The following is a 115,343-nucleotide window of genomic DNA, read 5'->3' as shown; positions in this document are numbered from 1 at the left end:
AATAGGAGGTGAGCTCTGATGAGAGTTTCAGAAATGAGAGAATTAACAGAAGAAGAGCTCAACAGAGAATTAGAAAACTTAAAAGAAAAGTTGTTTCAGCTTAGATTTCAGTTGGAACTTGGGCAATTGAAAAATGTATCGAGTATAAAGTTAGTGAAAAAAGATATAGCAAGAATAAAAACTATCTTAAAGGAAAGGGAACTTGGAATAAGGAGGTAAAGATTGTTATGCCTAAAAAAACTATAGTAGGAAGAGTTACAAGTAATAAGATGGATAAAACAATAACGGTAGAAGCTGAAACATTAACAAAAAATCCAAAGTATGGTAAGATTGTAAGAAAAACCAGAAAGTATCATGCACATGATGAGAATAACGAATGTAATATAGGAGATATAGTTGAAATAGAAGAATCACGAAAATTATCTAAAACAAAGGCGTTTGTTTTGAAAAAGATTATAAAAAAGAATATTTTAACAAATGAAGTAGAAACACCTGAATCTGTGGAAGAAGAATTGGACGAAGCCTTTGGGGGTGAAAAAGATGGTGCAATTAGAGAGTAAAGTAAAAGTTGCTGATAATTCTGGAGCGAAACTACTAAGAGTTATAAAAGTCTTAGGAGGATTTCATAAAGCCAAAGGGACCATCGGAGACACTGTTGTATGTTCTGTTAGAGAAGCAATTCCTCATACAGACATTAAAGAAGGTCAAATTGTAAAAGCTGTTATCGTAAGAACTAGAAAAGAAGTCCGAAGAAAAGATGGAACGTATATAAGATTTGATGATAATGCTGCTGTTTTGATAGATAACAATAAACTTCCGATTGGAACAAGGGTTTTTGGTCCTGTTGCACGGGAAGTAAGAGAAAAAGGATATTCAAAAATAGCGTCACTTGCAAAAGAAGTATGGTGAGGTGTGTAGAATATGAATAAGATAAAAAAAGACGATACAGTTATTGTAATTTCAGGAAAGGATAAAGGAAAAAGGAGCAAAGTTTTAAGGGTTTTTCCAAAAGAAAATAAAATTTTGGTTGATAATGTAAATGTAGTAAAAAAACATCAAAGACCAACTCAACAAATGAGAGAAGGCGGAATTATAGAACAACCAAAGCCTATATACATATCGAAAGTTATGTTAGTATGTCCTAATTGTGATCAAAAAACGAGAGTTGGGTTCAAGTTTTTAGAAGACGGAACAAAAGTTAGGTACTGTAAAAAATGTGGAGAAATAATAGAAAAAGCTTAATAGCATGATTCTTAAAGGAGTTAAAAGGAGGACTTGTAATGGAAAAAGTTCAATTTGTTCCCTTAAAAGATAAATATAAAGAAGTTGTTATTCCTTCAATGATGAAGGAATTCAATTACGAAAACGAACTTCAAGTACCAAGATTAGTAAAAATAGTAGTGAATATGGGTGTGGGTGAAGGTTCAAGGAATAAAGCTGTTGTTGAGAAACATGCACAAGAATTAACTCAAATTGTTGGGCAAAAAGCTGTGATAACAAAGGCCAAAAAAAGTGTTGCTAATTTTAAGGTTAGAGAAGGAATGCCTATAGGAGTAAAGGTTACTTTAAGAGGTTGGAAAATGTATAATTTTTTATATAAATTAATAAGTATAGTCTTACCAAAATTAAGAGATTTTAGGGGATTACCTGCGGATTCTTTTGATGGAAGAGGGAATTATACCTTTGGGTTACCTGAACAAATAATATTTCCTGAAATAAGGCCAGATGATATAAATAGAGTTCAGGGTATGGATGTAACAATAGTAACAACTGCTAAAACTGACGAAGAAGCAAGGAAACTTTTAGAATTTTTTGGATTTCCTTTAAAAAAATCGTAAATGGAGGTAAACGTAAATGGCTAGAAAAGCTATGATAGAAAAATCAAAGAGAACTCCAAAATATAAAACAAGAGTTCATGCAAGATGTAAAGTTTGCGGTAGACCAAGAGCCGTTTATAGCGAATTCGGTCTATGTAGGATTTGTTTTAGGGAAATGGCTCTGGAAGGTAAACTTCCAGGAGTTAAAAAGGCCAGTTGGTAAGGAGGTAAACATAAATGTGGAGTGATCCAATAGCGGATATGCTGACCAGAATAAGAAACGCTAATTCTGTAGGTAAAGAAAGTGTAGAAGTACCGGCTTCAAATTTGAAAAAGGCTATTTTAGATATTTTAAAAAGAGAAGGGTACATAGTTGATTATAAATTTATAGATGATGGTAAACAAGGGATTTTAAAAATAAATTTAAAATATAAAGGTATCAGAAGAGAAAAGCAAAAAGCTATAGATGGAATTGTTAGAGTCTCAAAAAGTGGAAGAAGAGTGTACGTTAATTCAAGAAATATACCAAAGGTTAAAAATGGAGTAGGTATTGCAATATTATCCACTTCTCAAGGTTTAATGACTGACAAAGAAGCAAGAGAAAAGAAAGTCGGCGGAGAAGTAATTTGTTTTGTATGGTGAGGAGGTGTTTTAATGCCAAAGTCAAGAATAGCTGATAAGCCAACAGTTGTTCCAGTAGGAGTAGAAGTTAATATTGAAGGTAGTAAAGTTACAGTAAAAGGGAAAAAAGGAGAATTGTTCTTAGAACTGCCTAACGAACTCGTTGTTAAGAAAGAAGATAATAATATAATGGTTTATGGAAAAGATGAGTATATAATGAGAACTTCTGATGCAAAAAGGATCACAGCGTTACGTGGAACATATACGTCACATTTGAGAAATATGATTAAAGGAGTAACCGAAGGTTTTCAAAAAGAACTTGAAATAATAGGGATAGGTTACAGAGCTCAATTACAAGGGAAAAAATTGATTTTAAATATAGGTTATTCAAATCCGGTAGAATTTGATATACCTGAAGGAATTAATATAGAGGTACCACAACCTACAAGAGTGGTAGTAAAAGGAATAGATAAATACCTTGTAGGGGAAGTAGCTGCCCAAATAAGAAAATTGAGAAAAGTGAATGTTTATAGTGGTAAAGGTATAAAATATATAGACGAAATAGTTATAAGAAAAGAAGGAAAGAAAGTTTAATGGGTAAAAGGAGGCTTGTTCATTTTGATAAAACCAATTGATAAGAAAAGAATGAGAAATAAAAGGCATTTAAGAGTTAGAAGAAGAATAACAGGTACATCTGATAAACCAAGAATGACAATTTTTAAAAGTGAGAAACATATATATGCTCAAATTATTGATGATACAAAAGGACACACAATTGTTTCTGCATCAACTGTTGAAAAAGAATTAAAGGAAAAACTTACAAAAACCTGGGATCAAAATGCTGCTTATGAAGTTGGGAGATTGATCGCTAAAAGAGCGAAAGAAAAAGGTATAAACAATATAGTTTTTGATAGAAGCGGATACAAATATCATGGAAAGGTCAAAGCTCTTGCAGAGGCAGCAAGAGAAGAAGGCTTAAAGTTTTAGGAGGTGCTTATAGAATATGCCCGATAATCAAAAGATAAAATCAACGGATGTATCTAATGAGTTTGAAGAAAGAATAATTGAAATAAGAAGGGTTAGTAAAGTTACTAAAGGTGGAAAAACAATTTCTTTTAGGGTAGTTTCTGTTATAGGAAATAGAAAAGGAAAAGTTGGTTTAGGTGTCGGAAATGCTCGAGAAGTTCCCCAAGCTATCAGAAAATCTATCCAAAATGCCCAAAAAAATATAATAGAAGTCCCTGTAAAAAATGAAACTATACCTTATGAAATTGTTGGTAGACAAGATTCTTCTGTTGTATTGTTATTACCTGCGGGACCTGGTACCGGTGTTATTGCTTCTTCTGCGGTTAGAGCAGTAGCTGAATTAGCTGGCATTAATAATATTTTAACAAAAGCCATGGGTTCTACTAATATACTAAATTTAGCGAAAGCTACATATAATGGTCTAAAAAGTTTGAAATCTCCAAAGCAAATAGCTGAATTAAGAGATATCAATGTAAAACAAGTATTTTATGGAGCACATGAGGGGGTTTGAAAAAATGTCTAATTTGAAAATAAAGTTAGTGAGAGGTAGAGCAGGGAAAAACAAAAGACAATTAGCTACTCTTGACGCTTTGGGATTAACGAAAAAAGATAAAGAAGTAATAAAGCCAAACAATCCGCAAATTCAAGGTATGGTAAGAAAAGTGCAGCACTTGGTGAAAGTCGAAGAAATCGAAGAAAATTAAATAAAATTTACAATTTTCGGTACAAATACCGACGAAATTAAAGAAATGAAGAATAGCTCAAAATTAGAATTGCGGAGGTATTTTATAAAAATTTAAATACTAAATCATTGATAGAATTTGAATTTTATAATTTCTAAAGACAGTAAAAAATAATTTTATAGATACTTTAGAAAAGATAATTTTCAGAAAATAAGCTTTTGAATTTAAAATGGGTCCAGGACAAAATTCTCTCTTTCGCTGTAATTAGTGAAAAAGTAAGAAAAATTCATATAGGTATTTTAGAAAAGATAATTTTTAGAAAATAAGCTTTTGAATTTAAAATGGGTCCAGGGCACAGCCCTCTCCTCCTTCCTTGGCTACAAGTACCGAAAAAGGTAAAGAAATTAGGAATTAGTAAGGATTAGAATCGGGGAGGTATTTTGTAAAAAAATTAATTCTAAAACATATATAATTTTGGAATTTTTAAAGACAGTAAAAAATGATTTTAGATAAGGAGGTTTATTAATGCCGCTTAAAATAGAAGATTTAAAACCTACACCAGGCTCAAGACAAAAATCAAAAAGATTAGGTCGAGGAAGTGGTTCTGGATTAGGGAAAACTTCCGGTAAAGGTCACAAAGGAGAAAAAGCAAGAGGTAGAGGAAAAATAAGCAAGGTTTTTGAAGGTGGTCAAACCAATATTATAAGAAGATCTCCTAAATATGGTTTTAGCAACGCTACTTTCAAAAAAACTTATTCTATAGTCAATGTTGAAACTTTAGAAAAGTACTTTGGTGAGAACGAAGAAATAACTCCAGAATTGTTGTTAGAGAAAAAAATAATTAAAAAGTTAAACGATGGAGTTAAAATATTAGGAAAAGGAGAAATAACGAAACCTCTTGTCGTCAAAGCGAATATTTTTTCTAAAAGTGCAAAAGAAAAAATTGAAGCAGTTGGCGGCAAAATAGAGGTGATAGAATAATATGTTCAAAGCCTTTAGGAATGTTTTTAAGATTCCGGAATTGCGTGACAGAGTTATATTCACATTGTTAGCCTTAATTGGATTCAGAATAGGTATATACATTCCCATTCCTGGAATAAATGTTCAGGCTTGGCAAGCAGCTTTGGGAGGAGCAGCTGAAGGAGCTATAGGAGGCTTTATAGGATTTTTTGATGTTTTTGCAGGCGGAGCATTGAGCAATTTATCTATATTTGTTCTCTCCGTGACTCCATATATAACAGCTTCTATAATTTTTCAACTTTTAGCTTCTATAATGCCAAGGTTGAAAGAGATGCTAAAAGAAGGCGAAAGCGGAAGAAAGAAAATAGCACATTATACAAGAATATTAACGCTCGTTTTGGCTTTTGGTCAAGGCTTATTAATGTCTATGGCTGCTAATAACTATAGAAATCCGAATCTTTCAGCACCGCTTTTTGTACTTTTAGCTACTGTTTCTATAGCTGCTGGAACTATGTTTTTGCTTTGGTTAGGAGAATTAATAACCGAAAAAGGGATAGGTAATGGAGTATCGGTGTTAATATTTGCCGGAATAGTATCGAGATATCCAACTTATGCTGTGGAAGCTCTTGTAGGGCTTACACCATTAGAATGGATACTTTTAGCTGTAGTAGCTTTGTTTATTGTTGTAGCTGTAGTAGCCGTACAAATTTCAGAAAGAAGAATAAACATTCAATATGCAAAAAGAGTTGTGGGTACAAAAGTATACGGTGGATCTTCAACTTACTTACCAATTAAAGTTAATGGCGGAGGAGTTATGCCTATAATTTTTGCTTCAGCAATAATGACTCTTCCCAGTATGATTGCTGGAGTCACACCTACTTCAGTTGATGACAGATTGTTTGCTATAGGTTCCCCCTTATACCTTATACTTTATGGTTTGTTAGTATTTTTCTTTACATATTTTTATAGTTCGGTTGTGATGGATCCTAATGAGGTAGCAGATAATATAAGAAATTACGGAGGTTTTATACCGGGATTAAGGCCAGGAAAACCTACAGTTGATTATATAACCAAGGTAATGACTAGAGTAACTTTTATTGGAGCTATTTTTTTGGTTGTAATTGCTTTAGTACCTTATTTTATCAGAGGAGCTTCAGGAATGCAACAAATATGGATAGGTGGTACAAGTACATTAATTGCAGTAGGTGTTGCCTTGGATATAGTACAACAGATGGAACAACATATGATTGTACGGCAATACGAGGGATTTCTTAAGAAAGGAAGACTACGTGGAAGGAGATGAAATAGTTGAGACTTTTATTTTTTGGGCCTCCTGGAGCCGGTAAAGGGACACAAGCTAAAATAGTTGCTAAAGAGTTCAATGTGGAACATATTTCTACTGGGGATATATTAAGAGAAGCTGTAAATAAAGGGACAGATTTAGGAGAGAAAGTTAAAAGTATAATGGAAAGAGGAGAACTTGTTCCTGACGAAATTATGAACGAATTAGTAAAACAAAAATTAGAAGAAGTTAATTCTTTCATTTTAGATGGTTATCCACGCACTCTCGAACAAGCAAAATTTTTGGATGCGGTTCTTAAGCAAATTAAGAAAGAAATTGATGCCGCCGTTCTTATAGATGTACCGGAAGATGAAATAGTGAAAAGAATCAGTAACAGAAGAGTGTGCCCGAATTGTGGAAAGGTATATAATTTAATTACTTTAAAACCTAAAAATGATGAAAAATGCGATAATTGTGGAACTAAAATAGTTCAAAGAGATGACGATAAAGAAAATGTGGTAAGAGAAAGATATAGAATATACAGAAAAAATACAGAACCTGTAATAGAATATTATAGAAAAAATAACAAAATAGTTACAGTTAATGGGGTTCAGGATGTTGAAGAAGTTACAAAAGAGTTGTTTAATATGCTAAGGAGATTTCGCAATAATGATAATAATTAAAACAGATGAAGAAATAGTGAAAATGAGACGGGCAGGTAATAAGCTGGCCCGCCTCCTTGATGATTTAATTCCTTCTATTTTGAAAGAAGGCATTAATGGAGAAGATGTTGAAAAATATGTGTTAACTTATATGGATAAAGAAAATGCGATTCCTACCTTTAAAGGATACAATGGATATAGATATGCTATTAATTTTTCCCTAAATGAAGAAGTTGTACATGGGTTCCCCTTAAAAAGTAAAGTTTTAAAGAATGGGGATATAGTTTCTATTGATTGTGGATTAACATACAGTGGTTATATTGCTGATGCCGCACGCACCTATATAATTGGTGAAGTTTCCCAGAGAGAAAAAGAATTGGTTGATTCTACTAAAGAGTCTTTATATTTAGGGCTAAAAAAAGCCGTTGTAGGGAATACGATTGGAGATATAGGTTATGAGATTCAAAGTTTCATAGAAAGTAAGGGGTTTTCTGTAATAAGAGAATACGTAGGACATGGGGTTGGTAGAAGATTACATGAAGATCCGCAGATTCCTAACTATGGAGAACCAGGTAGAGGACCAAAAATTAGAAAAAATATGACATTAGCAATTGAGCCTATGGTGACTATGGGAAGTTATGAGGTAGATATTTTAGACGATGGATGGACAGCGGTTACTGTAGATAAATCCAAAGCAGCTCATTTTGAACATACCATTGCTGTAACTGACAATGGTCCTGAAATTTTGACTGTTTTAAAATAAAAGATTTGTTTTAAGTTTTAGCTAGATCCAAGATGTAGCCCTTCCTTCTGTTGGTACAAGATAGCGATCATCTTGAAAAAACATTTAATAAAGGTCAGAACCGAGAAGGTATTTTATAAAAATTGGACTTTAAAATATATAAAATATGGGTTTTAGAATTTTTGAAATTAGGAAAATCCCTTTAGGGACTTTAGAAATGTGAACTTTTTCTAAAAACGAGGTTTTGAATTTTAAACAAGTTCGATGCAGAACCCTCCGTCTTCTTTTTTGGTAAAAATACCGAAAAAGTTAAAGAAATAGCAAATTGATCAAAATCAGAATAGTGAAGGTATTTTTGAAAAACTAAACGCTAAAACGTTTATAGAATCTTAATTTCATAATTTCTAAAGTGGGTAAAAGTCCCTTAATAAGGAGGGAACAGATTGGCTAAAAAAAAAGATGTTATTGTGATGCAAGGTAATATTTTAGAATCTTTGCCTAATGCTACATTTAAAGTTAAGTTGGATAATGGGCACGAAGTTTTAGCACATATATCAGGAAAGATGAGAAAAAATTTTATAAAATTACTTCCAGGTGATAGAGTAACGGTGGAAGTATCAATTTATGATTTAAATAGAGGAAGAATAGTTAGAAGAGAAAAATTGAATAAAGCTTAAAAGTATTTTACAGGGTTATGATGAAGGAATTTATAGACAGTTGGAAATGTGAGTTTTTTAAGAATTTTAAAGACAGCTTAAAAAATTAGGTAAGGAGGAATAAAATTGAAAGTCAGAGCTTCAGTCAAAAAAAGATGCGAAAGTTGCAGGATTGTTAAAAGAGGGGGAAGAGTTTGGGTAGTTTGTTCGAAAAACCCAAAACACAAACAAAGACAAGGTTAAAGAAAATAAAATATTATCAATTTTTATATTCTTAATTTAGATTAAGAACAGGAAAATTTTAAAACATCAATGGAAAAAAAGGTTGAATTTTTAAGAATTGCAAGTATTATCTTGAAGGAGGATGAATTAATGGCACGTATTTTAGGAGTCGAAATTCCTGATAATAAAGCATTATTTGTAGGATTGACATATATATACGGAATAGGTAGAAAGACTGCTTTTGATATATTAAAAGCAGTTAATATAGATCCGAATAAAAAAGCTAAAGATTTAACAGACGATGAAATTTCCGCACTCACCCATTATATAAATGAGAATTACAAAATTGAAGGAGATTTGAGGCAAGAAGTTAACAGCAATATAAAAAGATTAATCGATATTGGTTCCTATAGAGGAAGAAGACATAAAGCAGGATTACCAGTGAGAGGTCAAAAAACTCATTCAAATGCAAGAACAAGAAAAGGTCCCAGATTAACAAAGATAAAGAAAAAATAATGCCTTTATTCAAGAAACGGTCAATTTAAAAGTTTATTTTTGAAAAATAGTTGAGAACTTTAGAAAAGGGAATTTTTTGAAAAATAAGTATTTGAAGTTTAAGTGGGTTTAGGGCGGAACTTTTACCAGATTTTAAAAATTTTAAGGAGGTTTATAAATAAATGGCAAAAAAGGGAGTTCAACAGAGAAGCAAAAAGAAAAAAGCAGCTCCTGAAAAAGCGGCAGTGCATATACATTCGACTTTTAACAATACCATAGTTACTTTAACAGATTTAGAAGGGAGACCAATTCTGTGGTCCAGCGGCGGTAACGTTGGATTTAAAGGTACCAAGAAGGGGACACCTTACGCTGCTCAAATGTCATCTGATAAAGTTGCAAAAGAAGCTTTAAATTTGGGAGTAAAAAGAGTAGATGTATACGTTAGTGGACCTGGTTCAGGAAGAGAATCAGCTATTAGAGCTTTACAAGCGGCTGGTTTAAATGTAGAAAGTATAAAAGACGTTACACCTATTCCACATAACGGATGTAGACCAAAAAAGAAAAGATTTTAATTAGGTATTAAGGAGGGAAATAATTTAATGGCAAGATATATTGGTCCATTAGAAAAATTATCGAGGCGTGAAAGAATTAACCTTTATTTAAAGGGCAAAAGAAGTTATACTGAGAAATCGGCTTTAAGAAAGAGAAATTTTGCCCCCGGTCAACATGGAAGGCAACCACAAAAGTTAACACAATATGCCGTACAATTAAGGTCTAAACAAGCTTTGAAAAGAATGTATGGATTAATGGAAAGACAATTCCGAAATACTTTTGAAAAAGCTGAAAAGAGCAGAACGGCAGAAACTGGAGAACTTTTGATGCAACTTCTTGAAAGAAGATTGGATTCTGTCGTTTTTCAGATGGGTTTTGCTCCAAACAGAAGAACTGCGAGACAAATAGTAACCCATGGACATATTTTAGTTAATGGTAAAAAAGTTAATATTCCTTCTTTTTTAATTAAAGAGGGAGATGTTGTAGAAGTTAAAGAGAAAAGTCGAAATATTCAACAAGTAAAAGATGGTTTAGAGTTAGTCCAAGAGGGTTATAGAAATATACCTTCATGGGTAAATGTCGATTTAGAAAATTTAAAAGGAACATTTGAAAGAGTTCCAAAAATAGAAGAAATGGATGTACCTGTAGAATTAACAAACATAATTGAGCTTTATTCAAAATAAAAAATTATAGTTTATAAATTTTATAGTCTAATTTTTTAACAATAAAATATCACCTCGCTCTTAAAGGGCAGGAAAGGAGGTGTACTCTAGATCCTAAAATGGGATCGGAGAATTTATGGAATTATTAATCAAACCTGAAAAATTTAGAGTTGTAGAGAAAAAAGAAGAAAAAGATTATAACTATGCAAAATATGAGTTATTTCCTTTAGAAAAAGGTTATGCTATAACTATAGGAAATGCTTTAAGAAGAGTTTTATTGTCTTCTATTCCTTCGTTGGCGATAACGGGTTTAAGAGTACCGGGAAAATTGCATGAATACGATACTATTGATGGAATTAAAGAAGATATTATAGAAATTTCTTTAAATTTAAAGAAAGTACAATTAAAAATAAATGATATAGATAAGTTGGCAGATATAGATCGTCCTATAATATTAACACTGAAGAAAAAATACAAAGCTTCTGAAATAATAAAAAGTGGAGATATAAAAACTCCAGCCGATATAGAAATTGCTAATCCCGAGTTTGTAATTGCTCATGTAAATAAAGATATGGAAGTGGATTTCGAACTTTATGCACAAGCAGGTAAAGGTTTTGTACCAGCTCAAGAGTTGGACTATCAAAGTGATATAGAATATATTTTTATTGACGGAGTATTCAGTCCTGTTCTTAAGGTAAATTATCTAACAGAAAATATTCGTGTTGGAAGAAGAACAGACTACGATAAACTTATACTTGAAATTTGGACGAAGAAAAATATTACTCCTACCGAAGCATTAAAAGAAGCAACAGAAACACTCATGGAACACTTTGATTTTATTTCCAAATTGTGGATGAAAGAGGGAGAAGTTGAAGGTATAGATGAGGCAATAGAAGTCTCTTCAAAAATGGAAGATGAGGAAGAATCAAAAGAATTTGAAGAAGATATATTTGGGTTACCCAAAGAATTAGTTGGGACTTTAATAGATTCGTTAGATTTAACAAAAAGAGCAAAGAATTGTTTGAAAAGAGAGAAAATAGAGACTATAGGAGAACTTTTAAAGAGAGGTCCAAATGATCTATTGAAGATAAAAAATTTTGGTAGAAAGTCTTTGGAAGAAGTGAAAAAAGAATTAAAAGAAAAGTTTGATATAGACTATGATAAACTTTATGAGTACGAAAGGGGGAACTCCTTCGATGAGGCATAGAGTAAAAACTAATAAACTAAATAGATATGCTTCTCATAGAAAAGCATTGTTAAATAATCTTGCAAGAAGCGTATTTGAATCAGAAAGTATTATAACTACTACTGCGAAAGCAAAAGCGGTAAGGCCTTTAGTTGAAAGAATTATAACAAAGGCAAAAGAAGCAAATTCGACTACGTCACCAGAAAGAAAAGTAGCTTTAAATAGAGATATAAACAGACATTTTAACGATAGGAAATTGGTCTACAAAATTGTTCATGAAATAGCTCCAAGATATGAAAACAGAAATGGTGGTTACACAAGGATACTTAAAATTGGTTATAGAAAAGGGGACGCTTCAGAACTATCGATACTTCAACTTTTACCTAAAGAAAAAGAAGCTTAATAAAAACCCTCAAAGAATGTTCTTTGAGGGTTTTTTAATAAACAGTAGGACTATAAGCCGGATTCTGTTTAGTTGGTCATTTATCTACGCGGTCTACCCGGAAGGCGGAGCATCAGCTCACTTGGCGGACTACCTATGGCCTTCCCATTTGACCTTGCTCAAGATGGAGGTTACCAAGCTATTAGATCACTCTAACACTGGTAGGCTCTTACCCTACCTTTCCACCCTTGCCAGTCGGCGGTTTCCGTTTCTATGGCCCTGTTCAAGGATCTCTCCTTCTGGCAGTTAGCCAGCATCTTGTCCTTAGAGTCCAGACTTTCCTCAAAATAGGCACGTATGCCTACTTGCGACCAACTGTCCTACTTTAAATAATCAAATAATTTTCCTTGATAACTGTTTCTCTTTTTCATTTCAGCTTCTATAATATTTAAAATCTGTATTTTACTTAAACCCCAGTTTCCATGTAACGTTCCTTCTTTTGGTGGATCAGCAACAAGTCTATGAATTACAACATTCGGATCTAAATATTCCAAAAAAATTATAGACCTATCAACAAAATCTTTCAAAGTCAAAGGTACAAATTCCCCAAGTTTATACATTTCCCCAAGTTTTGTATTTTCAACTATATATAAGGAATGAAGCTTTACTCCGTTTACTCTTAAAACAGAACTTATCTTTGCCATCTCAACAACATCTTCTATAGTATCTGTAGGAAAATCTATTATATAATGCAATATGATTTCCACATTTGCTTTTTTTAATCTATTTGTAGCATCGATAACTTCAGCCAACGTATGACCTCTGTTCATAAATTTCAATGTGTTGGGGTTAGTACTTTCAACACCAAGTTCAACAAAAACATCTAAGTTGTCTTTAAATTCTTTCAAAACTTCTATTGTTTCGTTTGAAATACAGTCAGGGCGTGTGGAAACATCTAAAGCAACTATTCTATCATCGATTAACGCTTTTTCATATCGAATTTTTAAAACTTTGGCAGGAGCATAAGTATTAGTATTAGATTGAAAATATACGATAAATTTATTAGCTTTTGATTGGTACCTTGAGATCATATTTTTAACTTGATTCTCTATGCTTGTTTGAGATGAAAAAGCAGCAAAACCACTCCCTGTTGAATCACAGTAGATACATCCGCCTTTACCTTTTTCTCCTGTTTTGTTTGGACATGTAAAGCCTGCGTTTATTGGTAGCCTTTGTACCCTTTCACCGTATCTATTTTTAAGATATGTGCTCAATCTATTGTATAAATCCAAAAATATCACCATCTATTCAACTGAAGTATTAAATCGTTTACAACAGACCTTTTTGGTCCATAAACAACGAAAAACATATTTTGAAATCCTTTATACCACGCACTTAATTGCATTTTCATGTATTCTATATTGAATTCGCCATATAAAAAAGGAATTGCCGAAAAAGCTGCAGTTAAGCCATTAGAATAGTCATTAACAAAAGTATACCAAAAATTTAGCAACGTAAAAGGATTATTAAAGTAAATTATATGTACTTCGTATATGTCGCTACTTTTTAAAAAGGTTATCTTTAGGTGCTCTGTATTATCAGGTAGAGTAGATTCTAAAACAGTTCCATTTCTTGTAACTATTCTTTCCAAATCTTCATAGCCATTTGGAGAAAAATCTATATATTTATCAATGCCTTTACCTGCAGTTATCGTTGGTATTATAATTAGAAGAAAAGTTAAGGCTATTATGCTTATTTTCAAGTGTTTTGTAATAATTATAAAATTGTTCATAAATTTTCTCCTCGCCTTCTTTTAAAGTAAGAAACTTACCATCAAAGTAAAGCCATTTTCCAGCTGCCATACTTGCATACACATTTTTCGGATTAACAGAATAAACAATATGAGATTTCAACTTAGACAAATCATTTGGGAAAAACTCAAGGGAATTGATATCAAGTACAACTAAATCTGCTTTAAATCCAGGTTCTAACCTTCCTAATTTTTCTTCTAAAGCGAAACCTCCGTTTTCCCAAGCCATTCGAAGAATTTCTTCTACATGAAATTTATCTGGACCATATTTATATTTTTGTAAGATAGCTCCTATTTTCATCTCGCTAAATAAATTTAAAGAGTTATTACTTGCAGAACCATCTGTACCAAAAGTTACGTTAATACCTTTTTCCAACATTTTCACTATTGGGGCGATACCATTTCCCAATTTCATATTACTTGTTGGGTTATAAGCTACATTAACTTCGCTTCTTGAAAGAACTTCTATATCTTTTTCATCTGCATAAACACAGTGTGCACTTATAGTAGGAACTTCAAACAAACCAGTATTTTCTATATCAATTAAATTGTATAATTGCTTTTCATTTGTAGATTCTAAAAGATGAATTTGAACATGAGTTTGATATTTTTTTGCAAGTTTCGCAACTTCTTTAAGTTTATCTATGGGAACTGTATAGGGGGCATGAGGTCCAAATCCTATGTAAATTCTATCGTCTAAACCATTATATTTTTCATAAGTTCCTATGTTTTCATTCAGCCTTTTTTTCCATCCCTCGGGTGTATCGTAAGATAGCCCTCTTGAAATATATGCTCTAATACCTAAGTCGTAAGCTGCTTTAGCTACGCTATCTGTGAACATGTACATATCAACAAAAGTTGTTATACCGTTAGAAATCATTTCTAAAATAGAAACCATCGCACCATAATACGCCATTTCGCTTTCTAAAAGATCTTCCCTTGGAAACATGTATTTAAATAACCAATCATCTATAGATACATCATCTGCTAATCCTCGAAAATAAGACATAACAGAATGAGTATGAGCGTTAATAAATCCAGGAACAATTAACTTTCCGGATAAATCAAATTCTTCAACATTTTCAATCCCTTGTTCTCTTTTATTTGTTATTTCTACGGGTATTAAATCTTCAATTTCATCTTTGTCTATTAAAATGTTCATTTTTTCAACATCATCGTCGGCACTAATCAAAACATAGGCATTTTTTAACAACTTTTTAGACATAGTTTTTCAACTCCTTAGGCTTTTTCAAGATAATTATACTATAAAAACTGATAGAATAATTTTTAAATCAAAATGCAATTTAATTAATAAAAAATAGAATTTTTCTTTATAATATAAATTACAATGATTACAATATATATTAAATGAAATATTTAATTTAATATAATAACAATTATAACAACAATAAATTTTTTATTATATTAAACGAAAAGGCTATAATAATATAAAATATTAGTTTTTATCTTGTTTACAAAAATAGTAAAAAAATAACAAAAAATACTTTAATGTTGCAATTGTGATTGATATGTGATATAATAAAAATTGAACAGCCTTTTTATAAACAGAAATTTAAAAATAATTTAAATATTTTATCAAAGAATTAGTTTTTTGGTAGTTAAAATTTTAAGAACTATTTAACGGGGGTGATTTAAGAATGAAAAAGTATTTTTATGTTGTTGTTTTACTGATTTCTCTATTTGTTGTTTCTGCATGCGTGCCTTTATTTAATAATCCGCCGAACAAACCTTCGAATCCTTATCCTGTAAATGGGGCATCAAATATTCCAGTAAATGTGACTTTACAATGGCAAGCAAGTGATCCTGATGGAGATACGTTGAAATATGATTTATATTTTGGTGAACAAAGTAATCCTCCTCTTTTTAAATCAAATTTAACATCGAAATCTTATGGACCTTTGGAGCTTGAAAACGATAAGACATATTATTGGAAAGTTGTAGCAAAAGATCCTAACGGAAAAACTGCCACCGGCCCTGTTTGGAGTTTTTCAACTATTGCTCTTGAACCAATTCCGGCTTCACTCATTGTTGTTAGTTTTAACACAGGTTCGGCAGTTGAAGGAGCCACTGTTGTTATCAAAAATGGGGAAGATGTTTTGGCACGAGGCACAACAAATGAAAAAGGCGAAGTAACTTTCAATGTTAGAGGTTTTCCAGAAAAAATAGACGTAGAATTGAAAAAGCAAGGATATGCTTTAAGCAAGATTGAGGGATTAAAAGTAGAAGATATTGTGGATAATTTTAAAGAAGTTCAACTAAGAACTGCTAAATTATCTACAGACCCTGATACCCAAACTTTCCCTGAAGTTACTCTCAGTTTTTTTGATTTGCAAGGTAACGAATTAGATATCACCAATATTACAGGAAGTTTCACGTTAAGAGTTGATGTTGAGACAGATAATCATCCGAGTGTTATTTACGCTAAAATAGGAAGTGTTCCGGGTTCAGGCTCTTTGGGAGAGCGATATATTGCTTCAGATACAAAAACAGCTACATTTACGATTGATATTTCAAATTTTTATGGAGAAAATCCTTTATATGTTGTATTTTATGATTATAATGACAATAGAGTAGAAAAGATAGAATACATAACAATAACTAAAGAAATCGAAGAAGTTGAAGGAGCACTCTTTGTTCCTATAAGTCCAGTAGATTTTGGATATGTTGGCATAGTATCTTATACAAGGAATCAAGGAGTAGAATTTTATAACAACGATAAACTATTAAAAATAGTTTCTGATAAGTTTGATTTTAATGGCGCTAATGACTTACCACAAGATTTTGAACCATTAAAAAATTTTGGTACAGGGATAGAAGCTGCACCACAAGGAACTAACTTATGGATAGAAATAAGCTGGTTTGATTATGACACATTGTATTACTACGGACTTGTTGGGCCAAATGTTGTTCGTCCAGATGGATATAACGTTTATAGATCTTTTGACGGAGTTAATTATAGAAAAATAGCTACTGTAGGATCTGGTTATTATTTAGATCCATCAGCACAAAACGAAGCAGGTAAAGAAGTATGGTATGCCGTCACTTCCTACAAAGGAAATGAAGAAAGTGAACTTGTTAAATTAGGTTCAGTTGTTCCTCTTGATAGTTTTAACGTTAATTTAAGGTCACCAGCAGATAGAGAAACAAACGTTTCAAGACAACCAACCTTTGTTTGGGAACCCACAAAAGAGTTAATTTCTCCTGAATCTGTTGTTGAGTACTACTATACAATGTGGGTATACGATTTAGTACAAAGTGAAAATTATATTTTCCCAGGGATTTTAGAAGGCTCTACTGTTTACATGTACGATTTTGCAACAGTAGGAGCTGCAGAAGTTTCTGTAACTTTTAAAGGGAATGAAGGAAGCCCTGAATATGAAGATTTAAGTTGGTTCTTATATTTGCCTTCTGGAATTTATTATTATGGAGATAATAAATTGGAAGCTGGTAAAACCTATGACTGGGGAGTAGATTACGCATACGCTGTGTCTTATGATTCAGATAGTTTGGCATATTCTATAGCAATAGACTATGGTTGGGGTATAGATCCTTTTGGAGGAGTAATGCCTGAAATGCATAATGAATTTACAACTGGAAATAATTGAGAAAGGGGGTAAGACAAAATGAAAAAGAGATTTTCAATAATAGTTGTTTTAGCTGTTTCTTTGGTTTTTATAATTTCAGGTTGTATGAACTTGAATGCAATATCTGATTATGATAATAATCTAAACGATAATTCTGTTTCAAATCTAAATAATTCAAGAATATATATTCCGACTTTTATAGAACTTCAAGGTCGCGAATATAACGATAATGAATTAGTTGTTGGTTATGAAGAAGGAAAAAGAGACGAAGCAGTAAAGGAGTTATTGTCAAAATTTAAAGATGAGAAAGGTGCGAAAGTTGAAAAAGAAATACCTGAACTTAATGCAGTACTTATAAAATTAGACACAAGTGTTATGGATGTAAATAAAGCTTTTGAGATTATTAAAAATGAAAAGATAGATGGGATAAGATACATCGAACCAAATTATACCGATAGAAGATTAATTCCTGTAATTAAAGGCCAAGATCCTCAAATTCAAAGAAACAATTCTATACAGCTCAATAACAATGTCACTCCAGAAACAACAGATCCGTTTAGAAGCTTCCAATATGCTCTTGACCGATTAGAAGCCGAAACCGCTTGGGCTTCCGCAACTGGAGAGGGAGTAATAGTTGGATTATTAGATACAGGTACAGACGGCACTCATCCTGATTTAGAAGGTCAATTAGTGCAAGGTTACGATCCTTATTATAGAAGGACAATTGCGCCCAATATAGATTCTGATTCAGACGGTCATGGAACGCATACAGCTGGAATAATAGCTGCTAAAAGAAATAATGATATAGGAATATCAGGATTAGCACCAGATGCTAAGATTATGCCTATTAGAATCTTTAGACCTAGTTATGTGGGCGACTATGCAGTCGCTGACGGAATAGTATGGGCTGTAAATAACGGAGCAAACGTCTTATCAAACAGTTGGGGTGGTGGAGGATATTCCAACATACTAAAAGATGCATTTGATTACGCTCTTATGAATAACGTAGTGGTTGTTGCATCTGCTGGTAATGATACTACTGATCAATTCTGGCATTACCCATCAGCATTTACTGGAGTAATAGGTGTTGCAGCAAGTAATGCAAGAGATGAAGTTACTTCTTTTTCTTCAAGGGGAGAATATGTCTCTGTAGCAGCTCCAGGTGACAACGTAATTTCATCTATTCCGGTAAGACTTGCTTCAAGTGAAGGAATAGAAGGAGTAGGTGGGAAAGAACCTTACGCTTATTGGGCAGGTACTTCTATGGCGGCTCCTTATGTTTCTGCTTTAGCAGCGTTATTGAAAGAAAAATATCCAGATGCAGATGTTTATCAAATAAGAAAGATGATAGAAGAAGGAGCAGAAGATATAGATGTTTCAGGTTATGATACTGCTTCAGGCTATGGAAGAATAAATGCCGCGAACTCTCTTAATCTTGACCCAAATGAATATAAGGGCGGTATTCTAAGAGTAGAAGCAAAAACTAAAAAGGGTGGCTATTATTTACCCGGCGTTAACATTACTTTAGAAAATAAAGAAACGGGTAAAAGATATTATGGCAAGACTAATAATGAAGGTTACGAATTATTTGCTTGGATAGAGCCGGGAGAATACAAAATAATTATAGGTGGCCCAGAGTATTTATATGCATATGCACCTAATTACAGAATGGCAGAAGCGCTTAGTTATACAAATAAAGTTACTGTAGAACCTCTCTCAGAAGACATACCAACAATATATACTCAAACAACAATATATACTCAAGAATTTGAAACTACCCAGTTTAAAGCAAAACTAACAAGCGACCTTCCATTCCCAGGAAGTTTATCTGTTTTATTATTAGATCAAGATTTTTATATTGTGGAAGCTTTTGATATAAGAAGTTACGAGAAAATAATTATTGATTTATTACCTTATATAGAAGAGAGCGGTCATTATTATTTAGTTTATGATTATGAAGGAGATATACCTGAAGAAAAAATAATTGCAAAGGAAGATTTCGAAGATGGTGATTTAGAACATGAGTTCTTTAACTGGGAAAGTGGCGGACATGCAGAACCCTATATAGAAGTAATTGATGGAGCTAAAGTTCTGAAATTTGGAAATATTAATGATAATCAAAAAAGTTGGGTAGAAACAACATTTACTGTTGATACTGTCGCTTCATTGTCTTTTAAGGTTAAAGTATCTTCGGAGAATAATTATGATTGGTTTAAAGTGTATGTAAATAATGTTGAAAAGTTGCGTTTAAGTGGCGAACAAGATTGGATGACTTATAGTGTTTTATTAGATAGTGGGAGCCACACCGTAAGATTTGCGTATGAAAAAGATATTAGTCTGTCTGTGGGTGAAGATACGGCGTGGTTAGATGACATTGTAATAGCTAAACCATTTGGTATAAGTGGAGAGATAACAATAAATAATAATAATATTCCAGTAGCAATTCCTATAAATAATCCTGGTTTTGGATTTATAGATGAATACGGTGGATACGGCGTTCCTTGGACAATATTTTAAGTTATAGCTTTAAATAAAGTTGGGGCCTAAAGGTCCCAACTTTAATATTTTTTATATATTTTTGATGTATAATTAAATGATAATTGCAGGCATTTTATAAATAAAAAATTTTCAAAAATTAAAGTTTTGGATTTATAATGGAGTTAAGTTGAAGACTATATTTTAATTAAAGATTTTAGGAATTGGGAATTTTTTAAAAATAAGCATTTGAATTTAAAATGGGTCCAGGGCGGAGCCCTCTTTCCCACCTTTGGTACAAGTACCGAAAAAGTTAAAAGAATTAAGAATTAGTAAAGATTAGAGCTATGGAGGTATTTTTGAAAAAATTTAAAACTAAAATATTGGCAAAACTTAGATTTTAGAATTTCTAAAGTGACTATTTACTATTATACGAGGAGGAGATATTATGAATTTTAATCAAATATTTATGATTGTTTTGATGACTGGAATTATTTTAGGGACAGGATATTTTTTGTATTCTTCATCAGAGGAAAAACTTATTGAAGAAGAAGTTGGAAAAAATACTGATGAATACATAGAAAAAAATGATCTTATATTCGATGAATCACAAGAAAAAGGAGAGAAGGCAATGAATTATGAAATTGTCGAATGTTTTGTAAGAAGTCAAACACCTGATGTATTGATTTATCAAAATAATGTACCAGTCACCGATGTAAAGAAAGTTCCTTTTATTATCTGTATAAGTGCTGGAGAAAAAAGGACAGGAGGTTATGTTTTGAATCTAAATAGTATAGGGATTGATGAAGATAATAAAAAAATACTGATAGAATTATTCTTAAAAACGCCAGGAAAAGGTGAAATGGTAACTCAGGCGCTTACATATCCTTCCATAGGAATTGAGATTAATGAAACATTGGTAGAAGGTGATTGGGAAGTAATCGCTAAAATTGATCAAAAAAATACCCAATCTTTAATATTAACGAAAAAGTTTTCTTATATTTTAATTGATTAACGTATTAATTTATCAAATATATTGTATTTATCCCTTTAAAAAGAGAATTTGTTTAATTCCTTTTAAAGGTTGCTTTTACTAATCTCTTGATTTAAAAGTTATGATAATAAAAGAATACAAATTGGACCAATTATGTAATTGTGAATTAATGTTGGTTATAATAAATTTACAGATAATTCTCTTCCAAATCTTCAACTCAATGCCTTAATTGCGAATTCTTTTTCAGCTTCATGTTTACCTTTTTCGATACCTTCTTTCATTCCTTCTTGTCTTAATGATTGTTTATCTTAAGTTTTTCATTAAATATCTGTAAGCCATGATTTTAAGGGATGTAAAGACTATATGTGAGTGTGTCATATCAATTAGTTAACATACATATTTGAATTTTTATCGAATAAATAGTATAATTGTTATTAGGTTATTTTTATGGAGGTTAAAAATTGAAGAAGTATAACTTTGATTATTTTCGTTCATTGAATCTGATCGTTTATTTTGCTGTAATTGTTTTGTCAAATATTTTTGTTGGTTTTTTGATAGGATATTTAATAACTAAATTTACAGGACAGCAAATATGGATAGTTTTGTTGATATTTTTAGGTATGATTTCGGGATTATATTCGGCAGTAAAAGAGCTTTTGAAAGAGGCTGAAAAATATGACAGAGCTGAAAAAGAAGCTCAAAGAGTTAATAATAAAAACAGTAATAATAGTAGCGATTGAAACTGTGACACTTTCTTTTTTCTTTTCTTATGAATCTTTGTGGGTGCTTTGGGGCGGATTAGGAGCTATTTTAGGGTTTTATTCTTTGGCAGAAGAGATTAAAAAAATGGAAGTTGGTTCAAAAGTAAGAAAGATTTTGCCGGGATTTTTTCTTAGATATCTTTTATATGGCATAATTTTGGGTATTGCAGCCTATAATTCTTTGACCGCGTTAATGTTAAGCTTTTTAGGTTTAATCAATATGAAAGTTTCTGTTTACCTTTCTTATAAATAGATTGTATAGCTGAAGTATCTTTAAAATAAAGGTTTTTTAAAAATAAGCATCTGAGTTTAAGGTGGGTTTATAACAAGGGAGAGATTTTTGAAAAAATTGAACGTTAAAATATTCATAGAAACTGAATTTCATAATTTTTAAGATAGTAGAAGTTAAGGAAGAGGAGGTGCGTGAGTGACAACTGAGAGACTAAAAAATATGACTATCTTTTTTTTCATTCTTTATATTGGGTTAGGGTTAGTAAATTTATTTATATTCGAAATGAATTTAGAAGGTGTAGGTCAAAGTTGGATTGTTTCTTTTGGGAAAGGTGGTTTTTTTGGTCAAATAAATCCTATGACGTTGATAATGTCTTTTTCTGTGATGTTTATCCTTCTTTTATTTGCGCGAAGTGTGAAATTTGAAAGGATTCCTGGAAGGTTACAGGCAGCGGTTGAAAGTTTTTTTGATTTTTTTTGGGAAATCACAGAAGAAGTTGTTCCAAATCCAAAATATAGAAAACATACCTTTGTTATAGCTACTACGTTTTTTTTATACATAGTTGTGTCAAATGTTTTAGGGGGTATTCCTGGAATAAATGTTGTTCCTATAGCTGACGGTCTTAAAGTACAGTTGTTTACAGATACATGGTATCCTCCTACTTCTGATTTAAATGTGAACCTAACATACGCAATAATGGTTTTGATAATAAGCCATTTTTTTGCTATAAGATCAAAAGGAATTGGGAAATGGTTTAAATCGTTACTTGAACCAAATCCGATAATGTTTCCTATAAACATTGTTAGTGAAATCGCAAAGCCAATATCTCATTCTTTTAGGTTATATGGTAACGTAGTGGGAGGAGGTATGTTGGTTTTAATTATAAGTAGTTTGATAAAATATTTTGTAATGCCAGTGTTTCTTTGGGCTATTTTTGGATGGTTTTTTGGAATAATTCAAGCGTTTGTATTTTCTTTATTAACTATAGTTTATATTGGTACTATGTTGGATTAGGTTTTATATTAGCGATTTTTAAGCTTTAATTATAATATCAACAAAATGTAAGTTTTAGAAATTATAAAAGAATATTATAAAAAGCAAGGGAGGAAAAGAGATGGATCTAAGTTCAATGCTTCAAACTTTAATTGAAAACGGTGGATATGTAGGATGGGGACTTTATTATTTAGGTAAATTGTTAGGGGCAGGAATTGCAATGGGAATAGGAGCTATTGGTCCTGGATTGGGTGAAGGTCAAGTTGGAGCTCATGCTATGGATGCTATGGCGAGGCAGCCCGAACTTGCTGGTACAATAAGAACAAATATGATTTTAGCTGATGCTATTGCTGAGACAACGGGTCTTTACTCGTTGGTCGTTGCTTTAATATTGTTGTTTGTTCTTCCATAAACATGTAAATATATTTTGGGAAAATATAAAGAAAGATCCCTGAAGGGGTGATTTAATGTTATCTTTTAATCTTACTTCGATAGTTAATTTAGTGGGTTTTATAGCTTTTATGCTTTTAATGTATAGGTTATTGTATAAGCCTTATTTTGATATTACGGATAAGCGTAAACAAGAAGTTGAAAAGAATTTGAATGAGGCTGAGAAACTTAGGTTAGAAGCACAGGCTAAAAAAGAAGAATTAGATAAGCAATTATTGGAAATAGAAGATAAAAGGCATGAAATTATTGAACAAGCGAATGAGCAGGCAAAATTAATTTTAAAATCTACGCAGGAAGAAGCAGAAAATCAACGTAAAAATATTTTGGAGAAAGCCGAAAAGGAAGCTGAAGAGATAAAAGAAAATGCTGTGAAAGATTTACAGTCAAAGTTAATTGCATTATCGCTTAGCATTTCTTCTATGATACTTAAAGAACAAATAGACAAACAAAAAAATGAAGAAATAGTTAGAAGAGCAATAAAAAGCCTTCAAGATAAAGGGGACTTATGATGAAAGCTTCTTATTATTTAGCCTCTAAATATGTGTATGCTTTTTTAGAGGTTTTAAGAGAAAGCGGGGAAATTGAAAACCTTGATAATTTTGTAGAAGCTTTTCAAAAAATTGTAGAAACTGTCGAAAAAGACGAATCAATTAGAGACATCGTTTATAGCCCTTTATTACCTTATGATTATATCGTTGATAAGCTTTTAGAAATAAGCGGGTTAAATAATAATATTTTTCGTAATTTTTTACGTATATTGGTTCAGAAGCGTAGGCAACAGTTAATCCCTCTTATTAGCAGTATTTTACACGAAGAAAGTTTGGAATTAAAAAAGGTTGTAGAAGTTAAGATTGTATTATCAAAGAAAATTTCAAATGAATTGTTGAAAGATATCAAAAACGTTATTCATAATAAAACCGGAAGAAAAATAAAGTTAATAACTGAATATAATGAAGAAATCATAGGTGGATTACAATTATACATTGGTGACAAATTTTTTGATTATTCTGTTAAAGGATTTTTGGAAAACATACAGTCTGCCTATGCACCGACTGCTGGAGGTGAATTTTTTGAGGGTTAACCCAGATGAATTGACAAAAGTAATTGAAGAACGCATAAAGAGTTATGAGAGTGGCGAAATAAAAGAAATTGGATGGGTAATGCAAGTCAGTGATGGTATAGTTAGGGCATATGGTTTAAAAGATGTTATGACAAATGAATTAGTTGAAATAGAAGCTTCTAATGGAACGAAAGTTTATGGTATCGCTATGAATTTAGAAGAAGATAATGTGGGTATAATAACTTTAGATGATTACAAAGGTATTAAAGAGGGAGACAAATTAATTAGGACAAAGCGAATTATAGAAGTGCCTGTTGGAGAAAGTTTATTAGGAAGAGTCGTAAATCCTTTGGGAATCGCTCTTGATGGTAAAGGTGAAATCAAAGCAAAAGATTTCTATCCTATAGAAAGGAAAGCAATGGGAGTTATTACAAGAAAACCTGTTGATACTCCTGTTCAAACTGGGATAAAAGTTTTAGATGCTTTAATTCCAATAGGTAGAGGTCAGAGAGAATTAATAATTGGAGATAGACAAACAGGGAAAACTGCAATTGCTGTTGATACTATTATAAATCAGAAAGGCAAAAATATGTATTGTGTATATGTGGCTATTGGTCAGAAAGCTTCTGCTTTAGCTCGAACAATCGATAATTTGGAAAAGTATGGTGCCATGGATTATACCGTTATTGTAGCAGCTGATGCATCTGATCCTGCCTCACTTCAGTATATAGCTCCTTATGCAGGAGCCGCAATTGGAGAATATTTTATGTTTAATGGAGAGGATGCATTAGTTATATATGACGACCTTTCTAAACATGCAGCGGCTTATCGTGAGGTCTCTTTACTATTGAGGAGGCCACCTGGAAGGGAAGCTTATCCAGGAGATATTTTTTATTTACATTCGAGATTGTTGGAAAGAGCTTCAAGATTAAACGAAGAACACGGAAATGGTTCTTTAACTGCATTACCAATAGTAGAAACTCAAGCTAATGATATTTCTGCATATATTCCCACCAACGTTATATCTATAACAGACGGTCAAATTTATTTAGAGCCGAGCCTTTTTAATGCTGGAATTAGGCCGGCTGTCAATATCGGATTATCAGTTTCAAGGGTTGGTGGAGATGCACAAACAAAAGCAATGAAAAGAGTTGCTGGCTCTTTGAAGTTGGATTTGGCACAATATAGAGAGTTAGAATCATTTACTCAATTTGCAGCTGATCTTGATGAGTCTACTAAAAAACAATTAATTAAAGGTGAAAAACTAACTGAATTGATGAAACAACCGCAATATTCTCCAATGGAATTAGAAGAGCAGGTAACGATAATATATGTTGCAACACAAGGTTATTTAGATCAAATACCTACTGAAAAAATAGGTAGTTTTGAGAAGCAGTTTATTTCATATGTGAAAGAAAATTATTCGAATACTTTGAAGAAAATAAAAGAAACAAAAGATTTGACTGAAGAGGTAAAAAATGAATTAAATCAAGCGGCATCGAAGTTTTTGAAAGTTTTTAAATAGTTTGGTGGTGATTTTAAATGAGTCGAGGTAATTTAAGAAGTATAAAAAGAAGAATAGCTTCGACAGAATCAACAATGCAGATAACAAGGGCTATGCAAATGGTTGCTACTGCAAGGCTCAATAAGATACAAAAACAGTGGGATACAGTTAAAAATTATGCTTACTATTCTGAAAAGATTTTAGAAAAAGTACCAGTAAATGAAGATAGCTTTTATACTCAAGATGGAGAAGGAACTCTTGTTTTGCTTATAACTCCAGAAATGGGATTAGCAGGTTCTTTTCCAGGTGATTTGACAAGAGAAGCGTTAAGCTTAAAATCAAAATTAACAGATTTTAAAGGATATTTTGTTATTGGAACGAAAGGATATTCGGCATTGAAAAATGAAAAAATTTTTTTAAATAGGACTAACATATACGATATACCAAAAATTGATCATGCGGAATATTTGGTTGAAGATATGTTTGAAATTATGAGAGAGAATAATATAAAAAGAGTTAAGGTTGTTTATGGTAAATTAAGGAATGCATTGGTTCAGTTGCCTCAAGTTTTTGATTTACTTCCAATAAAAGGGAAAAATGAAAAGTTGGATGCAAGGTATGAATATGAACCGATGGAGGAAGAAGTTTTTGAGCAAGCGGCTTATTTTTATGTTTTGTCAAAAATTTATCTTTTCTTGTTTGAAACAAAATTGAGTGAGTTCCATGCGAGACAGAATGCTATGAAAAATGCAACTGATAATGCTCACGATTTAATAGAAGAATTGAACCTTGAATATAATAAGCAAAGGCAAACATCAATTACCCAAGAATTGATAGAGATAGTTAACGGTGCAAATATGCAATAGGAGGTAATTTAATGCAAGAAAAAACAGGAACGATAGTTAGCATAATTGGCCCTGTAGTGGATGTAAGGTTTTCTGCTGGGGAATTACCTAACATTTTCGATGCTTTAAAAGCGAGAAATATTTATACTAACGAAGAAATTGTTTTAGAAGTTGAACAATTAATAGGTGATGATACAGCAAGATGTGTTGCTATGGATTCTACTGATGGATTAAAACGTGGACAAGAGGTTATAAATATGGGTAGTCCAATAAAAGTTCCAGTAGGCCAAGATACATTGGGAAGGATGTTTAATTTATTAGGTAATCCTATAGATGAAAAGGGAGAAGTGAAAGGTGAAGATTATTGGCCCATACATAAAGCTCCTCCTCCTTTAAAAGATCAGGATACACGAATAGAGATTTTAGAAACCGGCATAAAATGTATAGATCTTTTAGCCCCTTTTCCACGGGGAGGTAAAATAGGATTTTTTGGTGGAGCTGGAGTTGGAAAAACAGTTTTGGTTATGGAATTGATAAGGAATATAGCTAAGGAACATCAAGGTATCTCAGTGTTTGCAGGTGTTGGAGAAAGGACAAGAGAAGGTAACGACCTTTGGCTTGAGATGAAAGAGACAGGAGTTATAGATAGTACAGTGTTAGTGTTTGGACAAATGAATGAACCACCGGGAGCAAGGTTTAGAGTTCCTTTAACTGCCCTTACTATTTCTGAATATTTTAGAGATATACAAAAAAAAGATGTTCTGTTGTTTATTGATAATATTTTTAGATTTGTACAAGCTGGTTCGGAAGTTTCCGCATTGCTTGGAAGAATGCCTTCTGCAGTGGGTTATCAGCCTACCTTGGCTACGGAAATGGGGCAATTACAAGAAAGAATTACTTCGACTAAAGATGGATCTATAACTTCTGTTCAGGCTATATATGTTCCTGCAGATGATTTCACTGATCCTGCGCCAGCTACAACTTTTGCTCACTTAGATGCAAATATTAACCTTTCAAGAAAGCAATCTGAGTTAGGGCTTTATCCCGCAGTTGATCCTTTGGATTCAACTTCGAAAATGTTAGATCCAAATATTGTGGGAGAGGAACATTATTTGGTTGCAAGACAAGTTAAAGAGGTATTACAAAGATATGAGGATCTTCAAGATATTATAGCTATACTGGGTATAGAAGAGCTTTCTGAAGAAGATAGAAAAGTTGTTAATAGGGCTCGAAGGATTCAAAGGTTTTTAACTCAACCTTTTTTTGTTGCTGAGCGGTTCACTAATTATTCTGGTAAATATGTAAACGTTGAAGATACAATAAAAGGTTTTAAAGAAATTCTTGAAGGAAAATACGATGATTTACCAGAAAATGCTTTTTATATGGTTGGTACTATAGAAGAAGCAGTAGAAAAAGCTAAAAAGTTGTAAGTAGAATTTTTTAAAATTTAAAGGTTGGTGATTCTAATATTTAAACTTAAAATAGTTACCCCGGAAGGAACAAGGTTCGAAGATGAAGTTGAATATGTAGAACTCGCTACAAAAGAAGGATATATGGGTAGTTTAACCAATAGGCTTCCTTTTGTAGGAATGTTGAGAATTGCTCCATTAACTATAAAAATAGGCAATCGGAACGAAGTTTTTGCGGTTCATGGGGGTATAGTAGAGATGAACGGTGTAGAAATGATCGTTGTTACTACTGCTGCCGAAAAAGCTGAAGACATAGATATTGAAGCTGCTAAAAGAGCTATAGAAAGAGCTCAAGAAGAGCTCAAAGCAAGTGAAGATAACTTTAAAAAGATAAAATTACAAACAAGGATAGAAAAGAATTTGCTCCGAATGAATGTCTCAAAAAATAGATAATTTGTTCTAAATAAGATTTATCTTAGATTTTATTTGATTAAGGTCGTTATAATTTGTTTCTAAGTAATTATTTTTTATAGTTTTTAAATGACCCATATTGAGAATAATTTTATTTTTATCTGCTTTAACAACAATTTTTTCGTCAAAGATTGCGGGAGTATATATGTTTTTATCTGTTATGACGTAAGAAAGTAAGATGTTTGAAACATCTTGATTGAAAAAATTAGAATAACTATTGACAAAGATAATATCTATTTCTTGCATTTTCAAAGTCATTAAAACTGCAGGATTGGCTAATTCTTCAGGAAGAAGAAAAGAGATCTTGTTAGAATTTATTGAAAAAACTCGGTTTTTTAAACTTTTTTCCAAGTTTATATAGTTACAGTTATTATTAAATAATTTGATAATGTTGTTTTTTTCAAAAATTATTAAAAATACTCCGTAAATATTTGTCAACTCGTTTATTAAAGTTAATTTTTTGCGATGAATTTTGTTGTTAGTAGAATATAGAAAAACATAGAATCCTTCGTTTATACCTTCGGCGAAGGATTTTATAAGTTTTATGGGACTTAGATTATTTATAGCATAAATTCCAATAGTATCTTTATCGTTAATTCTCGTGTCGTTTATTTTTTTTAATGATTGAAAAATAGTACTTTTTAATTTTATATAATGTAATTTTAAAAAAAATTGGTTGCTTTTCATTTTTTTACCTCATAACTTTAACATCAAAAGAATGCAAAGTTTCTTTTAGATCTGATAAATACTTTCCAAAAGTGAACATGTAATTTCCTTTCTTTTCATAATCTAAAAACACATATATTGCATTTTTAATAACAAATTCATTTTTATAATTTGGAATAATGTAAGATATTTTTGTTACGCCATTATTATTGTTGATTATCAAAGAAGGAATATTAACTTTTCTTACGTTTGAATGTATATGTGAATAAATTTTATCTATTATATTATTTGAAAATTCCATAGAAAAAACTATAAGATCAACTTTGTAAATAAGACTCAAAAAATAAAATTCAAAATTCAAAACATCTTTAGTAAAACCAAAAGATATCAAAATATCTTTTTCGCTCATAAATCTATTATCTTTATTTAAATAAGTTTTATTACTGTTTATATAACATTCAATATAGTCTCTATTTAATAAACCAACAACCTCAGTCTGGCTGTATAATGACCAGCCTGAGGTTGAAAGCATTATATCTAAATCGACGAATTCCAAAGCATTTAAAGGATTTCCAACATAGATTTTCATTTTCCAAATTTTTCAAAGAAAGTTTTATATGCCAAATAAGTTTCAAAGATATCCGCCTTAGATGCAACCTCATATGGTGAGTGCATACCTAAAAGCGGGACTCCTGCATCCAAAACATCCAAGCCCTTCTCTGCAAAAAACAACGCAATTGTGCCTCCTCCACCTCTGTCTACTTTTCCCAATTCACCTGTTTGCCAACTAATGTTTTCCTGATTAAAGAGGTTTCTTATTTTACCTACTAATTCAGCATTGGCGTCGTTTGTCCTTGCTTTTCCTCCAGATCCTGTGTATTTCATCAACGTTATTCCATATCCTAATCGAGGAGCATTTGAAAGGTCGTGAGCTTCTTTATAATTTGGATCTACTGCAGCTGAAACATCGGCGGATAAGAGTGTGGAATTTGCAAGAACATCATTAATGTCCTTACCTTTTTCGTGTTCATTTGCTAAGAACATAATCTTATTAATTACGTTTATCCAAAAATGATTTTTTGCTCCGGTATTTCCATCACTGCCTATTTCTTCTTTATCCACTAACAAAACAGCCGGACTTTTTTGTGAAGTTTGTGAATCTATAAGTCCAGTTAATGCTGTATAAGCGCATACTCTGTCATCTTGTCCATATGAAGCTAATAAACTTCTGTCTATACCAACATCCCTGGCAGCAAGTGCTGGTACAACTTCTAATTCTGCGCTAACAAAATCCTCTTCAATTATTCCATATTTTTCGTTCAACAGGTTTAAAATGTTTAATTTAACAGGGTTTTTGATAGTTTGAGTTTCATCATAAGTAATAGCTATTGTTCCAAGTAATAAATTCATCTTTTCTGATTCAAATGCTTCTTCAACTTTTTTACCAGCTAAATCTCTGTGTAAATGTGGTAACAAATCAGATATTACAAATATTGGGTCATTTTCGTCTGAACCTATCGATACCTCTAATTTACTGCCATCACTTTTTAATACAATTCCATGGAGTTCCAGAGGTATATTAAACCATTGATACTTCTTAATTCCACCGTAATAATGTGTTTTAGCCATAGCAATTTGTTCATCTTCTACAATCGGCTCTGGTTTTAAATCAAATCTTGGTGAATCTATATGTGCACCAACGATGTTAACACCGTTTATTAACGGGTTGTTGTATTTAATAGCGAACACGGATTTTTCTTTATTGATAAAATAAATCTTGTCTCCTACCTCTATTTTACCTTTGCTTTCATAAAAGAAAAGAGGCTTGAATCCATTATTTTCTAAAAGCTCTGTCGCATATTTTACTGCTTTCCTCTCAGTTTTAGAAGAATTGATAAAGCTTTTATATTTTAATGCGTAATTTTCAATATCTTCCTTCTTTCGCTTATTCCATACATTTCTTTTCTTGGTGGTTAATTTTTGTTCGATTTCTTTAAAATCCATTATTATCTCACCTCCTTTAAAATTTTACCATAAATTGCCCTAAAATAATAAATTTTTATTTTGCATTCTAAAAAAATAAAGCTAATTAAAACCAATTAAAACGTTTTATTGGCAAATATTAGCTTTAAACGTTGATTATCTAAGTATCTTATCTTTTTAATAAAAAGTTAAATATATTATAATAATTTTAGATATTTGTATAGAAATCGTCCCTAAGTCGGATTTGAATTTTAAATGGATCCAGGGTACAACCCTCCTCTCTCTTCTTAGCTACAAGTATCGAAAAAGGTAAAAGAAATTAAGAATTGGTAAGGATTAGAAGTAGGAGGTATTTTTTAAAAAAATCTAATCTAAAACATACATATAATAAGGATTTCGTAATTTTTAAAGGCAGTGAAATTTAATAGGTACTTTAGAAATGATAATTTTCAAAAAATAAGCTTTTGAATTTAAAACGGGTCCAGGGCGGAGCCCTCTCCTTCTTCCTTGGCTACAAGTACCGAAAAAGGTAAAGAAATTAAGAATTAGTAAGGATTAAAAGTGGGAGGTATTTTTTAAAAAAATCTAATCTAAAACATACATATAATAAGGATTTCGTAATTTCTAAAGGCAGTGAAATTTAATAGGTACTTTAGAAATGGTAATTTTCAAAAAATAAGCTTTTGGATTTAAAATGGGTTCAGGGCAGAGCCCTCTCCTCCTTCCTTGGCTACACGTAGCGAAAAAGGTAAAGAAATTAAGAATTAGTAAGGATTAGAAGTGGGAGGTATTTTTTAAAAAAATCTAATCTAAAACATACATATAATAAGGATTTCGTAATTTCTAAAGGCAGTGAAATTTAATAGGTACTTTAGAAATGATAATTTTCAAAAAATAAGCTTTTGAATTTAAAATGGGTCCAGGGCGGAGCCCTCTCCTCCTTCCTTGGCTACAATTACCGGAAAAGGTAAAGAAATTAAGAATTAGTAAGGATTAGAAGTAGGAAGGTATTTTGTAAGAAGTTAAACGCTGAAATATTTATAAAATGTGAAGTTTAGAATTTTTAAAGTGGGTAAAAATTTAATGTAAGGAGGGATTTTTGTGGATAAAAAAATTTATCCTGAATTAACAATGGACCTTGTAAGAGTTACAGAAGCATCTGCACTTGTTAGCAGTTTATACTTAGGTTCCGGAGATATGAAAAAAATAAAAGATATCTCTGTTGATGCAATGAGAGGGATGTTCGACTATATTGATTTTAAGGGTAACATAGCAATGAGTAAATATGAAGAAAGTGATTCTAAGATGTTATACGTAGGTGAAAAAGTTGGTACATGGAATGATGATTCGACCGAAATGGATTTGATTGTTGATCCAATTGATGGCATAAAATTGGCGGCTTTCGGCCTTCCAAATTCTATAAGTGTAGTAGCAGCTACAGTTAAAGGAGGAATTAAAATTTTACCTACATTTTATTCTTACAAATTGGCGGTGGGGAAAGAGTTGAAAGGTAAATTGGATATCAGAAAATCTATAAAAGAAAACATAGAGATTGCATGTAAAACATTAAAAATTTCTGCAAGCAGTATAACTTTTGTACTTTTAAATAGGCAGAGGCATGAAGAAATCATAGAAGAAATTAAAGAAAGTGGAGCAAGAATGAAACTGATCAGTGATGGCGATATCACAGCTGCTATAGCAACAGCTATTCCTGATAGTGGTGTAGATATATATGTTGGAATAGGTGGTTCTTTAGAAGGAATTTTGGCGGCTGCAGCATTAAGTACTTTAGATGGAGAAATTCAAATGAAACTTTGGCCAAGAGATAGAATTGAATCTGATTCTATACGAGAGAAAGGATGGGATCCAGAGGAAATTTTTTATACGAATGACTTAATAAACGGAGAAGATGTAATATTTTCTGCAACAGGTATTACCGATGGAGATTTGTTAAAGGGCGTTAAATATGTAAAAGGTTATGCATATACAGATACATTAACTATGAGAAAAAGAAGTGCGACAATAAGAAAAATAAGTGCTATGCATAGTTTAGCAAATAAGACTATAAAACTTAAATCTTTGGAAGATATAAAATTAGTGGATTTAAGAAATTTATATTAAGATTCAATAGTTTTTTTGTGATTGCTTTTACTTAAATACATGATTAATCCTTGAAAAGCTATTTGTAAGTAATAAGTTGCAAATCGCCATATGAGTATGGTGGAAGAAACAAATTTTCCGGGTATAAATCCAGATAAAACTATTCCATACAAAACTTCAACGCCTCCTGAAGACCCGGGAGTAGGAATATAATAAATAACAAAGTTCATAATCACAAAGAGGGTAAAAACGTCTAAAAATTGTAGATTTATTCCAGTTATCCCAACTAAAGTTAAATATAAACCAAGCGCATGAAAAAGTACTATAAAACCTCCGAGTATAAAATCTATTATAACAATAATTGATTTTTTTATCCATAGTGAATTTATGCTTTCTTTTAATTCTTCAAGCCAATTTTCCAAATTGGCTATTCTTTTTTCAAATTTAGTTTTATTTTTCATAGGAACGATTTTGACTATAAACTTAAATATATTGTAAACGAATTTCGGCCTTATAAACAATAAAATTACTATAAAAGAAAAAGAAAGCGAAAGAATAATACCAATTATTAGTAAGTGTTTTCGTGCCCCGGCTTTATTCAAAATATTAACTACTCGATGCATAAATATTAAAATTATTGAAGCAGAGAAAATTAAATTTTCTACAAAATGCGAAAGTACAATATTAGTTGCCAAAGTTGATTCTATTCCTATTTTATTTAAATGATAAATCTGGTAAGGTTGACCACCACTTGCCATGGGAGTAATGTTTGAAACAAAATAATATGAAAAAGTATTAAACATAGCATCTTTAAATTTTATTCTTTTTTGAAAGCTAAAAGTAACAATGTATAGTCTTAATATATCAATTAAATAAGCTATTGAGAAAGCTAAAAAGACTTTCAATATGAAAGAAAACTTTGTAGTTTTTAAAACATTTAAAGTTTCTTCAAAATTGGCAAAAAATGATATCAAGATGTTTATCGTTAAACCTATTATTAATGCTAATATTATATTGATGATTATTTTTTTCTTGTTTAACGAGTGAGAATTATTGTTGGTAGTTTCTTTAGACATTTTTGCCTCCTTTTTTGGAAACTCCTGTTTCATATATTACTTTTAATTTTTTGAAAACATTTTCTTCTGAATATTTTTCAAATAAATTGTATGAATTAAGTTCATATTCTTTATATAGGTTTTTATCGTTTTTTAATTTTTTAAATATTGATAAAAAATCTTCAATATTGTTTCCGGCTAAATAATAAGGTGCGAATATAGTTTTGTAAACGTCTAAATCCCTTAAAACTATAGGTAATCCGCTTCCAGCTGCTTCAAGAACGACTAAACCAAAGGTTTCATGTATGGAAGGTAAGAAAAAAACATCTGATAATAAATAATAGTCTATAATTTTTTCTCTATCAACATTCCCTACAAATTTTAGATTTTTTGGGATATTTTTAATTAGTTCTTTCATTTCTTTATAATCTTCTGTGAAGTCTTTAAAAGGCGTTCCTCCGACCCAGATGAATTTCATATTTTTTTCTTTTTTAGCTAATTCATAAAAATCAAAAACACCCTTCCTTGGCTGTATTTGGCCAACACTTAAAATTATAAAATCCTCTGGATTATAATTATATTTTTTCCTTAAGAGGTTTTTCTTTTTTGCTTTATTTTCAGGGTCTGTATAAAATAGATCTCTTCTAACAAAATTATTAAAAACTAAAATTTTTTCTTCTTTTATTTTTAAATCGTCAATTAATTCTTTTTTTGTTTCTTCGCTGACTGCCAAAACAGTATCTGTCAATATATAAAAATATTTTAAATATATTTTAAAAAGAAACATTAAAATTTTATTTAGTTTTAAGCTACCTTTTAAAGAATTAGGAACAATATGAGCACTTATTACGTTGTAAGATTTTTTTCTATGAAATAGTAGAGAAAAAAAACTTTTTGGATTTACAGTATGAATGTGAAGTATATCAAAATCACCAAATAATTTGTTTTCATAAACCTCGTAATCTGCATATTTTTTTAATAAATATTTGTGATCTTGTGAAACCGAGTAGACTCCTTGGCCAGGATATTTTTCTGCGATTGACAAAATATTTATTTTCAACTTGCACCCCTTAAAATAATTTTTAATAATTATTAAATGTTTTTTCTTAGCTTTTTTAAATTTCTATTGTAAATTTTAGATAACATTATTGCTGATTTATCCACTAAAAAATTCCGATAAGTATAACCACTAAAAAAAATTTTTTCATTATTTAGATATTTTTTTATTAGCGTATTTGATAACCCTTCTTGTTTCATAAGAGTTAAAGGTAATCCGATTGTTTCAATTTCATAAGATGCATAATCTTCTAAAGAAGTTTCAATTGGCTTGTTTGATGTTTTTTGTTTTTCACCAAAAAGTATATTTTTAATTTCTTCTAATTGCTGGCTTTTTCCTTTCAATAAGTCTGTGGAATTTCTCAAAACTTTTTTTCTATTTTTATCTAAATAATCTAAAGCTCCGGATTTTACAATTAATTCAACTAAGCTTCTATTTATATTTTTTAAGATAGAAAAATTGAAGAATTCTTCTAAATTATTAAAAGATTCGTTTTTAAAAATTTGGGTTATATTTTTTCCAATGCCTTTAATGCAATACATTGGAAGAGTCAACATATATTCTTCATTAACTCCGTCTGGATATCTTAAGTCTGGTAAATTTATTTCAACTCCCAAAATCTTAGCTTCATTTATTATATCGATATCCAATCCCTTTTGTTTAAGATATTCCAAAAAAAATTTAGAAGTATTGTTAAATTTTTCTTGCATTAACCAATAAGTAATATGAGCATAAGCGACTGCATGAGATTTGTTAAAAGCATATTGAGCAAAATTTTCCATGTACAAAAATAATTGTTCGGCTTCAGATTTACCTATCTTTTTTGATGCCTTTTGTATAAATTTATCTTTAAAAGTAGATATTTTATTTTTTTCTTTTTTTGATATAGCTTTTCTTAGAAGGTCTGATTCTTCTGGGGCAAATTCTCCTAAAATTTGTGAAAGTTTCATTATTTGTTCTTGATAGACGAGTACTCCTTTTGTTTCTGGAAAAATTTTTTTTAAATACTCAGGAGAAGCGTTTTCCAAATACTGATCTATCATGCCAGATTCAAGAGGTCCTGGCCTATTTATAGATAAAAGTAAAACTAATTCCTCAAAACTTTTCGGTTTAATTTTTTTTGCTAAAGTTTTTCCCAATTGTGAATCCAATTGGAAAATGCCTTTTGTTAATCCTTTAGAGAGTAAAGCGTAGTTTTTTGAATCATTCAAATTATCATAAACTTCTTTAGCATTTAGTTTTTTTAAAAAAGATAAAGTGTCTAAAGCCAAAACATCAAACTTTTCAATTCCTAAAACTTTTAAATCCTCCATTTCCCACTCTACGATGAGAAATTCTTTTCTATCGATAGGTAAAAACTCCGGCAAATTATCGTCGGAAATTATAAGTCCCGCAGCATGAGTGGATTCAGCTATTTCTAATCCTTCCAGATAATAAGCGGTTGTATAAAATATTTTATCCTTTTCTAAAAAAGTTTTAGCTTTTTCAACATTTTCCTTTTTTCGTATGGGCGATGTAATTTCTAATTCCGCTTTATAACCAAGAAGTTTTTCTGCATTTTTAAAAGCGGATTTTATTTTCATAGTGGCGTATGTTCTTATGAATCCAAGTCGATTCTTACCTATTTCTTTTTCTAAGTTCTTGATAAGTTCATTCCTTTTTTCAGCGTCTACGTCAATGTCTATATCAGGTAGTTCATGTCTATATTCATTCAAAAATCTTTCAAATAGTAAATCGTATTTTAAAGGATTGACTTTAGTTATTTCTAACAAATAAACTAAAAATGATCCCACTGCAGATCCTCTTCCTGGACCTATAGATATACCATATTTTTTTGCAGTGTCCACCAATTTTTTAACTGTCAAGATGTAATTTTGCACGTTTAACTTTTCTATTGTTTTTAGCTCAAAATTAAGTCTGCTTTTTTCTTCTAAGGATAAATTTTTCTGGTTAAAAAGATTATGAAGGCTCTGGTTTTTAACTTGATACTCTTTTATTTTATATTCATTTAAGTTGTAAAATGTGTTTATTTGAGAAAAAAAATTAAGATCTTTTTGGTATTTATAAGATTCTTTGATAGAAACTGATTCTGTGTCTTTACAAATCTTCCTGAGACCTTCTACAGGATATTTTATATATGGTAAGTTTAAATCAACTTTTTTAAAATTCAAATTATCTGTCAATTTATTGTAATGTCTTATAGCTTTTTGTATATCTTTATTGTTTTGTAAAAGAAATTTTTCGTTCGAAACCTCGTACAAGATTATAGGTTTTATTTTGTATTTTTGTGATAAGTAAATAAATCTTATCCAAGACTTAGGATGCGGTTCGCACAATACCAAGCAATTGAATCCATACTTTTTAGCAAATGGGAACAAATCCCTTAATTGTAAGTAAGATTCACCAATAGTTTTAGATGTAACAATGGGTCCTAAAATTTTCAACATTGCTCCTCCATTACCTTTTCAATAATTTAACTTTGATGTGATAATTTTATAAGAAGTTCTTTAAAATCGTTTGGAAGAGGAGCCAAAAACTCCAACCACTTTTCTGTTTTTGGATGATAAAAACCAAGTTTAATGGCATGCAACATTTGTCTTTCAGGGGATATTCCATAAAATTTTTCAAATTTATTTTTGCCATATAAAGTATCTCCCAAGACGGGATTTCCCAAATATTTGAAATGCACTCTTATTTGATGGGTTCTCCCAGTTTTTAGTCTTATCCAAACCAAGCTTGCCATATCGTTAAATTCCTTCAGAACCTTGTATTGAGTAATTGCCTCTCTTCCATTATACACAACCGCTCTTTTGGTTCGTAAAGTTGGATGCCTTCCCAAAGGCAAATTTATTTCACTTTCTTTTTCTTTTAACCTACCTTCAACTAAAGCAATATAATTTTTTTTAGTTACTCTATCTTTAAATTGTCTTGATAGAATATTATGAGAATAAGAAGTTTTTGAAATTACTAAAACGCCAGAAGTGTCTTTGTCGAGTCTGTGAACAATGCCTAAACGCGTAATATCTCCACCATGCTTTTCAAAATCTTTAATATGGTACATTAGAGCATTAACTAAGGTTCCTGTTTTTATTTTGTTTGTCGGATGAACTAAAAGACCAGCTGGTTTATTTATGACTATTAACTCATCATCTTCGTATAATATATTTAATGGAATATTTTCCGGTAAAATTTCTGTATCTTGTGTTTTTTCTTCTAAATTTTCTAAGAGAATCTTGACTTCATCACCACATTTGATATTATAATGAGGCTTTTTTATAGATCCATTTACAATTATTTCTCCATTTGTTATAGCTTGTCTTACTAAATTTCGAGAAATTTCAAACGGGCATTTTTCTACTATATATACATCGAGTCTTTTTTGTTCATCTTCTTTATTCACTTTGAGCAGAATTTTTTCCATAATTTATCCTCCGTAGAAAATGATAAAGAAGAATTATACTTCCAAAGGTGATAAATATATCTGCTACATTAAAGATAGAAAATTTTGGCCAGTAAATCATATCCACCACATATCCAAGTCTTATCCTGTCAAAAATGTTTCCAAGGGCTCCTCCGATTATAAAGCAGATTCCTAAATCGAAAGAAAATAAAAAATTTTCAACTGATTTCATATATTTTTCTCTGAAAAAGTAAAGAAAAATTACTATAATTGTTGATATTATTCCATGTACTAAGGGAAAACCTTGAAAAAAACCAAAAGCTACACCACTATTTTCTACATACCTTAATTCAAACATCCCTATTTTTATTATGTTGTTAATTAAAAATGTTTCCGATAGTTTTTTAGTTATTTGATCAATAAAAATAATTATAGGAATCAACCAAGACATAGATTACTCCTTTCAAGACGTTATATTCTGTGCCGTTAAATTATATCATTTTTACCTAAAATTTTTTAGAATAAGCTTTAAACTTTTCATTCGCTATTTTTTGAGTTCTTTTTTACGGAAGTTAAAATATGACTTGACAATATCAAAAAAATATGTTAGTATAGGGAAAATAAATAAATAAATATGTTTCCTTATCAAGAGTGGTGGAGGGACTGGCCCTGTGAAGCCCAGCAACCTGTATGATTATAATTTTGTAATTGTACAATGGTGCTAAATCCTGCAGCGAAAATTCTGAGAGATAAGGAGGAGAAAATAAAGAATTTAAATCTCTTCCAAATCAAATGGAAGAGATTTTTTTACACTTTGAATGAAAATAAAATTTCTAAAGTAAGTAAAAGCAATTTTCATAAGGAGGGTAACCTATGGATGAGAAAAAGTATCATTTTGACACTTTGATGATTCATTATGGGTATAAATATGATTCAAGTACAGGTTCTAACATAGTTCCAATTTATCAAACATCGTCCTTTACTTTTGAAAGTACGGATCAAGCCGTGAAGCTTTTTTCTTTAGAAGAATCCGGTAACATCTACACCAGAATGATGAATCCAACCACAGATATTTTAGAAAAAAGGATTTCTGTTTTAGAAGGTGGTGTTGGAGCATTAGCGACAGCTTCCGGGCAAGCAGCTGAAAGTATAGCAATTTTAACCATTACCAAAGAAGGGGATGAAATATTAACTAGCAGTTCTTTATATGGTGGAACATTCACATTATTTAAAAATACTTTTAGTAGGTTAGGAATCAAGACAAATTTTTTCAACATAGAAAATGTTGAAGAATTAAGAACAAAAATCAGTTCTAAAACGAAAGCCGTCTATCTGGAAACCATAGGCAATCCTGAACTTTCTGTTCCGGATTTTGAAAATATTTCTAAAATAGCTCATGAAAATGGCATCCCTCTTATAGTAGATAATACATTTGCAACTCCATATTTATGTAAGCCTTTTGAATATGGAGCAGATATAGTTATTCACTCGTTAACAAAGTATATTAACGGTCACGGAAATTCTATAGGAGGTATCATTGTGGATGGTGGAAAATTTGATTGGAACAATGGTAAGTTTTACGAACTAACCGAACCCGAGCCTGCTTACCATGGCGTAAACTTTTATGAAAAGTTTGGGAATGCCGCTTATATTACAAAAGCACGTTCTCAGTTTTTGCGGGACTTGGGAAGTTCTCTGAGTCCTTTTAATTCTTTTTTGATACTATTAGGATTAGAAACTTTAAGCTTAAGGATGCAGAAACATTGCGACAATGCAATGGAAATAGCAAAATTTTTAAAAAATGATTCACGTGTAAACTGGGTTAATTACCCAGGGTTATCAGAGCATAAAACTTATAATAATGCTATCAAATATCTTAAAAATGGTTTTGGAGGGATCCTTACTTTTGGTGTAAAAGGTGGATTGAAAGCAGGTAGAAAGTTTATAGAAAGTTTAGAAATTTTTTCACACGTCGCAAATGTTGGAGATGCAAGGTCTCTTGCAATACATCCTGCAAGTACGACACATCAACAATTGAATGAAGAAGAACAATTAGCTTCAGGGGTGTTGCCTGATATGATTAGGTTATCTGTTGGATTAGAAGATGTTAGAGATCTTATTAGTGATTTAGATCAAGCTTTAGAAAAAGCTACAAAAGAGTAAAGGAGTCTTACAAATGCCTATTAATATTCCTGAAAATTTACCGGCTGGCGAAATATTACGAGAAGAAAATATTTTTGTAATGAACGAAGAGAGAGCGATTCATCAAGATATAAGACCTTTAGAAATTGTGATTTTGAACTTGATGCCAACAAAAATTGTAACCGAGACACAGTTATTACGATTGCTTGGAAATTCTCCTTTACAAGTCAATATAGTTTTGTTAAGAATGCTATCGCATAATCATAAAAATACATCTGAAGAGTATTTGAAAACCTTTTATAAAACATTTCCTCAAATAAAAGAAAATAAGTTCGACGGACTAATAATAACAGGTGCTCCTGTAGAAACTATAGAATTTGAAGACGTTGATTATTGGGAAGAGTTGAAAGATGTGATGGAATGGAGTAATCATAACATTTTTTCAACATTACATTTGTGTTGGGGAGCACAAGCAGGATTATATTATCACTATGGTATTGATAAATATCATGTAGATCAGAAGGTATTTGGTGTTTTTGAGCATACTGTGAATGACAAAAATTCTAAATTGGTAAGAGGGTTTGATGATGTCTTTTGGGCACCTCATTCACGTCATACTGAAATCAAAAGAGAAGATGTCGAATCTATTGAAAATCTTGAGATTTTATCTGAATCTTCCGAAGCTGGTGTATATTTAATAGCAAAAAAAGATGGTAGACAAGTTTTTGTAACTGGTCATCCTGAATACGATCCGATAATCTTAAAAAAAGAATATCAAAGAGATATGAATAAAGGAATGAACATTCCACTTCCGAAAAATTATTTTCCAAATAACGATCCATCGAAAGAGCCGTTGGTAAAATGGAGAAGTCATGCTTATTTGCTATTTAGCAATTGGTTAAATTATTGTGTTTACCAAGAAACACCTTATGAATTAAAAAATATCAACTAGAATAAAGTAGAATAAAAGGGGCAATGCCCCTTTTATTTTAAGCTAATTAGCTCTTTAGCTTCTCTTGCAATCATTAATTCTTCGTTTGTAGGGACAACTACAACAGTAACTTTTGAATCTGGTGTGCTAATGATTCTTTCTAATCCTTTAAAATTATTCTTTTCTTTATCTATTTTTATACCTAAATATGTCAGATAATTTTCGCAGATTTCTTCACGTGTTATAGGAGAATTTTCTCCAACACCTGCGGTAAAAGTTATGACATCAACACCATTCATAGCAGCAGCATAAGCTCCTATATATTTTGCAATTCTATATTCATAAATATCAAGTGCTAATCGACATACTTTGTCTCCAGCTAACGCATTATCTTCAATATCTCTCATATCACTTGAAAATCCTTTTGTTAAGCCATATACTCCACTTTTTTTGTTTAATATATCAATAACCTCTTTAGCTGTTATTCCTTCTTCTTGAGCTAAAAATGAAACGATAGCAGGATCTAAATCGCCACTTCTTGTCCCCATAACTAATCCTTCTAAAGGTGTAAAACCCATGGAAGTATCAACAGATTTACCATATTTTACTGCAGCTATGGAAGCACCATTTCCTATATGAGCTGTTATTATCTTTAAAGATTCTATATCTTTTTCAAGTATTTGGGCGGTTCTGGTAGAAACATATTTGTGGCTTGTTCCGTGAAAGCCATATCTTCTGATCTTGAATCTTTCATAGTATTCGTAAGGGATAGCATATAGGTAAGATGTTTTTGGCATAGTTTGATGAAAAGCTGTATCAAAAACAGCAACTTGTGGAACGTTTGGCAACAGTTCTATAGCTGCTTTAATACCGGAAACATTAGCAGGATTGTGTAGTGGAGCCAAAAATGAGATCATTTCGATACTATCTAAAACTTCCTTGTTTATGATCACAGAAGAAGAAAATCTCTCTCCTCCATGTACGACTCGATGGCCTACCACGTCGATTTCTTTTAGAGAAGAAATAACGTTAAACTTTTCCGAAGTTAAAAGCTTTAGAACTTCGCTTAAACCTTGGTCATGATCTTTTATAGCTATTTCCAAGGTATATTTTTCATCGTTTACTCTGTGTATAATTCGAGAACCTTCAATACCTATTCTTTCAACTAAACCTTTCGCTAAAACAGTTTCTTTTTCCATATCAAGAAGTTGATATTTTATAGAAGAACTTCCCGAGTTTATTACTAAAATTTTCATATATAACCTCCTAATGTGATTTTAATACTCATTTTAGAAATTCTAAAAAAATAATTCGACAGTTCTAATACTTACTAATTATCTATTTTTTTAACTTGATCGTTACTCTGATCAAATTGAAGAAAAAGCTTCGTCATGAATCTGTCTCAAATCCAAACGCTTATTTTTAAAAAAGCTCTATTTCTAAAGTCCATATTAAATTTTTATACTCACTAACCATGAATTTCTTGAATTTATTGGGTACTTTAATTATATTCGGTTTTAAAATTTAAAGGATCATGGTTTATAATAACCACATAAATATATCATAGTAAATTTTAATAATCTATACAGTTTAATACCAAAAATATAGCCGTTGGTTAACGGCTATATTAAATTTCCAAAAATTATAAATCTCAGTTTGATAATATTTAATAAAGTACTTTTTTTAAAATTTAAACGTTCTGACTTGGTTTTGGAGGTTATTAGCTAATTTATTTAATTCTTCGGCGATAGCAGTAATTTCTTCGCTTGAAGCTGATTGCTGTTCTGCAGAAGCAGCAACTTCCTCAATTGCTGCCGCATTATCTTCTGCTATTTCGGCAATTTTTTCTATCTCTGTTTTCAAATTTTTAGTTTCATTACTTAAATTTATTACTGCTTCAGATAATTTTTCAGTTTTTGATAATGTATCTTGTGTAACTTGTTTTATTTGATCAAATGAATTGAAAGTAGCTTCTGCGGCTGATTCTTGTTCCTTAACAGTTTCCATTGCTGACTCCATTTCGTTACTTGCTTTATTTATTACATTTTGGATTTGGACAATGAGCTCTTTTATCTCCTGTGTTGCTTTATTTGAGGCTTCAGCCAATTTTCTAACTTCATCAGCTACAACTGCAAAACCCTTACCTTGCTCTCCAGCTCTTGCGGCTTCTATAGCCGCATTTAATGCCAATAAATTTGTTTGGTCAGAAATTCCTACTATTGTATCAACAATTTTAACAATCTGTTTGGATTTGTCACTCATTTCAGAGACACTCTCTTCTAAATTTTTAGTTCTTTCTCTACTTTCATCCATTTTTATTCTTTGATAAGATATCTTTTCCATACCATCTTTAACTGAATTAAATACGTTAGTTGTTGAATTTTCTAAAAGTTTTAAATTATCCAAGACTTCTTCAAGTTGATCAATTGCCTTATTTACAAATTGACTACCGTTCTGGGAAAGTTGTGCTTGGTGAGTAACAGCATTTGATATATCATTAATTGTAATGGCTGTTTGTTCTACAGCACCGGCAGATTGCTTAGTAGATGTAGCTATTTGACTCGATGTCTCAACTAATGAGTTGGCAGTTTCTTTTATTTTAATTGTTAATTCTCTTAGATTACTTATCATAGTATTAAAAGCATTTTTCAAGAGGTCTAATTCATCGTGGGTATCTAATTTTTTTATAGTTACATCGTTCTTTATAGAAAGATCTCCTTGTGCTACTCTTTGGGCTTCGTTTGTAAGAGATTTTAAAGGTTTAATTAAACGTCTTTCTAAAATATATGTAAGTAATAAGATAAAAATGATTATACACGCTGCAACAATGATAAAACTGGTTGTTAAAGTTTTATTTAAAGAAGCAAACGCTTCTTTTTCAGGAAGCACAGTAACTAATTTCATCCCTGTATCCCCTATTGGGGAGTAGGCTAAAAACGAGTTTTCACCTTCAAATTTAACGCGTTGAACACCTTTTTCATTACTTTTGATGATTACTTGTCCTACTGTTTTGACGCTTTCTTCGGGATCGTTTATAATTTTTTGTTTTAGGTCTATTGAAGGATCCTTACTAGCTAAATAATAACCTTCACTAGTAACAATAAATGCAAAACCACTTTCTCCAACCTTTATATTTCTTACATAGTTTCTTAGGTTGTCCAAACCTATATCAGCGGTAGTTACGCCTATCACCCTGTTGTTAACGCGGATTGGGCTTGAAGAAGTTATCATAACAGAATTTGTCACTTCATCTAAATAAGGTTCTGTCCAAGCAATATTGCCTTTTGCGTTAATACCTATTTTATACCAATCATATATAAAATAGTCATAATCAGCATTACTATAAATCCAAGTTAGCTCAACTTTTCCATTTTCTTTGTACATATATGGGCCAAAATATTTTGTATCTTTATTAAATACATAGGGTTCTAACCATATTCCACTTCCAATTGCTAAATCTGTATCTTCTACAAATTTTTTGGCAACATTAAGAAGCTGTTCATAATTTTCATATCCTATAGCAGAAACGTTATAAGCTTGTAGCTCCGCAAATTTTCCAACGGTCAGTATGCTTGCATAGAGTTTTTCCGCTTCTTCACCAGCTTGATAACTTATCTTATTACCTATTTCTTGAATAATATTTTCTCGAAACTTTAAAAAACTATAAGTTGCTTGTGCGGCAAAAATAATAACAGTTAGTATAACTATCACTGAAATCAAAAATGACTTGACACTTCTTTGAGTTTCTTTGGACTTTTTCATAATAGCTTCCCCCCATTTAGTTTAATAACGCTAATGTTAAAAGCATATATAACAAGATATAAAAAAATTACATTACAAAAATTTCATTTTTTGTTTATTTCAAATACATATCTAGCCAATCGATAGTTTCCTTTATTGCTTGAGAGATTTTATTAGGCCCGACAAAATTGTCGAAAGTATGATCTGCATTTAACATTACGAGTTTTTCTTCTCCTTCATGAATTTCTAAAAATTTTAGAGCTTGTTGGGGTTGAGGGGAGACTAAAGCATCATTTGAACCACATATAGAAAGTAAAGGACCTTTAAATTTACTAATTTCTTCTAAAGGATTTGCATCTTTTAAGGAATCAAAGAAGGCTTTTTTCATTGTTGTTGTTTCACCCCACGGAAGAGTAAAAGTAACAATTCCGGTTTCGTTTAATTCTGTTTGTTTTTCAGGAGGAACCATAATTTCGAGAATATTTAATTCAGGAGCAGCAGACCATAAAACTATTACTTTTATTAATTGATTAGAGCTAAGACAACTAGCTAATGCACCACCCAGGGATAAACCACACACAGCGATTTTGTTTTTGTCAACTGCGGGATTACTTTCCAAATAATTAAGTGCAGCTAGTGCATCTGACAATTCACTTGAAAAAGTAATATCTTGCCAGTAACCTTCACTTCTTCCTGAATATCTATAATCAATTCTCAAACTTATATAACCAGATTTAGCCAATTCTAATGCGAGATATTCAAACATTCCTTGAAGCCTGTTACCTTCAGCAGGAACATGAGTTCCTGTCACGGGAAGTTCATCTCTTTCTCCCAAAAAACCTGGAAGTAATAATACAGCAGGACATGATTGTTCAATATCTTCTGGATAAGTTATTGTTGCAGCAAAAAACATCCCTTCGTTTTCAATAAGTAAATCAACCTGTTTCCCAGGCCAAGCTTGAGGGAAAAAACCTCTAATGGTTTCTTGAGAAAATACAATCATAGTGATAGCAATTAGGATTACCAAAATCACTTTTCTCTTCATAGTATTACCTCCCTTTATAATAATTTTTACTCACTTTAGAAATTACAAAATCAATATTTATAAATGTTTTAGTTTGGATTTTTTCAAATACACCTACGCAATTCTAATACTTACTAACTATAAATTTCTTTAACGTATTCGGTATTTTGTATTTAGGTACTTTAGAAATGATAATTTTCAAAAAATAAGCATTTGAATTCAAAATGGGTTCATGTCACAACCCTCTCTTCCTTCCTTGGATACAAGTAGCGAAGAAGGTAAAGAAATTAGGAATTACTAAGGACTACAAGCGGAGAGGTATTTTGTAAAAGAATCAACGCTAAAATATACATATAATAAGGATTTTGGAATTTTTAAAGTGAGTATTTTGTAGTCAAAGGGAAGACTCTGCTCAAAATATCTCCATTATATACGAAAACATATTTATGATTATAATTCTGATATTAAGAACATATAATATAAACGTTATTTTTTAGAAACAAATTTAATCAACCAGTATTCTATGTAAATTATACTACAAAGAAAGGTAAAAAAAACAAATAAAAAACATCCGCATTAAGCGGATGTTTTAATATGAAAAAATTTTATAATGCAGTGTATCCACCATCGATAACTAATTCAGAACCAGTCATAAATGAAGATTCATCTGAAGCTAAGAACAAAGCGCCATTTGCAACTTCTATAGCCTCTGCTGGCCTACCCAAAACAGTGGTTCCTAGCAAACCTTTAGCATTATTTGGGTCTTTCAAAAGATCATCTGTCATAGGAGTTCTTATAACACCGGGATGAATGGAATTAACTCTTATATTATATTTAGCGAGCTCAGCTGCTACAGTTTTAGTTAGAAGTCTTGAAGCTCCTTTTGAAGCATGATAAGCTGCTGCTGCACCAGAACCAATTATTCCATATATTGAAGAAATATTTATGATTGAGCCTTTCCCTGCTTTTTTCATTGCCGGTAGCACATATTTGATGCCTAAAAATTGACTTTTTGCATTTATATTCATAACTTTATCCCATTCTTCTTCTGTCAGTTGTTCTACACCAGCCATACTTAATATTCCTGCGTTGTTTACAAGAACATCTACTTTTCCCCATTTTTCAACTACCATATCAACAAGTTTTTTCCATTCTTCTGCTTTCGATACATCAAGTTTTACAGCTATTGCCTCTTTCCCATTTTTTTTAATATTTTCGGCAACTTGTTTTGCTTCTTCTTCTAAAATATCTGCAACTACTACCTTTGCTCCTTCTTTTGCAAATAGCTCAGCCTCCGCTTTTCCCATTCCTCTTGCGGCACCAGTAACTATTGCAACTTTTCCTTCTAATCTACCCGCCATGTCTATTCCCTCCTCATATAATAGTATTTACCTACTTTAGAAATTCCAAAACCTAAGTTTTACCAATCTTTTAGTTTTAAATTTTTTTCAAAAATACCTCCATAGCTCTAATCTTCGCTAATTCTTAATTCTTTTAACTTTTTTGGTACTTGTACCGAAGGAAGGGGGGAGAGCTCCGCCCTGGACCCGTTTAAATTCAAAAGATTATTTTCTGAAAACTCTCATTTCTAAAGTACCTATAATAGTATTTACTTATTTTGGAAATTCTAAAACTTAAGTTTTGTAAATATTTTAGTTTTGAATTTTTTCAAAAATATCTTCCCACTTTTGATTCTTAATTTCTTTAGCTTTTCGGCACATTATGCAAAAGTAAGAAGAACTCTACCCCAGTTTCATTTTAAATTCACATGTTTATTTTTTGAAAAGTTACCAATTCTAAAATTTTAAGATTTAACTTAGATAAAATTTAATATTAGAATAACTCTACTTTTTTTATCTTAATTTAATTATAACTCTAATATGTTAAAAATGAGTGACATAAGTTATAAAAAAATTAAATTTTTCACAATTTAAAAATTAATTTTATTAAAAAAATATGTTTAATCATGGTATAATGGTACACAATAAAATAAGGTTTAGAAGTATATATTAAAAAGGAGAATAATTATGGCAAAAGAGCTGACATATGGAATGGTTGGAGGAGCTATTGGGTCTATGATTGGAGAAACTCATAGAAATGCAATATTGTTAGATGGAAGAGCAAAAATAGTAGCTGGTTGTTTTTCTAGAAATTTTGATAAAACGTTAAAAACTGGTAAAAGGTGGGGTATAAAGAAAGATCGCTTATACAAGGATTATATAGAAATGGTGGAAGCAGAGAGTACCAGAAAGAAAAAAATAGATTTTGTTGTTATTACAACTACTAATAACACACATTATGAAATTGCAAAAGTCTTTTTAGAAAAAGGCATAAATGTTGTTTGCGATAAGCCATTAACAACTACTTTAAAAGAAGCACAAGAACTTAAAAAATTAGCTGACGAAAATAATTTATTGTTATGTGTGACTTACTCATATGTGGGTTATCCAATTATATCGATAGCTAAACAAGTCGTAGAAAACGAAGAGATAGGAGAAATAAGGTTTATTAATGTTCAATACTTTCAAGGTTGGTTGGCAAAGCCCATAGAATATGAAAATAGTCAAGCCCAATGGAGGCTTGATCCTAATAAATCAGGGTTAGCCAATACTACTGCAGATATTGGAAGCCATGTTGAAAATATGGTTTCGTATGTAACAGGAAAAGAAATAGATTCATTATGTGCCAGATTAGACACTTTCGTAAAGTCAAGGCAGTTGGAAGATAATGTCAGTGTTTTAATAAACTATAAAGGTGGGGCTACTGGTATATACTGTATGTCTCAAATTGCGATTGGTGAAAACAATAATTTTGGTTTTTCTATATATGGTTCTAAAGGCACTTTAAAATGGAATTTTAAAGAACCTAATAAACTTATTGTTTTATTTGAAGATAGTACTAAAATAATAGAAAAGGATGCTCAATTCGTAGAAGATACGAATATAGGTTTCAAAAATACATATTCGTTATTTATAACAGATTTAATAAGCAAAAAAAATGGAGAAGATATCAATAACAATAACTGTCATTTTCAAAGTGTTAATGCAGGAGTAAGGGGAATGAAGTTCATAGAAAAATGCGTAGAAAGTTCTAAAAAGGGATCTGTTTGGGTTTCTTTAGGAGGTGAATAAGTTGAAAGCTTGGCAAAATGAGTTAGAAAGAAGAAAGAAGGCGAAACCATTAATTTCTAAATCTCAAGATTGGCAACATATGGAAGAAATGAATATATTTCCAGAAGATTTATTATTATCTTATTGGGATAGTAGAGTACCTGGTTCTTATGCTCCAGAATCTCTCATAGTAGGAGCTGTCCAGTCTGTTGAAAATATGGGGAGAGACGTTTCATCGGCAGAAAAACTTTTAGAAAAAGGATTTGAATATCTAAAAGCAAAGAATCTATTGCAATTAAAGGCAATAACAAGTGAAATTTTCTTTTTGTTATCTAAAGCTAAGCAGATTGAAAGCCATGATTATAAAAATTTTGAAAGACCTCTAACCTGGGAAGAAGTTTCCGAAAAATTCTCCAAGGAAAAATATAATTTGTGTGAAAATTTTGATATTATAAAAGATAAAATTTATGGGGGATGGTTGGGACAACTTGCAGGTGCTTCTATGGGTACAAAGCTTGAAGGTTACACGCACGATGCTTTAGAAGAAGCTTACGGAGATCAATTAGGTAACTACATAGGGGAAGTTTCTACTATAAACGATGATATAACTTATGAACTAATTTTTTTAAAAACATATGAGGAAAAAAAACAAGGAATTACTTCAAATGATATTGCCAAAAACTGGATAGCGTACATACCTTTTGGTTGGAGTGCTGAATTGGTAGCTCTTGAAAATATAAAAAGAGGAATATTTCCTCCTGAATCAGGATATTTCAACAATCCTTTTCAAGAGTGGATAGGGTCTCAAATGCGCTGTATGGTTCACGGATTATTGTGTCCAGGAAATCCTTATGAAGCTTCCAGATTAGCTTTTATTGATTCACAAGTTTCTCATAGTGGGAATGGTGTTTATGGGGGTATAAATAGTGCAGTTATGACTTCTTTGGCATTTATTGAAAATGATCCCAAAAAGATTGTTCAAAAATCTTTAGATTTCATACCAAATAACAGTGAATTCAAAAAAAATGTAGAAAATGTAGTAAAATATTGTCGAGAAAATGAAGATTGGGTATATGTATTAAAGTTAGTGGAAAAAGATTTTGAAAAATATAACTGGGTGCATTTATATCCAAATACTGCAGCGGTAATTACTTCGTTATGGTATGGTAATGGAGATTTTAATAAAACTATGAAGATAGTATCATCTTTTGGATACGATGTAGATTGTAATGCAGGTGAAATTGGAACAATTTTGGGGATTATTTATGGAAAAGAAAATATTCCGGCGTATTGGTCTGAACCTTTAAGAGATACACTGCAAACATATTTACCATCTTTTCATAAAATAAAAATAAATGATTTATCAGAGTGGCAAATTCATCTTATTTTTCCATATCTTTAGAGACAATTAAACTAGGGATTTTCTTCGTAGACTTAATCAAAATTTGATAGTTATATTTGAAAGTTTTTTAACGAAGGCAAAATATGAATTTTAAAATTTTTAAAGTGGGTACAATCTATTACACGAGGAGGTATCAGTATGAAAAAGTATGTATTTATTTTCGTCTTAGTTGTAATCTTTTCTTTCACAATTTTTGCAGCGCCTAAAAAAGTAGCTTACGTAATAAATGGTTCATTGGGTGATCAATCATTTTACGATTCAGGTTATGCTGGCATTCAAAAGTTGAAAGAGGATTATGGAATTGAAGCAAGGGTAATCGAATGTAACTTTGATCCTTCTTTGTATTATCCCGGCTTGATGAATGCGGCAAGATGGGCTGATATTGTATTTGTAATTTCATATGGTTTTGAAGAAGAATTAAAAACTATAGCGCAGATGTTTCCGAGTAAGATTTTTGTTAATATAGATACGGTAGTTGAAGACCCGCAAGGAATTATTTCAAATGTGGACTATGTAGAAGAAGAAGGCGCTTTCATGGCTGGTGTAGTAGCCGGATTAGTAACGACTATGACAGAACTACCTGGAATAAATCCAGACAAATTAATAGGAGCTGTAGGTGGTGACGACGATATAGTAATTAGGTCTTTTGTGTATGGATACGAACAAGGAGCGAAATATGTTGATCCCGAAATTCAAGTCAAGACGATTTATGTTGGTACGTGGGACGATCCTGTAAAAGGTAAGCAAGCGGCTTTACAACTTTATTCTCAAGGAGTAGATGTTATATTTCAAATTGCAAGTTTAACCGGGGTTGGAGTTTTACAAGCTGCTCAAGAAGTAGGTAAATATGCAATTGGTGTTGATACCAATCAGAATTCCTTGGCTCCCGGACATGTTATCACCAGTGATTTAAAAGAAGTAGGAAAATCTATTGAACTTGTTTTCAAAGATATAATAGAAGGAAATTACAAACCTGGATCTTTGTACAAACTGGGTTTAAAAGAAGGTGCGGTTGGATTAGCTATAGATGAATATACTTACCAAATACTTTCCGAAGAAACAGTAAATAAAATATTGGAAATTCAACAAGACGTTATAGAAGGGAAAATAGAAGTTAAAGAGTATAGAGAATAATTAAAACTGCAAGGAGATCTTATATGGCTTATATAGAAATGAAAGATATATATAAGGTTTATCCTCCAGATGTTTTAGCTTTAGAAGGAGTGAATTTCTCTTTAGAAAAAGGAGAAATTCACTCTCTTGTTGGTGAAAATGGTGCCGGGAAAAGTACTTTAATGAAAATTCTTTATGGAATGGTGCCTCTCTCAAAAGGAAAGATTTTTATAAACAATAAAGAGCAAAAAATACATAATCCATTTATAGCAATAGAATTAGGTATTGGCATGGTTCATCAAGAGTTTATGCTCATACCTTCATTTAAAGTCTATGAAAATGTTATTTTAGGGAGCGAAGAAACAAAAGTTTTAGGAGTTATAGATAAGAATAAGATTTTAAAAAATTTAGAAGATGTAAAAAAAAGATATAATTTTGATGTAGATTTGTATGCTCCTACATCTACTTTGTCGGTAGCTGCGCAGCAAAAGGTAGAAATTTTAAAGCTTTTATACAGGGAAGTAGATGTCCTTATATTCGACGAACCTACCGCTGTTTTAACTCCACAAGAAACTGAGCAGTTTTTTAAAGAAATAAAAAATATGAAAAAAATGGGTAAGACTATAGTTTTTATAAGTCATAAGTTAGACGAAGTTTTAAAAGTTTCGGACAGAATTACAGTTATGAGAAAAGGGAAAGTTATTGCAACTTTAGAAAACAAAAATTTATCAAAAAATGAGTTAGCAAGAATGATGGTGGAAAAAGAGGTTCTTTTTAATTTAGAAAAGAAAGTTATAGAACCTGGAGAGATAATCTTTAAAGCGGAAAGTTTGACTACAAATTCAAAAAAGCAAAGCTCTTCTACTTTAAAAGACGTTAATATTTTTGTAAGATCAGGGGAAATAGTTGGAATTGCTGGAGTGGAAGGGAATGGTCAATTAGAACTTGTAAAATGTATAATAGGAGAAATTTTACCTGAAAAAGGTAAGATTCTGATTGGTAATCGTGATGTAACAAATATTAGCATAAGAGAAAGAAGACTTTTAATAGGTTATATACCTGCTGATAGGAAAAATTATGGTTTAGCTTTAAATGCTAATTTAGTTGAGAACTTCTCTATGACTCACCATTTAGGAGATAAGATTTCAAGGAATAAGTATACAATCAATTGGAAAAAGGCTAAGAATTTTTCAAATGATCTTGTATCAAATTACAATATACTGGTGAGAAGTATAAACGACATACCAAAAAATCTTTCGGGAGGAAATCAACAAAAGATAATTGTTGCAAGAGAATTTAGTTTAGAAGCTCCATTTTTGCTTCTTGATCAACCAACAAGAGGATTAGATGTTGCTTCAACTGAATATGTACATAGTGTAATTTTGCAAATGAAAGAACAAGGAAAAGCCATTTTACTTATTTCTGCTGATTTAGATGAACTTTTATCTTTGAGCGACAGATTGTATGTTATAAGAAACGGAGAAATGGTATCGCAATTAGATCCAAATTTAAATTCAAAAGAAGAAGTTGGTGAATATATGCTCGGAGGTAGATCGTGAAAAGTTTAAATAAGGTTATGACAGGGTTAATCGGAATTACTATTTCTTTTCTTATTGGAGCAATTTTAATAAAGATACAAGGGAATTCTCCCTTGCTTGCGTACAAAGCTCTGTATGATTATGGTTTTGCTTCTTGGTTTTCACTTTCTTCAACATTGAACAACGCAACACCTTTAATATTAACTGGAATGGCTGCAGCAATTGCTTTTAGTTCTAATGTAACTAATCTTGGAGAACCTGGCCAATTAATTGTAGGAGCTTTAATTGCTGCTCTTTTAGGATATTATATTAATCTTCCTGGTTGGTTAGGAATTATTGTTATTTTGGTAGTATCTGGAATAGTTGGTGGGCTATACGGCGCTATAGCTGGGGTACTAAAAAAATATTACAAGATGGACGAATTCATAACTACTTTGATGCTGAATTTCATAGCAGATTATTTAACTTTGTATCTTGCGACTTATCCTTTTTTAGACAAAAAATCTTATGTTCCAGCCACTCACATGATAAAAAGAGAATACTTTTTACCCGTATTGTCTGGATTAAATTCTTCTTTTTTTATTGCGGTTATTATGATTGTTATTTCGTTTTTTGTTTCTAAATATCTAAAAATAGGTTATGAATGGAGAATGATGGGATATAATGCTAATTTTTCAAAAGTCGGTGGGTGTAATAATGAAAATAATGTAATTTGGGTGATGTTTTACACAGGATTTTTATCTGGTTTAGCTGGAGCACTTTTAATATTAGGTGGAACACAACATAGATTTATGAAGGGTATAGGGGCTAATTATGGATGGGACGGAGTCATGTTAGCTATAGTTGGAGGAAATGGAGTAATTGAAACCTCTATTTTTGCTGTTTTTTTTGGATTTTTAAAAGCAGGTGGTATGGGAATGGAGTTTGAAATTTCAATTCCTTCTGAATTCATAATGGTTTTACAAGCTATAATAGTTCTTTTGGTTGTGTCTACAAGAAGTACTATATCTTATTATGGAAATAGAATTAAAGCATACAGTAAAACAAAAAAGGTTGTGAAAGTTGATGAATAATATAATAATCTCATTGATAAGAGATAGCTTTAGCAGCGCTACTCCAATACTTCTTGCGGCTTTAGGAGGGACCTTTACTTTTTATGCTAATGTTTTTAACATAGCTATGGAAGGTATGATGTTAATTGGTGCGTTCTTTGCAGTTTTAGGTAGTTATTTTTTTCAAAGTTGGTTCATGGGAATATTATTTGCTTTAATTTCTGGCACAATAGCAGCCTTAATTTTTTCTTTATTTGCATTGTATCTTAAAACAGATGAATTTTTGACAGGAATAGGAATAAATATGCTAGCCTTAGGTGGAACAACTTATCTTTTGAGGAATATTTTTAGCGTTAAAGGGGCATTTGTTTCACCACAGATTCAGACTATGCCTAAGTGGGATATTCCCATTTTAAGAAATATTCCGATTTTGAATGAAATTTTAAATAATCATCCTTTTATTGTTTATATTACTATAATTTTAGCTATCTTGATTGACCTGATAATATTTCATACAAAATTTGGTTTAAGAATTAGAGCAACTGGAGAGGACGAAGAAACTGCCAGATCTTTGGGGATCAATCCAGATAAAATAAAATTTGTATCAATATTACTCTCAGGTATTCTTTCATCAGCAGCTGGTACCTTTTTGTCATTAGGTTATGTCACACTTTTCAGTGAAAATATGTCTAATGGAAGAGGATGGATTTCATTAGCTATGATTGTTTTGGTGAGAGGTAGACCTTTGGGAATACTTTTAATATCTTTAATATTTGGTTTTTTTGAAAGTTCGGCTTTTAGCTTACAACACTATAATATTCCATCACAAATAACTTCTATGATACCTTATATAGTAACATTAGTCGCTTTATTTATATATAGTTTAAACAATATGAAAAAAGAAGGTAACGAAGCATAATTTATATATGTTATAATTAAAACAGTTTTCTATAATTTGAAGGATAAAATATGGGGGTAATTATGGAAGAATTAAAGTTGCTTTTAAAGTATTCTTACAAAAATAAAGTTCGCCCAACTAAGAATAAAAGAGGTAAAGAAATACATCAAGGATTAATATCAACTTTAATAAGTTATTTGATTTTACCTATTATTTTTTTGGCTGTGATGATGCCCACGTTAATACTGACATTAAACAGTATGAATTTAAATGTTCCTCTAAGCCAATTAGGATTAAATTTAAATCATACGCTTTTAGATTTGTTATTTGCTCCTTCTTTTTTACTTGTTAGTGCCTTATTCATTTTGCAGTATTCACCTTTACTCGTTACTACTTTGTACGATAACGATATGACAGATTTACTTCTTTCTATGCCTATAAAACGATCTTCATTATTTTTTTCTGCTTCAATAGATAGTTTCATTATGTCGGGAGTAGGAACAGGTGCTTTCTTTTCTATGACGATCTCTTATTCCATTTTGAGTGGCTCAAATATTTTTTTTGCAGTAATATCAATAATTGGATTTTTACTTTTTGTAATATCAATCTCTCTTTTTTTAGGGTTAGTTATGTCTTTTTTCATAAGAAAAACATCAGCTAAACGAATAGCTCAATTAATATATTTTATAGGATTTATTTTTATGGTGTTACTGCCACAGTTTTTACCGAGTATAATAACTGATAATCCTGAAGATATGATAGAACTTTTAGAGAACAATATGAAAGTATTTTTGAATCCTATTTGGCCACATGTTCATTTTTTAAACGCATTGGATGGTAATGTTTTTTCTCTAATTTTTCTATATGTTTTATCCTTTCTTCTTTTCTACTGTATTTATAGGTATTCAAATAATCTTGATTTTACGGTTGCACGAAAAAAATCAAAAAGAATTAAAGTTCAGAAGGTTAAAGTTAGTAGATGGCCTATTATTGAAAAAGACAGAAAATTGTTGTTTAGGAATTCTCAATTACTGTTTATGATGCTTTATCCTTTGATATTCCCTTTTATTTTTATATTTACCGGCATGCAAAATTTGAGTTACATTGCTATATTTTTTCTGTTAATTTCAGGTACGTATACTTCTTTAACATCTGCTTATATGTTAATTGAAGAGCTAAAAATTTGGCCTATTCCTAAACTATTCCCTTTTTCAGCAAGAACTTTGGTTAATTCCAAAATTTTACTTTCAACCTCAATTTTTACATTGGAATTCATAATAATTTTAATTGTTATTTCTGTCATATTTGGTTTTAATATTTTTGATGTCTTTTTAATTATTCCAACGATAATATTATTATATTATAGTTCTTTATTTGGGGCAAGGTTATTCTTATCTAATCCGAAAAGAGACCTTTCGCAAAGCAACAAAGTTTTTACAGGGAAAGAGACACTTATTTTAGAACTAATTACAATGGGTTATGCAGCTGCAATTTTTGGGTTGTTAGCTTTTTATAATTTTATGCTTAATCAAGGCCCTGTATGGATTTTTAAGAATTTAGGTATGCCTTTAACCTCTCTAATTATTTTAGGAGGAACAGTTGTTTTAATACTTATAATAATTAGGTCGATAAAGAAAGAGCAAGAAAAAATCAATAAATTTTTAGAAATTATAGAATGAAAAACATTCAAGATGTAAATCTGAATGTTTTTCATTAATACGAATTATAATTCTTTGCTTTTTTCTAAAACTTTTTGTAAATAATATCCTGTGTAAGAGCCACTTTCTGCAATTTCTTCAGGAGTTCCAACAGCTACAATCTTCCCTCCGTTTTCTCCACCTTCTGGTCCAAGGTCTATTATATAATCAGCATTTTTTATTACATCTAATTCGTGTTCTATAACTATAACCGTGTTTCCTTTTTCTACCAATAGATTTAGTACCTTTATCAATTTTCGTATATCCTCAAAATGTAACCCCGTTGTTGGCTCATCAAGTATATAAACCGTGTTACCTGTTGATTTTTTTCTCAATTCAGAAGTTAATTTTATTCTTTGGGCTTCTCCACCTGAAAGCGTAGTAGCAGGCTGGCCTAATCTGATATATCCTAAACCGACATCTTGCAGAAGTTTTAAAACATTGAATATCAAAGGAAGATTTTTGAAAAATTCTGCAGCTTCATCTACTGTCATATCTAAAACATCTGCGATGTTTTTTCCTTTGTAAGTTACTTTTAAAGTTTCTTTATTGTATCTTTTGCCCTTACATACATCACATGTGACATATACATCAGGTAGGAATTGCATTTCTATTTTTAAAACTCCGTGTCCCTTACAAGCTTCACACCTTCCACCTTTAACATTGAAACTGAATCTACCTTTGTCATAACCTCTCAACTTAGCTTCAGGAGTTTCAGCAAAAATTTCTCTAATATAGTCAAAAACACCTGTATAAGTTGCTGGGTTGCTTCTTGGTGTTCTTCCAATTGGACTTTGATCTATAGAAATTACGCTGTCGATATTTTCTAAACCCTCAATTTTTTCGTAAATACCTGGTCTAACTTTTGAGTTATATAAAGTTTTTTGTAAAGCTGGGTAAAGAGTATCCATTATTAAAGAAGACTTTCCAGATCCGGAAACACCAGTTACCACAACAAACTTTCCTAATGGTATCTCGACACTGATGTTTTTTAAATTATTGTGAGAAGCTCCTATTATTTTTAAAGAAGCATTTTTAATTATTCTATTTTTTTCTAAGATCTCTATTCTTTTTTCTCCTGTTAAATATTTACCTGTTAGAGAATTCCCGGGATTTGTCAACAGTTTTTTTGTTTCACCTTGGTAGATGACTTTACCACCGTTTACTCCAGCACCAGGCCCCAAATCAATAATATAATTGCTTGATCTAATTACATTTTCATCATGCTCAACTACAATAACAGTGTTATCTAAGTCTCTAAGTTTTTCTAGTGTATTAATTAACCTGTCGTTATCTCTTTGATGAAGACCTATTGTTGGCTCATCTAATACATATGTAACTCCTGTAAGGCCAGAACCTATTTGAGTTGCTAACCGTACTCTTTGAGATTCTCCTCCCGATAAAGTTGTAGCATTTCTTCCAAGTGTTAAATATTCGAGCCCAACGTCAAGTAAAAACGTTAATCTTCTTTTTATTTCTCTTAAAAGTTCTTGAGCTACTTCCATCTCAAAATCACTTAATTTTAAGGTGTCAAAAAATATTTTTAGATGGTAAATAGGCATTTCTGTTAATTCATAGATATTGTAACCAGATATTCTTACACTTAGAGCTTCTTCTCTTAAACGTTTACCTTCACAGGTTTGACATGTTTTTTGAATCATAAAATTTTTCTCTATCCATTCTTTGATGTCTCTTGACTCTGTTTCACGGTATCTTCTTTCATACCAGTTTGCCATACCTTCAAATTCTCTTGTAAAATCAAAAGATTCACCATTTTTTTTAGAAAAGGAAAAATCTATTTCTTTATCTGTTCCATATAATAAAGCGTTCAAAACTTTACTTGGCATATCTATCAATCTTTTTGAAGGATCTTCTCCTAAACTTTTTACAACTTCTTTCATCAAATTAACCATAAAGGTGTCTTTTCCCATATTTAGAACAGCACCATCTTCCAAAGATTTTTGAACATCAAATATATAATCTGGTTCTACTTCGAGTTTAAAACCTAATCCATGGCATTCAGGACAAGCACCATAGGGACTATTAAATGAAAATAATTTGGGATTTATTTCAGGAAAGCTGTAACCGCACTTGGGACAAGCTAAATTTTCCGAAAAGATTTGGGAAAAAAGAGTTTTTTCATTTTTGTCAACTTCTCTAATTTCAACAAACCCCTCTCCTTCTTTTAAGGCTAATTCCACAGCTTCATATATTCTTTCAAAATTGTCTTTTCTCAATTTGACTCTATCTATTAGAAGATTTATATTATGCCTGATTGTTTTTGCAAGAGATTCTATTTCATCGAGATCGTATATAACACCATCTACTTCTATCCTTTTAAATCCCGATATTTTCATATTATGAATCTCTTTTTTGAATTCACCTTTCTTTTCTTTAGCTATAGGAGAAAAAATATGCAACCTTGATTCTTCTTGGAAGTTTTTATAAATACTATCAACAATTTCATCAACGGTTGAACTTTCCAAAGGAATCCCACATTTTGGACAAAAGGCTTTTCCTACTCTTGCAAACAAAACTCTGATGTAATCATAAATTTCAGTTATAGTTCCTACAGTTGAACGAGGATTATGGCTAACAGACTTTTGTTCAATTGCAATAGCAGGGGATAATCCTTCTATATATTCAACATCAGGTTTTTTCAAATTACCTAAAAATTGTCTTGCATATGAAGAAATAGATTCTAAGTATCTTCTTTGCCCTTCTGCATAAATAGTATCCAATGCCAACGTTGATTTTCCTGAACCAGAAAGGCCTGTTATCACTGTTAGTGTGTTTTTTGGAATTTCAACATCAATATTTTTTAAATTATGTTCTCTTGCACCTTTTATTCGAATCCATCTGTCCATATAAACCTCCGAAAACTTTCTTTTTTCATTATCATTTTTCTTTTTCCATTATACTACTAAATAATTAATTCTTTAAGAAGCTATCTTTTACTTTTAGGGCAGAAAGTTAAAAGCAAAAATCTTTTAATTTTCTATCTTACCTACAATATCAACTAATTTTTCGGATATATATGGATTGCAAAAAACCGAATTTGAACAAAATATATCGGTATTTTCACCTTTGAAACTTAGTATTTTTCCACCTGCTTCTTTTAAAATTAGATATCCAGCTGCTACATCCCATGGATGAGAACCAATAGAGATAAAGGCATCTAAAAATCCTGAAGCTACATATCCAATTTGTAAAGCGGCTGTTCCAAACAATCGAATTCTCATGACCTTTTCTTCTAAAGCCTTAAAGTAGAGATGAGTTTTTCCACGTTTATTACCCATAGAAAGCATTGCATTGTCAAAACTTTTACTCCAATGTGGATTAAGTCTTTCATCATTTAAATATGCACCCTTACTTTTTTGAGCAAAATAAAAAAGGTTCATAAAAGGTGCATATAATATTCCTAAGGTGGGGTCTCCTTTTTCAACATAAGCTACAGAAATACAATGCTCTGGTAAGCCACGTGAAAAATTTACAGTTCCATCAATGGGATCTATTACCCAATATTTATCTTCAGTTGGTATTGAAGAATAACTAGATTCTTCTGCTAAGAAATAATTATTAGAAAAGGTTTTATTGATTTCATTTATTAAGTATTCTTGAACTTGATAATCTACATCTGTCACAAGATCAGTTCTTGATTTTTTGGAATTAACTTTAAAGCCCTCTAAGCTCCACTGCTTTAATTTTTCTCCTGCAGATAAAACTATTTTTTTTATTTCTTCGATTTCTTTATTTAACAATTAATCTCACCTCTATTATTTTAAAATACTGTCTTTAAAAATTTCAAAACTTGAATGTTATAATACTTTTTAGAATTTTCAATCTTAATATGAGCATTGGGAAAGAAGGTGAAACAATGAATGAAGTTGATTATGCTTCAAAAATCATAGCTAAACTTTTGAAAAAAATTCTTCAAGTTTTAAACGAAGAAAGAATAATTGAATTTATATAAGGAAATATGAATTCTATTAAATTAACAGAAAAGGCAAACGCTATTCTATAAGAATTTTTAAAGGACGAAATTTTTAATAAGTTAAAAGAGTATTTTTCAAATTCTTAATTTAAAAATAACTTTCTATTAAATCATCTAATACTTTCCTTGCTATTGGAGCAGCTTTTGTAGATCCCATACCACCATTTTCTACAAAAACTACAATTGAGTATTGAGGATTGTTTGCTGGTAAAAAGCCTGCAAACCAGGAATGAGAAAGTTTGCCGCCTCCCACTTCCGCAGTACCTGTTTTTCCTGCTACCGTTAAAGGGAAATCTTTAAAAGATTCATAGGCAGTTCCTTGATCGCTTGAATCTTTTCCTTGATAGGTAGTAACTTTAATCATGCCTTCATAGATATATTTCAGATAGTCTTCTTCCATTTTATAAGAATTCTTTAGGATTGGATTTTTTTCCATCAATACATTGCCAAAAGTATCCTGTGCTTTTTGAAATAGATGAAATTCATAATAATCTCCTTTAGTAGCAAAAATATTATACATTCTGAGAACTTGTGCAGGAGTCATATTTATATAAGCCTGACCAATATAGCTTAGTAACGTTTCTCCAGGATACCATACATTTCCATAATTTTCAGCTTTCCACTGTGGACCAGGGAAAAGACCAATTTTTTCGTTGGGAATTTCTATCCCAGTTTTATCTACCAAATCAAACTTATCGGCATAGTCTACCAAATATTCTATACCCAATTGCTCTCCTAACCAATAATAATAGCTATTTACAGACGCAGTTAAAGATTTTACCAAATTAGTTTCACCATGGCCCAATACATTCCAGTCATAATAAGATGCAATTACTCTACCATCGGAATTTTTTAAATCGTACCTTCCTGTGGAATAAATAGTTTTATCTGGAGATATACCTGCCTCAAGAGCAACGTATGCAATAAAAGGTTTAATTATGGAACCTGGTGGATAGGATGCAGAAATAGCTCTATTAATCAAAGGTTTGTTTCGATCATTCAAGATTCTTTGAAATTCTAAGGTAGTCATTCCTTGGGAAAAAAGATTAGGATTTGGTGAAGGGTAACTCACTAATACAAGAATTTCTCCTGTATTTGGATTTGAAAGCAAAATTGTGCCTGTATTGTTTGTTTCTTTCAAATAATTATAAGCTTTTATTTGTAAATCTATATCCAGAGTTAAGTATATATCATGGCCTTTTATTGAAGGACTTTTTGTTATAGTATTTGTTTTACCTTGATTTGATGAAATGTTTATCATATTAAATCCTACTTTACCACTCAATAATTCGTCGTATACCAGTTCTAAACCAGTTCTTGCATTTCCCTCATTGTCTACATATCCTAAAATATGATATAGAGATTCATGTGCATATTTTCTAATATACTTTTCTTGTACTTTAAGATTTTTGTCTATATTTGCAATTTTTTGAGCCACAATTGAGTTTATATCTAAGGTGGCTTTTTTTTGAAAATTCAATCTATCTATTACACTATAAGGGTTGTCTAAAACATCCTTTAATATCATATAGAGTTCTTTTTCGGTTTTTTCTGATAATGGGCCGTTAATGTTATCTATTCTGTATACCTTTTCATCCCATGCCAATAATTTACCGTTTCTATCATATATATTACCTCTTTGCGGCACTTCTGTTGTTATTCTGGTACCTAAGTTTTGAACTTCTATCGTATACTTTTCCCAGTTAACGATTTGTATTTGAAAGGCTCTTAGAAATAATAACGATATACTAATTATGAAAATATAGAATAAAAGTTTAGCTCTATTCTCTTTCATAAAGTATATACCTCATATTCAAAAAGTACAGTATTAATATTATAATAATATCTATTAAAAAAGAATAATAAGAAGAAGTTATAAAGCTTAAAAATATTGAAAAAGTTGCAGAATAAAGGTTAACTTTTATAAAAGACATTCTTAAATTTTTTAAAAGATAATTGAAAACTAAAAGTATTAAGAAAAACATAATAGCGAATAGTCCTAAATCAAAACGCGTCCCAAAATATAAAATCGTATACAAAAAAGTAAAAAATAAACTTTGTACTTCCGATTTTTCAAGTGCTAATACATAAACAATAACTACTGGAAAAAGAAAAAAAAGAGTTTCTCCTACCCACCTGTCAAAAGAGGATACAAATATTGCTAAAAATATATAAAAAAAAATTTTAACATATTCCATTAAGGTTCACCCACGCAATTTTTCTAAATCAATAAAAGGTTTTTTATTGTTTAAAATGGGAAAAAATATACTAAAAAATTTTTACTCTTTATAGGTTCAAATAAATACATTTCTCCAAATTTAGAAACAATATTTCCAATCAATATACCATTTTTGTTTTCATCCTTGATTTTTGTTATATAAGACGGAAATTCAATTTGTAGTATTTCTTCTGGAATTGTATAATTGTCCGGAATTTCGGCAAATAAGTTACCCCTATGTTCTCTAACTAAGACATCAACGTTACCAATTTTTCCAAAAAAACTTCCATTTCCCCATCCTAACTTCCGTACTAAAATTCTATTGGAATAAATTTCCTCTACGAAACCAAGCAAAATGCCGGTTTCGTCAACAACTATGTAATTTTTCTTAACATCTTCGGAGTTAGCTATTACTGTTAAATTTCTGTTAGTTTCTTTCGAAATTATGCCGTAAGGAATCGTAAAATCAACGTTTTTAGGATCTTTGCTTTCAATTATGAAAATTTGTTGTTTTTCAAAGGATTTTACAGTATTTTGAAATTGTTCTGAGTTAAATTTTCTCGATTCAATATGTGTTTGTAAATGTGAAAACAAAAAATCAAAAGGAAACATTATATAATTTAAAATATTTCCTAATCCTTGAAAAATATTAAATATAATACTCACAAAAACTAAAACTAATAAGAATAAAAGTTGCATATTTCTCATATTTTTATTTATTTTGGTAAAGACTTTTTAAAATATTTACTTTATCTAGAACCATTCCCGCTCCCCTTGCAACGCAAGTTGTTGGGTCATCTGCAATTACTACTCTAATTAAAACTTCTGTTTCTATCAATTCTTTAAGCCCCTTAATCATTGCTCCACCCCCTGCTAAAAATATGCCTCTATTTACAATATCATATAGTAATTCAGGAGGAGTTTCTTCAATAGCAATTTTTATATTTTCTATTATTTTTGAAATGGCTGGTTTCATTGCTTGCCTTATTTCGTAACCAGTAATATGAATGGTTTTTGGTAAACCAGTTAAAACATCTAAACCAATTACTTCCATTGCAAGTTTGTCGTATTCACTACTTTCAAAAACGTTTCCTATTTCAATTTTAATCTTTTCGGAAGTTTTTTCACCTACTATAATATTATATCGATTCTTAATGAAATCCATAATTGCTTGGTCCATTTGATCACCAGCTACTCTTATGGATTTAGATACTACAATATTTCCAAGTGAAATTACGGCAATTTCTGTGGTACCTCCACCTATATCAACTATCATATTTCCAGTAGGTTCTTCAATGTCTAATCCAGCTCCAATAGCAGTAGCCATAGCTTCTTCTATTAAAAATGCTTTACCAGCACCTGCATCGATGGCAGCTTCTCTTAAAGCACCTCTTTCCACTTCTGTGGCATCTGTTGGTATACCTATGACAACAACCGGTTTTAGGACATTAAAACCACCAAGCGATGCATTAATAAAATATTTTAACATGGTTACAGCAACATTATAATCTGCTATTACTCCCTCTTTTAAAGGTCTTATTGCTACAATATTGGCGGGAGTTTTACCAATCATTTTTTTTGCTTCTATTCCAACATGAAGAATTTCTTGAGTATCTTTGTTTATAGCAATTACAGAAGGTTCGTTCAAAACAATTCCTTTTCCTTTTATGTATACTAAGGTGTTGGCAGTTCCCAGATCAATACCCAGGTAACTTCTAACGTAGGATCTCATATAAAAAAACTCCTCCTTAAATTACCATTGTTTTTGCTTTTGCATTTCCTATATATTTTAGTATAACACATAAAAAAATTTTTGAAGTTTTTGAAACATAAATTTAAATTAATATAATTGACAATGCTAAAAGGAAAAGTATATAATATTAAACGGTTTGTTTAATATAATATCCATTTTTGGAGGAACTTCTATGAAGATTGGGGAAAAAATAAAAAGTTTAAGAATAATGAGGAATATGACTCAAGAAGAATTAGCTGTTAAATCAGATTTAACGAGAGGATTTATCTCACAGGTAGAAAGAGATTTAACTTCACCCACGTTAGAAAACTTAGAAATGATTCTTAGAGCACTTGGAACAGATTTAAAAGATTTTTTTTCAAATCTTGAGAATAAAGAAAAAGTAGTATTTACTAAAGAAGATAGGATACCGATATATGATACTCCCGAAGGAGTTTACGAAGAATTACTTTTAACGGCAAGCGAACCTAAAAATATAGAACCATCTTTGATAATATTGGATCCATGTAAAGCAACAAAAGTTGAAAAATCACATGAAGGAATAGAATTTGGTTATGTAATCGAAGGTGAAATAGAACTTTATCTCAATAAAGAGGTATACATTGTCGATAGCGAGGAATGTTTTTTCTATTCTTCAAATAGAAAACATTTCATCAAAAACAAGAGCAAAACGAAAAAAGCAAAAGTTATCTGGATAGAAATATATTAAGATAGGGACTTTAAAAATAAGAATTCTCCAAAAATAATCTTTTAAATTTGTAAAGGGATCAGGGCAGAGTCCTCTCCCATATTCAAAGAAATAGAGAATATCTCAAAATTAGAATTGTGTAGATATTTTATAAATATTTAAACTATAAAATTTTTATAAAATTTGATATTTAGAATTTCTAAAGCGAAGGAGGAGTGAGAGATGGCAAAATCTTTAGGAAGACATTTAATAGCAGAATTGTATGAATGTGATGAAGAAATTTTGAATAGTGTAGAAGAAATAGAATATTATATGAAGGAAGCGGCTATTAAATCAGGGGCAACAATTGTAACTTCGACTTTTCATAGATTTTTGCCTCACGGCATTAGTGGTGCGGTAATAGTTTCAGAATCCCATTTAGCTATTCATACATGGCCTGAATATAAGTATGCATCAGTTGATATTTATACTTGTGGTGAATCTGTAAATCCTTGGATAGCCTTTGAATATTTAAAGGAAGCTTTTAAATCTAAAAGACAAGATGTTTCTGAGTACAAAAGAGGGATTTTTGAAGCTATAGGTATTTCGGAAAATTCTTTACATAAGGTTGAGGTGAAATGATATTGTCAAATAAAGAAAAATTTCCACACGTTTTTTTTAATGAATATGACAAAGTTAATAGATGTGGAGTTTTCACTGAAATTGATAGAATCATATATTCTGAAGAAACTCCTTATCAAAATATTGATATTTATGAAACTCCCGCTTTTGGAAAGTTGTTTGCTTTAGATGGAGTTATTATGACAAGAGATTTGGATGAATATATTTATCATGAAATGATCTCTCACGTTCCTCTGTTTTTGCATAGAGAACCTAAAAATGTATTGGTAATTGGTGGAGGAGATGGCGGAACAGTTAGAGAAGTTTTAAAACATCCTTCAGTTGAAAAAGTTATGCTTTGTGAAATTGATAAAACAGTAATCGAAGCTGCTAAAAAGTATTTGACAAATATTTCATATGAATTAAATAATCCAAAAGTAGAAATATATTATGAAGATGGAAGTAAGTTTGTTTCTAATTTTACAAATTACTTTGATGTAATAATAGTAGATTCCACCGATCCTATGGAAGGAGAAGGAAAGAGTCTTTTTACGAAAGACTTTTATAGACATTGCTTTGAAGCTCTTAAAGAAGACGGCGTATTTTCGGCAGAAACCGAAGAACCTTTTTTAAAAAAAGAATGGATGGTTAAAGCTTATAATCTTATAAAATCAGTATTTAATATTACTAAATTATACATGGGATATGTTCCACAATATCAACCCGGTGTGTGGACGTGGACTTTTGCCTCGAAAAATATAGATCCTATTAAGGATTTTGATTCTCAAAAGGTAAGAAATTTTGAAAAAGAATTAAAATATTATAACGAAGAAATTCATGTGGCTTCATTTTCTCTTCCAAACTTTGTAAAAAGAATGATCCAAGAAATTTAAAAAGCATAAAGATAAAAAATAAAGCTTCGCATGTTTCTGCGAAGCTTTTTAAGTACGAAGACATAAATTTAACGATAATCTTTTTATTGAAGAAAGACGCCTAAATATTTATTTAGAAGCGGGTTCTAAAGTTATGGTTAGTTTATCGCTTCTAACTGTTTTTTCTTTATTTGAAGCTTCAACCCAAACTTTTACTGTTTTATTTTCTTGAGGCATCTTTTTAACCGTTACAACGCCATCATTTGAAACATTGATAAATTCTTCTGAATCAGTTTTATAACTTACGTTGAAAGATGAAAGATTCAATTCGTTTTCCAAATAATCTTTTCCTCTAACGTTAATCTTAGCTGATTGATCAATTTTAGTAAATTTGTTTGTGGTTAAAGATACAGCTAATCTTTTTAATTGAGGAGTAGTATATTCTATCCCCTTAGAAACTCCATCTCTTTGGACTGTTAAACTATCGTAAAGAAAAGTATCTTTAAGAATTGTATTAGTATTACTATCAAACCCTGTAAAATAAGCTTCTAACTTAATTTGATTGGGTGATATTGTTACAGCAACAAAGGTTGGATATCGTATATAATTTGGATCTACTCCATCTAAATCGTCGTTTGTACAAGGTCCTAATGGATTTAGTGGATGACCTGCTGGCAAAGAAGAATTGAGATCAAGGAAACCAAAATCAGGAGAAATAGGATCATTTTCATCTATCCATTCGTTGCTGGTAATTGGAGCATAGAATTTTAAAGTACTTCCTGTAGTAGCAACATAATGAAGTGGAGCATGATCAGGTTGAGGAGCAGCATATATTCTATCGTAAACTTTTATTGTTACATCTTCTTTTGTTCCATCTTCCTTTACAAAACCTCTGCTCATAACATGGTCGTGACCTGATAATACAACGTCTACTCCTAATCTCGCTAAAACTGAACTCCAATATTTTCTACTTGCTACGACATCACTGTCATCTAAATGATTTGCGCCAGTGTAGATTGGTTTATGCCATCCTACTATAGTCCATTGACCTAAAGCTTTTGCTTCAGCTACTTCCTTTTTTAGAAATTCAGTTTGAGCAAATTGTTGTTGAGAATCCAAAACATTATATTGAGTATTGAGTATAATAAAGCGAGCTGGTCCATATGAAAATGCGTACGTTAATGGTACACCTTCAACTTCACTGTCCCAAGTAAAATGGCTTGTAATTCCTCCGATTCCAGCATTCGCACCGTCATGATTTCCCATTGTGGCCGCTACAGGTAATTCTTGAATAAGATTTCCATCGAACTTTGTGTTGTATTGAGCATTGCCTGGTTGGTTGAAAAAACTTTCCCATTGGCCTTCATCATTTGCTGTGTTCGTTAAATCACCAGCTATATATATAAATTCTGCATTTGGATACATTTCTTTTGCAATATCTTGTATAGCATGCCAGCCTTTTGCATGTGCACCACTCATTTGAGGATCTGCAAAGTAAAGAAATGTAAACTCTTCGTTACTTACCTGAGCAGTTTTAAAACTCTTTACTTCACTCATAGCTTCCTCAACACCCACGCGATAATTGTATTCTGTACCTGGTTTCAAGTTGTAAATGGTAGCCGAATAGAAATTTTTTTCTTTTACACCAGGTATTGTTGAATTTATTACTTCTCTTTTCTCAACGTTTGCACAAAAAGTTTTTGCTGTACTTTCATCTGTACCTTTTTCCCAAACTAATACTTTTGGATTAGTTAACGAAGTATTTAGTGTTGTCCAGTTTATGTTTATATTGGTTTGTGGGTTACTTGTCATAGCTAAACCTATCTGCCTTGGTGTAGTTGTTTCATCTAAATCAATAGTTGAGACTAAAGGTGCTTCACCAAAAGTTATAGCAAACAAAGAAAGTAAAACAAAAAACAGCGATAAAAATTTCTTTTTCACAAAAAACACCTCCTCTATTTTTGATTACATAAATATGATATCTAAGTATTATAAAAATAAAATTAATCATTATTAAGCTATATAAAGAATAGTTAGCAAAAATAAAATAAGAGCAACCGTATAAATGTTGCTCTTATTGTTTGATATTACCTATCAAATAATATATATTTTTATATCTTTAATTCTTGTTTCTAACTGAGTTTTTATAAAATCTATCATCTGATTTTTTATTTCTTTAGGATAAGAAGCTACTTCTGCATCTGTTTGATAAGTATAAAACGCTATAGGTGAAAAAGAAAACTTTTTTAGTCTTTTCAAATAATTAGTAGGTATTCTAAAAGTTCCGATAGTTATTGCATTAACTTTTTCCAAGTCAACTTTCTTTGAAAGAGTATCAAAAAATTCCTGATATTCATTTTGCCAAGCATCTTTATCATAGATAACAGGATCGATAGCTAAGTTTATTTTCCATCCTAAATTGATAAGCTTTGAAACAGCGTTTAATCTTTTTTCTAAATTTGGGGTATTTTTTTCATATTTATCTATAATAGATTGAGGTAAGATACTCGAAGATATTATTAAATTCTTTATGGGTTGGCTGTAAAAAAATTTTTTAAAGGTAGAACTTTTGGTTCTAATCTCTATTGTAACTTTGGGGTTATGGTAAGCAAAATCCATCCAATCTTCCAAAAAATCTAAGATTCCGTCGAATAATAGTATATCTGAATCATAAGATATGCTTAAATAAATTTTTTTATCTTCAGCTGTTAATTGCTTTATTTCTCTAAAATAATCTTCTAAATTTACAAAAAATACGATATTAGAAGATAAGTTCATCCCTTTAAGATAACAATAATCACATTCAAATAAGCAATTCAGAATAAAATTAGTATAGTAGAAATTATCTTGATCAAAATCCTGACACATTCGGGAACCTTGATATATGAACTCATTTTGTTTTACAGCAATAATTAAAGATGGAGATATTTTTTGAATGGTAGGATTTTGATTTTTCCGTGAGAATAGTTCTTTATAATTATCTATGTAAACAACTTTACTTTGTTTGAACTTATTTAAAATTTCATAGGTTTTTTGATATTTTAAAGATTCTACTTCAACATATATATGAGAAAATATTTTATTTATAAAATTCATTTTTGACATTTTCAAAAATTATGTTCCTTTCATATTTATTTTTCGGGGTTATTTTCATATATTTTTCTAAAATTTTTAACGGGTCTATTTTTCTTGATTTTGCATAAAAATAGGCATTTTTAAGTTGTTCTTTTTGAGTAAAAGTGAGATTTAAGCATCTTGAAAAGTTTTCAATTATTTCTATATCTTTCTTTTGAATTAAAGGGAGATTTGATTTTAATAAGTAATGAATATTTTTTAGAAGTACAAAAATAGGTTCAATATTAGTTTCAATCAAACTCTTTATAAAATTTTTTGGCAGCTTTTTAACGTTAAGCTGGTTAATTTTATCAACATAATCAGAAACAAACTTTAAAACATATATTTGATGAGTGTACAGGAACTTTGAAGCAACTTGGAAAAAAGCAGAAGCTTCCATATCAACAAGATCCTCAAGGAACTCGTATTTTTGGTCTAAGGTGTATATGCTTTGAATAGTCCCTTCCTTTAGGGGATGTTCAATTAAAATGTCAGAATAGAAATTTTTTTTCGTTTCATAATCTTTTATCTTATTGCAAAGAACAGCTTCAGAGATCTTATACTTATCGTTTAAACTTCCACATATGCCTATATTAAAGATAAAATCTTCATAATTAAATATTGGGCTAATTATGTCCTTTAACAGATAAGAAGTAGCACCGGCTATATTAACTTTTCCTATACCAGAAATTGCTATTTTTACATTTTTACTTTCATCTTCATATATTTCAAAGGGTTTATCTGAAAGTTTTTTTAGAGATAGTTTATTTAAGAAAGGTTCTGCTTCTACTTTCATAGCAAACAGTAAGTATATCATTTATTTATCTACTCCAATTTGATTTAAGAGAGTAACTAAAAAAGAGGTTTTTCTTTATATTTAGGACTTTCTTCATATACTTTATAAATTTCAGGATTTTCTCCGGAAAAACTTATAGTGACCTCGTAAGCATCATCTATTAACAACGATATATTTACTTTCAATTCATCTATGTATTTCCTTAATATTTCATATTCTAATTTATGTTCTTGAGTAAAGTCGAAATTTACTCTATTTTCCTTTAATTGTATCTGTGAAGCTAATAAAGAAAAGTATATCGCAAGATTAGCCTTCTTTTCACGAGGAGCGCTAAAAAAATCTAGAACCTTTGATATTATAGGATTGTCAAATTTTCGTTCACCTTCATTAGAACGATAAGGAACTTTTTTAGCTTCGACATTATTTTCTTTTCTATTTTGGTTCATATAATTCATCAGTTCTACATCAAATACTATTCTTTTATTTTCACTGTATTTTAATTGTTTGGAGAGATCGTTGAACATTTTCATCAAGTAAATATCTTTTGTAGGATCTTTTCTTTCTTGAAAGTGTTCGAATAGATATTCTACAGATTCTTCTATTAAGACTTCTGGATCTTTCCCTATATTAAAAAGTTCTTGAGATAAATGTAAAAATTCATCAACATTATATGAGCTGACAACATCAATAAACTGAGTAATAAAACTTTCATCAAAGATTCCCAAAATATCTGTTATATCTTCAACAGTAATTTTACTTTCACCAAATTTTTCTACTTGTTCGAACATTGAAATAGCATCTCTCATACTTCCTTTGGCTTTTTTAGAAATGGTTTCTAATGCTTTTATTTCATATTCTATGTTTTCTAATTTTGCAATTCTTTTTAAACCCATTAGAATATCTTTGGGAGTTAAGTTTTTAAAATTTAAGAGCTGAGATCTTGATATAATTGTCTCAGGTACTTTTTCCAAATTAGTGGTAGCAAGAACAAATATAACGCGTGAAGGAGGTTCCTCTAACGTTTTTAAAAGGGCATTGAAAGCTTCTTTAGTTAACATATGAAATTCATCTATTATATAAACTTTGTATTTTCCATAGGCCGGTCGATAGTTGGTTGATTCTCTAATATTTCTTATTTCGTCTATGCCTCTATTTGAAGCAGCATCTAACTCAATTACATCCATAAAACTGTTTTTGTTTATAGAAACGCAATTTTCACATTCATTACAAGGGTTATATCCTTTAGGATTTTCACAATTTAATACTTTAGCCAAAATTCTCGCTGTTGTAGTTTTGCCAGTACCTCTTGGACCTGAAAATATATAAGCGTGAGAAACTTCATCTTTTTTTATGGCATTACTAAAATATCTTACAATATGGGATTGACCTATTATTTCATCGAATGTCATGGGCCTATATTTTCTATATAGGTTACTATTCATTAATCATCCTCCTAACATGAAACTTTATACTCACTTTAGAAATTTAAAACTTAAATTTTATCAATACTCTAATTTTTTGTTAACTATGAATTCTTTAACTTCTTCGTTACACGTAACGAAAGATATACCCCACCCTGCCTTCATCTTCGGCGAATTTGGCTTCTCAGAATGGGGATGGAACTTCGCTCTGAACCCATTGTAAATCAAATGTTCATTTTTTAAAATTATCATTTATGAAGTTTCTATGAAACTTTAAACAGATTGTTGAATCGGATAATCAGCCTTTTCTATAAAATCTAATTTTAAAATTCTATTTTTTAAAATATTCAAAATATTATTTTCATATTCTTCAGCTATTTTAAGTTTTAAAAAGACTATTTCTCCAAATTTCTGCTCTATAATTGAAACATTGGGATCTTTGCTGAACATTCTTTGTATATGCGAAAAATTACTGTAATCGCAATATATCTCATAAATTAGAAAGGGTTCATATGTAACTAATTGAGAATTTTTAATTACTTCTTCAGCCGCTTGTGAGTATGCATCTATTAAGCCTCTAATACCTAATTTTATTCCTCCAAAGTATCTTGTTACTACAATTGCAACATTGTACAAGTTATATTTTTCAATAACTCCTAAAATTCGCCTACCAGCAGTTCCTGAAGGTTCTTTGTTATCAGAATAATTAAAGAGTTCTCTCTCATTTTCATAAACTCTATAAGCCCAACAATTATGAGTAGCGTTTTTATATTTTTGATTGATATCTTTTATAAAATTATGGGCTTGAAATGTATTTTTTATTTGTAAGGCATTCGCTATAAATCGCGATTTTTCTATGATGATCGTAATTTCTTTAGAGTTTTCTATCGAAATGTACTTCATTTTGATTCTCTTTTGATATTTTATTCATAAGTATAAAATTATTTGTCCATCAAAATCTTCAGGGATATTGAAAACTTTTGAGGCATTACCTTGGTTGACAGCTATTTCATAGTAGCCAGAACTATCTAAATGAATTATCAAGTCACCCTTTCCGACTTCTGAATAGTTATTAACTAAAAATGCTTCTTTTTTTATGCCGTTGATTTCTACCTCAAAAAAACTTTTAGATGTGATTTTTGAAAGATACTTAGGAGTTAAATTAGTTTCTATGTTTCCAAAATCGTCTGAATAGAGATATTCAAAAATAAGCCTGTTATTTGTGATCTCGGGTTTTTTAATTTTGAATGTTTCTATATCTTCATATTCTATTTCTTTTCCAATTTCATTTAAAGTTATACCTTTATTAAGGTATGCTGCAACCGGTGCAAAAATATCTCTTCCATGAAATGTCAAAGATCTTTTTTTGTAATAATATTTTTCATTTGAAAGTTCAACAGCTTTTTTCAAACCAAATTCTTCAATTACCAAGCTGAATAAACCGTTGTCCGGTCCGACAAAAAAAAGGTTATTCTGAATGGTTTGTAGAGCTATAGGTTTTCTATTACTTCCAACAGTAGGGTCTACTACACATAAAAAAACAGTTTCCATTGGAAAATCAAAAGAAGCTCTATGTAAAATACATCCATATTTTTTGATATTAAAATGCCCTGCGCTATGAGTAATGTCTATTATTTCAGCATTTTCATTTATTTGTTTTATTACTGATTTAGTAACTCCTACATAGTATGAAGAAAGCCCCCAATCTGTTAAAAAGGCTATTTGTCTCAATGTTATCTTCCTCCTAAGCTTTTTGAGTTGTTTTTATAAATAATATAGAACCCAATAAAAACGTTATACCAAAACAAAGTAATATTATAATTTCATTACTTATTTGAAAGAGCCCATAACCTAAGACAGTTAATTTTCTCCATGCGTCCAACGAATATTTAATGGGAAATATATTTGCCATATATTGAAGGAAACTTCCATCTGGAATAGGTATCAATATACCTCCAAATATGAACATTACTCCTATTATAGCTGTTACAAGGAAAGACGAAGCTTTAGCTGTTTTCAAAAAAGAAGATAAAAATAAACCAAATGTTGAAAAAGCAAATACTGAAACTAATATTAATAAAATCAAATTCCAAGGAGCAGCCTGAGAATGTACACCAAAAAGTCTAAACATATACCATGAAAACAGTCCTGCTAAAAAACCCATTATTATGTAAGCTATTAATTTAGAGAGGACAAAATCTCTTAACTTTAAACCATTTGAAATATACAAATCCAACAGGCCCATTTCTCTTGATTGCCCAAATGTATACGCAATACCAATCATCGATAAAAGCAAAATAGCTACAACTGCGACTAAAGGGGCAAACATATCATTGATACCCAAATTTGTAGAGCTTGAGACAACCAAAGATCCGTCTTCTAAACTCGGAATTAACATTTTAATTTCTGGTTTCGGTCTTGTTTCGTCTATTCCGATGCCTCCACCAGCTAAAAAATTAGTAGTAGAATCAACTCTGATTTCAGGAATTCCAGCCAATTCATCAAAAACAGCTTTAAAAGCTGTATAAATCATCATACTGTTTTGAATTTTATGTGGATTTGGTACTATATAAAGTGTGGTTTGCCTTCGATTGACTAAATCATTGGTAAATCCTTTTGGTATGATCAAAATAGAATCATATTTCGATTGCATAATAACTTGCTGTAATTGTTCTTCATTTTTTATTTCTAAAGTATTTTCAAAGTTTAAAAATTGTTTTATTAGCAAAAAAGCGATATTTCCCAAAAAACTGTTATCTTGATTATACAATGCAAGTTGAAAGTTTTGTACCAAATCGGTTGGATAAAAAGATGAGCCTAAAAAAGCAAGAATAATAGGAACAATTAGAGTTAGTATTAAAACCGCTCTATTTCTTAAAACCTTTTTAATTTCATACCAAGACATTTTTAATGCTTTCATTTTTTCCTCCTTATCCATATCCTATACTTACTTTAGAAATTCTAAGAATCGTTGTATATATTTTATTGTTAAATTTTTTATAAAATATATATATAACTTTAAATTTTACTAATTCTGAATTTTTTTAACTTTTTCGGTACTTGTACCGAAGGAAGAGGGAGAGGGCTCCGCCCTGGACCCGCTATAAATTCAAATGCTTATTTTTAGAAAATTCTCATTTCTAAAGTCCCTATTTATATTTTTATCCGCTTATATATATATATGTTTTAGATCTGATTTTTTATAAAATGCCTACATAACTTTAAATCTCACTAATTCTGAATTTTTTTAACTTTTTCGGTACTTGTACCGAAAGAAGAGGGAGAGGGCTCCGCCCTGGACCCGCTATAAATTCAAATGCTTATTTTTAGAAAATTCTCATTTCTAAAGTATTTATTATTTATTACTCTCTTTAAAAATTTCAAAACTTAAGTTTTACCAAATTTTTAGCTTTAAATTTTTTCAAAAATACTTCCATCACTCTAACGCTTAATAACTATGAGTTTCTTTAACTTTTTCACTAAGTGTAGCAAAGGAGATGAGAAAGGGCTGTGTCCCGACCTTTTTAAAACGACTAATCATATTTCATTATTACTAAATAAAAAAATAATTATAGCGTGAAGATAAAAATATTAACTTCTATATTTTTCCATATAGTTTGATATTTTTAACATAATATTTGCAGATTCATAAAATGTTAGAGTCTCATCCTCTACACATATATATAATCCGTAAGTATCTATAGTTGATTTGTGCATGGTGCTCATATTCTTGGGCCACACTACCATGTCTCTAATTTTTGGATAATAAGGTTCCTGCTTTTTTTGAATTCTAAATAAACCAAAATTATCCATGTCTTTGTATTTTATAAATCGTTTATATTCACTTCCATTTCCAAGCTTTGTGTTGAATGCAATGCCTTTTTCACCATAGCCAAAGGCTGAAGGAGTTAGATTGTATAAATGATCCATGTCGTTTATTTGACCCATTCCAAAAAAGCATAATTCATAGTTCCAATTATTTGAAGAATATCCTGATTCTTTAATAAATTTCTTTAAGTCATCTAACATTTTTTCTTCTTTAGAAGCAATAAATATTAATACTGCCGCAACTATAATATATAAAAATATCGGTATATTTGAAAATCCAAGAAAAAACATAAAAATTTGTGAAATTAACAAAGAAGAAGCTTCGATCAAAAAAATTTTTGAGTTATTTCTTCTCAACAAAAAGTAAGATAAAATTAGGGTTAATGAAGAAATTCCAAAGAATAACCATCCTTTTACAAAAAATTGCAATAGTGGAATCAATCCTAAAAAAAATGAAAGAATAAGTTTCATATTTACCTCCTACTTTCCCACACAGAAATTTGAAAATATTGTATTTAATAATTCGTCAGTATAGTTTTCGCCTGTGAGTTCGTAAATTTTTTCGATAGATTTTCGAATGTCTATCATCACAACATCATTTGTAAAACCTTTATTAATAGAATCTATAGCTGAGATAACATATTCTTTGGCCGATTCTAAAGCGTTTTTTTGCCTTTGAGTCGTAAGTGTGGGTTCTTCTATATTTAACTTTTCAAAGTACATTTCAAAAATTTTGTCTTCAAGAGATTTTATTTTACAATTTTTTGCGGAGACAGAAATAACTTCATAATTTTCATCTTGGATATTTTTAAAATAATTATTTTCATTGAAATCAGAAGAATCATTCTTATTTAAAACAATTATAACATTTTTGTCTTTTAAGTTTTTTACATAATTGTATATAAGATTATCTGAATCATCAAAAGGTGTTGTCCCGTCCACTACAAATAAAATTAAATCTGCCTGTTTCATAGAACTTATAGTTCTTTCTATACCTATTTTTTCTAACTTGTCTTTCGTGTGTCTTATGCCTGCTGTATCTATGAGCCTTATGAATATGCCGTTGATATTCAAATTTTCTTCAATCGTGTCTCTTGTGGTTCCAGGAATATCAGTAACTATAGCTCTATCTTTTCTTAAAAGGGCATTCAGCAAAGTACTTTTTCCAGAATTTGGCTTTCCAACTATTACAGTTTTTAAACCTTCAATTGCAATTATTCCATTATCAGATTCTTGCAATATATTTTCCATATTTTTCAAAATTTCTTTTAATTTTTCGTTTAAATTTCTTGTTGTTAGTTCTACATCTTCAGGATAGTCCATTTCTACTTCTATTTCAGCAGCAATTTTTAAAAGCTCATTTTTTATCTCAATAATTTTTTTAGATAGGGAATTTGATAATTGATTAAGTGAAACTTTTAAAGCTATTTCTGTCTCTGATTTTATTAGATTATTAATTGCTTCTGCCTTTATAAGATCCATCTTACCATTTAGCACAGCTCTTTTTGAAAATTCACCCGGTAAAGCTTGTCTCGCTCCATTTTTTAAAATCGTTTTTAAAACGTTTAATGTTATTAATTTACCGCCATGACAAAAAATTTCAAGCATATCTTCGCCTGTATAAGAGTTAGGACCCTTATGATACACCCAGGTAATTTCATCTATTTTTTTATTTTCATCGTATAACCATCCATAATACATTCTTTTTGATTCATAATTTTTAGGTTTTAAAGTATTATCTATTATTTTTTTTACTTTGTTTCCCGATACCCTAACACTTCCTATAGCGCCGGTACCTATAGGAGTAGATATAGCTGCTATTGTATCATATATCAAGCGTTTCACCTCTTAAATATTATGAAAAAACTTTTTCCATATACTGTATTTCATCTTTAGGTCCATATGCAATAAGTTCTTTTGTATCTGGAGAAAAAGTGGTTTTTCTTGAAAATTTATTATATTTTTCTATCTTTGGCAAAACATCATCGGTGAATTTAAACGAGATATAAGTTTCACCTATATCGATTTCTTTAATACCTTCCATGCTTGCTTTAACTTTAATTAATGCATATTTAAAAAGTCTTTCTACGGATGGTGGAACCCTTCCATATTTATCTATAACTTCTGCCTGTATATCTTCGACTTCTTGAGGAGTTTTTGCCACGGAAATTCTTCTATATATTCTCATTCTTTCAATTGAATTTGGTATGTATTCTTCTGGTATAACTAATGAACCCTTTATGCCTTTAATCTCAGTATAATTTTGAGGTTTAATGATCTCCTCTTCTTTTTTGATTCCATATTCAAATAAAACTTTATTCAACATCTCTTGATAGAGATGTAGTCCTATAGCGTTTATATGACCTTTTTGTTCTATGCCAAGTATATCGCCATATCCTCTTATTTCCATATCTCTTAGAGCCAGTTTTAAGCCACTTCCTGGTTCGTTGTATTGTTTTATTGCTTCTAAACGTTTTTTAGCTTCTTGGCTAAGTTCTTTTTTATATAGAAAATATGCGAATCCTCTTTTGTTTGATCTACCTACTCTTCCTTTTATTTGATAAAGTTGTGAGATTCCATATCTCTCGGAATCGTCAACTATTAATGTATTAACGTTAGGAATATCGATGCCGTTTTCTATAATGGTTGTAGCAAGTAGAACATCTATTTCGCCTTTATAAAAATCATTTATAACTTCTGCAAATTCTTTTTTATTGGTATTTCCATGGATCATCTTAATTTTAACTTCTGGGACAAGGAGCACCAATTTTTTATATATTTCATCTAATTCTTGAACTCTATTATGAATAAAGATAGTTTGACCACTCCTTGCTTTTTCTCTTAAAATAGCAGTTCTTACAATTTTGTCGGAATATTGCCCAATGTATGTTTGTATAGGCAACCTACCAAGAGGTGGCGTAGAAATAGTGGATATTTCTCTTAAACCACTTATGGACATATATAAAGTTCTTGGAATAGGGGTAGCACTCATCATTAAAAAATTTACCCCTTCACTCAATTTTTTAAATTTTTCTTTTTGTAATACCCCAAATCTTTGCTCTTCATCTACTATTACTAAGCCCAACTTTTTAATCTCTAAAGAATCTGATAAAAGTGTATGTGTACCTATTATTATATCTATTGTACCGTTTTTTATTTCTTGAAAAATGGCTTCTTTTTCTTTTAGCGTTCTATGCCTTGTCAATAACACTATTTTTACTCCAAAAGGTTCCATCCTTTCTTTAAAATTTTCATAATGTTGATTGGCAAGTATGGTTGTTGGAGCTAATAATAATACCTGATAATTTGAAACAACGGCTCTAAAAGCGGCTCTCATAGCTACCTCTGTTTTACCAAATCCGGAATCTCCTGCTAATAATCTGTCCATAGGTTTATCACTTTCTAAATCTTTTAAAATCTCTTTTATACTTTTTTCTTGATCAGGTGTTTCAATATAGGGAAAAGTTGACTTAAACTTTTCCTCTAATTCTTTATCTCCTTCCAATCTTATTCCTTTTTGATTTTCTCTTAGAGCGTATATTTTTAAAAGTTCTTTTATTTTTTCTCTTATTTCTTTTTGAACTTTTAGTTTAGTGTTTTTCCATTTTTTCCCGTTTAAAGAGGAAATAGTAACTACTTGAGGGTCCCCAATATATTTTGAAAGTTTATCCAACCTTCCTACTGGAACATAAACTTTAGAACTATTAGCGTATTCTAACGTTATGTATTCTCTTAAACCCAATGATGTTTCTACTTTGTTAACGCCGTGGTATATTCCTATTCCATAGTCTTCGTGAACAACTAAATCGCCTTCTTTCAAATCTTCCCAATCTAACAAAGGTATGTAATCAATTCTTTTGTCTTCTTTTTTTGACTTTATAAATGAAATTTTTTCTAAGTTTAAATTTAATTCTTTATAGGTTAACTCGTTTATTATTTCTATATTATGTCCCGAAAACGTTTTGTATAGGTTTTTCTTTAAAGGAGTATCACACATTTCATAATTTTCTTTTTCTTTTTCGGCGTAAGATTTTATGACATCGCTTTTGTTTATTATATAAATTTCAGAATTATTATCAAGATAACTTAACAAGCTATTTTTGTCTTTATAAAATATGCTTGGGATTGTATTTAATTGGTCTGGTGTAATGAGATTTTCTTCTTTAAATTTTTCCATATAATATTTTATTCGTTTTTCGTAGATTTTTAAATTGTTTTCGAATTTCAGTATTTCCGAGCCAGGAATCAATTCAAAACAGTCTAAATTTTGTACGGATCTCTGCGAGTAACTATCGAAGAAAGTTATTCTATCAATTTCATTATCAAACAATTCTATCCTTAGAGGATAGTCGTACAATGGTATATAGGCATCCCTCACAAAGCCTTTTTTCGAAAATTCACCAGGATTTACCACTTCCTCAGATATTGTGTACCCCAATTGATATAAATCTTTCGTTTCCATCTTAAAAGTATCTTTAAGGAAGTATTTTTTTGTTATAAAATCTTTCTTTGGTACAGTAAATTTAATCAAGGCGCTTAATGTAGTTAAAATTGGCGCATTTTTTTTATTTAACAAGTAATACAAAGTTTTTAATCGCTTTGCCTTTATACTTGGCGAAACATCTAATTCTTCATAAGGAAATATATCAAAATCTGGATATTCTAATATTTTATCATCCTCTACTTCTTGAAAAAAGTTTTCAGGTACTATTACAACCGTTTGCTTATTAGCATTTTTTAAAAAATTCAAAAATTTTATTAATTCATTTTGAAGCAATTTAATATTACCTCCTGATATACTTGATGTATCTTTTATTTGATAATAAATCTATAAAAACTGCTGAATCGTAATAAAATTCAATGTCATTTTCGTTTCCTTCTAAACTGCAAATCAAATAATTATCTTTCCAATAATATTTAACTGTTCTCCCTACAGGTACACTAACATAAAATCCTAAAAAGCTTATTTTCGAAAGACTTATGTTGTTCAATTTAGCAACTTCTTTAGCCAATTCTAAAATATATTCCTTTGAAATAGAACGTTTCAAAGATTTTACTAACGGTTTATACACAATCTTTTGAGGGATCTTTTCCTTTATTTTAAACTCTATCATTTTTGTCGTATTTATAGAGAATTTCCACTTCACTAAAACATCATTTAAGAATAGTTCATAAAGTATTTCACTTTCTAATAAAGTTATATCAAAAGAATTAAAACTTCTTATTATGTTCGTTTTAATAAATTCATAACTAAATATTTCTTTAGATAGCATATTTTCCTCGTTCCTAATAAAAAAAGACTCCTTTTTAAAAGGAGGTTCTTCTTTTAGCTTACTCAGGTGGTTTGTATTAAGACTTCTGATATTAAATTTTTGGTTGGAGGCGTTCATTCTTGAAATCTTTATGGAATGTTGCGCAACTTTTTTCAAATTATAGTTGAATTGTATATTAACTTGGTTTATTTTTATTCTTTTTCTTCCGAAGAACATATATAGATCAACGCCTCTTTTAAGCGCCTAAAGGGTTCTAAAAGGTCAAAAACTTCTGCGTAGGACCTTATTTTTTTTAAAAGTGTTGAATCAACTATTTTTGTAGAATAAAATTTTAAACTTTTATTTTCGTCTATAGGAATTACTCCTTCTTTTTCTTTAACGCCGAACCCTACATCGCTATTAACTTCTATTAAATAAATAATAGTTTTTTCTATGTCAGCATAATTTAAAATATCTTTGTCATCAGTGAAAATAATCTCCACATCATGTGGTGAAAAAAGGTCTTTATTAGTTAAAATTTCAAAAGCAAAATAATTTTTCAGATTGTTACCATAAATTATTTTTTGGATTCTCGTAGGTTTAACTGGATCTGTATACTTAAAAGAAACTGGTATACCTTTTTCGTTAAGTATCAGAAAGCCACCTGCATAAGTTTCATTTTCAGATTTATAAAGAGAAAAATATCCAATCATCTTTTAACCCCTTGTCTATTAATGTATACTCGGATTTTATCAATATTTCAGCGTTTAATTTTTTATAAAATATATCTACGATTCTAATTTTTAGGTTTTCTCTATTTCTTTAATCTCTTAGGTACTTGCCTTGTACCAAGAGGAGAAAGAGGGCGCCTTAATGAATCCATTGTAAAATCAAACATTTATTTTTTTAAAAATTGTCATTTCTAAAGTTTCTATATTAATATGACAAACTCAATTTAAAAATTCAAAAAATCTCGATTTTTAAAAGAATTTTAATTTTAAATCAACTATCTCATGTTTCTTTATTCATAATCTTAAATCTAAAATTTTTCCCCTGTATTCATCAATTCTTAAATTATATGTGTTTTTATTTAAAACTATTATTTCCCTTTTTTTAGGGAAAAGATTTTCATCATTTTCGTTTTGAATATTCTTTTTTTCGGTTTTATCTTTGGTTTTTACTTTTTTTCTTAAATTTTCCGAATATTCAGCAGCTTGTTTTATCAATAAAAGATTTTTTGTAGCATCAAAAGAATGAGATACTGCTTGAACATTTTGAGCAACATCAACAGAACGTGTAACTAATACTTGTAATTCATGAAGGGATGACAATTTACTCACTTCCCGTCACTTTTTTTTTGAGTTTAATAATAATTGCTGAATGTAATTGAGATACCCTTGATTCGGTTATTTCTAAAACTTTTCCTATTTCTTTAAACGTTAAACCTTCGTCATAATACAACGATAAAATGAGCTTTTCACGGTCAGTAAGCATTGATATACTTTCCTTTAATTTTTCTTTTAAAATCTCTTTATAAGCGACGACTTCTGGATCGTTTTCTTCTTCATTTTCTTCAGTCCAAATTTCTTCTTCATCGCTTGAAAAATAATCATCCAAGTTTAATATTTGACGCTTGCTTATAGAAAATTTTATCTTGTTTAAATCTCCTAAATCGATATGTAACTTTTTAGCTATAAAATCATCGTCTAAATATTCATCTTCTTTAGACTCGTATACTAAATCTTCATATTTTTTTACTAAACTCCTTGTTTCCTTAGGTAACCAATCTATTTTCCTTAAATAATCTAACATAGCTCCTTTTATTCTTTTCAAAGCATATGTGTAAAAAGATACCCCTTTTTCTGGTTTAAATCGTCTATATGACTGTATCAGTCCAATTATTCCTTCTTGTATTAAATCGTCTAACTCCACATTTTTTGGAAGTGTACTTTTTAAATTTAAAGCAATAATTTTTATTTTTGGTATAAACTCCTTCACCAATTGTTCTTCGTTTATTTGATATTTCATAGCATATCTCCTCAAATAACAATCACTTCAACCTTTTCTCCCCCGCCTACCTTCTTTACCTTAAGTTCTCCACTTGCAATATCGTATTCCACACTTCTTGCTCTTGAACCGCTAGTATCTTCGGATACCAATTTTATTTTATAATCTTCTAAAATTTTTTTAATAGCAGTAACGTTTTTGTTTCCTATATCGAGACTAGAATTAGAGCTTTTAAACATAGATGCTCCTCCAGCTATTTTCGCTTCCATTGTTTTAACATTTGCACCCATTTTTAAAAGCTCTTCTACAAGTTTTTTGATGCCACTATCAGCATATTTTCCAACTTTTTCATTAGAATTATTTCTGCTTTCAGGAAGCATAACATGAATCATACCTCCAATCAATTTTTCTTTGTCTCTTATGCAAACAGCGACACAAGAACCTAATCCTAAAGTCACTAAAACTGTTGGATTTTTATCAACAGTGTATTCTCCTATTCCTATAATTTTTTTATTCATAATTAAAACCTCATTCCCAAGCTTTCTAAGAGTTTTTTTACGTTTTTTTCGTCAGAAAGGTAGATTATATAACCTTTTATTTCTTCTGTATATTCTTCTACAGATATGTCAGTTTGAATGAGAATTATATAATCTCCACCTTGAGTTATTATAAGTGATGCTTCTGAAACGATTGCAGATAACATATCAACCACAACCTTGGGAGGTAAGGAATGGATATTTAGACCTGTAAAGTTAGAAATGGCTACTATATATGAACTGCACATAATATTCCCTATTTCGCCAATAGCAGAACTAGTTAATTCGTCAAGTTCAGTTAAATCTTCTGGTTTAGTGAGCATTAAAAGTTCTAATAAATTCTTGGTTTCTTTAGTGCCTAAAAGGAACAAAATGGCACCACTTAGATCACCCTCAATCTCCACTAAAGATCCAGCTGTAACTTCCTCTGGGGTTTCGAAGGTTTTCCATAAATTAGAAATAGGTATAACATCGACTGAAGGAACAGTTATATCTATTTTTTTATTTAACATCATTGATATAGAAGTAGCTGCATTTCCTGTTCCTATATTACCCAATTCTTTTAAGGCATCTAATTTTTGATTGTCTAAGTTTTCATGTATAGACATTAATTCATCCCCTTTCAAAGTAATTAAATAACATCTTCAACAATTCTAAAATTTCTGTGTTTTAAATGTTTTATATTAGGTTCAAAATCATTATTTTTAAAAACTCGTCATATCTTTTAAATTCGAAAATACTAAGCAAGATCTAAAAAATTATAAAATGCCGTTAATTGATTGACGTTCATATTTAAAAACAAATTTTACAAATGTTTCTTCAAATCTTTTATCTACACTTATAAACTTTATGCCATACGTATAGTCTCCTAAAGGTGTTTTTCCTATATCTCTTACAACTTCAGCTTCAAAGTTTTCAAGTATAATTTCATTTTTTAGATTCAAATTTATTAAAATTTTTTGTCCCAATTCAAGTTTCTTTTTGGTAACTATTGCCATACCTCCAGCACTAAAATCTTTTGACATAAAACGATATTTTTCAGAAACTTCGTTTTTTGAACTTTCAAGATCCTTTTTTAGATAAAAATAACCCTCTTCAGCTATTGGAATCCTTGCATATCGTCTTCTTTGTATTCTATAAATTATCTCTGGAAGACTAATTATTAAGTATCTTACTTTTCCTTCTTTTCCCATGCTGTATACTGTACTTTTGAAAATATAAACAGCGTTTTTAGAATATGCTCTTACTTTCAGCTTGGTTCCGTCAGGTATTTTCAGGTAAGCTCCTTTATGTATGGGTAAACCTATTTTTGCGATGTAAATCTTTTGATCAAATTCATACAATATACTTTTATAGGAACCTTTAAAGTATCCTTCATCAATTTCTAAGTCCAAAGGCATATTTGTATATAATACATTCCTTGATAATACTTTTTCGATAAAATCAGACATTTTTATCACCGCGTTTCAAGAGATTGTTTTCTTTTTTAATTCTCAATTCCAAAAATTTTTTTCAATCTTTTGGAAAAACTGAAATTTTCATTGATAGTTTTTATATTAAGTATACTATCGGCTATCTTTTTAATGTCTTTTGAAAATTTACTAGTTTCTTTAAGATAAACCAAAGGGACTTGGCTTTTTACGCTGATATGAACATTGCTATCATAAGAAATTTCATAAAATTCTTCTATATTTCTATTCAAAAATCTTTTAACAGTTTCTCCCAAAACAGATTTAACATTTTCCACTTCCTCTTTATCTTTCACCATGTTCAAAACTATATCTATTTCACTTTTTACTCCTAAAAAGGATAAAGCTTTCAATAGGGAGTAAGCATTAACAACTGCAGTTGGTTCAGGAATAGTAACCAAAAATATCTTGTCAGAATTAAGATAAAAATTATTGAGCTTTTCAGAATAACCTGCTCCTACATCAATTATTAAATAATCAATTTCTTTCGAAACAATTAAAAACTCATCGAATATGCCGTTGTTAAAACTATTCTGGAAAATTTTCCAGTCATTAAAATCAAAGCCGGTGCTTATTATTTTTATTCCATAAGAGGTTTCTTGAACACATTCTAAAAAACTTACTTTGCCTTTCATATAATCACTAAGCGTGTATTTAACATTACTTCCCAATAAAATAGAAGCATTTGCAAAACCTGCATCAGAATCAAAAAGAAGTATTTTCTTATTGTAAGAAGCTAATTTAGCCGCTATATTAACGGCAAATATAGATTTCCCAACTCCACCTTTTCCGCTCAAAACAGAAATAATTTTAGTATCAGAGTTAACAAATTCTTTACGCAATCCGTTTGCTTGATCTTCATATAAATTTTTCATTTAAATACCTCCTTAAGAGCCACATTCACCAACTGCTCTTTTCCTGGAAATTTGAGATCTTCGGGAACTCTCTGACCGTTTGTTATTCCTAATAAAGGCAATTTAGAATGTTCCAAAAAAGAAAACAATTGGCCAAAAGAAGATGTTTCGTCTAATTTAGTGAAGATTAGACAGTTTGGTTCAAGAAAAGAAAAGCTATCATAAGTTTTTATCATATCTTCACAATTAACATTTGAAGAAATAAGTAATATTTTATAGTCCGGTTTTATGGCATCAATAAATACTTTTAATTCTCCCATTTGAAGGTTGTTTTTGGGGCTTCTTCCTGCTGTATCTATTAAAATTACATCATAATTTAAAAGCGAGTCCACAGTAGTTTTCAAATCTTGAGGATTGTAACAAATTTTTAAAGGAATATCCAATATATCTGCATAAGTTCTCAATTGGTCTGTAGCCGCAATTCTATAGGTGTCTATGGTAACAAATGCGATTTTTAATTGTTCTTTTTTCATTATAGCTGCTATTTTTGCTAAAGTAGTAGTTTTTCCGACACCAGTTGGACCTATAAATATTACTTTTCCTTTTATATTGTTGAAATTAATTGTTTGTAAAACATTAGAAAGTTTTTTTTCAAATTTAATTTTTAACACATCGTCTGACTTCCAATTTTCTTTAATGTTTAAATTTGATATTTCTAAAATAAAATTATTTATAAAATCTTTTGAATAGGACTTTTGATATAAAATTTCTTTTAATTCTTGTAAAAATAAATTAGTGGAATCTATTTTTTTATTTAAACTTTCTACCATTTTCTTTAATTCTTCAAATTTTACACTTTCGACTAAGTGATCATTCGAATTAACCTTTTGTTTTTCTTTAGCGATAAGGTCACGTTTGTTGTAAAAATCTTGTGCTTCTTTATCTATTTTTGAAGAAATTTCTCGATTTCTTTCTATTAAATTTATTAATTCTTCATTTAAATCTTTAGAGGTTAATCTTTCTTCTTGAGATGCGAAATAATTGACATTCTGTTTATTATTTCTCTTTTCATTTTCCATATTCCTATTAATTATTTCATTAAGAGAATAGGTATTATAATTTTGTTTTTGAATGTCTTTATTTTTACTTTTTTGAGGTTCTTTTTTGTCTTTTTCATCAATTTCACTTAAAACTGTAACTTCCAGATATTTTTCACCACCAATTCCAAAAAATCCACCTTTTTAATTTTTTTGGTATCTAAAATATAGGCATCTTCACCAAACTCATGCCTTATCTTTTCCATTGCTTCAGAAATTGATTTGACAGTGTATTTCCTTATGAGCATTTACATAAGCCCCCTTAAACTTCGATAATTTCATTTACACTTAAAGGTGTATCTATTGGGACTTCTTCGTATGCTAAGACATAAATATTTTGAATAAATCTCAATATAAACCTTGAAAATGGATATCTTATACTTTTAGAACAAATCAAGACAGGATTATAACCTTTCATCATCATATTTTCAAGAGATTTTGAAATTCTGTCTATTAGGATGTTAGAATATTCTGGTTCTAAAGTTAATATTCTTTCAGAATCGTTTTTAATTATGGAATCCATTATCTTTTTTTCGACTTGTGGATCTAAGGCTACTACATGTAATTCGCTATCTTCTGATTTTAAGCTTTCCGTTATTTGCCTTCCTAAGGAAACCCTAACGTGTTCCACTAAATTTTCTATATCATTTCCATATTTATCAGATGCTTCAATTAAACTTTCAAATATCAATGGCAAATTTCTTATAGAAATTTTTTCATACAAAAGTGCGCCGATAACCTTTTTTAATTCGTGCATTTTAAGCATAGTTGGGATAAGAGTATCTACAAGGGAAGCATAATTAACTCGTAATCCATTTATAAGAATTTCTAATTCTTTAGTTCCAACAATTTCATGAGCATACTTTTTTATAGTTTCCGAAAGATGCGTTGCAAAGACACTGGGAGCATCCACCACAGTATATCCTTTTTCCATGGCTTCTTCCTTTAAATTTTCATCAATCCAATAAGCTGCTAATCCAAAAGCAGGTTCTTTGGTTTTTATTCCTGGTAACTCATCAGTTGTCATTCCGGAATTAATTGCAAGGAGTCTATCCGGAAATAGTTCAAATCTACCGACTTCTACTCCTTTAAGTTTTATTACATATTCGTTAGAACCTAAAAGAACACTGTCTCTTATTCTAATAGGAGTAATTACTATTCCAAGATCATATGCAAGTTGTTTTCTAACAACAGTTATTCTATCGAGTAAATCTCCTCCTTGATTTGGATCGGCTAAAGGAATTAAACCATATCCAATATCAATTTCTATAGTGTCTCCTTGTATTATTTCTGAAACTTCTTCAGGCGTTGTCAGCGGCGTATTAAAGTAATTGGGGATTTGCGATTTTTCTGGAATGGTTCCAGATTCTCCTTTTTCAGTCAAACCAGGTCCACCAGCGGTTTGATAACTCAATTGTGTTTTTTGATTTTTTTTGACAAAGTAACCAACTGAGAGTAAGCTAGAACCAAGAATCAAAGATGGTAATACTGGAATAGGAGTTAAAATGCCTAAAAAGACTAAAATTCCACCAGTAATATTTAAAACTTTGTAATCATTGGTCAATTGCTGTAATAAATCTTTTCCAAAATTATCTTGAGAAGCAGCCCTTGAAACAATCATACCAGCTGAAGTAGATATTAGTAAAGCTGGTATTTGAGCAACTAAGCCATCTCCGACTGTTAACAAAGCATATAACTCTGCTGCTTCTGCAATAGATAAACCTTGTTGAAGCATGCCTATTAATAATCCACCACCTAAATTAATTAAAGTGATTATTAATCCTGCTATAGAATCCCCTCTCACAAATTTGCTTGCTCCATCCATAGCTCCGTAAAAATCGGCCTCTCTTCGTATATCTTCTCTTCTTTGTCTTGCTTCTTCTTCATTTATCAATCCTGCTGAAAGATCTGCGTCTATACTCATTTGTTTTCCAGGCATAGCATCTAATGTAAATCTTGCTGCAACTTCCGATATTCTTTCAGTTCCTTTTGTGATGACAAGGAATTGAATTATTACTAGTATGAGAAATATAACAATACCTACAATATAGTTTCCTCCAACAACAAAATTACCGAAGGCTCTTATAACCTTACCTTCAAAATTTTTTCCTTGTAAAAGTATCAAGCGAGTAGAAGATACGTTCAATGCTAATCTAAGAAGAGTAGTTACAAGCAATAAAGATGGAAATATTGAAATGTCTAAAGCTCTTTTTAGATACAGTGTGGCTAAAAGTATCATTATCGAAAGTGTTATATTTAAAAGTTGTAAAAAATCAAGCAAAAAAGCAGGAATTGGAATAACCATTAAAATGACTATTCCCACTATCATAATTGAAATTATAATATCTAAACCTTTAAATTTAAAATTCACATAAATCGCCTCTTGAAAGTATCACAATGAAAGTTTATAAACATACGCCAATACTTCTGCGACTAATGTATACAACTCTGGTGGAACTTCTTCATCAATTTCAACTTCATGATATAATTTTTGAGCTAAAGTTGGTCTCTCTAATATAGGTATTTGATGTTTAAAAGCTATATCTCTTATTTTGAAAGCAATCTCGTTTGCTCCTTTAGCTACAACGATAGGAGCTTGCATTGTTTCGGCGTCATATTTCAAAGCAACTGCGTAATGGGTCGGGTTAGTTACCACAACATCTGCTTCAGGAACTCGTTGCATCATTCTTGAGGTTAACATTCGTCTCATTAATTCTCTTTGTTTTGATTTTATTTCAGGATTTCCTTCTACTTCTTTCCTCTCTTGCTTTACTTCGTATTTAGACATTTTTAAGTCTTTTTTGTACTCATATCTTTGGTACCAAAAATCAAATAAACTCAGCGCTAACAAAGCTATTCCTAATTGAAATAATATATTAATGATCATATCAAAAATTATTCTAAAAGAAGATATTGGTTCTTTGTCAGCCAGAGAAAGTATTTTGTTCCAATTATTAATTATAATATTATATGTCAATAAACCGACTACTAAGAGTTTTAATAAGGCTTTTAAAAGCTCTATAACTGATCTTAAAGAAAAAAGTCTTTTAAAACCTTTAATAGGATTAATCTTGCTTAAATCAAATTTTAATGATTTAAAAGTAAACAAGAATCTTGTTTGAATCATAGAAAGTATTGTTGAGACTATTACAGCCATCGCAAAAAAGAGTATCAACTTAATATATAAGCTCGAATGTGTGTTCAACTCGTAGTTTAACAATTCTGGGCCTTCAAATTCTAAATCTAATGAGAAATAATCATAAAATAGCTTAGAAATATCATTCAACAAAGGATTAAATATAATGAACAAAAAGGCAGACATAGCTAAAAAACTTACAGCCATGTTGAACTCATTAGATTGAGGCACATTTCCCTCTTCTCTTGCCTTTTCTAACCTTCGAGGTGTAGGCTCTTCAGTTTTTTCAGGGTCTGCAAAAAGTTGGAGATCTATTGAGATAAAAGAATTATTGATTTCTTTATCCATTGAATTAGCTGAAAAAACATACTTGAAATCTGTTCCTCCCAAATTAAAATCACCCCTAAAAAAAGGATAAATCCTACTAATATTTCTAAAGGTATTCCGACCATAAAAACATTAACTTGTGGAATAAGTCTTGATACAATTCCTAATGCTACTTTTATAATAATCATAAATGCAATTAACGGCATGGAAAGTTGAAGTCCTATTGTAAATACGTCAAATAATTTTTGCGAAAAAGCCAAAAAACCAGCTGAGTTAAGGTCAAACAATACTGGTATTTTATTAAATGAGTCCATTATTATTGTATAAAATATTAAAGGCCCCTTTAAAATAAAAAATATTAATACTGCAAATAAAAAAGATAATTCTGATATCAAGGAAATTTCATCATTTGTAACTGGGTCAAATACATTTGCCATTGCGAAACCCATTTGCATGCCAATAATTTCACCAGCAAATTGTATGGCATAAAATATAATGTTAGTTATTATTCCTACGCTTAATCCTATAAGGAAATTCAATACTAAATAATAAATGATCAATCCTGCAGAGGAATTGATTGGAAAAGATGAATTAATATTTAACAAAGCGATATATGAAATAAATAAAGTAATGAATACTCTTATGTTTACCGGAACAAATTGAGTACTGAAAAAAGGTATAAATAAAATTATTCCTGTTAATCGCATAAAAATAAAAAAATATATCCAAAGATTGTAAGATAAAGTTTCTAAAATCAACTAAATCATTCCTAAATAGTGTGTAAACAAATCAAAAGTAAAATCTGATATATTTTGCATTATCCACGAAAACAAGAAGGTTAAAGCTAAAAAAGTAATGATTATTTTTGGTGCAAAAGTTAATGTTTGTTCATGCAATTGAGTAACAGCTTGAAAAATACTTATTATAAGTCCTACTACAACGCTTATTATTAATATAGGAGAAACAACTTTTAAAAAAAGAGAGATTCCATTTTCGAAAACCTCTAAAAGTACTTCTTCTGTCATATAATCAACCTCCTGTAAAACTCCTTACCAAACCTCCTATTAGAAGATCCCAACCATTAACCATTACAAAAATCATGATTTTGAAAGGGAGAGATATTAGAATTGGAGGTATCATAATCATACCCATAGATAGTAAAATACTCGCTACAACCATATCAATTATTATAAATGGAAGATAAATCAAAATGCTCATTTTAAAAGCTATTTCCAATTCACTTATAGCAAAAGCTGGGACTAATATTTGAAAAGGGGTCTGTTGTATATCGTTTAACTCAATGTTCATAGCAGAAGATAACATATAAATGTCATCTTCATTTTTATGGGCAACTATTTCTGAAATCATGAAATTTTTGAATTGATCCCAAGTTATTTGAATTGCTTCTTCGTATCCGATTTCACCGTTGTTGTAGGGTATTATAGCATTTTGGTAAACATTATTAAAAATAGGGAACATTATCATTATTGTTAAAAATAAAGCTAAAGCAAGCATAACTTGATTAGGAGGGGCTTGCCGTGTCCCCATAGCTTGCCTCACAAAGCTCAATACAACTACAATTCTTGTAAATGATGTAAACAGCATTAAAAAACCTGGTGCTAAAGATAATAATGTAACTATCAAAAAAATAGTTAAAGTAGGAGATAGCGTATTAATATCCCCTTCGGAGTTAATTTGAATATTTAAAGAAGGAGCTTGTGGTATTTCTTGAGAAAACAAAAATGTTGAAATACTTAACAGTAATATAATAATAATTATTTTTTTAATTAGTTTTATCGTCATTTTTTTCTTCTCGAATATTTTTGTCCTTTTTTAACATTTTTGAAAATGTTTCAAGAAAAGTACTTTTTTCAGCAATTATATTGTTAACTTCATATTCTTCAAATTTTCTAATTATTTGAAAAGAATTTGTACTAACAACTACCAAATAAAACTCATCAAAAATCTTAAGTATCCCTACATATAAGTTTCTCTCTAAATAATATTTTTTTATAAAAGTTACTTCTTTTGTTTTAGGGCCTCTCTTGAAAGATCTATTCAACCAAAAGTACAGTAAAAGCAATAATATTACCAATAATACTATAGTAATAAACCAAAAGGTTACATCAAGAGTGCTCAAGTTAGTTGTTGGAGACGCATAATCAGTTGGCATTTTAACTTACTCCAATTTTTGTAAAGATTCTATTACCCTGTTTGGTTGAAAGGGTTTCACTATAAAGTCTTTTGCACCAGCTTGAATAGATTCTATAACCATTGCTTGCTGTCCCATTGCCGAACAGACAATTATTTTTGCGTTAGGATCTATTTGTTTTATTTCTTTTATTGCCTGAATACCATCTTTTACGGGCATAGTTATATCCATAGTTACAAAATCAGGTTTTAATTCTTTATATTTTTCTATAGCTTCTTGGCCATTACTTGCTTCCCCTACCACCTCATAATTTGCTTTTGTTAAAATATCTTTTAACATCATTCTCATGAATGCAGCATCATCTACTATTAAGACTTTTTTCCCCATTAAGACACCTCCTTAGAACTGCGTTTAATTATTTTTCTAATTGAATACCCAAAATAGCATTCAAATCGAGATAAACTATCAACCTATTTTCTATTTTGATAATACCCTTTGCACTTTCGGCATAAATATTCTTTTTAGAAAGTATTTTTTCTAATTTATTAGGATCTATTGAAATCACATTTTCTACTTCATCAACCAACATTCCTATTTCTTCATCATTTATTTTTAAAATAAGAATATTTTGATATTTATGATCAGAGGGCAAATTAAATTCCAAAATTTTTGATAAATCTATTATAGGTACAATTCTTCCTCTTAAATTAATCAATCCTTGCACAAAAACTTTAGCATTGGGTACAGGTGTAATTTCAGTCATATCAACTACACTTTCGATATTTTCAATAGAAAACGCATATTCCTGATCTAAAATTTTAAAAGAGAGGACATCTTCCATCTCTGTTTTGCCTCCTTTTGTTTGATAATTGATAAAGCTTTTACATTAATGAAGATACATCTAATATTAATGCTATTCTTCCATCTCCTAAAATAGCACCTCCACTAAATTCTTTTACATCACTTAATAATGTTCCTAAGGATTTTATAACAATATCATCTTGACCGAGTAGTTTATCAACAATTACTCCATATTTTTTGTTTCCTATTCTTATTATTACAATGTTTTCTTTTAAATTAGGTTGATTTCTTGAATATCCAAACAGATCTCTTAACCTTACGACTGGGATAACTTCGCCTCTAAGTAAGAAAACTTCTCTATCTTGCACGCTCTTTAATTCTCCATCATCTAATCTTTGGGTAGTGTCTATATTAGCAATAGGAATCGCATAAACAGCGTCATTTACTGTTATAAGTAAAGCTTCTATTATTGCTAAAGTTAGAGGTAATCTTATAGTTATTTTAGTTCCTTTATCTTTTTTTGTTTCTAAAGAGATACTGCCTTTCAAATTTTCAACAGTGTACTTAACTACATCCATTCCTACGCCTCTTCCTGAAATTTCTGTAGAATAGGTTTTAGTAGAAAAACCTGGCAAAAAAATAAAATTGTAAATATCTTCTTCGCTATATTTTGATGCTTCTGCAGCATTCACTATACCTTTTTCAATAGCTTTCCGTAAAATTTCATCTTTGTTTAGTCCTTTTCCATCATCTTCTACTTCTATTATTACACCATTTCCCTCATGTCTCGCTGATAAAATAATGGTTCCAACTTCGGGTTTACCTTTAGAAATTCTTTCATGAGGACCTTCAATTCCGTGATCTAAAGCATTTCTAAGCAAATGAATGAGTGGATCTCCTATTTCATCGGCAACTGTTCTGTCTAATTCTGTATCTTCTCCTTTTATTATAAAATTGACTTTTTTTCCTAAATCTTTGGCAATATCTCTTACAAGTCTTGGAAATCTGTTAAAAATAAATGCTACAGGAACCATTCTTACTTTCATAACTACATTTTGCAAATCTAAGGTTATTCTTGAAAGTTGAGACAAACTTTCATCTACTTCTTTAAGATTATATTTATTTAAAGTTTCAACTATTCTACTTCTAGCAATAACCAATTCTGCCATGAGATTCATCAATTCATCTAATTTGTTTATATCTACTCTAATTGATTTGGAAAGTTTAAATTCTTTTTCGTTCTTTTCTTCTTGCTGGATTTCGTTATCTTCTAACTTATTATCCACAGACTCAGTTGAAAATTCTTCAATCATAACCGAATCAACTTCACTTATATGACGAATAGTTTCTGCAATTTCTCCACTGTTTTTTGAAGTAATAATACCGAATATTAATTCTTTATCAAATCTTTCTTTTTCTATATCTTCAGTGCTTGGAAAAGTATAGACGATTTCACATCCCATTTCTTCTAATTTATGGTATATTGTATAAGCTCGTGCTTGCTTTAATTGTACATCTTCTTCTAAAACCACTTTCAAAAAGAAAAAATTTAAATTGTTTTCTTTAGCTTTTTGAAAAACATTTTTAAGGACTCTTTTTGTTTCAAGATCTAATTTAACAAAAAAATTATAAGTTTCTTTATCAGAATTTTCTTTATTTAAAAACTCATTATAAATAGATTTCAAGTTTTCTGATTTAGATAGTTCTAAATAATTATCCATTTTATTTTCCAAATTATTTAAACTTTCAACTTCACCTTTTCCTCCATTCTCTATATCATGAATGCTTTCATCTAAAGCATCAGCAGCTTTAAAAAGAATATCCAATAGACTATCAGTCAACTCAATTTTTTTATTTCTCAACATATCTAAAATATTTTCCAATTTGTGTGAAAATTTTGCTAGAACATCAAACTCCATCGTTCCAGCCATACCTTTTAAAGTGTGAACAATTCTAAAAATGTCGTTTAATATTTCAGCATCATCTCTATTTTTTTCTAATTTCAGCAAAAGTTCATTCAATTCTTGTATATTTTCTTTGGACTCTTCCAAAAAAACGTTTAAGTATACATTCATGTTTGGCATATTATCCCCTCCTACCTTGTTTTTTCTACTTGCTTTAGAAACTCTAAAAACCAAGTTTTATTTATTCGACCCTTCTAATTATACTCAAAACTTTCCATAATGCGAAATATGAAGCTCTTTTTCTAATATCTTCTCTGTTTCCCTGAAACAACATTTTTTCAATGTAAATTTTGTTTTTAAAATAAAATGAAAAATATACTGTTCCTACTGGTTTGTCTTTTGTTCCCCCTGAGGGCCCTGCTATTCCGCTCACAGCAACTCCAACATCACAATCCGTTAAATTTTTCAAACCTTTAACCATTTCAGTAACAGTTTGAGAGCTTACCGCACCATTCTCATTTAGGGTATTTTCACTTACATTTAGCAGTTTTATTTTTATCTTATTTGAATATGCAACTACAGAACCTTCAAAAGCTTTAGAAGAGCCAGGAACTGAAACAAAAATATCTGATATCATCCCTCCCGTACATGATTCGGCAAAAGAAATTTTTAGATTTTTAGATGTTAGTTCAGCGAGAAGTGTTTCTTCTAATCTTTCGTATCCTATAAAATACTCTGAAAATTTATCAAGAATATCTTTTAATATTGTGTCAAAAATTTTTTTATTTTCAAGTCTTATTCTCAAACTTGGTCCAATGTATTCTTCGATCTTTGTAGAATAGTCTACATTATCTAAAAAAGATGAAACTTCGTTCATAAATTCAGCTTCAGTTAAGCCATAGAAATATAATTTAAATTCATATTTTTTAGTATCTAAGTATTTAGACAACTCATCATAAATGTATGCATCAAAAATTGCTTTTGCTTCAGCAAAAGGTCCGGGCAACAAATAAATCATTTTACCATTTACAATCACTTTTTGACCAGGAGCACTTCCTACTGGATTAAGCAATATTTCAGCTGTTTTCAGAACATAAGCTTGTTTTTTTAAAATATCTAAGTATGTATTGGTTTTATTTTTATAATATTTTCGAATTTTTTCATACAAAGATTTATTAAATGACATTTCAATGCCTAAGATTTCTGAAACTGCTTGAACAGTCAAGTCATCTTTTGTTGGGCCTAATCCTCCTGTGGTGATAATTATATCGCTGATATTTAATGCGTCTTTCAAAGAATTTTCGATTAAAGTAATATCATCTTTTACGTTGATTATTTTCAGGGTTTCATGTCCTAATTCTTTTAACCTTTCGGCTAAATATTTTGAGTTTTTATCGAGGATTATTCCTTCTGTTAATTCATTTCCTGTTGCAATAATAGTTACTTTCAAAGAAGTCACTCCTGAAATATAATTTTGAAATCATAACAATTTTATCATATTTTTAGATATTGTTATTATTTTGTTTTGTTTGTTATTATATAATATATTCATAAAAACTTCAAAGTAGTTTTTATGAATATATTGATTTTAAATTTAATTGGATTATAAGAGCTACAATATTAAAGAAAACTTTTGTGAGAGGTAAAAAATGAAAAGAAACATAGTTGAAGAAGCCAAGAAAATCATAAAATTCTTTCCACGCGATATTTACGAAATAGATCCATATAAAGTATTGATTCAAACAGTTTTGTCTCAAAGAACTAAAGATGAAAATACCGAAAAAGCTTTTAAGGCCTTATTTTCAAAGTATAAAGATGTCAATGAAATATCAAAGTTAAATCCTCAAGAACTTTATAAATTAATTAAACCAGCTGGTATGTACAAACAAAAGAGTGAAAGAATAATTCAAATCTCAAAAATATTGGTTAATAAATATAATGCAAAGGTCCCAAATACATTGGAGGAACTTTTAACCCTTCCAGGTGTTGGTAGAAAAACTGCAAACATAGTATTATATGTATCTTTTGGAAAAGAAGCATTGGCAGTTGATACACACGTTCATAGAATATCAAATAGGTTAGGATGGGTAAAAACCAAATCACCTGAAGAAACAGAAAAAGCATTGATGAAGATATTACCCCCTAATCTGTGGGGGCCAATAAACGGATCAATGGTTTCTTTTGGCCAAAAAATATGTCGCCCGATCTCTCCAAAATGTTCTATTTGTATATTAAACGAGATATGTGCTTTTAATATTTCAAAGAGTAAATTAGATAGACAAAATAATAGATAGAATCAATAGATTTCTCCCTTTCCAAGTTTGAAGTCTACTAATCTAAGTTTATCTATTATTTTAATATCATAAGGGCATCTTTCTTCACACAAACCACATTTTGTGCAATCTTTAAAGGTCTTGTTTAGCGTAGAATAAGCTTTTATAGCTTCATCCTGATTTCCGAACCAAAAAGCCAATCTTTCTCTGAGTGCGTAATCAGGAGCTTCATGAGGTTCATAATCTCTCATTTGACGATCATACCAACCTTCATATTCAAAAATTTTCATAATATCTATATTTTCTGGACAAGGTAGGCACTTTCCACATTGTCTACAAACATAAGTTCCTAATTCTGGTGCTTTGAAGTAGAGATTATCTATGGATTTTTTTAGCATAGGTTTAAAATTTTTAGCTATTTTTATATCTTTTAAAAGTATATCTTCTGAATTTGCCCCAACAACCATAACATCCAAATCTTGAGATAAAGCAAAATTTAAGGCGTCATCAAAATATCTATACAAATAACCGTCAGCAACAGATTTCATACCAACTACTCCCATATTTTTTGATCTAACATATGGAAGGAATTCATTGTAGGTTGAAGGGAAATTAAAGATATCTAGATAATTAAACTGTGTCATTACAACATCCAATTCAACTGTTTTTATAAGTTGAAATGCATAATCACATAATCCATGCACAGAAACTCCTAAAGCTCTTATTTTACCTTCTTTCTTTGCCTTCATAAAATAATCTAAAGCTGAAGATTTATTTAATAAAAGGTCTAAATCTTCTTTTTTTGTTACATGATGAATAAATAGGATATCAAGATAATCAGTATTAAGATTTTTTAATGTTCTTTCCAAATAAAATTGTGCTTGTTTTTCATCTCTTGCATGACATTTACTTGCAAGTATCACTTGGTTTCTTCTTCCATTCAAAGCATAAGCCATTTTTTTCTCGGATTCCCCATCTCCGTATTCCGCAGCTGTTTCTACGTAATTTCCCCCGGCTTGTAAATAAATGTTCATTAACTTACTTACGTATTCTTGTGAGATTTCAAGCATATGAAAGCCACCCAAGCCTAAAATTGAAACTTCAAAACCAGTCTTACCTAAAAGTCTTTTATTCACTTCACCCACCTTCCTTTCAATGATTAAAGTATAAAACTGTTTTTTTAATTATGCACTTAAAACTTTTCTTGATTCTTTTAATAATTCTCTGATTGGTAGATGTTGAGGGCATTCTTTTTCACAATCTCCGCATTCTTCACATTTAGAAGCATCAGCACCTATTTTAATGAGAGAATTGTATCTTTCTTTTGCTTCTTCAAAATTGTCAAAAATATAAGCTTCATTGTATATATTGAAAATTGTTGGAATAAAAATTCCATTTTTACAAGGCATACAATAGTTACATCCTGTACAATTCACTTTCGATTTAGAACTATATGTTTGCCTAACTTTTTCAATAGTGTTAAGTTCAATTTGACTCAAAGAATTAGATAAAGCATCCGTTGCAGCAGTAATATTTTCTTTTACTTGCTCCATTGTAGACATACCACTTAAAACAACAGATACTTCTGGATGATTCCAAACCCATCTTAAAGCCCAATATGCCGGGCTTTTAGCTGGATTTAGCTTTTTAAATATTTCATTTGCTTCTTTTGGAAGCTTATTAGCTAATTTTCCTCCTCGTAGCGGCTCCATAATTACTACACCAAGCCCTTTTTTATAGGCGTATTTTAGACCGGCAATTCCGGCTTGATAATGCACATCAAGATAATTGTATTGAATTTGGCAAAAGTCCCAATCATAATAATCAACAATTTCTTTAAATGTTTTGAAATCGTCATGGAAAGAAAAACCTGCGTATTTAATTTTTCCTTTTCTTTTCATTTCATCAAAGAATCTTTGGAAATCTAATTTTTTAATTTTCTCCCAGCGTTCTTTGTCAATAGAGTGAAGCAAATACATATCCACATATTGTACATCAAGTTTTTTTAATTGTTCGTCTAAAAAAGTTTCAAAATCTTCGTATTTGTTTACTAACCAAACTGGACTTTTTGTTGCCAGGTAAACTTTTTCTCTGTAACCGTCTTTTAAAGCTTTACCAACTACGTACTCACTGTTACCACCATGGTAAGGATACGCAGTGTCTATATAATTTACACCTTTTTCAATGGCGTATCTTAACATTTCGATTGTCAATTTTTCATTAATTTCATTAGGGTTATTATTTAAAATTGGAAATCTCATGCAGCCAAATCCTAAAGTTGAAATCTTGATATTAGTTTTGCCGAAATTTCTATAGTTCAAAGACATCACTCCTTAAAATGATTTATAAATATTTTACATTAATAGTTTAAAAAACAAACTAATAATATTATACAAAAAAAATTGAAAAATTGAAAGAAAAGCGTATTTTTACGATTAAGGATTTAAAGTATATGATATAATAAAAATAATAGTCAAATATTGTATGAGGCTCTTCAAGGTAACAAATTATATTTACTAAAAATTATTAAACATCTTAGAAATGATAATTTTCTAAAAACAAGCTTTTAAATGTAAAGTGGGTCTAGGGTAGAGCCCTTTTTCTTCTTTTTCGTTAAATGGAGCGAATCAATAGAAGCGGCGACTTATATGGGTGTTTCCAGACAAAAAAGTATTTTTGGAAAAATTAAATGCTAAAACATATATAAAATGCAAATTTTAGAATTTCCAAATTTAGTAAAAATCATAAACAGGAGGAATTAAATGCAATTATCTGATTTACTTTCTTTTTTTACTAATTCTGGATTTGCAAATATTATGTGGTCTCAAATATTCATGATCGTCTTGGGATTAGGAATTATTTATATAGCTATAGCTAAGCATGCTGAACCACTTTTATTGATTCCATTAGGATTTGGTATGATAATGGCTAATTTGCCTCCCGAGATGACAGGAATACTTTTAGCTCCACAAAATGGTCAACCTGGTGGATTATTATGGTATATAAAGCAAGGAATGGAACTTGGTATTTATCCTCCTCTGATCTTCTTAGGGATAGGTGCTTTAACAGATTTTTCATATCTAATAGCTGATCCTAAGCTTCTTATCTTAGGTGGAGCTGCGCAAGTAGGAATATTTGTTACCTTTATTATCGCTAATCTTATGGGATTTGATCTTCGTGCAGCAGCTGCTATTTCAATTATAGGTGGAGCAGACGGGCCTACTTCCATCTATTTAGCTTCAAGGTTTTCTCCGGAATTGCTTTCTGTTATTGCGGTTGCTGCTTATTCATATATTGCTTTTATCCCCATTTTACAGCCTTTTATATCCAAGCTATTAACTACTAAAAGAGAAAGAAAGATTAGAATGAAAAGAATGAGAAATGTAAGTAAACGTGAAAGAATTATTTTTCCTTTATTAACAACCATATTAGTTTCTTTGATAGTTCCACAAGCGTTACCTTTGGTAGGAATGTTAATGTTGGGGAATTTGTTAAAAGAGTCTGGTTTAACCGCAAGATTAGCAGAAGCTGCCTCAAGATTTATTTCTGATACTGTTACTATATTGTTGATGTTATCTGTAGGAGCTTCTGCAACTGCTGATATATTTTTATCTTGGAGTACTTTAAAGATCATTTTATTAGGAGCAGTCGCTTTTGTCGCTTCGCTTGCAAGTGGAATAATCTTCGCAAAAACAATGAATATATTTTCTAAAGAAAAAATAAATCCTTTAATTGGTGCGGCTGGTGTTTCTGCGGTACCTGATTCAGCAAGAGTAGCTCAACAGATTGCCCAAGATAGCGACCCGGGAAATTTTATATTAATGCATGCGATGGGACCAAATGTTGCAGGTGTAATTGGTTCAGCAATAGTAGCTGGAATATTTTTAAGCATTCTTTAAAATAGTACTTTGAATTTATAACGGGTTCAGGACGGAGCTCTTTCCCCTCTCCTTAGCTACTCGTAGCGAAAAAGTTAAAGAAATTCATATTTTGCAAGGATTAGAGTTGAGGAGGTAATTTTGAAAAAACTAAGATTCAAAACATTTATAGAATCGGAGTTTCATAATTTCTAAAGTGGGTAATATCTTTTTTTAAAGGAGGTCTATGAATTGCAGTCAACTAAGAGGTTATTTAAAGTATATATAAACTATCGTTATTGTAAAAAATGTGGAATATGTTCTTGGATTTGCCCTGTTAATGCAATTATAGAAGAAGAATTTGGAAAACCCGTAGTTCCAGATTTCACAAAATGTACAGGATGTTTACAATGTGAAAGAATGTGTCCTGATTTTGCTATAAATGTAACAGAATTTCGAGGTGAATCTAATGGGTAAAATGCTTTTTTTGCAGGGTAATGAAGCAGTAGGAATGGCTGCTATAAAGGCGGGGTGTCGTTTTTTTGCTGGTTATCCAATAACTCCTTCCACAGAGATTGCAGAATATATGGCAAGAGAACTTCCTAAAGTTGGAGGTACTTTTATCCAAATGGAAGATGAATTAGGAAGTGCTGCTGCAATAATAGGTGCATCACTTGCTGGAGTTAAATCAATGACAGCTACAAGTGGTCCAGGTTTTTCTTTAATGCAGGAAGCTTTAGGATATGCTATAATGACTGAAATTCCTTGTGTTTTTGTAGATGTCATGAGAGGTGGACCAAGTACAGGTCTCCCAACTTCGCCTTCTCAAGGAGATATAATGCAAATTAGATGGGGTACTCACGGAGATCATCAAATAATCGCACTGTATCCTTCTACTGTAGAAGAAGTTTACATTTATACCATCACAGCTTTCAATTACGCAGAAATTTATAGAACCCCAGTAATTTTAGCTATGGATGAAACCTTAGCTCACATGAGAGAAAATGTTTATATAGACTATGAAAAAGAGAATCCTAAAGTTGTTGAGAGATTAAAAGAAAGTGAGATTGGAGAAGAGGAATTGTTCTTACCTTTTGAATTGAATGACCAATACTCAGTAAATCCCTTAGTAGAAATGGGGAAAACGCGGTTTCATGTGTCAGGTTTGACACACGATGAAAGCGGGTTTCCTATAAGGGATCCTAATATTATTGCAAAGGTAATAGAACATCTTGATTCTAAAATTCGACTTTCTACACAGGAGATATCTATTTATAATGAATATATGTTGCAAGATGCACAAATTGTTATCGTTGCTTTTGGTAGTGTTGCTAGGAGTGCTTTAAGGGCAGTTAAACAAGCAAGATCGGATAAAATACCCGTGGGACTTTTTAAGCCTATCACAATTTGGCCTATGCCAACATCAAGACTTAAAATGATTTTTAGGGATGCACAAATTATTATTGTTCCAGAAATGAATACAGGTCAATATGCCAGAGAGATGTCTAAATTAAATAAAATGAATAGGCATGTCGAATCTTTAACTAAAACTACAGGAGAATTAATAACGCCGGAGGAGATTTTAGATATAGTTATGAAAATGTGGGTGCAAATAACGGAGATGTGATTAATATGATTTCAATTCCTAAAAAATACGAAAGAAATATTAAAAGGTCATATATTAATCCTGGCGTGACTCTTTTGATTGAAAATTTTACAAAAGACTTTATATTTAATTTTGAAGTTAACATATCAATACATAGAAAACCAGAGTTAGTTCCGGAAACGTTGTATAAATTTATAAAAATTTGTAATTCTTTCGAAATATTTGAAATTAAAGATATTAAGGAAGTTGAAGAGATTGCGGATCAGAGTATTGAAATCAGATTCCCTAAAAAAATAAAAGGAGTATATGTTGATTACGACACATTACTAAAAGAAGAGTCTTTTTTCATTTACAAAATTTTAAAAAAAGCAGATTCTTTAATAGGTCTTGTATTAACAAACATTCTTTTAGATTCTGCCTATATGGATAGTGTATTTAGAACTTCTAAGATAATCTTAGAAAAAGTATATAAACCAAAAACATCTATAGATGAAATGATATATGCAGTAATGGTTGGCATAACAGGAGGATTTGCTGGTAATTTTAACAGAGTTATATTGTTTAGAGAAGATGAAGAATTTTTTAAGGTACAAAGGGCGATTGGCCCGGCTGATGAAGTAGAAGCGCACCGAATTTATGAGTCTTTTGAAACTTTAGAAAGCAATATAATTCCTTATTTAAATAATTACAAAATTGGGAAAATGTTCTTTTCGAACTTAGAGGAGAAAATCAAGGATATCAAAATAATCAAAGAAAAATTTATGAAAAATAAACTTTTAAAATCGGCTATCAGTTTTAATAAAACGATTAAGCTACCAACAAGTCAACTTAGATCAATATATAGTAGACTCTTTTGATTTAAGGGGAGAGATAGCTTTTTCTCCGATGAATATAAGTGAAGGAAACCTTGCTTTCTATCTGTGCGATAATAGATACAATGCCAAGCCAATAACAGATGTACAATTAGAGATCTTAGATTATTTTGCCAAACAAAGTGCGTTAATTTGGCAGAATAAAGTATTTATGAATATTTTAAAGGAAGAAGCTGAACTGGATACCCTCACAAAAGTCGGAAACAGAAGGAGTTATGAAAAATATATATCATCTTTGACATATTTAAAAAACATGAAAATAGCTTTTGCATTTATTGATATAGATAATTTCAAAGAGATAAACGATAGGTTTGGTCATGAAAATGGAGACAAGATATTAAAAGAACTTTCACAAATTATGATTAATAACTTTAGAAAAAGCGATAAAATTTTTCGTTATGGTGGAGATGAATTTATAATAATCCTATCGAATATTTCAAAAGAAAATGCAATAAAAGTATTAGGTCGTTTAAAGAACGTTTTTTTTGAAAAAACAGGTTGTACGTTGTCTGTAGGGATAAGTTTTGGAAATAGCAATGAAATATATTCACTTTTTTTAAAAGCAGATGAAAATTTGTACAAAGCTAAAAAAGAAGGTAAGAACAATATATTTTATGTTTAATTTGATAAAACATTTGGGATTTTTGAAATTATCCCAGCATGACATCAAGAATAAGCATTATAAGAAATCCACCAATTAATGAAAAGGTTGCAGCTCTTTCATTTGAATGAGAATGTGTTTCTGGTATTATTTCATCACTTATTACATAAAGCATAGCGCCAGCTGCGAAGGATAAGAAAAAAGGCAGAGCCGGTTTCATTAAAACAACTAAAGAAGCACCTAATAGTCCACCAAGTGGTTCTACCAAACCTGTTAGAAAAGTCCAAAAGAAGCTTTGCTTGGCGTTGTAATTAGCTTTAATTAGAGAAAATGCCGTTGCGGTTCCTTCTGGAATGTTTTGTAAGCCGATTGCTATTGCCACAGTGATTCCATTTGCTATCATGCCTCCTCCAAAACTAACGCCTACAGCCATTCCTTCTGGAAAGTTATGAAGTGCGATGGCAATAACAAAAAGCCAAATTCTTTTCAATTGTATAAGTTCTGGGCCTTCTTTTCCTTTGAGGAAGTGTTCATGAGGGGAAAAGTAATCTATTAAATCAATGACAATAGCCCCTACTAAAATACCGATAATGGTTATAAATACACCGCCTGTATCTATTGCTGGAACAATGAGTGAAAACATAGTAGCTGCAAGCATTACACCCGCAGCAAATCCTAATAGAATGTCCATTTGTTTTTCTGTCATTTGTTTTTTTAAAAATAAGACAGGAATTGCACCTATTGTAGTTGCCAAGCCAGCTATAAGACTCGAAAAGACACCTAAAAACCATATTTGACTATTATCCATATTTGTAAGCCTCCAGATTTTTGATATTATCGATTTTTTCAACAAAATATTATATAGAGCGAATTTTTATATAAGGTTACAAGTAAACTAATTTTATTTTTTAATAAAAATTTTGAAAATATATATTTTGTGATTTTTTGATACTTAACGTTTGTAAAAATTTTTAAATTAATAAATGTCAGTAATTTTTGGTATAATATACTTTGATTATTTTTACAATAGTTTTTCAAAGCAACAGATTTTCTATCAAAGGGGATTTAATTTTATTTTATTATTTTAGAAATGAAAATTTTCAGAAAATAAGTTTTTGAATTTAAAATGGGTTCAGGGCGGAGTCCAGCTCCCTTTCTTTGCTACAAGTACCGAAAAAGTTAAAAGAATTAAGAATTAGTAAAGATTAGATCTATGGAGGTATTTTTGAAAAAATTTAAAACTAAAATAATGACAAAATGTAAGTTTTAAAATTTCTAAAGTGGGTATAAAATATTTATAGTGGAGGTAAACAAGTGGAAAGGAAAAAAAGTGAAAACGTTGTTTGGCATGAAGGTAAGATAAAAAAAGAAGATAGAGAGAGATTTTTAAGACAAAAAGGAGTAATTTTATGGTTAACAGGTTTATCAGGGTCGGGAAAATCTACGATTGCGCATGAGTTGGAATATAGATTATTGAATATGGGGCATCTTGCATATGTTTTAGATGGAGACAATATTAGGCACGGTTTAAATGGAGATCTCGGTTTTTCACCACAAGACAGAGAAGAAAATATAAGAAGAATCGGTGAAGTTGCAAAACTGTTCGCAGATCTTGGAATTATTGCGATAACTGCTTTTATATCTCCATATAAGAAAGATAGACAAAGAGTTCGTTCCCTTGTAAAAGAAGACGAATTTGTAGAAATATATGTTAAATGTTCCATCGATGTGTTGAAGCAACGTGATACAAAAGGTATGTACGAAAAGGCGTTAAGAGGTGAAATAAAAGAGTTTACAGGTGTTTCTGCTCCGTATGAAGAACCAGAAAATCCGGAATTGGTATTGAATACAGAAAAAGAGTCTGTTGAAGAATCTGTTAACAAAGTTTTAGAGTATTTAAAAAATAAAAAAATAATATGATTTTGGTGCATTTTTGAAAAAAATGGGAGGAATTTTAATGGCTCAAAATGATAAACAAAAGAGAAGTAATAATTTTAATTTTATAATCATTACTTTGATTTTTTTTATAGGGTTAGGTATATTTCAATTTTTTATGTATAGAAATCTTAGTCCAAACTTTCAAGTTCTTTCCAGAGAAGTGATATTTGATATTCATGAAGATCTAACGGTAGATTTTTCTACAAAGGTTAATATTAGGACAGAAAAAGAAAATGATTTTAATACATTATTAGCTGGATTCAATACTCCTGATGAAGAAAAAGCGCGGCTTTTCCAAGATACTTTGAATAAGCTGAAAGAGCAAATTCCAAGAGATTTTGTTGTGATATCTTATGTCTCTACTATAAATTCAAATTTTCCTAACATTACTGTTGATGAAACTGTTACGTTAAAAGGGTTCGTTGTGGAAAAAGAAGATGGAGTTATTGAATTTTCTCTACCAAATCAGCTTTTAAGTGCAGAAAATGAGCGTGTCAATGTTACTATTCATTATCCAAATAGTTGGGAAGTTGTGAGTGTAAATCCAAATCCAACATACATTGAACAAAACGTTATTGGATATTCTCATACTGGTTCTTTAAATTATCCAACTATACAATTTTACAAAAATTAACAGATTAAATCGCCAATTGGAGAAATATTAGCTTTAAAACAAAGATTTTCTAAAAGATAAGTTTTTGAAGTTAAAGTGAGGTTATTGTGGAACCCTATTTCTTTTTTTCGCTACACATAGTGAAGAAGTTAAAGAAACTCATAGTTAATAAGTATTAGATAGGGACTTTAGAAATGATAATCTTTAGAAAATAAGTTTTTGAATTTAAAATGGGTTCAGGACACAGCCTTTTCCCGATTCCTTGGCTGCAAGTACCGAAAAAGGTAAAGAAATTAGGAATTAATAAGGATTAGAAGTAAGGAGGTATTTTGTAAAAGAATCAACGCTAAAATAATAAGTATTTTGGGATTTCTAAGGAGGATACGATGGTATTATTGTATCTGTTAGTTTTGGTTTCAATAGTAATTTCTTTAATAAACATCTTTTTTTTATTTAAGTTTATAAATTTTGTCCAAGAAAATCAAAACGAAAAACAAAAAGATATTACCGAAGAAGGAAATATCTTTTTGGCTCGTTTTCAAAAAATTACTTCAACAAGATTGAGAGCTTTAGATAACAAAATGGAATTAGTTGACCAATTATTGAAAGACTTGGATGATGCATATGCTAAAACATTTTCCCTTCTTTCAGATCTTGAAAATAAATTAAATGAAATAAAAATGCAAAAAGTTAATGATCAGATTTATAATAAGAAACCAGAAGCTTTAAAAAAAGAAAGTAACGATAAAATAGAATCTGATTATAATGACAAAATTGAGGAAAATAAGTTAACACAGAAAAGAGTTTATGAGCTTTCAAGAGAATTAGGACTTGCAAGTAAAGAGTTAATAGAATTAGTAAACAAAAGAACTTCTTTAAACATTAACAACCATATGGAAAAGGTAGCTTTAGAAGATGAAAAAATTATAAGAGAAATTGTAGCAAATAAAGATTTAATTAAAGAGGAAAATAAAACAAACTCTCCTAATTTGGGATTCAATTTGGTAAAGGATAATACAACTAATTATCCCAAAAAAGATAGAATAGTAGAGTTACATAAAAAAGGATTATCACCTCAAGAAATAGGTAAAGAATTAAAAATCGGTATAGGAGAAGTAATGCTTGTTTTAAATTTGTTTAATGCGGAGGAAAAACAAGGATAAACCTTTCTTTTCCAAAAGAATCTGGTAATTTATATGTTTTCCCAATTTTTGAAAGTATAAAGGCGGTTTTTTCTATATTGAATTCAGTTGTTTCAAAGATCATGACCTTATCTTTTAAAATATCTGAATATCTTAGTAGTTCTCTAAAAAAATTTTGTCCATCTTGACCCCCATCTAATGCAATACGCGGTTCGTATTTTAAAAACGATGTTTTTTCAATAAAATTTGTTTCTACGTAAGGTGGATTTGAAATTATTAACTCTATTTTGTCAATATTATCCAAAATAGAATCTAAATAGCTTCCTAATGCAAATTCTATGGAAACATCTAATTTGGAAGCATTTAATTTTGCTACTTTCAATGCTTGTGAAGAAATATCAGTTGCCCATACATTAACTTCAGGAAGAGATTTTTTAATCGAAATTGCTATTGCTCCAGAACCTGTTCCAATGTCGGCGACCGTTTTTATGTTGTATTCATTTATTAGATTTAAAGTTAATAAAACAAGGTCCTCTGTTTCTATTCTCGGAATAAGTACATCTTCGTTAACATAAAATTCGTTCCCTAAAAAAACGGCTTTGTTTGTTAAATATTCTAAAGGATAATCTTCTAAAAAATATTTTTTTACTTTTTTTGCAACATCTTCTTCTACAATAATATTGTTAATATCCTTTTTTGATAGATAAAATGTTAAATCTCTATCCTCTAATTTTGATAAAATTTTTAAAACAGAAAAGGGAGACAAATTCTTATCCCCCTTTATTTTTATTATCAATTCTCCTAATTTCATTTTCCACATCACAATCCCAATAAATTTTTGACCTCTTCACTTGCTATATTTGGATCCCATGGTGGATCGAAAGTAACCTCTATTTCTACTTCATTGACATCTTTAATCTGCTTAACTTTTTCTTTAGCTGTGTCAATTATCAAACCTCCCAAGGGACACATCGGAGTTGTTAAAGTCATTAAAATATGAACATTATTATTAGAATCTACCTCAACATTATATACTAATCCTAAAGAAACAATATCAAATCCTATTTCTAAATCATAGACTTCCTTCAAAGCGTTAATTACTTCATCTTTATTAATATTAGATTGACTCATTATAAACCTCCTTTAAGAACAATTTTCATATTAACTTTAAAAACTACAAAGCTCAAATTCTATAAATATTTGACGTTTAGTTTTTTCAAAAACATTGCTACAGTTCTAATGCTCACCAATTATCTATTTTTTTAACTCCTTAGGTACTTTTACCGAGAGAGGGACAGGGTTGTACCCTGAACCCCGTTATAAATTTAAAATATTATTTTAAAAATCCTTATTCTAAAGTCTCTAAAATATTCTTATAACTTATAATCCAAAGAGTAAAGCATTTATTATTATAGTAGAAGAATCTTGAAATGTTTTAAATTCTTCCGGTAAAGTCTTATCAAAATATTCTTTAGCTTTGTTATCTTTTAAATTATAGATAATTAACTCTCGAACTTCTTCAAGGCTTAACTGTCTTGAAGGATATTTTCTTTCAATTTTTACTAAAGCATAAGAATTATCTTCTTTATCGTATAAGACAGGTCCAAATATGAATCCCGGGGGATTATTTTTTATAGTTTGAACCAAAGGATCCGAACTATCTTCAAGGTTCAAAGTAACAGAAGTAGAAGATAGATTTTGGTTAAATACCTCATCAAAAGTATAATATCCTTCTATTATTCGATTGTATGTAAAAGATGCTTCATTAGAATTTGAAAATCGGATTATCTTTAATTCTGCAGAAGGAGGAGACATGTATTTTGACTGATTACTTTGATATTCTTGTAATATTTCTTCCTCGGTTACAGAAATTTGATCCATTACCTTAAAATATAGTTCAGCTACCGCACTGTCATACAAAACTAAATAGAAAGTATCTTCCAAATAGTTGGCTTTTGATGTATACCCTAATGCTAATAAATAATCTTCAATTTCTTCATCTGCAATGCCTGCTTCTTTAAATACATTTGCAAAAGTTCTATTAATACTATTCATAGTTTCCTCTCTTTTTAGATCTATACCTTTTTGTTCCACAAATTGTATAAAAAGTATCTGATTCGTAAGCTTTATTGCTTGATCAAGTAAATATGTGTTTAATAAATCTATACCTGCATCTGTATTAGTTAAAACAGTATAGAAATCAGGATAAGCACGGCTTAGATCTGACAATATATAAATTATCTGAGATCTTGAATTCAAAACTTCAACATTTACTTTTTCCCCGTTTACTAAAGCAACTACATTATAGTCTAAATTATTATATATAATTTCACTGAAAAAAACAGTCGAAAAACTTATTATTAAAATCAACAAAATCATAATTTTTCGTGACATGTAAAAAACCTCCTGATATAAAATAATCACTCACTTTAGAAATTTTAAAACTTAGGTTTTGTCAATATTTTGGTATTAAATTCATTCAAAAATACCTCCCTGCTTCTAATCCTTATTAATTACTAATTTTTTTATCTTTTTCGGTACTTGTAGCCAATGAATGGGGAGAAGGCTGTGCCCTTAACCCATTTTAAATTCAAATGCTTATTTTCTGAAGATTATCGTTTCTAAAATTCATATTTTATAAATATTTTAGCGTTTAATTTTTATAAAATACCTCCATAACTATAATCCTTATTGGCTATTAAATTTTTTAACTTTTTGGTACCTGTACCGAAAAGTAGGAGCAATGGCTCCGACCTAAACCCATTTTAAATTCAAAAACTTATTTTCTCAATATTATCATTTCTAAAGTTCCTATAAAATAATTTATTTAAAGGTACTAAAAAAGAACATTTTGTTTGACTTGATTGACTTAATCTTTGATTATTCCTTGTCTTATAAAAGTTTTAATAGGGTCGAAAGTGACCCTATGCTCTTTAATTATACCATATCTTTTTATATTTTCTACGTGTTTTTTAGTAGGATATCCTTTGTTATTGGCAAAATCATAATAAGGATATATCTCGTGCAATTTTTGCATATATAAATCTCTTTCATATTTTGCAATAATAGATGCAGCACCTATTAAACTAGATATTTGATCGCCTTTTACTATACATTTATATGGATAAGGAATTTTGAAATAGTTACCATCAATGATTGTAAAGACTTCATCATTATCATTGTTATTATTATCAAAAATAATTCGACTAATTAGCTTTATCATAGTATTTTCAGTTGCCTTAAAGATATTAACCTCATCTATATTTTTAGAACTTGCATAGTTACTAAAATGTTTAAAGTTACGAATAATTTGAAAATATCTTTTTTCTCTTTCTTTAGGGGTTAAAGATTTTGAATCTTTACCAATTTTTGATAAAAGTAACATTTCACTTTCGGATTCTACCAAAACAGCACCTACGAACACAGGCCCTGCTAAAGGACCTCTACCAGACTCGTCTATACCTATCAATCTTTTATATTTTTTTAAATAATCTTTTTCTATAAGTTCTTGCATCTTTATACACCTTCAAAAATTATACTTCTTATTCTTTTTCATATGGTACACCATCTGCTGCAGGAGCCCTTGTTTTTCCTACAAATCCACCAACAACTATGATAGTTAAAACAAAAGGTAATAGATTTAGCAAAGCTTTTATTTCAGATGGAAGATCCATAAGAGTTTGGAGTTGAATGTTCATAGCTTCAGCAGCTCCAAATAGTATTGAAGCCCACATTGCTCCAATAGGATTCCAATTTCCCAGAATCATAGCAGCTAAAGCGATGAATCCTTTCCCTGCAGGCATTTGTTCTTGAAATTGACCTATATCTCCTAATGCTAAGTACATACCACCTAAGGAAGCTAAAACTCCACTCATCAAAACTCCAAAGTATCTTATTCCCTTAACGTTAATTCCCAGTGTATCTGCTGCTCGAGGATTTTCTCCGACTGATCGCATTCTTAAACCCAGTGGAGTTTTATATATCAAAAACCATGAACCTATAATAACAACTATAGCAATATAAAAAAAAGCACTAATTTCCCCAAAAATTTCTCCCAAAAAAGGGATATTTTTTATTGCATCTATTTTAACGGTAGGAATCTTTGTGACAAAATCGGATTGCCCTTCTTGACCAAAGACCGGCTTCATCAAAAATCCTACAACCCCTTGAGCTATTAATATAAGAGCTGTGGCAGATACAATTTGATTTGCAGACCATTCAATAGAAACATAGGCATGCAAGAAAGCTAAAATTAAACCGCTGAGCATTCCTAAAAATAATCCAACCCAAGGATTTCCTGTTAAAAAAGTAAACGCAACAGCTGTAAACGCGCCTAATTTCATAATACCTTCTAAAGCAATATTTGTAACTCCTGTTATTTCACTAAAAACACCACCAATTGCAGAAAATACTAAAGGTAGAGCTGAAAGTATCGTTAATTTATAAAATAAAGGAGAAGCAAATGCGGAAAATATAGCTTCAAGCCAAGTCATGCTTCTTCACCACCTTCAATATTTTCTATAGTTTTCTTCTTTCCTATATTAGAAATTTTTATTATCCATGTTTTTATAATTCTATCAGCAGCAACAAAAAATATTATAATACCCTGTATAACAACAATAATGTCATCAGGAACTCCTATGGTTTGCATAGCATTGGAACCTGCTCTTAAAGATGAAATAAGAAATGCTGAAAAAATAATGCCAATAGGATTATTTTGTCCAATCAAAGCTATGGTTATACCATCAAATCCTCTATCGCTTGTAAAAGCGCCGAAAATTCTATGGTGTACACACATTACTTCTAAAGCTCCTGCTAAACCTGCTAAAGCGCCAGAAATTGCCATTGTTAATACAATATTTTTGCTTATGGAAATACCTCCATATTCGGCAGCATAAGGGTTGAAACCGACAGCTTTAACCTCGTAACCAGTGGTAGTTTTTTCTAAAATAATGTAGATAACTATTGCTGCTGCAATCGCTATTATTATTCCAGAAGGAATACTTGAAGCTTGAACTGTCAATAGTGGGGGGAGTTGTGCACTTTTAGCTATTTCTGGGGACTTTGGAACACCAGCTCCAACAGCGAAAGGCCCAGAAACCAAGTAATTTGTTATATGATATGCTATCCAATTAAGCATAATAGTAGTTATAACTTCATGAGCCCCTGTTTTTGCTTTTAACCAACCTGCGATTGAAGCCCAAAAAGCTCCACCAGCCATACCTGCAAGGATAGTGATAGGTATTGCAATTGCAGGAGGAACATTCCCCAAACCCAATCCGACTGTAACTGCCATAATGCCTCCCATTGCCATTTGTCCTTCTGCTCCTATGTTAAAAACACCAGCTCTAAAACCGAATCCTACTGCTAACCCTGCAAGCAAAAGACTTGTCATCTTAGTAATGTTATCTGCCCAAGATAGCCGACTTCCAAAAGCTCCTTCTATCATAGCGCTATAAGCTTTTATAGGATTTTGACCAATAGATAAAATTATAATAGCAGCTATTACTAAAGATAGTAATATAGCTAAAAGCGGTACCAAAAATGATATCCAACGACTTTTTAAAATAGATGAATTAGAAGCCATAAAATAAACCTCCCATCTTTATGGATTATACATTTTTCAATTCTTTTGCTTCTTCTAAAAGTATAACTTCTTCTAAAGATTTGCCGGCCATCATGAGTCCAATATCTTCAATTGTTAAATCACCATTTTTAAACTCTCCCATAGATTTGCCTTCATACATTACAATTATTCTATCAGATAAAGACAAAATCTCCTCTAATTCCATTGAAATCAACAAAATGCCAACTCCATTTTGTCTCAAATTTATAAGTTCTTTGTGTACATACTCAATTGCACCTACATCTAAACCTCTTGTGGGCTGAGATACAACTATGAATTTCGGAGAAGCCCCAATTTCTCGTGCGATGATGATTTTTTGTTGATTTCCTCCCGAGAGGTTTCCACTTGCTATATCAATTTCAGGAGGCCTTACATCAAATTTTTTAACAAGAGATTTAGAAAATTTCCTTATTTCGTCGTATTTAAGAAATCCTCTTTCAGCAAAAGGATATTTATAGTGTAGCCCTAATATAAGATTAAAATAATTAGGAAAAGGAGAAATTAATCCCATTTTTTGCCTATCTTCAGGG

General features: G+C 30.4%; 119 protein-coding genes, 1 other RNA gene and 1 riboswitch (2 of these 121 running past the window's edge). Of the genes, 58 read left to right on the top strand and 62 right to left on the bottom strand.

Annotated features, from left to right (window positions below):
* From rplP to rplQ, 23 genes are all read left to right on the top strand, one after another.
* Positions 1-19, top strand: the 3' portion of a protein-coding gene (rplP, locus tag X924_RS01110) for a 50S ribosomal protein L16 (protein ID WP_121957101.1). The gene continues 407 nt to the left of window position 1, outside the view; only the last 19 of its 426 coding nucleotides appear in the window; the start codon falls outside the window, past its left edge; it ends in the stop codon at positions 17-19.
* Entirely contained in the window at positions 19-219 is a 201-nt protein-coding gene (rpmC, locus tag X924_RS01105; RefSeq protein WP_121957100.1) for a 50S ribosomal protein L29, read from the top strand. The genes rplP and rpmC overlap by 1 nt, the downstream gene beginning before the upstream one ends.
* An 8-nt stretch (positions 220-227) precedes the next feature.
* On the top strand, positions 228-560 hold the full coding sequence (gene rpsQ / locus X924_RS01100; protein ID WP_121957099.1) for a 30S ribosomal protein S17: 333 nt from the start codon (positions 228-230) through the stop codon (positions 558-560).
* Positions 541-909, top strand: a complete 369-nt coding sequence (gene rplN, locus X924_RS01095; RefSeq protein ID WP_121957098.1) for a 50S ribosomal protein L14 — start codon at positions 541-543, stop codon at positions 907-909. Before rpsQ ends, rplN begins: the two co-directional genes overlap by 20 nt.
* A gap of 12 nt (positions 910-921) precedes the next feature.
* Positions 922-1,242: a 50S ribosomal protein L24 gene (gene rplX, locus X924_RS01090; protein ID WP_121957097.1), complete on the top strand. Its 321-nt coding sequence runs from the start codon at positions 922-924 to the stop codon at positions 1,240-1,242.
* Between the two features lie 38 nt (positions 1,243-1,280).
* A complete protein-coding gene (gene rplE, locus X924_RS01085; protein WP_121957096.1) occupies positions 1,281-1,838 on the top strand; it encodes a 50S ribosomal protein L5 in 558 nt (185 codons plus the stop codon).
* A gap of 16 nt (positions 1,839-1,854) precedes the next feature.
* Positions 1,855-2,040 (top strand): type Z 30S ribosomal protein S14, encoded by a 186-nt coding sequence (locus X924_RS01080; RefSeq protein ID WP_121957095.1) that lies wholly within the window; start codon positions 1,855-1,857, stop codon positions 2,038-2,040.
* 14 nt (positions 2,041-2,054) lie between these two features.
* Complete coding sequence (gene rpsH, locus X924_RS01075) at positions 2,055-2,459, top strand: 30S ribosomal protein S8 (protein ID WP_121957094.1); 405 nt, start codon at positions 2,055-2,057, stop codon at positions 2,457-2,459.
* A gap of 12 nt (positions 2,460-2,471) precedes the next feature.
* On the top strand, positions 2,472-3,032 hold the full coding sequence (gene rplF, locus X924_RS01070; protein ID WP_121957093.1) for a 50S ribosomal protein L6: 561 nt from the start codon (positions 2,472-2,474) through the stop codon (positions 3,030-3,032).
* Positions 3,033-3,056: 24 nt separating this feature from the next.
* Positions 3,057-3,425 (top strand): 50S ribosomal protein L18, encoded by a 369-nt coding sequence (rplR, locus tag X924_RS01065; RefSeq protein ID WP_121957092.1) that lies wholly within the window; start codon positions 3,057-3,059, stop codon positions 3,423-3,425.
* A gap of 16 nt (positions 3,426-3,441) precedes the next feature.
* Entirely contained in the window at positions 3,442-3,975 is a 534-nt protein-coding gene (rpsE, locus tag X924_RS01060; protein WP_121957091.1) for a 30S ribosomal protein S5, read from the top strand.
* Between the two features lie 4 nt (positions 3,976-3,979).
* The gene (gene rpmD, locus X924_RS01055) at positions 3,980-4,168 is read left to right on the top strand and encodes a 50S ribosomal protein L30 (RefSeq protein ID WP_121957090.1); all 189 of its coding nucleotides are present in this window, start codon (positions 3,980-3,982) and stop codon (positions 4,166-4,168) included.
* Positions 4,169-4,672: 504 nt separating this feature from the next.
* Positions 4,673-5,128: a 50S ribosomal protein L15 gene (gene rplO / locus X924_RS01050; protein ID WP_121957089.1), complete on the top strand. Its 456-nt coding sequence runs from the start codon at positions 4,673-4,675 to the stop codon at positions 5,126-5,128.
* A 1-nt stretch (position 5,129) separates the two neighbouring features.
* Entirely contained in the window at positions 5,130-6,410 is a 1,281-nt protein-coding gene (secY, locus tag X924_RS01045) for a preprotein translocase subunit SecY (RefSeq protein WP_121957088.1), read from the top strand.
* Between the two features lie 5 nt (positions 6,411-6,415).
* Positions 6,416-7,072 carry an adenylate kinase gene (locus tag X924_RS01040; protein ID WP_121957087.1) on the top strand — a complete coding sequence of 219 codons (657 nt, stop codon included), beginning with the start codon at positions 6,416-6,418 and terminating at the stop codon, positions 7,070-7,072.
* On the top strand, positions 7,059-7,814 hold the full coding sequence (gene map / locus X924_RS01035) for a type I methionyl aminopeptidase (RefSeq protein ID WP_121957086.1): 756 nt from the start codon (positions 7,059-7,061) through the stop codon (positions 7,812-7,814). Before X924_RS01040 ends, map begins: the two co-directional genes overlap by 14 nt.
* Before the next feature lie 422 nt (positions 7,815-8,236).
* Positions 8,237-8,470: a translation initiation factor IF-1 gene (gene infA / locus X924_RS01030; RefSeq protein WP_121957085.1), complete on the top strand. Its 234-nt coding sequence runs from the start codon at positions 8,237-8,239 to the stop codon at positions 8,468-8,470.
* 105 nt (positions 8,471-8,575) lie between these two features.
* Positions 8,576-8,692: a 50S ribosomal protein L36 gene (gene rpmJ, locus X924_RS01025; RefSeq protein ID WP_121957084.1), complete on the top strand. Its 117-nt coding sequence runs from the start codon at positions 8,576-8,578 to the stop codon at positions 8,690-8,692.
* 129 nt (positions 8,693-8,821) lie between these two features.
* Entirely contained in the window at positions 8,822-9,187 is a 366-nt protein-coding gene (gene rpsM, locus X924_RS01020; protein WP_121957083.1) for a 30S ribosomal protein S13, read from the top strand.
* Between the two features lie 161 nt (positions 9,188-9,348).
* Positions 9,349-9,738, top strand: a complete 390-nt coding sequence (gene rpsK, locus X924_RS01015) for a 30S ribosomal protein S11 (protein ID WP_121957082.1) — start codon at positions 9,349-9,351, stop codon at positions 9,736-9,738.
* A 27-nt stretch (positions 9,739-9,765) separates the two neighbouring features.
* Positions 9,766-10,401 carry a 30S ribosomal protein S4 gene (rpsD, locus tag X924_RS01010; RefSeq protein ID WP_121957081.1) on the top strand — a complete coding sequence of 212 codons (636 nt, stop codon included), beginning with the start codon at positions 9,766-9,768 and terminating at the stop codon, positions 10,399-10,401.
* A 115-nt stretch (positions 10,402-10,516) separates the two neighbouring features.
* Positions 10,517-11,587, top strand: coding sequence for a DNA-directed RNA polymerase subunit alpha (locus X924_RS01005; protein WP_121957080.1), 1,071 nt, complete (start codon positions 10,517-10,519; stop codon positions 11,585-11,587).
* Complete coding sequence (gene rplQ / locus X924_RS01000; RefSeq protein WP_121957079.1) at positions 11,577-11,969, top strand: 50S ribosomal protein L17; 393 nt, start codon at positions 11,577-11,579, stop codon at positions 11,967-11,969. Before X924_RS01005 ends, rplQ begins: the two co-directional genes overlap by 11 nt.
* A 37-nt stretch (positions 11,970-12,006) precedes the next feature.
* Here rplQ and rnpB read toward each other — a convergent pair.
* From rnpB to X924_RS00980, 4 genes are all read right to left on the bottom strand, one after another.
* An RNA gene (gene rnpB / locus X924_RS00995) (RNase P RNA component class A) lies at positions 12,007-12,335 on the bottom strand.
* A complete protein-coding gene (locus X924_RS00990; RefSeq protein WP_121957078.1) occupies positions 12,329-13,240 on the bottom strand; it encodes a TIGR01212 family radical SAM protein in 912 nt (303 codons plus the stop codon). The genes rnpB and X924_RS00990 overlap by 7 nt, the downstream gene beginning before the upstream one ends.
* 5 nt (positions 13,241-13,245) lie before the next feature.
* Positions 13,246-13,740 (bottom strand): hypothetical protein, encoded by a 495-nt coding sequence (locus X924_RS00985; RefSeq protein WP_121957077.1) that lies wholly within the window; start codon positions 13,738-13,740, stop codon positions 13,246-13,248.
* A complete protein-coding gene (locus tag X924_RS00980; RefSeq protein WP_121957076.1) occupies positions 13,646-14,983 on the bottom strand; it encodes an amidohydrolase in 1,338 nt (445 codons plus the stop codon). Before X924_RS00980 ends, X924_RS00985 begins: the two co-directional genes overlap by 95 nt.
* A 433-nt stretch (positions 14,984-15,416) precedes the next feature.
* Here X924_RS00980 and X924_RS00975 point away from each other — a divergent pair, with 433 nt between their 5' ends.
* The 13 genes from X924_RS00975 (at position 15,417) to atpC (ending at position 28,539) form a co-directional block, all read left to right on the top strand.
* A complete protein-coding gene (locus X924_RS00975) occupies positions 15,417-17,384 on the top strand; it encodes a hypothetical protein (protein ID WP_121957075.1) in 1,968 nt (655 codons plus the stop codon).
* Positions 17,385-17,402: 18 nt separating this feature from the next.
* A complete protein-coding gene (locus tag X924_RS00970; RefSeq protein WP_121957074.1) occupies positions 17,403-19,880 on the top strand; it encodes a S8 family serine peptidase in 2,478 nt (825 codons plus the stop codon).
* Between the two features lie 406 nt (positions 19,881-20,286).
* Entirely contained in the window at positions 20,287-20,853 is a 567-nt protein-coding gene (locus tag X924_RS00965) for a protease complex subunit PrcB family protein (RefSeq protein ID WP_121957073.1), read from the top strand.
* 440 nt (positions 20,854-21,293) lie between these two features.
* Positions 21,294-21,572: an AtpZ/AtpI family protein gene (locus X924_RS00960; protein WP_199172598.1), complete on the top strand. Its 279-nt coding sequence runs from the start codon at positions 21,294-21,296 to the stop codon at positions 21,570-21,572.
* Positions 21,508-21,846, top strand: coding sequence for an ATP synthase subunit I (locus tag X924_RS00955; RefSeq protein WP_121957072.1), 339 nt, complete (start codon positions 21,508-21,510; stop codon positions 21,844-21,846). The genes X924_RS00960 and X924_RS00955 overlap by 65 nt, the downstream gene beginning before the upstream one ends.
* Positions 21,847-22,020: 174 nt before the next feature.
* A complete protein-coding gene (gene atpB, locus X924_RS00950; RefSeq protein ID WP_121957071.1) occupies positions 22,021-22,839 on the top strand; it encodes a F0F1 ATP synthase subunit A in 819 nt (272 codons plus the stop codon).
* A 130-nt stretch (positions 22,840-22,969) separates the two neighbouring features.
* Positions 22,970-23,230 carry a F0F1 ATP synthase subunit C gene (locus tag X924_RS00945; RefSeq protein WP_369826004.1) on the top strand — a complete coding sequence of 87 codons (261 nt, stop codon included), beginning with the start codon at positions 22,970-22,972 and terminating at the stop codon, positions 23,228-23,230.
* 55 nt (positions 23,231-23,285) lie between these two features.
* Positions 23,286-23,777 (top strand): F0F1 ATP synthase subunit B, encoded by a 492-nt coding sequence (atpF, locus tag X924_RS00940; protein ID WP_121957069.1) that lies wholly within the window; start codon positions 23,286-23,288, stop codon positions 23,775-23,777.
* Positions 23,777-24,349 carry an ATP synthase F1 subunit delta gene (gene atpH, locus X924_RS00935; RefSeq protein WP_158245270.1) on the top strand — a complete coding sequence of 191 codons (573 nt, stop codon included), beginning with the start codon at positions 23,777-23,779 and terminating at the stop codon, positions 24,347-24,349. The genes atpF and atpH overlap by 1 nt, the downstream gene beginning before the upstream one ends.
* Positions 24,339-25,853, top strand: coding sequence for a F0F1 ATP synthase subunit alpha (gene atpA / locus X924_RS00930; protein ID WP_121957067.1), 1,515 nt, complete (start codon positions 24,339-24,341; stop codon positions 25,851-25,853). The genes atpH and atpA overlap by 11 nt, the downstream gene beginning before the upstream one ends.
* A 17-nt stretch (positions 25,854-25,870) precedes the next feature.
* Positions 25,871-26,698, top strand: a complete 828-nt coding sequence (gene atpG, locus X924_RS00925; protein ID WP_121957066.1) for an ATP synthase F1 subunit gamma — start codon at positions 25,871-25,873, stop codon at positions 26,696-26,698.
* Between the two features lie 11 nt (positions 26,699-26,709).
* Positions 26,710-28,107, top strand: coding sequence for a F0F1 ATP synthase subunit beta (gene atpD / locus X924_RS00920; protein ID WP_121957065.1), 1,398 nt, complete (start codon positions 26,710-26,712; stop codon positions 28,105-28,107).
* 27 nt (positions 28,108-28,134) lie between these two features.
* The gene (atpC, locus tag X924_RS00915; protein ID WP_233186544.1) at positions 28,135-28,539 is read left to right on the top strand and encodes an ATP synthase F1 subunit epsilon; all 405 of its coding nucleotides are present in this window, start codon (positions 28,135-28,137) and stop codon (positions 28,537-28,539) included.
* A gap of 6 nt (positions 28,540-28,545) precedes the next feature.
* Here the strand turns inward: atpC and X924_RS00910 are convergent, their stop codons facing one another.
* From X924_RS00910 to X924_RS00900, 3 genes are read right to left on the bottom strand one after another with little or no spacing between them, the layout of a single operon-like run.
* The gene (locus X924_RS00910; protein WP_121957064.1) at positions 28,546-29,244 is read right to left on the bottom strand and encodes a hypothetical protein; all 699 of its coding nucleotides are present in this window, start codon (positions 29,242-29,244) and stop codon (positions 28,546-28,548) included.
* 4 nt (positions 29,245-29,248) lie between these two features.
* On the bottom strand, positions 29,249-29,812 hold the full coding sequence (locus X924_RS00905; RefSeq protein ID WP_121957063.1) for a hypothetical protein: 564 nt from the start codon (positions 29,810-29,812) through the stop codon (positions 29,249-29,251).
* Entirely contained in the window at positions 29,809-31,227 is a 1,419-nt protein-coding gene (locus tag X924_RS00900) for an aminopeptidase (RefSeq protein ID WP_121957062.1), read from the bottom strand. The genes X924_RS00905 and X924_RS00900 overlap by 4 nt, the downstream gene beginning before the upstream one ends.
* Before the next feature lie 1,080 nt (positions 31,228-32,307).
* Here X924_RS00900 and glpX point away from each other — a divergent pair.
* Entirely contained in the window at positions 32,308-33,327 is a 1,020-nt protein-coding gene (gene glpX / locus X924_RS00895) for a class II fructose-bisphosphatase (protein ID WP_199172597.1), read from the top strand.
* Here glpX and X924_RS00890 read toward each other — a convergent pair.
* The 5 genes from X924_RS00890 to X924_RS00870 are packed head-to-tail and all read right to left on the bottom strand — an operon-like array spanning position 33,324 to position 39,269.
* Positions 33,324-34,382: a lysylphosphatidylglycerol synthase transmembrane domain-containing protein gene (locus X924_RS00890; protein ID WP_158245269.1), complete on the bottom strand. Its 1,059-nt coding sequence runs from the start codon at positions 34,380-34,382 to the stop codon at positions 33,324-33,326. The genes glpX and X924_RS00890 overlap by 4 nt on opposite strands.
* A complete protein-coding gene (locus X924_RS00885) occupies positions 34,375-35,421 on the bottom strand; it encodes a glycosyltransferase family 4 protein (RefSeq protein WP_121957060.1) in 1,047 nt (348 codons plus the stop codon). Before X924_RS00885 ends, X924_RS00890 begins: the two co-directional genes overlap by 8 nt.
* Before the next feature lie 32 nt (positions 35,422-35,453).
* Positions 35,454-37,865, bottom strand: coding sequence for a DNA polymerase III subunit alpha (locus X924_RS00880; protein ID WP_121957059.1), 2,412 nt, complete (start codon positions 37,863-37,865; stop codon positions 35,454-35,456).
* Between the two features lie 26 nt (positions 37,866-37,891).
* A complete protein-coding gene (locus X924_RS00875) occupies positions 37,892-38,839 on the bottom strand; it encodes an RluA family pseudouridine synthase (RefSeq protein WP_121957058.1) in 948 nt (315 codons plus the stop codon).
* Complete coding sequence (locus tag X924_RS00870) at positions 38,811-39,269, bottom strand: signal peptidase II (protein ID WP_121957057.1); 459 nt, start codon at positions 39,267-39,269, stop codon at positions 38,811-38,813. The genes X924_RS00875 and X924_RS00870 overlap by 29 nt, the downstream gene beginning before the upstream one ends.
* A gap of 188 nt (positions 39,270-39,457) precedes the next feature.
* Positions 39,458-39,574: riboswitch (SAM riboswitch) on the top strand.
* A gap of 117 nt (positions 39,575-39,691) precedes the next feature.
* On the opposite strand from X924_RS00870, the gene X924_RS00865 reads away from it, so the two are divergent.
* Positions 39,692-40,981 carry an O-acetylhomoserine aminocarboxypropyltransferase/cysteine synthase family protein gene (locus X924_RS00865; RefSeq protein ID WP_121957056.1) on the top strand — a complete coding sequence of 430 codons (1,290 nt, stop codon included), beginning with the start codon at positions 39,692-39,694 and terminating at the stop codon, positions 40,979-40,981.
* A gap of 13 nt (positions 40,982-40,994) precedes the next feature.
* Positions 40,995-41,912, top strand: a complete 918-nt coding sequence (gene metA / locus X924_RS00860) for a homoserine O-succinyltransferase (protein WP_121957055.1) — start codon at positions 40,995-40,997, stop codon at positions 41,910-41,912.
* A 32-nt stretch (positions 41,913-41,944) separates the two neighbouring features.
* Here metA and ackA read toward each other — a convergent pair whose 3' ends face one another.
* From ackA to X924_RS00840, 4 genes are all read right to left on the bottom strand, one after another.
* A complete protein-coding gene (ackA, locus tag X924_RS00855) occupies positions 41,945-43,147 on the bottom strand; it encodes an acetate kinase (RefSeq protein WP_121957054.1) in 1,203 nt (400 codons plus the stop codon).
* A gap of 427 nt (positions 43,148-43,574) precedes the next feature.
* Entirely contained in the window at positions 43,575-45,653 is a 2,079-nt protein-coding gene (locus X924_RS00850) for a methyl-accepting chemotaxis protein (protein WP_121957053.1), read from the bottom strand.
* A gap of 94 nt (positions 45,654-45,747) precedes the next feature.
* Entirely contained in the window at positions 45,748-46,677 is a 930-nt protein-coding gene (locus X924_RS00845) for a S9 family peptidase (protein WP_121957052.1), read from the bottom strand.
* Positions 46,678-47,261: 584 nt separating this feature from the next.
* The gene (locus tag X924_RS00840; RefSeq protein WP_121957051.1) at positions 47,262-48,017 is read right to left on the bottom strand and encodes an SDR family NAD(P)-dependent oxidoreductase; all 756 of its coding nucleotides are present in this window, start codon (positions 48,015-48,017) and stop codon (positions 47,262-47,264) included.
* Between the two features lie 666 nt (positions 48,018-48,683).
* On the opposite strand from X924_RS00840, the gene X924_RS00835 reads away from it, so the two are divergent.
* The 7 genes from X924_RS00835 (at position 48,684) to X924_RS00805 (ending at position 57,448) form a co-directional block, all read left to right on the top strand.
* Positions 48,684-49,787 (top strand): Gfo/Idh/MocA family protein, encoded by a 1,104-nt coding sequence (locus X924_RS00835; RefSeq protein ID WP_121957050.1) that lies wholly within the window; start codon positions 48,684-48,686, stop codon positions 49,785-49,787.
* Position 49,788: 1 nt separating this feature from the next.
* A complete protein-coding gene (locus tag X924_RS00830) occupies positions 49,789-51,168 on the top strand; it encodes an ADP-ribosylglycohydrolase family protein (RefSeq protein ID WP_121957049.1) in 1,380 nt (459 codons plus the stop codon).
* A 138-nt stretch (positions 51,169-51,306) separates the two neighbouring features.
* Positions 51,307-52,302, top strand: coding sequence for a BMP family protein (locus X924_RS00825; RefSeq protein ID WP_121957048.1), 996 nt, complete (start codon positions 51,307-51,309; stop codon positions 52,300-52,302).
* Positions 52,303-52,325: 23 nt separating this feature from the next.
* The gene (locus X924_RS00820; RefSeq protein ID WP_121957047.1) at positions 52,326-53,840 is read left to right on the top strand and encodes an ABC transporter ATP-binding protein; all 1,515 of its coding nucleotides are present in this window, start codon (positions 52,326-52,328) and stop codon (positions 53,838-53,840) included.
* The gene (locus X924_RS00815) at positions 53,837-54,892 is read left to right on the top strand and encodes an ABC transporter permease (RefSeq protein WP_121957046.1); all 1,056 of its coding nucleotides are present in this window, start codon (positions 53,837-53,839) and stop codon (positions 54,890-54,892) included. The genes X924_RS00820 and X924_RS00815 overlap by 4 nt, the downstream gene beginning before the upstream one ends.
* Complete coding sequence (locus X924_RS00810) at positions 54,885-55,790, top strand: ABC transporter permease (RefSeq protein ID WP_121957045.1); 906 nt, start codon at positions 54,885-54,887, stop codon at positions 55,788-55,790. Before X924_RS00815 ends, X924_RS00810 begins: the two co-directional genes overlap by 8 nt.
* Before the next feature lie 62 nt (positions 55,791-55,852).
* Positions 55,853-57,448, top strand: coding sequence for a hypothetical protein (locus X924_RS00805; RefSeq protein WP_158245268.1), 1,596 nt, complete (start codon positions 55,853-55,855; stop codon positions 57,446-57,448).
* Between the two features lie 44 nt (positions 57,449-57,492).
* Here X924_RS00805 and uvrA read toward each other — a convergent pair whose 3' ends face one another.
* The 6 genes from uvrA to X924_RS00775 all read right to left on the bottom strand — a co-directional run bounded on the left by uvrA (position 57,493) and on the right by X924_RS00775 (position 65,410).
* Positions 57,493-60,333 carry an excinuclease ABC subunit UvrA gene (gene uvrA, locus X924_RS00800; RefSeq protein ID WP_121957043.1) on the bottom strand — a complete coding sequence of 947 codons (2,841 nt, stop codon included), beginning with the start codon at positions 60,331-60,333 and terminating at the stop codon, positions 57,493-57,495.
* Positions 60,334-60,456: 123 nt separating this feature from the next.
* On the bottom strand, positions 60,457-61,227 hold the full coding sequence (locus X924_RS00795) for an inositol monophosphatase (RefSeq protein WP_121957042.1): 771 nt from the start codon (positions 61,225-61,227) through the stop codon (positions 60,457-60,459).
* Positions 61,228-61,548: 321 nt separating this feature from the next.
* Positions 61,549-63,255, bottom strand: coding sequence for a penicillin-binding transpeptidase domain-containing protein (locus X924_RS00790; protein WP_121957041.1), 1,707 nt, complete (start codon positions 63,253-63,255; stop codon positions 61,549-61,551).
* Positions 63,242-63,658, bottom strand: coding sequence for a hypothetical protein (locus tag X924_RS00785; protein ID WP_121957040.1), 417 nt, complete (start codon positions 63,656-63,658; stop codon positions 63,242-63,244). The genes X924_RS00790 and X924_RS00785 overlap by 14 nt, the downstream gene beginning before the upstream one ends.
* 50 nt (positions 63,659-63,708) lie before the next feature.
* Entirely contained in the window at positions 63,709-64,377 is a 669-nt protein-coding gene (locus tag X924_RS00780; protein WP_121957039.1) for a hypothetical protein, read from the bottom strand.
* A 13-nt stretch (positions 64,378-64,390) separates the two neighbouring features.
* A complete protein-coding gene (locus X924_RS00775) occupies positions 64,391-65,410 on the bottom strand; it encodes a rod shape-determining protein (protein WP_121957038.1) in 1,020 nt (339 codons plus the stop codon).
* Positions 65,411-65,603: 193 nt separating this feature from the next.
* On the opposite strand from X924_RS00775, the gene X924_RS00770 reads away from it, so the two are divergent.
* From X924_RS00770 to speE, 3 genes are all read left to right on the top strand, one after another.
* Positions 65,604-66,140, top strand: coding sequence for a helix-turn-helix domain-containing protein (locus X924_RS00770; RefSeq protein ID WP_121957037.1), 537 nt, complete (start codon positions 65,604-65,606; stop codon positions 66,138-66,140).
* A 201-nt stretch (positions 66,141-66,341) separates the two neighbouring features.
* The gene (gene speD, locus X924_RS00765) at positions 66,342-66,740 is read left to right on the top strand and encodes an adenosylmethionine decarboxylase (protein WP_121957036.1); all 399 of its coding nucleotides are present in this window, start codon (positions 66,342-66,344) and stop codon (positions 66,738-66,740) included.
* Positions 66,737-67,612, top strand: coding sequence for a polyamine aminopropyltransferase (gene speE / locus X924_RS00760; protein WP_121957035.1), 876 nt, complete (start codon positions 66,737-66,739; stop codon positions 67,610-67,612). The genes speD and speE overlap by 4 nt, the downstream gene beginning before the upstream one ends.
* A 108-nt stretch (positions 67,613-67,720) precedes the next feature.
* Here the strand turns inward: speE and X924_RS00755 are convergent, their stop codons facing one another.
* From X924_RS00755 to X924_RS00615, 30 genes are all read right to left on the bottom strand, one after another.
* Complete coding sequence (locus X924_RS00755) at positions 67,721-69,532, bottom strand: metallophosphoesterase family protein (protein ID WP_121957034.1); 1,812 nt, start codon at positions 69,530-69,532, stop codon at positions 67,721-67,723.
* A 153-nt stretch (positions 69,533-69,685) separates the two neighbouring features.
* Complete coding sequence (locus tag X924_RS00750; protein ID WP_369826002.1) at positions 69,686-70,696, bottom strand: radical SAM protein; 1,011 nt, start codon at positions 70,694-70,696, stop codon at positions 69,686-69,688.
* Positions 70,671-71,522, bottom strand: coding sequence for a hypothetical protein (locus X924_RS00745; protein ID WP_121957032.1), 852 nt, complete (start codon positions 71,520-71,522; stop codon positions 70,671-70,673). The genes X924_RS00750 and X924_RS00745 overlap by 26 nt, the downstream gene beginning before the upstream one ends.
* 35 nt (positions 71,523-71,557) lie before the next feature.
* A complete protein-coding gene (dnaX, locus tag X924_RS00740) occupies positions 71,558-72,943 on the bottom strand; it encodes a DNA polymerase III subunit gamma/tau (RefSeq protein WP_121957031.1) in 1,386 nt (461 codons plus the stop codon).
* 252 nt (positions 72,944-73,195) lie between these two features.
* Positions 73,196-73,825, bottom strand: a complete 630-nt coding sequence (locus X924_RS00735; protein WP_121957030.1) for a YigZ family protein — start codon at positions 73,823-73,825, stop codon at positions 73,196-73,198.
* Between the two features lie 24 nt (positions 73,826-73,849).
* Positions 73,850-74,653: an S-adenosyl-l-methionine hydroxide adenosyltransferase family protein gene (locus X924_RS00730; RefSeq protein WP_158245267.1), complete on the bottom strand. Its 804-nt coding sequence runs from the start codon at positions 74,651-74,653 to the stop codon at positions 73,850-73,852.
* 13 nt (positions 74,654-74,666) lie between these two features.
* Complete coding sequence (locus X924_RS00725; RefSeq protein WP_158245266.1) at positions 74,667-75,842, bottom strand: ABC transporter permease; 1,176 nt, start codon at positions 75,840-75,842, stop codon at positions 74,667-74,669.
* A 671-nt stretch (positions 75,843-76,513) separates the two neighbouring features.
* Positions 76,514-77,221, bottom strand: coding sequence for a hypothetical protein (locus X924_RS00720; RefSeq protein WP_121957027.1), 708 nt, complete (start codon positions 77,219-77,221; stop codon positions 76,514-76,516).
* 9 nt (positions 77,222-77,230) lie between these two features.
* Complete coding sequence (gene mnmE, locus X924_RS00715) at positions 77,231-78,595, bottom strand: tRNA uridine-5-carboxymethylaminomethyl(34) synthesis GTPase MnmE (RefSeq protein WP_233186543.1); 1,365 nt, start codon at positions 78,593-78,595, stop codon at positions 77,231-77,233.
* Between the two features lie 10 nt (positions 78,596-78,605).
* The gene (locus X924_RS00710; RefSeq protein ID WP_121957025.1) at positions 78,606-81,527 is read right to left on the bottom strand and encodes a DEAD/DEAH box helicase; all 2,922 of its coding nucleotides are present in this window, start codon (positions 81,525-81,527) and stop codon (positions 78,606-78,608) included.
* A gap of 7 nt (positions 81,528-81,534) precedes the next feature.
* Positions 81,535-82,023 (bottom strand): hypothetical protein, encoded by a 489-nt coding sequence (locus X924_RS00705; RefSeq protein ID WP_146255652.1) that lies wholly within the window; start codon positions 82,021-82,023, stop codon positions 81,535-81,537.
* A 191-nt stretch (positions 82,024-82,214) separates the two neighbouring features.
* Positions 82,215-82,715, bottom strand: a complete 501-nt coding sequence (locus tag X924_RS00700) for a hypothetical protein (RefSeq protein ID WP_121957023.1) — start codon at positions 82,713-82,715, stop codon at positions 82,215-82,217.
* 312 nt (positions 82,716-83,027) lie between these two features.
* Positions 83,028-83,333, bottom strand: a complete 306-nt coding sequence (locus X924_RS00695; protein ID WP_121957022.1) for a hypothetical protein — start codon at positions 83,331-83,333, stop codon at positions 83,028-83,030.
* A gap of 1 nt (position 83,334) precedes the next feature.
* Positions 83,335-84,030, bottom strand: coding sequence for a FliA/WhiG family RNA polymerase sigma factor (locus X924_RS00690; protein ID WP_121957021.1), 696 nt, complete (start codon positions 84,028-84,030; stop codon positions 83,335-83,337).
* Positions 84,031-84,041: 11 nt separating this feature from the next.
* Positions 84,042-84,527 (bottom strand): chemoreceptor glutamine deamidase/glutamate methylesterase CheD, encoded by a 486-nt coding sequence (gene cheD, locus X924_RS00685; RefSeq protein WP_121957020.1) that lies wholly within the window; start codon positions 84,525-84,527, stop codon positions 84,042-84,044.
* Between the two features lie 2 nt (positions 84,528-84,529).
* Positions 84,530-85,153, bottom strand: a complete 624-nt coding sequence (cheC, locus tag X924_RS00680; RefSeq protein WP_121957019.1) for a CheY-P phosphatase CheC — start codon at positions 85,151-85,153, stop codon at positions 84,530-84,532.
* 150 nt (positions 85,154-85,303) lie between these two features.
* Complete coding sequence (locus tag X924_RS00675) at positions 85,304-85,996, bottom strand: flagellar brake protein (protein WP_121957018.1); 693 nt, start codon at positions 85,994-85,996, stop codon at positions 85,304-85,306.
* Between the two features lie 35 nt (positions 85,997-86,031).
* Complete coding sequence (locus tag X924_RS00670) at positions 86,032-86,889, bottom strand: P-loop NTPase (protein ID WP_121957017.1); 858 nt, start codon at positions 86,887-86,889, stop codon at positions 86,032-86,034.
* Complete coding sequence (locus X924_RS00665; protein ID WP_121957016.1) at positions 86,886-87,947, bottom strand: GTPase; 1,062 nt, start codon at positions 87,945-87,947, stop codon at positions 86,886-86,888. Before X924_RS00665 ends, X924_RS00670 begins: the two co-directional genes overlap by 4 nt.
* 107 nt (positions 87,948-88,054) lie before the next feature.
* Positions 88,055-88,213, bottom strand: a complete 159-nt coding sequence (locus X924_RS10100; protein ID WP_158245265.1) for a hypothetical protein — start codon at positions 88,211-88,213, stop codon at positions 88,055-88,057.
* A gap of 14 nt (positions 88,214-88,227) precedes the next feature.
* On the bottom strand, positions 88,228-90,336 hold the full coding sequence (gene flhA, locus X924_RS00660; protein ID WP_121957015.1) for a flagellar biosynthesis protein FlhA: 2,109 nt from the start codon (positions 90,334-90,336) through the stop codon (positions 88,228-88,230).
* A 21-nt stretch (positions 90,337-90,357) separates the two neighbouring features.
* Positions 90,358-91,491: a flagellar biosynthesis protein FlhB gene (gene flhB, locus X924_RS00655; protein ID WP_233186542.1), complete on the bottom strand. Its 1,134-nt coding sequence runs from the start codon at positions 91,489-91,491 to the stop codon at positions 90,358-90,360.
* On the bottom strand, positions 91,413-92,186 hold the full coding sequence (fliR, locus tag X924_RS00650; RefSeq protein ID WP_121957013.1) for a flagellar biosynthetic protein FliR: 774 nt from the start codon (positions 92,184-92,186) through the stop codon (positions 91,413-91,415). Before fliR ends, flhB begins: the two co-directional genes overlap by 79 nt.
* Positions 92,187-92,453, bottom strand: coding sequence for a flagellar biosynthesis protein FliQ (fliQ, locus tag X924_RS00645; RefSeq protein ID WP_121957012.1), 267 nt, complete (start codon positions 92,451-92,453; stop codon positions 92,187-92,189).
* A gap of 4 nt (positions 92,454-92,457) precedes the next feature.
* Positions 92,458-93,216 (bottom strand): flagellar type III secretion system pore protein FliP, encoded by a 759-nt coding sequence (gene fliP, locus X924_RS00640; RefSeq protein ID WP_369826001.1) that lies wholly within the window; start codon positions 93,214-93,216, stop codon positions 92,458-92,460.
* Positions 93,212-93,601 carry a hypothetical protein gene (locus X924_RS00635; RefSeq protein ID WP_121957011.1) on the bottom strand — a complete coding sequence of 130 codons (390 nt, stop codon included), beginning with the start codon at positions 93,599-93,601 and terminating at the stop codon, positions 93,212-93,214. The genes fliP and X924_RS00635 overlap by 5 nt, the downstream gene beginning before the upstream one ends.
* A 6-nt stretch (positions 93,602-93,607) precedes the next feature.
* Positions 93,608-93,967: a chemotaxis protein CheY gene (gene cheY / locus X924_RS00630; RefSeq protein ID WP_121957010.1), complete on the bottom strand. Its 360-nt coding sequence runs from the start codon at positions 93,965-93,967 to the stop codon at positions 93,608-93,610.
* 28 nt (positions 93,968-93,995) lie between these two features.
* The gene (locus X924_RS00625) at positions 93,996-94,421 is read right to left on the bottom strand and encodes a chemotaxis protein CheW (protein WP_121957009.1); all 426 of its coding nucleotides are present in this window, start codon (positions 94,419-94,421) and stop codon (positions 93,996-93,998) included.
* Between the two features lie 40 nt (positions 94,422-94,461).
* Positions 94,462-96,465: a chemotaxis protein CheA gene (locus tag X924_RS00620; protein ID WP_121957008.1), complete on the bottom strand. Its 2,004-nt coding sequence runs from the start codon at positions 96,463-96,465 to the stop codon at positions 94,462-94,464.
* Positions 96,466-96,526: 61 nt separating this feature from the next.
* Positions 96,527-97,735, bottom strand: a complete 1,209-nt coding sequence (locus tag X924_RS00615) for a CinA family nicotinamide mononucleotide deamidase-related protein (RefSeq protein WP_158245264.1) — start codon at positions 97,733-97,735, stop codon at positions 96,527-96,529.
* A 199-nt stretch (positions 97,736-97,934) separates the two neighbouring features.
* Between X924_RS00615 and nth the strand changes: the two genes are divergently transcribed.
* Positions 97,935-98,579 (top strand): endonuclease III, encoded by a 645-nt coding sequence (nth, locus tag X924_RS00610; protein WP_121957006.1) that lies wholly within the window; start codon positions 97,935-97,937, stop codon positions 98,577-98,579.
* A gap of 2 nt (positions 98,580-98,581) precedes the next feature.
* Here the strand turns inward: nth and X924_RS00605 are convergent, their stop codons facing one another.
* Positions 98,582-99,694, bottom strand: coding sequence for an aldo/keto reductase (locus X924_RS00605; RefSeq protein WP_121957005.1), 1,113 nt, complete (start codon positions 99,692-99,694; stop codon positions 98,582-98,584).
* A gap of 48 nt (positions 99,695-99,742) precedes the next feature.
* The gene (locus X924_RS00600) at positions 99,743-100,879 is read right to left on the bottom strand and encodes an aldo/keto reductase (RefSeq protein ID WP_121957004.1); all 1,137 of its coding nucleotides are present in this window, start codon (positions 100,877-100,879) and stop codon (positions 99,743-99,745) included.
* Positions 100,880-101,320: 441 nt separating this feature from the next.
* On the opposite strand from X924_RS00600, the gene X924_RS00595 reads away from it, so the two are divergent.
* The 5 genes from X924_RS00595 to X924_RS00575 all read left to right on the top strand — a co-directional run bounded on the left by X924_RS00595 (position 101,321) and on the right by X924_RS00575 (position 105,515).
* Positions 101,321-102,457, top strand: a complete 1,137-nt coding sequence (locus X924_RS00595) for a sodium ion-translocating decarboxylase subunit beta (RefSeq protein ID WP_121957003.1) — start codon at positions 101,321-101,323, stop codon at positions 102,455-102,457.
* Positions 102,458-102,667: 210 nt separating this feature from the next.
* Positions 102,668-102,892, top strand: a complete 225-nt coding sequence (locus X924_RS00590) for a ferredoxin family protein (protein WP_121957002.1) — start codon at positions 102,668-102,670, stop codon at positions 102,890-102,892.
* Positions 102,885-104,042: a 2-oxoacid:acceptor oxidoreductase subunit alpha gene (locus X924_RS00585; RefSeq protein ID WP_121957001.1), complete on the top strand. Its 1,158-nt coding sequence runs from the start codon at positions 102,885-102,887 to the stop codon at positions 104,040-104,042. Before X924_RS00590 ends, X924_RS00585 begins: the two co-directional genes overlap by 8 nt.
* A 5-nt stretch (positions 104,043-104,047) precedes the next feature.
* A complete protein-coding gene (locus X924_RS00580; protein WP_146255651.1) occupies positions 104,048-104,878 on the top strand; it encodes a hypothetical protein in 831 nt (276 codons plus the stop codon).
* A gap of 28 nt (positions 104,879-104,906) precedes the next feature.
* Positions 104,907-105,515: a GGDEF domain-containing protein gene (locus tag X924_RS00575; RefSeq protein ID WP_121956999.1), complete on the top strand. Its 609-nt coding sequence runs from the start codon at positions 104,907-104,909 to the stop codon at positions 105,513-105,515.
* Positions 105,516-105,543: 28 nt separating this feature from the next.
* Here X924_RS00575 and X924_RS00570 read toward each other — a convergent pair whose 3' ends face one another.
* Positions 105,544-106,302, bottom strand: a complete 759-nt coding sequence (locus X924_RS00570; protein WP_121956998.1) for a ZIP family metal transporter — start codon at positions 106,300-106,302, stop codon at positions 105,544-105,546.
* A 506-nt stretch (positions 106,303-106,808) separates the two neighbouring features.
* Between X924_RS00570 and cysC the strand changes: the two genes are divergently transcribed.
* The 3 genes from cysC to X924_RS00555 all read left to right on the top strand — a co-directional run bounded on the left by cysC (position 106,809) and on the right by X924_RS00555 (position 109,208).
* Positions 106,809-107,414 carry an adenylyl-sulfate kinase gene (cysC, locus tag X924_RS00565; protein ID WP_121956997.1) on the top strand — a complete coding sequence of 202 codons (606 nt, stop codon included), beginning with the start codon at positions 106,809-106,811 and terminating at the stop codon, positions 107,412-107,414.
* 37 nt (positions 107,415-107,451) lie between these two features.
* A complete protein-coding gene (locus tag X924_RS00560; protein WP_158245263.1) occupies positions 107,452-108,066 on the top strand; it encodes a DUF4897 domain-containing protein in 615 nt (204 codons plus the stop codon).
* Between the two features lie 365 nt (positions 108,067-108,431).
* Positions 108,432-109,208 (top strand): hypothetical protein, encoded by a 777-nt coding sequence (locus X924_RS00555; RefSeq protein WP_121956995.1) that lies wholly within the window; start codon positions 108,432-108,434, stop codon positions 109,206-109,208.
* On the opposite strand, the gene X924_RS00550 is transcribed toward X924_RS00555, so the two are convergent.
* The 7 genes from X924_RS00550 to X924_RS00520 form a co-directional block, all read right to left on the bottom strand.
* The gene (locus X924_RS00550) at positions 109,183-109,953 is read right to left on the bottom strand and encodes a HemK/PrmC family methyltransferase (protein WP_158245262.1); all 771 of its coding nucleotides are present in this window, start codon (positions 109,951-109,953) and stop codon (positions 109,183-109,185) included. The two genes, X924_RS00555 and X924_RS00550, sit on opposite strands and share 26 nt — an antisense overlap.
* Positions 109,954-110,006: 53 nt before the next feature.
* Positions 110,007-110,318, bottom strand: coding sequence for a metal-sulfur cluster assembly factor (locus tag X924_RS00545; RefSeq protein ID WP_121956993.1), 312 nt, complete (start codon positions 110,316-110,318; stop codon positions 110,007-110,009).
* A gap of 249 nt (positions 110,319-110,567) precedes the next feature.
* Positions 110,568-111,581, bottom strand: a complete 1,014-nt coding sequence (locus tag X924_RS00540) for a peptidyl-prolyl cis-trans isomerase (protein ID WP_121956992.1) — start codon at positions 111,579-111,581, stop codon at positions 110,568-110,570.
* Positions 111,582-112,056: 475 nt separating this feature from the next.
* A complete protein-coding gene (locus X924_RS00535) occupies positions 112,057-112,701 on the bottom strand; it encodes a ribonuclease HII (protein WP_121956991.1) in 645 nt (214 codons plus the stop codon).
* Positions 112,702-112,729: 28 nt separating this feature from the next.
* Positions 112,730-113,680 carry an ABC transporter permease gene (locus X924_RS00530; protein WP_121956990.1) on the bottom strand — a complete coding sequence of 317 codons (951 nt, stop codon included), beginning with the start codon at positions 113,678-113,680 and terminating at the stop codon, positions 112,730-112,732.
* Positions 113,677-114,774 carry an ABC transporter permease gene (locus X924_RS00525; RefSeq protein ID WP_121956989.1) on the bottom strand — a complete coding sequence of 366 codons (1,098 nt, stop codon included), beginning with the start codon at positions 114,772-114,774 and terminating at the stop codon, positions 113,677-113,679. Before X924_RS00525 ends, X924_RS00530 begins: the two co-directional genes overlap by 4 nt.
* 25 nt (positions 114,775-114,799) lie before the next feature.
* Positions 114,800-115,343: the end of an ABC transporter ATP-binding protein gene (locus X924_RS00520; RefSeq protein WP_121957164.1), read on the bottom strand. 992 nt of this gene lie beyond the right edge of the window; 544 of the gene's 1,536 nt are visible here — the last part of the coding sequence; the start codon falls outside the window, past its right edge — the gene reads right to left on this strand; it ends in the stop codon at positions 114,800-114,802.

The sequence above is a fragment of the Petrotoga sp. 9PWA.NaAc.5.4 genome (assembly GCF_002895485.1).
Lineage (GTDB): Bacteria > Thermotogota > Thermotogae > Petrotogales > Petrotogaceae > AZRK01.
Note: the sequence above shows the minus strand (reverse complement) of the source record. Positions and strands in the feature narration are given on the sequence as shown.

Excerpts from the sequence above, each read along its gene's own strand:
- atpH (WP_158245270.1), top strand. The coding sequence starts at position 23,777 with ATGAAAGCTTCTTATTATTTAGCCTCTAAATATGTGTATGCTTTTTTA.
- rplE (WP_121957096.1), top strand. The coding sequence starts at position 1,281 with ATGGAAAAAGTTCAATTTGTTCCCTTAAAAGATAAATATAAAGAAGTT.
- rpsD (WP_121957081.1), top strand. The coding sequence starts at position 9,766 with ATGGCAAGATATATTGGTCCATTAGAAAAATTATCGAGGCGTGAAAGA.
- X924_RS00870 (WP_121957057.1), bottom strand. The coding sequence starts at position 39,269 with ATGTCTTGGTTGATTCCTATAATTATTTTTATTGATCAAATAACTAAA.
- cheY (WP_121957010.1), bottom strand. The coding sequence starts at position 93,967 with ATGGGGAAAAAAGTCTTAATAGTAGATGATGCTGCATTCATGAGAATG.
- X924_RS01005 (WP_121957080.1), top strand. The coding sequence starts at position 10,517 with ATGGAATTATTAATCAAACCTGAAAAATTTAGAGTTGTAGAGAAAAAA.
- X924_RS01080 (WP_121957095.1), top strand. The coding sequence starts at position 1,855 with ATGGCTAGAAAAGCTATGATAGAAAAATCAAAGAGAACTCCAAAATAT.
- X924_RS00890 (WP_158245269.1), bottom strand. The coding sequence starts at position 34,382 with ATGTCTAAAGAAACTACCAACAATAATTCTCACTCGTTAAACAAGAAA.
- X924_RS00690 (WP_121957021.1), bottom strand. The coding sequence starts at position 84,030 with ATGAAATATCAAATAAACGAAGAACAATTGGTGAAGGAGTTTATACCA.
- cheD (WP_121957020.1), bottom strand. The coding sequence starts at position 84,527 with ATGAATAAAAAAATTATAGGAATAGGAGAATACACTGTTGATAAAAAT.
- X924_RS00555 (WP_121956995.1), top strand. The coding sequence starts at position 108,432 with ATGGTATTATTGTATCTGTTAGTTTTGGTTTCAATAGTAATTTCTTTA.
- rpsQ (WP_121957099.1), top strand. The coding sequence starts at position 228 with ATGCCTAAAAAAACTATAGTAGGAAGAGTTACAAGTAATAAGATGGAT.
- X924_RS00705 (WP_146255652.1), bottom strand. The coding sequence starts at position 82,023 with ATGCTATCTAAAGAAATATTTAGTTATGAATTTATTAAAACGAACATA.
- X924_RS00750 (WP_369826002.1), bottom strand. The coding sequence starts at position 70,696 with ATGTCAAAAATGAATTTTATAAATAAAATATTTTCTCATATATATGTT.
- X924_RS00845 (WP_121957052.1), bottom strand. The coding sequence starts at position 46,677 with ATGAAGAGAAAAGTGATTTTGGTAATCCTAATTGCTATCACTATGATT.
- rpmD (WP_121957090.1), top strand. The coding sequence starts at position 3,980 with ATGTCTAATTTGAAAATAAAGTTAGTGAGAGGTAGAGCAGGGAAAAAC.
- X924_RS00865 (WP_121957056.1), top strand. The coding sequence starts at position 39,692 with ATGGATGAGAAAAAGTATCATTTTGACACTTTGATGATTCATTATGGG.
- X924_RS00775 (WP_121957038.1), bottom strand. The coding sequence starts at position 65,410 with ATGAGATCCTACGTTAGAAGTTACCTGGGTATTGATCTGGGAACTGCC.
- map (WP_121957086.1), top strand. The coding sequence starts at position 7,059 with ATGATAATAATTAAAACAGATGAAGAAATAGTGAAAATGAGACGGGCA.
- rplQ (WP_121957079.1), top strand. The coding sequence starts at position 11,577 with ATGAGGCATAGAGTAAAAACTAATAAACTAAATAGATATGCTTCTCAT.
- X924_RS10100 (WP_158245265.1), bottom strand. The coding sequence starts at position 88,213 with ATGCTCATAAGGAAATACACTGTCAAATCAATTTCTGAAGCAATGGAA.
- X924_RS00675 (WP_121957018.1), bottom strand. The coding sequence starts at position 85,996 with ATGTCTGATTTTATCGAAAAAGTATTATCAAGGAATGTATTATATACA.
- rpsM (WP_121957083.1), top strand. The coding sequence starts at position 8,822 with ATGGCACGTATTTTAGGAGTCGAAATTCCTGATAATAAAGCATTATTT.
- X924_RS00805 (WP_158245268.1), top strand. The coding sequence starts at position 55,853 with ATGGAAGAATTAAAGTTGCTTTTAAAGTATTCTTACAAAAATAAAGTT.
- X924_RS00790 (WP_121957041.1), bottom strand. The coding sequence starts at position 63,255 with ATGAAAGAGAATAGAGCTAAACTTTTATTCTATATTTTCATAATTAGT.
- X924_RS00665 (WP_121957016.1), bottom strand. The coding sequence starts at position 87,947 with ATGGAAAATGAAAAGAGAAATAATAAACAGAATGTCAATTATTTCGCA.
- rplO (WP_121957089.1), top strand. The coding sequence starts at position 4,673 with ATGCCGCTTAAAATAGAAGATTTAAAACCTACACCAGGCTCAAGACAA.
- X924_RS00570 (WP_121956998.1), bottom strand. The coding sequence starts at position 106,302 with ATGGATAATAGTCAAATATGGTTTTTAGGTGTCTTTTCGAGTCTTATA.
- X924_RS00975 (WP_121957075.1), top strand. The coding sequence starts at position 15,417 with ATGAAAAAGTATTTTTATGTTGTTGTTTTACTGATTTCTCTATTTGTT.
- atpG (WP_121957066.1), top strand. The coding sequence starts at position 25,871 with ATGAGTCGAGGTAATTTAAGAAGTATAAAAAGAAGAATAGCTTCGACA.
- X924_RS00620 (WP_121957008.1), bottom strand. The coding sequence starts at position 96,465 with ATGCCAAACATGAATGTATACTTAAACGTTTTTTTGGAAGAGTCCAAA.
- X924_RS00980 (WP_121957076.1), bottom strand. The coding sequence starts at position 14,983 with ATGTCTAAAAAGTTGTTAAAAAATGCCTATGTTTTGATTAGTGCCGAC.
- X924_RS00580 (WP_146255651.1), top strand. The coding sequence starts at position 104,048 with ATGATTTCAATTCCTAAAAAATACGAAAGAAATATTAAAAGGTCATAT.
- rplF (WP_121957093.1), top strand. The coding sequence starts at position 2,472 with ATGCCAAAGTCAAGAATAGCTGATAAGCCAACAGTTGTTCCAGTAGGA.
- cheC (WP_121957019.1), bottom strand. The coding sequence starts at position 85,153 with ATGTCTATACATGAAAACTTAGACAATCAAAAATTAGATGCCTTAAAA.
- X924_RS00780 (WP_121957039.1), bottom strand. The coding sequence starts at position 64,377 with ATGCAACTTTTATTCTTATTAGTTTTAGTTTTTGTGAGTATTATATTT.
- uvrA (WP_121957043.1), bottom strand. The coding sequence starts at position 60,333 with ATGGACAGATGGATTCGAATAAAAGGTGCAAGAGAACATAATTTAAAA.
- X924_RS00540 (WP_121956992.1), bottom strand. The coding sequence starts at position 111,581 with ATGTCACGAAAAATTATGATTTTGTTGATTTTAATAATAAGTTTTTCG.
- rpsE (WP_121957091.1), top strand. The coding sequence starts at position 3,442 with ATGCCCGATAATCAAAAGATAAAATCAACGGATGTATCTAATGAGTTT.
- X924_RS00910 (WP_121957064.1), bottom strand. The coding sequence starts at position 29,244 with ATGAAAAGCAACCAATTTTTTTTAAAATTACATTATATAAAATTAAAA.
- X924_RS00745 (WP_121957032.1), bottom strand. The coding sequence starts at position 71,522 with ATGATATACTTACTGTTTGCTATGAAAGTAGAAGCAGAACCTTTCTTA.
- X924_RS00770 (WP_121957037.1), top strand. The coding sequence starts at position 65,604 with ATGAAGATTGGGGAAAAAATAAAAAGTTTAAGAATAATGAGGAATATG.
- X924_RS00545 (WP_121956993.1), bottom strand. The coding sequence starts at position 110,318 with ATGAGTCAATCTAATATTAATAAAGATGAAGTAATTAACGCTTTGAAG.
- X924_RS00900 (WP_121957062.1), bottom strand. The coding sequence starts at position 31,227 with ATGGATTTTAAAGAAATCGAACAAAAATTAACCACCAAGAAAAGAAAT.
- X924_RS00670 (WP_121957017.1), bottom strand. The coding sequence starts at position 86,889 with ATGAAAAATTTATATGAAGATCAAGCAAACGGATTGCGTAAAGAATTT.
- X924_RS00825 (WP_121957048.1), top strand. The coding sequence starts at position 51,307 with ATGAAAAAGTATGTATTTATTTTCGTCTTAGTTGTAATCTTTTCTTTC.
- X924_RS00850 (WP_121957053.1), bottom strand. The coding sequence starts at position 45,653 with ATGAAAAAGTCCAAAGAAACTCAAAGAAGTGTCAAGTCATTTTTGATT.
- X924_RS00575 (WP_121956999.1), top strand. The coding sequence starts at position 104,907 with ATGAATATAAGTGAAGGAAACCTTGCTTTCTATCTGTGCGATAATAGA.
- X924_RS00725 (WP_158245266.1), bottom strand. The coding sequence starts at position 75,842 with ATGAAAGCATTAAAAATGTCTTGGTATGAAATTAAAAAGGTTTTAAGA.
- X924_RS00735 (WP_121957030.1), bottom strand. The coding sequence starts at position 73,825 with ATGAAGTACATTTCGATAGAAAACTCTAAAGAAATTACGATCATCATA.
- X924_RS00530 (WP_121956990.1), bottom strand. The coding sequence starts at position 113,680 with ATGACTTGGCTTGAAGCTATATTTTCCGCATTTGCTTCTCCTTTATTT.
- X924_RS00905 (WP_121957063.1), bottom strand. The coding sequence starts at position 29,812 with ATGAAAATCTATGTTGGAAATCCTTTAAATGCTTTGGAATTCGTCGAT.
- X924_RS00985 (WP_121957077.1), bottom strand. The coding sequence starts at position 13,740 with ATGAACAATTTTATAATTATTACAAAACACTTGAAAATAAGCATAATA.
- rpsK (WP_121957082.1), top strand. The coding sequence starts at position 9,349 with ATGGCAAAAAAGGGAGTTCAACAGAGAAGCAAAAAGAAAAAAGCAGCT.
- ackA (WP_121957054.1), bottom strand. The coding sequence starts at position 43,147 with ATGAAAATTTTAGTAATAAACTCGGGAAGTTCTTCTATAAAATATCAA.
- X924_RS00880 (WP_121957059.1), bottom strand. The coding sequence starts at position 37,865 with ATGTTGAAAATTTTAGGACCCATTGTTACATCTAAAACTATTGGTGAA.
- speD (WP_121957036.1), top strand. The coding sequence starts at position 66,342 with ATGGCAAAATCTTTAGGAAGACATTTAATAGCAGAATTGTATGAATGT.
- X924_RS00785 (WP_121957040.1), bottom strand. The coding sequence starts at position 63,658 with ATGGAATATGTTAAAATTTTTTTTTATATATTTTTAGCAATATTTGTA.
- rpsH (WP_121957094.1), top strand. The coding sequence starts at position 2,055 with ATGTGGAGTGATCCAATAGCGGATATGCTGACCAGAATAAGAAACGCT.
- X924_RS00560 (WP_158245263.1), top strand. The coding sequence starts at position 107,452 with ATGGCTCAAAATGATAAACAAAAGAGAAGTAATAATTTTAATTTTATA.
- nth (WP_121957006.1), top strand. The coding sequence starts at position 97,935 with ATGAAAAGAAACATAGTTGAAGAAGCCAAGAAAATCATAAAATTCTTT.
- X924_RS00965 (WP_121957073.1), top strand. The coding sequence starts at position 20,287 with ATGAATTTTAATCAAATATTTATGATTGTTTTGATGACTGGAATTATT.
- rpmC (WP_121957100.1), top strand. The coding sequence starts at position 19 with ATGAGAGTTTCAGAAATGAGAGAATTAACAGAAGAAGAGCTCAACAGA.
- X924_RS00955 (WP_121957072.1), top strand. The coding sequence starts at position 21,508 with ATGACAGAGCTGAAAAAGAAGCTCAAAGAGTTAATAATAAAAACAGTA.
- rplN (WP_121957098.1), top strand. The coding sequence starts at position 541 with ATGGTGCAATTAGAGAGTAAAGTAAAAGTTGCTGATAATTCTGGAGCG.
- X924_RS00585 (WP_121957001.1), top strand. The coding sequence starts at position 102,885 with ATGGGTAAAATGCTTTTTTTGCAGGGTAATGAAGCAGTAGGAATGGCT.
- X924_RS00595 (WP_121957003.1), top strand. The coding sequence starts at position 101,321 with ATGCAATTATCTGATTTACTTTCTTTTTTTACTAATTCTGGATTTGCA.
- fliQ (WP_121957012.1), bottom strand. The coding sequence starts at position 92,453 with ATGACAGAAGAAGTACTTTTAGAGGTTTTCGAAAATGGAATCTCTCTT.
- dnaX (WP_121957031.1), bottom strand. The coding sequence starts at position 72,943 with ATGAATAGTAACCTATATAGAAAATATAGGCCCATGACATTCGATGAA.
- speE (WP_121957035.1), top strand. The coding sequence starts at position 66,737 with ATGATATTGTCAAATAAAGAAAAATTTCCACACGTTTTTTTTAATGAA.
- X924_RS00875 (WP_121957058.1), bottom strand. The coding sequence starts at position 38,839 with ATGGAAAAAATTCTGCTCAAAGTGAATAAAGAAGATGAACAAAAAAGA.
- X924_RS00720 (WP_121957027.1), bottom strand. The coding sequence starts at position 77,221 with ATGAAACTTATTCTTTCATTTTTTTTAGGATTGATTCCACTATTGCAA.
- X924_RS00535 (WP_121956991.1), bottom strand. The coding sequence starts at position 112,701 with ATGCAAGAACTTATAGAAAAAGATTATTTAAAAAAATATAAAAGATTG.
- X924_RS00835 (WP_121957050.1), top strand. The coding sequence starts at position 48,684 with ATGGCAAAAGAGCTGACATATGGAATGGTTGGAGGAGCTATTGGGTCT.
- X924_RS00840 (WP_121957051.1), bottom strand. The coding sequence starts at position 48,017 with ATGGCGGGTAGATTAGAAGGAAAAGTTGCAATAGTTACTGGTGCCGCA.
- atpD (WP_121957065.1), top strand. The coding sequence starts at position 26,710 with ATGCAAGAAAAAACAGGAACGATAGTTAGCATAATTGGCCCTGTAGTG.
- metA (WP_121957055.1), top strand. The coding sequence starts at position 40,995 with ATGCCTATTAATATTCCTGAAAATTTACCGGCTGGCGAAATATTACGA.
- X924_RS00625 (WP_121957009.1), bottom strand. The coding sequence starts at position 94,421 with ATGGAAGATGTCCTCTCTTTTAAAATTTTAGATCAGGAATATGCGTTT.
- X924_RS00525 (WP_121956989.1), bottom strand. The coding sequence starts at position 114,774 with ATGGCTTCTAATTCATCTATTTTAAAAAGTCGTTGGATATCATTTTTG.
- X924_RS00820 (WP_121957047.1), top strand. The coding sequence starts at position 52,326 with ATGGCTTATATAGAAATGAAAGATATATATAAGGTTTATCCTCCAGAT.
- X924_RS00810 (WP_121957045.1), top strand. The coding sequence starts at position 54,885 with ATGAATAATATAATAATCTCATTGATAAGAGATAGCTTTAGCAGCGCT.
- X924_RS00635 (WP_121957011.1), bottom strand. The coding sequence starts at position 93,601 with ATGCCAACTGATTATGCGTCTCCAACAACTAACTTGAGCACTCTTGAT.
- secY (WP_121957088.1), top strand. The coding sequence starts at position 5,130 with ATGTTCAAAGCCTTTAGGAATGTTTTTAAGATTCCGGAATTGCGTGAC.
- X924_RS00970 (WP_121957074.1), top strand. The coding sequence starts at position 17,403 with ATGAAAAAGAGATTTTCAATAATAGTTGTTTTAGCTGTTTCTTTGGTT.
- X924_RS00700 (WP_121957023.1), bottom strand. The coding sequence starts at position 82,715 with ATGATTGGATATTTTTCTCTTTATAAATCTGAAAATGAAACTTATGCA.
- atpF (WP_121957069.1), top strand. The coding sequence starts at position 23,286 with ATGTTATCTTTTAATCTTACTTCGATAGTTAATTTAGTGGGTTTTATA.
- rplX (WP_121957097.1), top strand. The coding sequence starts at position 922 with ATGAATAAGATAAAAAAAGACGATACAGTTATTGTAATTTCAGGAAAG.